We start from the raw sequence: 82,168 nt of genomic DNA on the forward strand, positions 1-82,168 counted from the left end.
CCAAGCGGCTCAAGGTGACCAATGTGGGAGGGGGCTTGCCCCCAATAGCGGTAGGACAGTCACAGCATCATTGACTGACTCACCTATATCGGGGGCAAGCCCCCTCCCACAGTTTTGATCCTCTTCAGGGTCTGAGATTAAGGGGCGGCTGGCTCGGGCTTCGTCACCAGGTCCGGTAACCCCGGCCCAAGCGGCTCAAGGTGATCAATGTGGGAGATTCTATGTTGCAGGACAACCCTGCAACGGCCGATTCGGTTGGTATTCGCTCTGGTTTTTCATCAGGGCGAACGCCACCCGTGCGAGTTTTCGGGCAAGGATTACCAGGGCCTGAGTCTTCTTGAATCCTCTGGCCAGGTACCCTTCATAAAATGGTTTCCAGGTCGCTGAACGACAGGCAGCCATGGCCGAGTTGTGGGCCAGACGCCGTATTTCCGGATCCCCTTTCTTGGTCAGACTGCGACTCCCCGTCTTTTTTCCCGAGTCATTGACCCTCAAGTCCATGCCCAAAAAAGCGATGAAGGCATTGCTATCCTTAAACTCGCCACGCAAAAAAGCCGTCGCAAATCCGGTTGCCGTCAGTACTCCGACGCCTTCAATAGCCTTGCAACGCTCAATATTTTCGGCGACTCCAGCCTCTTTGCTCAGGTCGCGCAGCTTTTTTTGAATGGCCAAATCCGAGTGCTTAAACGTCTCCATCAGACATTTCAGCTCCTCTTCCAGGCGCGGCTCATCGGCCCAGCTCTGAGCCAGACTGACGCGCGCCTTGATCAGTGCTGCCCGTCGATGAAGCAGACTTTGCAGGGCCTTGTAAGCCTTGGGTGGCGGGCTCCAAGCGCGTAACCCACCCTGTTCGTGCGCCAGATACCGAGCTAGAAGACGAGCATCGCACGGATCATTTTTAGCTCGTTGGCCGACACCGCGACGGTAATGACTCAAGCGATAACCGTCCACGACGTAGACCTGATGGCCCAACTCATGGGCCAACTCAACCGTGTCCAAGTGGTAAATATTGGTGGCCTCGACGGCAATGCCACTTTGGGCGGGCAGCGTCTTGAGCCAGCGTTTGAGTGCTGTTCGATTATTGGGGATGGCTTGTGTGGTTTGCAGATCGGCACGATAGACGAGCACCTCAGCCTTGGCCACATCAACACCCACGACCGTTTGCGAAGTAAGGATTGTCATGACGAATCCTCGGAGCTAGGGTTTAAGAGCTTGTTGGGGTCTACCGTTGCGCTGACTTGTCTCTATCGTCGGCCTTGCCGATGAATTCCTTATTGGCGCTTTTGGGTAGAAGGGGTGGGACGAAGTCTCCCACGGTCTGTACTGGTTAGAGTCAGAATCGGGCTTTTAGTCCCACCCACCCCTTCAAGTCTAAACATACAAGGGGGCTTGCCCCCGATAGCGGTAGGACAGTCACAGCATCATTGACTGACTCACCTATATCGGGGGCAAGCCCCCTCCCACAGTTTTGATCCTCTTCAGGGTCTGAGATTAAGGGGCGGCTGGCTCGGGCTTCGGCACCAGATCCGGTAGCGGCGGCGGCAAGGGCTGCCAGTTGGCGTCCGGTTGCTGCATCGGTGGCGGCAGCGCGGGCGTCGGGTCGCCTCCGGTGGGTTTGAGGATCATCTTTTCCGTGGTGTCGCGCAGGATCATGCCCTGCGTCGAACTGCGCGCTTCGGTGCCGCTGTGAAAGGTGCTGATCTGGGAAATCGGCAAGTCCAGGTTGCGTTCGATCCGGGGCGTCAGCAGCAGGATGATTTCGGTTTTCTGCTGGGTATTCACATTGGTGCCGAACAGTTTTTTGCCGATCCACGGGATTTTGCTCAACCAGGGCAGGCCAGAACCCTCGTCAACGTCGGCAGTGCGGATCAGGCCTGAAACCACCTGGGTCTCATTGTTGCGGGCGGTGAGCAGGGTCTTGGTGGCGCGCGAGCCCAGTTCAAAGGTGGCCGGTACGTTGTCCGAGCTGGGGATGCGCTTGGTGATATGGCTCATCTCCACGTTCAGTTCCAGGTTCACTTCATCGCTCAGGCTGATGATCGGCTTGACGGTGATCTGCAGCCCCACATCCTGGTAAGACACCGACGAGGTGGTGATCTGGTTGGCCGTGGTGGTGGTCACCACCGGGATTTTATCGCCGATGTTCACCTGCGCTTCTTCACGGTTACGCACGCGCACCCTGGGGTTGGCCAGGGTCACCGTATTGCCGCTGCGTTGCAGCATATTGATCCGCGCCTCGGTGCTGTTGGCATCCAGCAGAATATTGTCGCCGTTGATGCCGCGCAGGGCGCTGATCGGGATGCCCGCCAGCCCGGCCGGCACATTGCTCAGGTTGCCAACGGACACACCGATGCTGCCGGGGTACTGGATACCCAGGTTCAGTTCGTCGCTGAGGCTGACTTCCAGCACTTGGATATCGATGGTCACTTCCGACTGCGCGATATCGATGGCCTCCACCAGTTTTTCCACGGCACTCAGGGTGTCCAGGCCATCGCGCACCAGCACGGCGTTGAGGCGCTCGTCCACCAGCACTTCCTTGGGTTTGAGCACCTGCTTGATCTCAGCGGCCACGACCTTGGCATCGCCATGGCTGAGGTAGAAGGTGCGCACCGCCAGCTCGCGGTATTCACGTTCTTTGTCCGGGCGCTTTGGGTAAATCAGCACGGTGTTGTTGTTGAGGATCTTCTTGTCCAGGCCCTGGGTGGTTAGCAACAGGTTCAGCGCATCTTCGGCGGTGGTGCGGCTGGCGGTCATGCTGGCCGACGCGCTGGGGTTGACGTCTTTGTCGATGACGAAATTGACCCCCGATAACCGTGCGATGGTCTCGAAAATCGTGGTCAGGCTTTGGGAACTGAACTCCAGGCTCAAAGGCTTGCGCATGGCCTCGGAGAGGTCGGCGCTGAGGTGGTCGGCACTCACCAGCTCGCGGGTCAAGGCGTTGCGCAGGTCCAGGGCCTCTCGGTAGTTGGGCTTTTGCGCGATGATCTGGCGCACCAGGTTGAGCGCTTCCACCGGGTTGGAGCGTTTCATCTCATAGGCCCGCGCCAGTTGCGGGCGCAGTTGTTTCATCGCCTGGATGCTCTGGATTTGCTGGCGTGCGCCCAGGTTGCTGGGGTCGTACTTGAGGATGGTCTCCAGGGCGCGGATAGCGGCGGTGTCATCGCCACGCACCATGGCGGCGTTGGCTTCACGGCTGTACTGGGCCACCAGCAACTCCAGCTTGCTGAACTGCGCGGTGCGCAGCTGTATATCGTCGGGGTCTTCCTTGGCCTCGGCTTGCAGCACCTCGACCGAACGCACGATATCGCCCTGTTGGCGCAACTCATCGCTTTGCTTGATCGCCCGCTGGGTTTCACACGCACTCACTGCGCACAGCGCCAGGCCCAAGGGAATCCATCTAAGCCGCATGATCGTGCCCCTCCCGGGTCAGTGCTTGTCCAGGCGCAGGGTGCTGACATGCTTCAACGGCATGTAGGTCAGCACCACGGCGGTGTCAGTGAGTTTGTCCAAGCGGTAATGGGCGTCCAGCATCTTGCCGGGCACAATGCGCCCCGGCACCGAGCAGCGGTTGCATAAGGTGTATTGGGCGCCGTTGCCGCTGAGCACGACGATTTTCGCCTGGTTCTCGTAGCGCCATTGCGCGCTGACCTTGAAGGGCAGCGCTGGCGGCCTGCGCGGTGCGTTGTCCACCGGCGGGGGCGGCGGCGGTGGGGTCCAGGTCTGTATGGGAAACAGGTCGACGATCGTCTCCGCGGGTTCGGCGGTGGGTGTGGGCGCCGCCGGCTCGCTCGGCGCTGCCTTGGTGGTGACGGGGGCCGGTGCGCTGTCGAGGGGCTCGGGCTGGTCTTGCCAGAACAGCCAGCCGCAACCGATCAACGTCAGCACCAGCAGGATGCGCAGGTACAACGGAAGTTTCATTCCACCACCCCCAGCACTCTGATTTTGAGGTCGATGGTGAGCAGGCCGCTGGTGATTTCCTTGCGCTCCAGGGTGAGGTTTTCGATGCGTACCGCCGGCTCTTTGGCGATCTCGGTCAACGCCTCGCGCAGCAGGAAGTAAGGGCCGGAGAGGGGGATCTGCGCATCCAGGCGTTGCAGCCCGGTATCCCCCGGCGTGGAGTAGGCCAGGGTGGTTTGCTCAATAATGAAACCGCGTTGGCTCAGCAGGCCCAGCAGTTTTTCCAGGCGCGGGGCAAAGTCTTGTGCCGTGGGCAGGGCTTCCACTACTGCCGGTTCAGTCACTTGAACGTCTTGGGGCTGCTCGTCGATACCCGCTTGCAGCGCCTGGCGTCGCTGGCTGTCGGCGCTGCTGGCCGGTTGAATCAGCACGACTTCGATCAACAGCACCGCCGCCATCACGCCCACCGCCAACAGGCCCCAGAAGCCCAGGCGCTGGCGCCATTGCATCAGGTGCCAGCGCAGGCGCGGCAGGTGGCGAACGAGGGTGTCCATGGCCGGCTACCCTGCGCCAACGGTGAGTTTGACCTGCACCGGATGCTGCGGGTCGTTGTTCTTCAGTGCGCTTTGTTGCAGGTTCACTTGCACCCCAGGCTGGGCCTTGAGCCGGTCCACGAAGCGAAAGGCATCGCCCAGTTGTTTGACCTCCAGATCCAGGTGCAGCAATTGGGCCTGGGTGTTGACCTCTACGCGGGTCAGGGCGATCTCCTTGGACCAGGCCTGGGCCACGCCATCCATCAAGGCAAACGGTGTGACCTTTTGCTGGGCGAAGCTCGCCAGTTGTTGTCTTTGCTGGGGCGACAAGCGGATGGCCGCCTGAATCAACTGCTCCTGACGGCGGGTCAGTTGGATAAATTGCTGCTCCAGCACATCGGTCTGTTGCTGCTGATGCACCATGCGTTGCCAGTGATGCCAAGTGCTCACCAGTAACAGGCTCGTCATCAACCACAGCCCGGCCACCAGGGCGCGATGGGTGGGGGCAGGGCGCTGGAAATCGACACGCGGTGCACGGGGCGCGCGCAATTGCTGCCAGATACCGGCGAGCCTGGCTTTCATGATGGCGCCTCCTCCAGCCACGGGTGCACGGGCCCCAGACGATGCTCCGCCGGCGCGTTGCTGACCACGAGCGTGGCCGGGGCATGCCGCTCGACCAGCAGGTCGGCGGTAAACAAGTTGTCGCTCAAGGTGCTGCCGGGTTGGGTGGGGATCACGCATACCTGATCGATGATGCCCAAGTGTCGATACACGCAACTGAGGCTGCCGGCCTCGGGCACGGCCACCACGCAATCGTCAGGCAGGTGCCGCCAGTACTGTTGGGCGACCGCCGTCAGCAAGGGGGTGCAGGTCACCAGCGGCAAGCGGTTGAGCTTGAACAGTTCGCGCAGGTCCAGCAGTAACTCCCGTGGTGTGGCGACCGCCAGGCGCGGTTGACCGAACGGGCTATCGGCGACCTGTACTTGCCAGTGCTCGGCATCGATATTGGCTTGCCGGCTGAACATTGCCTCGGCCAAGCCTTGCCAGTCCTGGGGGCTGTACACCTCGGGTTGCCAGGGCAGCATCAGGTAATGCACATGGGGAAAACCCAGCAGCACCGTGGCCCGGTCGAGGAACTTCACGCGTCCGCGCGGCGCCTGCTCCAACAGTTCGGCGCAGGCGGCCAGCGGCGTACCCTGGCATTGCGCATGCCAGACAGGCGCACCACGCCAGCGCGCGCGTGCGGCCCATTCGGCTGCGTCGCGATGCAGCCACACCACATGCTCAATAAAGGGAAATGACACGGTGGATCTCCTTGAGCGTGGTGTCGCCCCGGGCGGCGTGGGCCAGGGCTATGTCGCGAATAAATACATGGCCGGCTTCCCGGGCCAGCTCCCGCAGAGTGGACGCTGAGCTGCGCACCAACAGTCCCTCCTTGATCGTGTCGTTCATGCTCAGAACCTCTGCCAGGGCCAGCCGGCCGCGATAGCCTGTGTGGCGGCAAGCCTCGCAGCCCTTGCCCACGCGGTAGCGGCCTTGCTTTAACTGGGCCTCGGGCAGTTGGGCGAGACGGGCAATGTCCGGGTCGGGTTCGGCCTCCACCGCGCAATCCGCGCAGATGCGCCGCACCAGGCGTTGGGCGACTACGCCGTTGAGGGCTTCGACGAAACTCGCCGGGTCCACATCCATATAAGTAAAACGCTCGAGCACGCTGAACGCGCTGTTGGCGTGTACCGACGACATCACCAGGTGCCCGGTCAGCGCTGCCTGCACGGCGATGCCCGCGGTTTCACCGTCGCGGATTTCGCCCACCAGGATCGTGTCCGGGTCGTGGCGCAGGATCGAGCGCAGGCCACGGGCAAAGGTCAGGCCCTTCTTGTCGTTGACCGGAATTTGCAGCACGCCGGGCAGTTCGTATTCCACCGGGTCCTCGATGGTGATGATTTTTTTCTCGCCGGTATTGGTCTCCGACAACGCGGCATACAGGGTCGTGGATTTGCCGCTGCCGGTGGGGCCGGTGACCAGCAGCATGCCGTAGGGCTCGCTGGCCAGGGCACGGATGCGGGCGATGGTGTCGGCGGCCAGGCCCAGGGCCTCCAGGCTCAGGGATTCGCCGCGCTGGGATTTGTCGAGGATGCGCAGCACCGCGTCTTCGCCGTGGATGCTGGGCATGATCGACACGCGAAAATCCACTTCGCGCCCCTGGATCTTCATCTTGAAACGCCCGTCCTGGGGCACGCGTCGCTCACCGATATCCAGCTCCGACAACACCTTGATCCGCGACAGCGCCTGCTCGGCCATGTCCATGCCGCTGGCCTGGCCCATCTGCTGCAACACGCCGTCGATGCGGTACTTGATCACCAGGCCGCCGGGAGTGGTTTCCACATGGATGTCACTGGCGCGGCTTTGTAGCGCATCGAACAGCATGGAATTGACCAGACGCACCACCGGATTGTCGTCGCGGGCGATGCTGCTCAAGGAGATTTCCTGGGCGGCCTGGCCGATTGGTGCGTCAGGGTCGTCTTCGCCGAAGGGTTGCATCACCCGCTGGCTGGCTTCGGCTTTGGTCAACTGGGCGTTGACCGCGCCGGGCAGGCTCATGGCCAGAGGCAGTTGGCGCAAGGTACTGGAAGACTGCAACCAGTGTCGGCTGGCCAGGGTAAAGGGGTCGCCCAGCACCAGGCAGGGTTGGCCCAGGTGATCCAGAGGCAGCACGTTATGCATCAGGGCCTGGGGCAGGGGCAACAGGTCGAAACGCCAGTCCCCGCTGAGCTGCTCAGGGCCGATGGCGAGCAGCCCCAACGGCTCGGCGACCGTGTGCAGTTGGTCTGGAGCGGTGTTGAGCAATTCGGTGAGGTAGGCCGCCAATGTGATGCCCCGTTGGCTCGCCAGCGCCTGCCACTTGTGCGTGTTGTCGCTCATTGCGTCACCCCTGGATGGAACCTGCCAGTTCAAAAATCGGCATGTACAACATGAAGACAATCAGGCCGATCAGCCCGCCCACCACCAGCATCAACAATGGCTCGAAGACCTTGCTGAACAGCTCGATGGCGCGCTCCAAGGCTTCATCGTGAAACTGCGCGATGCGCTCGCACATCGCTGCCAATTCGCCGCTTTGCTCGCCTACCCGCAACAGGCGTTCGGCGACGGCGGTGGTCAGTTGGTGGCGGGCCAGGGAGGTGGACAGTGGCTGACCGGCCTGGATATCGATCATGGCCTGGCGCAGCGCCGCTTGGCGTTCTACCGGCAGCAAGGCGCCGGAGAGCTCCACCGCCGTAACCACCGGCATCCCGCCCATCAGCAACATGCCCGCCGTGCGGTAGAAACGCGCCAGGATGAACAGCGTGCGCTGGGCGCCCAGGCTGGGAATCTTCCAGAACAGCTCGGCCACGCGACGCTTGAATCCGGCGCTACGAAACAGCAGCACCAGCGCACCCACCGCCAGCGCCAGGCCGATCAGCAACTCCATGCCGCGTGCGTCCACCAGCGCGCCCCACCACACCATGAAGCGCGCAGTGGCGGGTAAGTCGGCGACGGCGTCGAACACCGAGGCGAAACGCGGGATCACGAAGAACAGCAAAAACAACAGGATCAACGCACCCACGCTAAGCACTACCAAGGGGTACATCAGGGCACCGCTGACGCGTTTTTTCACGGTTTCCAAATGCGCTTCAAAGTGATGGTAGCGGCGCAGGGCCACGGCCAATTGGCCGCTGTGTTCGGAGGACGCCACGGTGGCGATCAGCAATGAAGGAAACGTCTGCGGCTTGAGCTGCATTGCCCTGGACAGCGAGTTGCCCTCATACATCGAGGCCAGTAGCTCGCTCATCACCTGCCGATTGATCCCCGGCGGTGCTTTGTCGCGCAGGGTTTCCACCGCTTCTACCAGCACCAGGCCGGCGTCCAGCAGCACCACCAATTCCTGGATGAACAAGCCGAGGGCGAACTTGGAGCGCCGGCTCGGCAATTTGAGTTGGCGACGGGCTTTGAGCGAGATGACCTGGGCGCCGTCGGCCTGCAATTGCTGGCGCGCCTGGGCCAGGTCAACGGCTTGCAGGTGCAGGGACTGCAAATGACCGTCGCGGATGATGCGGGCGTCTATTTCGATCATGGCGTTTGCCTCGCCAGTTGCCGGCGCTGTTGCAGCAACTCGTCGTAGTAACGCCACACTGCCAGTGCGTAACGCGTGCGGCGCGCCTCGCGGTCCGGCTTGGGCCCGGCGTTGTAAGCACCTACGGCCTGCCAGCCGTAGCCCTTTTCGCGAATAAAACCGGCCAGGATCCACGCGCCGACCATCACGCTGGTGCAAGGCTGGGTGATCAGGTGCTGTTCGGTGATGCCGAACCGCGCCAGTGCGGGTAAGTGGCGGCTGTTGATCTGCATCAGGCCGATGTCCTGGCTGCCGTCGGCATTGATATTGCGCGCACGTGGGTTGAGGCCGGACTCGACCCTGGCGATGGCGTACAGCAAGAGCGGATCAACGTGATAACGACTGGCCGCCAGTTGCCAGCAATTGGCCTGGGCGGTGCCCGAAAGGCACAGCAGCAGCAGAACAATCCGCAGCGCGCACATGGTCCGTTACAGCCCGTAGACAATGTCGGCGTAGGTGTTGATACCACCGGCCTTGCCGTCGCGGCCCAGGGAGATGATCTCGGCGTCGTTGGGCGGGGTGCCGGGGTTTTTGTAGAGATATGGGTTGCCCCAGGGGTCAGGCGGCAACGTCTTCAAGTAAGGCCCCTGCCAATTGCCCGCATTGGCGGGCCGCGTGGTCAGCGCATTCAGGCCGAGGGTTTCGTCGGGGTAGTTGCCGTTGTCCAGGCGGTACTGGTTCAACGCATCGGCGAGGGACTTCATCTGGCCTTGGGCGGTTTGTACCTTGGCCAGCTCCAGGCGATCGAACATCTTGGGTCCGACATAGCCGGCGAGCAGGGCGATGATCAGCAGGACGACCAGCAGTTCCAGCAGCGTAAAGGCGCGTTGGAAGGGGGTGATAAGTGTGCGTGTGCGCATGGCGATACTCGGCGGTTGTGATCAACTCTTCCGGCCCGCTGGGGAAGCGGGCACCGCCGGTAGGACTGCGTTATAACCAGTACTGCTTCCAATTGTAGCGTTGCGCGATATAAGGCGCCGTAAGGCGCCCTATAACGTTTGGCACTTGCTGTTATCAAGTCAGTGCATATGCCAGTGGCTTAAGGAACAACATCCCATGCGCGCTGCCAGAAAGTGGAACCGGGTTTGCCGGGTTCATTTTCATTCTGCCCGCACCATGCGCCTGCCGATCCCTGTTTGCACCGGTACTTCACTCCATAATTGGATACTTGTGAGCCGCTGTTGTAGCCGCCATTCGGTTTCCACTGAGGGTAATCCGTGTCTCCGCTTGCAGGTTCTACGGTAAAGGCGAGCTTCGCCTGATTGGTTTTACCGTTTTGCTGGTCCCGAACGTTCAATCGTGCTTCAAACGTGGTTACTTCTGTGACTTGGTAGGCCTTGCCGCTGATGGTCGCGCCATTCTGTGCGCCCGTCATTCCGGGGACGGCCCATTGATACAACAACGGGCCATTGCTCCCCGTTGACGTAGTGCCGCTGAATGTGAAGGTCTCGCCCGACTTCAATGCGGTGGGACCTGTGACCCGTGCTACGGGTGGCGCCGGATTAACAGGGCCCGGGCCTTCACCTGCAATGATCGACATCGCCTGGCTGTAACCTTGTTGAGTGGCATAAGTCGAGTTGCTTAAAGGGTTTTGCACGTTGTAAGTAACGATCGAGCCCTCTAGCTCGCCGATTTTGGCGATGGAGGGATTGACTTGGTCGGCTATTTCTTTGCCCCATTGAACAGACGGCAGATTTGCTGCGCTGATTTTATGAATGATATCGACCAGTTCTTTTTTTGCCCCATCGTTGCCAAAAATCCGATAGTGCACGGAGTCGCCAGGTTTGAGGGTGCTCATGTCGCCATTGATAAACGTGCCGATATTGTGAAATTTCTCAGGCACACCTCCACCTGTGAAGTTCACGTCCGAGCACGAAATGAAAAACTCTCCATTCGGGTCGTCCCGTACCCAGATGCCGACAATCAACCCATTGCCCGAAAGCCCATTCGGGATAGTTCTTACTATTTCGAAGTAGCCCGATGCACCGGGTAGTCTGGGTGGCGTTTGCCAGTTTGTTTTCGCAACGTTAAATATCTCTTCCTGGCCCAACTGCACCAGATCGCTCCACTTCAATTTGTCCGTGGCCGAATTGAAGCCTGGTTTGCTGGCAAATGCATAGAACTTGCTGGGTACGTGGGGGGCAGTGCCAATAAGTCGGAGGGTCAGCGGCTGTCCGGACGTCACGTCAGTCTTGGTCCAGTAGGGCGTTGGGTAATCCAGGCTGGCTTTTCTGGGGTCATTTGCAGCACAGATCTGCTCGTCTTTGATAATGGCTTTAATCTGATCCAGCGACGGATTATTAATCCCCGGGATGTGTGCAACCTCATGCCATTGTTGCGCGGCGAATGCTTTTTGGGCACGGGTATCAAATAGCTTGGCTGATTCTCGGCAACCTTTATCCACAATGGAGGACCCATCCTCTGATTGCCAGTAGCCTCCGGTAGCCTGGCAATTCACCGCACGTGATGCCGGGATATCCAGAGCACCATGTGCCCAACTCAAGGTCGGTACCAAACACAAAGCAGGCACTGTCCATTTGATAAAACTCTTCATGTACTTATTCATGCTCTAGTCCACCTTCAATCCAGATAAACAAGTTCCGAACTGCTGGAACGATCAGTGTGTTCATATCGTTGAAATCATTGAGTCGGCTGATCTCCCAGAGGAGTGACGCGGGTTGCAGGGTTACTCTGTACAGAGCCATACAGAAACACCCACCCTTGATAACTGCCTTGCCCTGTAAAACTTTGATTGATGACCGCAAAGTTGCCTTGCTTGAACGGCGTGCCCTTGGCCTGGCTGAACACGCCCATGATGGTGTCGCCCGGTCCTGGCACGACGCCCCACTCGGTGGTGCCGGTCAGCGGGTCGGTGTAGACCCGGCGCAGGTAGCGCTTGACGGTCGGTTGGCGCCGGTCCAGCACCAGGTCTTCGAGGGACTTGGGAAAGGCATTGCCGGCCTTGTAGTACAGGCCGATGGCCCGGCGGATTTCGTTGCCGCGCGCCAGCAGTTCCAGTTCGCGTTCGCGCTGCAACACGCTGGACCACAGCGTGCCCGTCTCCATCAGCATCACGGCCACGACGGCCACCGTCACCAGCATGCCCATGAACACCGAGCCGTGCTGGCGCTGCTTACCAGTCTGCATAGGCCGTCCCATCGTTAGCGGTGCCCGGTGCGCCGCTGCGTACGTCGCCCAGGCCTTGTTCGTCGGAGGGTTGCAGTTGCCAGGTGTCGCGCTTGCCGGTCAGCGGGTCCAGAGGGATTTCGCGCAGGTAGCGGCGGTCCACCAGGGCTTGCAAGGAGTCGGGGTTATCGCCGTGGTCTTCGCGGTATTGATCCAGCGCCTGGCGAATGGTGGAGAGGTTGTGGCGCAGCACCGTCTCTTGGGCCTTGGCGTGCTGGCGAAAATACTGGGGGGTGACCAGCGTCATAAGTGTGGCGATGATGGCCATCACCACCAGCAATTCGATCAGGGTAAAACCGCGCTCACCACTGGCTGTACAACGTTCCATTCAAACTCTCCCGAGTGCTGCGGGATGAAACGTCAAATACATCTTCTCCCTCTTGTGGGTTATCGGCGCTGCTCTTGTAACTGCGCAATTGCCAGGTTTTTTCTGCTGCCAGTTCGGGACATTCGCAGAGAGGATCGCGAGGAATGCGTCGCAGAAAATAGAGTTTTTGACCTTGCAAGTTGGTCTGGTCGGTGGCGCCATCGACCAATGTCTGCAAAGAGGGCGGGTAACCACTGTCAGTGACGCTCTTTTCGATGCGCCCGTCGTCGCTGGCTTCTTTGTATGAATCAATGGCGCGGCGTATCTCTCGCAACGAACGTTGCAAGTCGAGTTCTCGGTCGCGTTTGCCCATCAATGCCGTCAGCGGATAAGCCACTGTCGCCAGCGTGGCCAGTAAGGCCAGCGTCAGTAGTAATTCAATCAGCGTAAAACCTTTGGCGCAGTGATGGCTGGGTGTGCCCTGCCACATCACTGTTGTTCCTCCCGTTTATCCCGCCAAGGACTTCCGCGTTAACCCAGGCTTGTGAAATTAACTGCAAAGGTGAGTGTAGATGCTGAGTATTTTTTGTACAGACGAATACCGCCTAGCACGTTACCCACAATCGCTGTGCGTCTGGCTGTGGATAAGGTGTTCGTGGGTGCCTGTAGCTCAGGTAAATTAAGGGCTGCAGCCTGCTGTATGAAAAACAGCCAGGCTAAGCCTCGGTTTTTGAAGCGTTTTCCGTGTGGATAAGCGTGATGGGGTATGTGTACTTGCCCCCAAAGTCTGTTGGCGCTTCTGTGGATAAGATGTTCGCTATCGGCTACAGGCCTTAAAGATAAAGGCTTTGATCGAAATGATTAAAAAGTGATCAATTCCTTGGCTGAAGCGCTGGAGCAGTGCCAAAGCCTGGATTTATGCAGGGTTGCCGCGGTTTTCCACAGTGCTGTGCAAGTTGCCCCCAAACTCTGTTGGTGCTTCTGTGGATAAGGTGTTCGCGTAGTGCTGCAAGCCACGATTTTATTGGGTTGTAGCGAGTTGATCGAAAAATGATCAAATGCACGTCCCAACCCGTAACTTGAATAAGTCACGGATTTTCTTCACTTATTTTCGGGTAGTTGGCGCAGTTGCTCACAATTGCTGTGGGTGGCTTTGTGGATAAGTTGTTGGGCAAAGGCTGGAAGGCAGGCGGGTAGGGGGCTGGGAGGGAACTGATCAAATAGTAAGCAGTGCGAGGTTCGATTGTGGGAGGGGGCCAGGCCCCTTCCCACATTTCCAACGATCAGGAGCGTTTATTCGTGTGCCGCCACGCCTTTGAGGTAAGGCGCCGGTGCCGCGCCCAGGTTGCTCAGCATGCGCTCGCTGTACCAGTCCACGAAGTTCACCACGCCGAACTCATAAGTCTTGGAGTATGGGCCCGGTTGATAGGCCGTGGAGTTGATGCCGCGCTGGTTCTCTTCGGCCAGGCGACGGTCCTGGTCGTTGGTGGCGTCCCAGACCTGGCGCATGCGCTCCACGTCATAGTCCACGCCTTCGACCGCGTCCTTGTGTACCAGCCACTTGGTAGTGACCATGGTTTCCTGTGCGCTGATCGGCCACACCGTGAACACAATGATGTGGTCGCCCATGCAGTGGTTCCACGAGTGCGGCAGGTGCAAGATGCGCATCGATCCCAGGTCCGGGTTCTTGATGCGGCCCATCAGCTTGGCGCAACCCTGTTTGCCGTCGAGGGTCATCGACACGGTGCCCTTGAGCAGCGGCATTCGCACGATGCGGTTACGCAGGCCGAAGCTGGCGTGGGCGTACGGGATCTTCTCGGCGTCCCAGGCAGCGGCCGAGGCGGCGACGTGGTCCTTGAATGCCTGGTCGGCGCGTGGGTCGGTGACGTCGTCCCATTCCAGCAGGGTTTTGAGCAGCTCCGGGTGCGAACCGCCGCAGTGGTAGCACTCGCGGTTGTTCTCCAGCACCAGTTTCCAGTTGGCCTTTTCCATCAAGGTGGTTTGCACCGCCACCTTGGTGTTCTCCATGTCGTAGGGTTCCATGTAGTGGTTCAGGGTCGACAGGAAGTCATCGATGGCCGGCGGGTTTTCGGCCAGGCTGATGAAGATATAGCCGCCGGCGGTCTTCACGTTGACCGGCTTGAGGCCGTATTGCTTCATGTCGAAGTCGGCGCCCATCTCGGTGCCGGCGAACAGCAGGCGGCCGTCCAGTTCGTAGGTCCACTGGTGATAATGGCAGACCAGTTTGGCCACCTTGCCCTTGTCGCTGGTGCACAGGCGCGAGCCACGGTGACGGCACACGTTGTGGAACGCATGCACCACGCCCTCGGCGCCACGGATCACGATGATCGGGTTCTTGCCCACTTGTAGGGTCAGGTAGTTGCCCTTGGTCGGAATCTCGCAGGTCATGCCGGCGATCAACCACTCTTTCTGGAAGATCTCCTGCATGTCGATATCGAACAAACGCTCATCGCAGTAGAACGGCTGCGGCAGCGAAAAGGTGCGCTCGCGCTCTTGCAGCATTTGCGCGGTGGCCTTGCGTGCGGGTTCCAGCGGATCGCCCAAGCTTAAGGTTGCGGTGACGTCCATCGTGTAGGTCCTCATGGCCATTCTGTGTGGCCGGCGAATAGTGGCTGATCAGGTGTGCAGCAAGGCGTAAAGAAAGCGTCGTTGTTGGGAGCGAGTGTGGGGCTGCTGATGCGGCGAACCTTATCCATGAGCGACATGGCCCACTCTGATCCCGACGCGCAAGCCCCGTGGTATGGGGGCTGGTCGCGATAAGTATGTGAATGTCGCAGATAGGTAAGTGGGCGGTTCTCGCGTTACGCAGAATCGCCACCATAAGGCCGACCTCGGCGGTGGAGAACAACATGTCCAATAATTTCCTGAATCCGGTAACCACCCAGACCTGGGCCAATGGTCGACACATCGTCCGTTGCGTCAAAGTCATCCAGGAAACCTGGGATGTGCGCACCTTTTGCTTTATGGCCGACCAGCCGATCCTGTTCTTTTTCAAACCAGGGCAATTCGTGACTCTGGAGCTGGAAATCGACGGGCAGCCGATCATGCGCTCCTACACCATTTCCAGCTCGCCATCGGTGCCCTACAGCTTCTCGGTGACCATCAAGCGTGTGCCTGGCGGCAAGGTGTCCAACTGGCTGCACGACACTTTGCATGAAGGCCAGGAGCTGGCGGTGCACGGACCGGTGGGGCTGTTCAACGCCATCGACTTCCCCAGTCCGAAAGTGCTGTACCTCAGCGGCGGCGTGGGGATTACGCCAGTGATGTCGATGGCGCGCTGGTTCTACGACACCAATGCCAATGTCGACATGACCTTTGTTCACAGCGCCCGCTCGCCTAAAGACATCATCTACCACCGCGAGCTGGAGCACATGGCGTCGCGGATCGATAACTTCAGCCTGCACCTGATCTGCGAAAAGCACGGCCTGGGCGAACCATGGGCCGGTTACCGAGGTTACCTGAACCACAAGATGCTCGAACTGATGGTGCCCGACTTCCTGGAGCGCGAAGTGTTCTGCTGCGGCCCAACGCCCTACATGACCGCCGTGAAGCGCCTGCTGGAAGCCGCCGGTTTCGACATGACGCGCTACCACGAGGAATCCTTCGGCGCCACGCCACCCGAAGCCCGCGCCGATGCGGTGGAGCAAGCCGAACAAGCCGCCGACGCGCCGGAAGTCGACCTGGCGGACCTGCACCAGGTGGAGTTCATTACCTCGGGCAAGAGCATCCGCGTGGCGCCGGGCGAAACCGTACACGCCGCCGCCGCCAAGCTTGGCCTGATGATCCCCAAAGCCTGCGGCATGGGCATCTGCGGCACGTGCAAGGTGCTGAAGCTGGGTGGGGAAGTGGAGATGGAGCACAACGGTGGGATCACCGAGGATGATGAAGCCGAAGGCTACATCCTGTCGTGCTGCAGTGTGCCGAAGGGGGATGTACGGATTGAGTTCTGAAACACGGCGATAACCGCCAATGTTGGGTGAGTTTTGATTGGGTCACTAATAGCGCAGGGTGAACAAGAGGAACCCTGTGCTATTAGCGTTTTTATTACTTAAGGTTGATGAGGGTCTACCGTAAAAGACTTAATGAACTCGCCATTTGAATTAAACGTGTATTTCACATTTTTTGCGTGAGCAGTTCGGCCATCTATTTCAATGATATCGTTTTCCCTTACGGCCAGAATAAGTTTTTCTTTGGTTGTTTGGACTGAATACGGAATAGGAGCCGCTTTTTGAGTTGTCATGATTAAAACTCCTTCAATTAGTTTGAGTGGGTGTTTATTCGAGTGCGCGCACCGTGAGAATTAACAATTTTCGTGGAGTAGTAAACTGTGAATAGTGACAGCTTGTTTTTCGCTTTGGCTTTTGTTATGGCGGGCGGTGGGTTGGGATAACTGCTTGTCCCAATTACTATTTAACATTGCGGCAGTCATTTAATTGCAATTGCGGCAGAGTTTATATGTCGAGTTTTTATACCGTACGGCGATATCGAAAAGCCGGCGAGAAGGGAGGCATCTGCTAGCTCTGCGTCGCAGTACTGGGCTGCGACGCGAGTCTCAAGTGTTAACGATCACTGGGCATAGATATGCACCACGAAGTGCTGGCCTGACGCTGTCAATTCATAGACTTTGTCATAGATCCGCAACGTCCTCGACGGCTCGCGGATGGTGTCGCCGACTTGGGCGGTTTTTCTGAACTCGTCCCAGTCGATAACGGTGGTGGTGACAGTGCCGTCGCTTTTCAGGGTATTGCCGGTGCTTTGATATTCCATGAGTCAAACCTCTTCTGGATTTCCGTTTCCAGCCGATTGTTCGGCGGGTGGTAATACCCGCGAGGGCAGCCGCTGCAGCGGCGATTTCCTCGCGGGTTCCAAGAGGCTAGTCAATGAAAACTCGCTGTGTTGCTGTCGGAAATAACAAATAACAGTCTCGGCACAGCGCCACTATTCGCCCGTCTCAGGCGTTCATCACTTCGCGGATATCTGCGGCCAGTTCCCTTACGCGTTCTTCTTCGGTATCCCACGCGCACATGAAGCGCGCCCCACCTTTGCCGATGAAGGTGTAGAAGCGCCAGCCCTTGGCTGTCAACGCGGCGATGGCCGGTTCGGACAGTTGCAGGAACACGCCGTTGGCCTGCACCGGGAACATCAGCTCCACGCCGGGAATATCCGCCACCAGGCTGCTCAGCAACTGCGCGCAGTGGTTGGCGTGGCGGGCGTGCTTGAGCCAGGCGTCGTTTTCCAGCAGGCCCACCCAAGGCGCGGAGAGGAAGCGCATCTTCGAGGCCAGTTGGCCGGCCTGTTTGCAGCGATAGTCGAAGTCTTCGGCCAGCTTGTGGTTGAAGAACAGGATCGCCTCGCCCACGGCCATGCCGTTTTTGGTGCCGCCAAAGCACAGCACGTCCACCCCGGCTTTCCAGGTCAGGTCGGCCGGCGAGCAGCCAAGGAACGCACAGGCGTTGGAGAAGCGCGCGCCGTCCATGTGCAGGTTCAGGCCTAGCTCTTTGCAGGTGGCGCTGATGGCGCGGATTTCCTCGGGGGTGTACACGCTACCGACTTCGGTGGCTTGGGTCAGGGTAACTACGCGGGGTTTGGGGTAGTGGATGTCCTGGCGCTTGAGGGCGATCTCGCGGATCGACTCTGGGGTCAGTTTGCCGTTTTCGGTGCGGGCGATGAGCAGCTTGGAGCCGTTGGAGAAAAACTCCGGCGCGCCGCATTCGTCGGTTTCGACGTGGGCGGTTTCCGAGCAAATCACGCTATGGTAGCTCTGGCACAAAGACGACAGCGCCAGGGAGTTGGCCGCGGTGCCGTTGAAGGCGAAGAACACTTCGCAGTCGGTTTCGAACAGGTTGCGGAAACCGTCGGCGGCGCGGTGGGTCCATTCATCGTCGCCGTAGGCGCGCTGATGGCCGTGGTTGGCTTGTTCCATGGCGGCCCAGGCTTCCGGGCAGATGCCCGAATAGTTGTCACTGGCGAATTGTTGGCTCTTGTCGGTCATGGCCCGTTCCTGTGGTCGATATTGGTGCGCACTGTAACCAAGATTGTTGGGCGTGCGCACGCACTGTAAATGCAAAGTCACTGGGGAATTATGCACAGCGCTCACACCTTGCCTGTCGGACCCATCCGAGACGGCGCTCTGGACCTGCTCAAGTGGCTGGCGCTGTTCAGTATGGTGTTGGATCACCTGCGTTATGTCGGTTTGAGCCTGGACGGCCTGTACGTGCCGGGTCGGCTGGCGTTCCCGTGGTTTTGCCTGGCGATTGCGGCGAACCTGCACCGGGTTCGCAACGCCCCGGTAACCGGTCAATGGCGCTACCTGGGCTGGTTGCTGCTGTTCAGCGTGATCAGCGAAGTGCCGTATCGCTTGTTTATCGAGGATGCCGATACGTTGAACGTGTTGCCGACCCTCGCGCTGGGCCTGCTGGTTGCCCGAGGATGGCAGCAGAAGACGTTTATTGATCGAGGATTGGCGTTGATCGCGGTCACGATAGCGGCGGTATTTTCAGCGCACTTAATGTTCGGTTTGTTGGGTGTATTGCTGCCGCTGGCGATGTTGCTGGTATTTCGCCGGCCTTGGTATTTCAGTGTGTTGCCAGGGTTGGTCTGCGTGGCCGCCAATCAATGGCAGATCCTGCTCAATAGCGGCACGCCGGTGGCGCTGTTGGGGCTGGTCGCGTGCCTGATTGCGCCATGGGCGGGGTTGGTCTTATTGCGACATGCCCACAGCACCTCGCCGCCAGCAATGCGCCGCTGGGCCTACGCCCTGTATCCCACGCACTTCCTCCTGCTGCTACTCCTGCGCCACATCATTGCCTAACCCCTCTCACATTTATTTGGTGTTGATTCGGTAATGTCGTAAACGCACCTTTGCGTGGCGTGCGCAGGCATTTGACCTGTCTACGCCAGCCCTACCATCGCATCAAAGGGCCCTGCGAGGGCCTTAACAATACGAAAGGCTGGGAGAGACGCGATGTTCAGCAAACAAGACCAGATTCAGGGATATGACGACGCACTGCTGGCGGCGATGAATGCCGAGGAGCAGCGCCAGGAAGATCATATCGAGCTGATCGCGTCAGAGAACTACACCAGCAAGCGGGTGATGGAAGCCCAAGGCAGCGGCCTCACCAACAAATACGCCGAAGGCTACCCAGGCAAGCGCTACTACGGTGGCTGCGAGCATGTGGATAAAGTCGAGGCCCTGGCCATCGAGCGCGCCAAGCAACTGTTCGGCGCCGATTACGCCAACGTGCAGCCGCACTCCGGTTCGTCCGCCAACAGCGCGGTGTACCTGGCGCTGATCAATGCCGGCGACACCATCCTCGGCATGAGCCTGGCCCACGGCGGTCACCTGACCCACGGCGCCAAAGTGTCGTCCTCGGGCAAGCTGTACAACGCGGTGCAATACGGCATCAACACCGACACCGGCCTGATCGACTACGACGAAGTCGAGCGCCTGGCGGTGGAGCACAAGCCGAAGATGGTGGTGGCCGGTTTCTCCGCCTACTCCAAGACCCTGGATTTCCCCCGTTTCCGTCAGATCGCCGACAAGGTGGGCGCGCTGCTGTTCGTCGATATGGCCCACGTCGCCGGCCTGGTTGCCGCCGGTCTGTACCCGAACCCGCTGCCTCACGCCGATGTGGTCACCACCACTACCCACAAAACCCTGCGCGGTCCGCGTGGCGGCTTGATCCTGGCCAAGGCCAACGAAGAGATCGAGAAGAAGCTCAACGCCGCCGTGTTCCCTGGCGCCCAGGGCGGCCCGCTGATGCATGTGATCGCCGGCAAGGCGGTGTGCTTCAAGGAAGCGCTGGAACCGGGTTTCAAGGCTTACCAGCAGCAAGTGATCGACAACGCCCAGGCCATGGCCAGCGTGTTTATCAAACGCGGCTACGATGTAGTGTCCGGCGGCACCGATAACCACTTGTTCCTGGTCAGCCTGATCCGTCAGGGCCTGACCGGCAAAGAGGCGGATGCCGCCCTCGGTCGCGCCCATATCACGGTCAACAAGAACGCCGTGCCGAATGACCCGCAGTCGCCGTTCGTGACCTCGGGCCTGCGCATCGGCACCCCGGCGGTGACCACGCGTGGTTTCAAAGTGCCGCAGTGCATCGAGTTGGCCGGCTGGATCTGCGACATCCTCGACAACCTCGGCGACGCCGATGTCGAGGCCAACGTGGCCAAGCACGTGTCTGCCCTGTGCGCTGATTTCCCGGTTTATCGCTGAGCGCGGTATTGGAGTAATGACTATGCAACGCTACTCGGGCTTCGGCCTCTTCAAGCACTCACTCAGCCATCACGAAAACTGGCAGAAGATGTGGCGCACGCCGACCCCTAAAAAGGTGTACGACGTGGTCATCGTCGGCGGCGGCGGGCATGGTCTGGCGACCGCTTACTACCTGGCCAAGGAACACGGCATCACCAATGTGGCCGTGGTCGAGAAAGGCTGGCTGGGCGGCGGTAACACCGCGCGCAACACCACCATCGTGCGTTCCAACTACCTGTGGGACGAGTCGGCGCACCTGTACGAACATGCGATGAAACTGTGGGAAGGCCTGTCCCAGGACCTGAACTACAACGTGATGTTCTCCCAGCGTGGCGTCTATAACCTGTGCCACACCCTGCAGGACATCCGTGACTCAGAGCGCCGCGTCAGCGCCAACCGCCTCAATGGCGTGGATGGCGAACTGCTGAATGCCAAGCAAGTAGCCGACGAGATTCCGTACCTGGACTGCTCGAAAAACACCCGCTACCCGGTGCTCGGCGCCACCGTACAACGGCGTGGCGGCGTGGCCCGTCACGATGCCGTGGCCTGGGGCTTCGCCCGCGCCGCCGACGCCCTCGGTGTGGACTTGATCCAGCAAACCGAAGTGATCGGCTTCCGCAAGGAAAACGGCGTGTGCATCGGTGTGGAAACCAACAAGGGCTTTATCGGCGCCAAGCGCGTCGGTGTGGTCACTGCCGGTAACTCCGGTCACATGGCTTCGCTCGCCGGTTTCCGCCTGCCAATCGAATCCCACCCGCTGCAAGCGCTGGTGTCGGAGCCGATCAAGCCAATTATCGACAGCGTGATCATGTCCAACGCCGTACACGGTTACATCAGCCAGTCCGACAAGGGCGACTTGGTGATCGGTGCCGGTATCGACGGTTACAACGGCTACGGCCAGCGCGGTTCGTACCCAGTGATCGAGCACACCATCCAGGCCATCGTCGAGATGTTCCCAGTGCTGTCGCGCGTACGCATGAACCGCCAGTGGGGCGGCATCGTCGACACCACCCCGGATGCGTGCCCGATCATCTCCAAGACCCCGGTGCCAAACATGTTCTTCAACTGCGGTTGGGGCACCGGTGGCTTCAAGGCCACGCCGGGCTCAGGCAACGTGTTTGCCGCCAGCCTCGCCAAGGGTGAAATGCACCCATTGGCGGCACCTTTTTCCATCGACCGTTTCCACAACGGTGCGTTGATCGACGAACACGGCGCTGCCGCCGTCGCCCACTAACAGGAGAAATTCCCTATGTTGCATATCTTCTGTCCTCACTGTGGCGAACTGCGCTCCGAAGAGGAATTCCACGCGTCCGGCCAAGCGCACATCCCGCGCCCGCTGGACCCCAACGCCTGCACCGACGAGCAGTGGGGCGACTACATGTTCTTCCGCGACAACCCCCGTGGCCTGCATCACGAGTTGTGGATTCACGCCGCCGGGTGCCGCCAGTATTTCAACGCGACCCGCGACACCGTGACCTACGAAATTCTTGAAACCTACAAGATTGGCGAGAAGCCGCAATTCACCGCCAAGGCTTCTGGAGAGAAGGTATGAGCCAGATCAATCGCCTGTCCAACGGTGGCCGGATCGACCGTAACAAGGTCCTGACCTTCAGCTTCAACGGCCAGACCTACAAAGGCTTCGAAGGCGACACCCTGGCCGCCGCGTTGCTGGCCAACGGCGTCGATATCATTGGCCGCAGCTTCAAGTACTCGCGCCCTCGCGGCATCTTTGCCGCCGGTGCCGAAGAGCCGAACGCAGTGCTGCAGATCGGCGCGACCGAAGCCACCCAGGTTCCTAACGTACGCGCCACACAACAGGCGCTGTATCAAGGTTTGGTCGCCACCAGCACCAACGGCTGGCCGAGCGTCAACAACGACATGATGGGCATTCTCGGCAAGGTCGGCGGCAAGCTGATGCCGCCGGGTTTCTACTACAAAACCTTCATGTACCCGCAATCGTTCTGGATGACCTACGAGAAGTACATCCGCAAGGCCGCTGGCCTGGGCCGCTCGCCGACCGAGAACGATCCGGACACCTACGACAACTTCAACCGTCACTGTGACGTGCTGGTGGTGGGCGCAGGCCCTGCCGGGCTGGCGGCGGCACTGGCGGCTGCGCGCAGCGGCGCCCGGGTGATCCTCGCCGATGAGCAGGAAGAGTTCGGTGGTTCGTTGCTCGACTCCCGCGAAAGCCTGGACGGCAAGCCCGCCAGCGAGTGGGTCGCCAGTGTGATCGCCGAATTGAAAAGCCTGCCGGACGTGGTGCTGCTGCCCCGCGCCACCGTCAACGGCTACCACGACCATAACTTCCTGACCATTCACGAGCGCCTCACCGATCACCTCGGCGACCGTGCGCCGATCGGCGTGGTGCGCCAGCGCATTCACCGTGTGCGTGCCAAACGCGTGGTGTTGGCCACCGGCGCGTGCGAGCGTCCGCTGGTGTACGGCAACAACGACGTGCCGGGCAACATGCTGGCCGGTGCGGTCTCCACGTACGTGCGCCGTTACGGCGTGGCACCGGGTAAAAAATTGGTGCTGTCGACCAACAACGATCACGCCTACCGCGTGGCCTTGGACTGGTTCGACGCCGGCCTGGCCGTGGTAGCCGTCGCCGATGTGCGCCACAACCCACGCGGTGCACTGGTGGAAGAAGCCCGCGCCAAAGGTATCCGCATCCTCACCGGCAGCGCCGTGGTCGAAGCCCGTGGCACCAAGCGCGTGACCGCTGCGCGTGTCGCCGCGATTGACGTCAAGGCGCATAAAGTCACCAGCCCCGGCGAGTGGCTGGACTGCGACCTGGTGGCCAGCTCCGGCGGCTACAGCCCGGTGGTTCACCTGGCTTCGCACCTGGGCGGCAAGCCGATCTGGCGTGAAGACATTCTTGGTTTCGTCCCTGGCGAAGCGCCGCAGAAACGCGTGTGCGTCGGTGGTATCAACGGCGTCTACGGCCTCGGCGATTCCCTGGCCGATGGTTTCGAAGGGGGCGTGCGCGCCGCCAGCGAAGCCGGTTTCGCGCCGGTGGAAGGCACTCTGCCAAAGGCCCTGAGCCGTCTGGAAGAACCTACCCTGGCGATCTACCAGGTGCCGCACGACAAAGCGACCGCACGGGCGCCGAAGCAATTCGTCGACCTGCAGAACGACGTTACCGCTGCCGCCATCGAGCTGGCCACCCGCGAAGGCTTCGAGTCGGTCGAGCACGTCAAGCGCTACACCGCGCTGGGCTTCGGCACTGATCAGGGCAAGTTGGGCAACGTCAACGGCCTGGCTATCGCTGCGCGCTCGCTGAACGTGACCATCCCGCAGATGGGCACCACCATGTTCCGTCCCAACTACACGCCGGTCACCTTCGGCGCCGTAGCGGGCCGGCACTGTGGGCATATCTTCGAACCCGTGCGCTACACCGCGCTGCACGCGTGGCACGTCAAGAATGGCGCCGAGTTCGAAGACGTCGGCCAGTGGAAACGTCCTTGGTACTTCCCGCGCAACGGTGAAGACCTGCACGCCGCGGTGAAACGCGAATGCCTGGCCGTGCGCGACAGCGTTGGCCTGTTGGATGCGTCCACCCTCGGCAAGATCGACATCCAGGGCCCGGACGCCCGTGAGTTCCTCAACCGCATCTACACCAACGCCTGGACCAAGCTCGACGTGGGCAAGGCGCGCTACGGCCTGATGTGTAAGGAAGACGGCATGGTCTTCGACGACGGCGTGACCGCGTGCCTGGCCGACAACCACTTCCTGATGACCACCACCACCGGCGGCGCCGCCCGCGTGCTGCAGTGGCTGGAAATCTATCAGCAGACCGAATGGCCGGACCTCAAGGTGTACTTCACCTCGGTCACCGACCACTGGGCGACCATGACCCTGTCCGGCCCCAACAGCCGCAAGCTGCTGGCGGAAGTCACCGACATCGACCTGGACAAGGACGGCTTCCCGTTCATGACCTGGAAAGAAGGTTTGGTGGGCGGTGTGCCGGCGCGGGTGTTCCGCATTTCGTTTACCGGTGAGCTGTCGTACGAAGTCAACGTGCAGGCCGACTACGCCATGGGCGTGCTGGAACAGATCGTCGCCGCCGGCAAGAAGTACAACCTGACTCCGTACGGCACCGAAACCATGCACGTACTGCGGGCCGAGAAGGGCTTCATCATCGTCGGCCAGGACACCGACGGCTCGATGACCCCGGACGACCTCAACATGGGCTGGTGCGTTGGCCGTACCAAACCGTTCTCGTGGATCGGCTGGCGCGGCATGAACCGTGAAGACTGCGTGCGCGAAGAGCGCAAGCAACTGGTGGGCCTCAAGCCGATTGATCCTAAGGTGTGGCTGCCGGAGGGCGCGCAACTGGTGCTCGATCCGAAGCAGTCGATCCCGATGAAGATGGTTGGTCACGTCACCTCCAGCTACGCGCACAATTCCCTGGGCTATTCGTTTGCCATGGGCGTGGTGAAAGGCGGCTTGAAGCGCATCGGCGAACGGGTGTTCTCGCCCCAGGCCGATGGCAGCGTGATCGAGGCTGAGATTGTGTCTTCGGTGTTCTTCGACCCGAAAGGTGATCGCCAGAACATTTGATAGACCGAGGCGCCTGTATCGGGGGCAAGCCCCCTCCCACAGGGAAATGCTTTCCAAATGTGGGAGGGGGCTTGCCCCCGATAAGGCCAGAACAGTCACCCCAGAATTCAAACAGGTGCTTTATGACAGCAGCCAATGTGTACCAACAACGCCCCACTACCGGCGCCAAGGCCGAGTCGTCGCTGCACCATGCCGACCTCGCCAGCCTGGTCGGTAAGGGCCGCAAGAACGCCGGTGTGACCGTGCGCGAAAAGAAACTGCTCGGCCACCTGACCATTCGTGGCGATGGCCACGATGCCGCGTTCGCCGCCGGCGTGCACAAGGCCCTGGGCATCGAATTGCCCGGCGCCCTGCAAGTTATCGTCAAAGGCGAAACCAGCCTGCAATGGCTCGGCCCGGATGAGTGGCTGTTGGTGGTGCCGAGCGGTGAGGAATTCGCCGCAGAGCAGAACCTGCGTGCCGCGCTGGGCGACCTACATATTCAGGTGGTCAACGTCAGCGGCGGCCAGCAGATCCTCGAACTCAGCGGCCCGAACGTGCGCGATGTGCTGATGAAATCCACCAGCTACGACGTGCACCCCAATAATTTCCCAGTGGGCAAAGCGGTAGGCACGGTGTTCGCCAAGTCGCAACTGGTGATCCGCCATACCGCCGAAGACACCTGGGAGCTGGTGATCCGTCGCAGCTTCTCGGATTACTGGTGGTTGTGGTTGCAGGATGCCTCGGCGGAATTCGGCCTGAGTGTCCAAGCCTGAGGAATAACCCATGAGCCGCGCACCCGATACATGGATTTTGACCGCCGACTGCCCCAGCGTGCTCGGCACGGTGGACGCGGTCACCCGCTACCTGTTCGAGCAGGGCTGCTACGTCACCGAGCACCATTCGTTCGATGACCGCCTCTCGGGCCGGTTTTTCATTCGCGTGGAATTCCGCCAGCCCGACGGGTTCGACGAGCAAGCCTTTCGCGATGGGCTGGCTGCGCGGGGCGAAGCGTTTGGCATGATCTTCGAGCTGACGGCACCGAACTACCGGCCAAAGGTAGTGATCATGGTGTCCAAGGCCGATCACTGCCTGAATGATCTGCTGTACCGCCAGCGTATCGGCCAATTGTCGATGGACGTGGTGGCGGTGGTGTCAAACCACCCCGATCTCAAGCCATTGGCCGACTGGCATCAGATTCCCTACTACCATTTCCCCCTCGACCCCAACGACAAACCGTCCCAGGAGCGTCAGGTGTGGCAAGTGGTGGAAGACACCGGTGCCGAACTGGTGATTCTTGCGCGCTATATGCAAGTGCTGTCGCCGGAGCTGTGCCGCAAGCTCGATGGCAAGGCCATCAACATTCACCACTCGTTGCTGCCGGGGTTCAAGGGCGCCAAGCCGTATCACCAGGCGTACAACAAGGGCGTGAAACTGGTGGGCGCCACTGCGCATTACATCAACAACGACCTGGACGAAGGCCCGATCATCGCCCAGGGCGTGGAGGTGGTGGATCACAGCCACTATCCCGAGGATTTGATTGCCAAGGGCCGCGATATTGAAGGGCTGACACTGGCCCGGGCGGTTGGGTATCACATTGAGCGGCGGGTGTTCTTGAATGCCAATAGGACAGTGGTGCTATGACTGCCGCTATCGGGGGCAAGCCCCCTCCCACAGTTGAATGCGTACACAAATCAAAATGTGGGAGGGGGCTTGCCCCCGATGAGGCCCTGACAAACAACACAAGCAACAGCATCTGTACCCGAGCACTTAACGCGCTGCCCATTTGACGGCAACGCAGTTCCATAAAAACAACAGCGAGGTGAAAGCATGTCTGGTAATCGTGGTGTCGTGTATCTCGGCAACGGCAAGGTCGAAGTACAGAAAATCGACTATCCCAAAATGCAGGACCCCCGTGGCAGGAAGATCGAGCACGGCGTCATCCTGCGCGTGGTCTCCACCAATATCTGCGGCTCCGACCAACACATGGTGCGCGGCCGTACCACTGCCCAGACCGGCCTGGTGCTCGGTCACGAAATCACCGGTGAAGTGATCGAGAAGGGCAGCGACGTCGAAAACCTGAAAATCGGCGACTTGGTTTCCGTCCCCTTCAACGTGGCTTGCGGGCGCTGCCGTTCCTGCAAAGAGCAACACACCGGCGTGTGCCTGACCGTCAACCCGGCCCGTGCCGGTGGCGCCTATGGCTACGTCGACATGGGCGACTGGACTGGCGGCCAGGCCGAGTACGTGCTGGTGCCGTACGCCGACTTCAACCTGCTCAAACTGCCGGACCGCGACAAGGCCATGGAGAAAATCCGCGACCTGACCTGCCTCTCCGACATTCTGCCGACGGGCTACCACGGCGCGGTGACGGCGGGCGTTGGCCCAGGCAGCACCGTGTACATCGCTGGTGCCGGCCCGGTTGGCCTGGCCGCTGCTGCGTCGGCACGTCTGCTGGGTGCGGCGGTGGTGATCGTCGGTGACGTCAACTCCATCCGCCTGGCCCACGCCAAGGCCCAGGGTTTTGAAGTAGTGGACCTGTCCACCGATACGCCGCTGCACGAACAGATCGCCGCGTTGCTGGGCGAGCCGGAAGTGGACTGCGCGGTCGACTGCGTGGGCTTTGAAGCGCGCGGCCATGGCCACGATGGCGTCAAGGCAGAGGCTCCGGCCACCGTACTCAACTCGTTGATGGGCGTAGTGCGCGTAGCGGGCAAGATCGGTATCCCGGGCCTGTACGTCACCGAAGATCCGGGTGCCGTCGACGCCGCCGCGAAAATGGGCAGCCTGAGCATCCGTTTCGGCCTGGGTTGGGCCAAATCCCACAGCTTCCACACCGGCCAGACCCCGGTGATGAAGTACAACCGCCAGCTGATGCAGGCGATCATGTGGGACCGCATCAACATCGCCGAGATCGTCGGCGTGCAGGTGATCAGCCTGGACGACGCACCACGGGGCTACGGCGAGTTCGATGCGGGCGTGCCGAAGAAGTTTGTGATTGATCCGCACAAGTTGTTCAGCGCGGCGTAAAACCCAGGCACAGCAAGAGCCAAATGTGGGAGGGGGCTTGCCCCCGATGGTATTGATTCAGTCAGTAAACAGGTGACTGAATCGACGCCATCGGGGGCGAGCCCCCTCTCACATTGGCTTGTGGTATTGGGATATCAGCGGTTGGCCAGTGCGCCCTGATAGACAGTGGGCCCGGTCGGTTGTTTGCTCACCGAGCCGCCTTTGGTTTCCGAACTCACCATCAACTCCACCGGTTTGCTGATGGACGCTTGCTGGCGTGGGTTCAGGCCGATAATGCCTTTGCCGTCCTCCGGCAACAGGCCCAGGGAGATCGGCGTGCCGTCTTTGGGAATCGCCCACAGTTCCAGGCTCTTGTCCGGCTCTGCGGCGGCGGCGGCGATGGGTTGCACTTCCAGGTAGTCTTTGTGCGCCATGATTTGCGCGGCCGGCTGCTGGGTGGTGGTCACCAGGGTGGCAGCGGATTTGACGCTGTCCTGGGTGTAGATCGCGCCGCCGATACCGGCAACCACCACGACACAGGCACCGATGAACAGGCGAGGGCGGCTCCAGAATGGAGGCTTGTGCTCAATCACTTGGGGTTTGATCGCAGTCATAAGTCTCTTCCTGACAAATTTTGTAGTCAGTTCATGGACTCGCTTAGGCCGGATCGGTTCCTCCCTGGCTCGGAACAACCGACCGGTTACCCAGTCAAAAACCTGCTTTCGCCCCTACATCCTGAGGTTGTATCCATGAAGATTTCACGCGGTTTCGCCCTGTCCTGCCTGATGACGTTGGCCGCCGGGCCCGCACTGGCCGCAGGCTTCAGCCTGGGCGACGCGGCCAATGCCATTGCGGGTATGCAGGGTGGTAACAACAAAGCCGCTGCTGCCGCACCGTCGTCCCAGACGGCCGACCTGCTGAGCACCCTGACCTCGCAGTTGAACGTTACCCCGGAGCAAGCCATCGGCGGCACCGGCGCTATGCTCGGCCTGGCGCGCAATCAGTTGAGCGGCAAAGATTATTCGCAGTTGGGCCAGAGCGTGCCAGGGCTTGACCAGTTGTCGGGAAACAATGCCCTCGGCAGCCTTGGAGCCTTGAGCGGCATGCTCGGCCAGACCGGCGGCAGCAAGACCAGCGGCCTGGATGGCCTGCTCGGCAATGTAAAAAACACCAACGACCTCAACACCGCCTTCAGCGCCTTGGGCATGGACAGTAGCATGGTCGGCCAGTTTGCCCCGGTGATTCTGCAATTTCTGGGCAGCCAGGGCGCCAACAGTTCGGTGCTGGGCAAGCTGGCCTCGGCTTGGGGCACTGACAACTGAAAGGCTCTGATTTTATGTTGCCTTGCAACCCGTTCCCGTGTTGGGCGGCCTTTTGATCTATCGATAATTCGGCCGAGCTAGGAACTGGCGGCAAGGCTTTATCCACTTATCGATGCTGTCTGGTACGTTCGAATGTGGCGTATCAGGGTAGACGTCCAACCACTTCTGGAGACCGTTCGATGAGCGAGTTCAATGTACTGCAGAACATGTTTAATTCCTTTTCTACATACGGGTCGGCACAAGGTTGCGGCTGCGACAAGCCAGCCGAGGGCGATAGTTTCATGACGTTCGCTGACATGAAAAACAGCGGCCAAGCTGGGCAGGGCGGTGTTGGGGTTTCCGCCGGCGCGCAAGCTTCCGGGAGCGTTGGGAGCTTGGGTTTTAGCGCAGATAATGATGCGTCAATTTCGTTCTGACCGAGTGAGTCGGCCACGCGTCAGTTGTTGGTGCCGACAGGTCACTGGATAAGTTCGTCAATACGCGCATCCTTCTCGTTCCAGAGCTGGTTCACCCAGCTCTGGACGGTCTGGCGAAAGGCCGGATCGTTCTCGTAATCCCCCTGCCACAACGCCGGGTCCAGCTCGCGGGTCTGGATATCGATGATCACCTTCGGCACCGCGCCGCTGATCAAGTCCCAGAACCCCGGGATCTTCTGCGACGGGTACACCACGGTCACGTCGAGAATCGCATCCAGCTGTTCGCCCATTGCCGCCAGCACAAACGCCACACCGCCCGCCTTGGGCTTGAGCAGCCGCTTGAACGGTGAAGCCTGCTGCGCATGTTTGGCCTGGCTGAAGCGCGTGCCTTCCAGGTAATTGACCACTGTCACCGGCTGGCGCTTGAACAGCTCGCACGCCTGTTTGGTGATCTTCAAATCCTGGCCCGCCAATTCCGGGTGTTTGGCCAGGAAGGCTTTGGTGTAGCGCTTCATGAACGGGTAATCCAGCGCCCACCAGGCCAGGCCGAGGAAGGGCACCCAGATCAGCTCTTTTTTCAGGAAGAACTTGAAGAACGGCGTGCGCCGGTTGAGGGCCTGGATCAGCGCGGGAATATCCACCCACGATTGATGGTTGCTGATGACCAGGTACGACGTGTCACGGCGCAGCTCATCGCCGCCGCGGATATCCCACTGGGTCGGAATGCACAGGGCGAAGATCAGTTTGTCGATCTCGGCCCAGGTCTCGGCGATCCACATTACCGCCCAGGACATGTAGTCCCGAGAGCGGCCAGGCGCCACCAGCTTGAGCAGGGCGAACACCATCAGCGGTCCGATCAGGACCAGCGTATTGAGTAACAGCAGCAATGTAACCAAACAGCCGGTGAGCAGGCGGCGCATAAGCAACTCTTGGAATTGTGTGGGCGGGCCATGATAAGCAGCTTGAGTCTAGAGGCCAAATCACAAAACGCCGGGTGATCTAACTAAGTAGCGCTTATGCGGTCTAGAATCCGCCTACTTCTTTTCCGAGGAATCACTTCGTGAAACTGCTCCTTGCCTCCCTCGCCCTGGCTGCCCTGCCGGTCATGGCCGCCGAACCGACCCTCTACGGTCGCTACGAATACATCCAGTTGCCGGAGATCGGCGAAACCTTCAAGGCCAAGATGGACACCGGCGCGCTGACTGCCTCGCTGTCGGCCCGCGACATCGAAACCTTCACCCGCGATGGTGATGACTGGGTTCGTTTCCGCCTGGGCGGCAAGGACGCATCCGATAAGGTCTTCGAACACAAAGTCTCGCGCATCAGCAAGATCAAGAGCCGCGCCGACGAAGACGACGAAAAAGATGAAGCCAGCGTGGCCAAGCGCCCAGTGATCGATCTGGAAATGTGCCTGGGCAACGTCAAGCGCACCGTCGAGGTCAACCTCACCGACCGCAGCAGCTTCAACTACCCGTTGCTGATCGGTGCCAAGGCCCTGCGTGAATTCGGCGCTGCGGTGAACCCGGCCCGTCGGTACACTGCCGACAAACCGGACTGCTGACGGACTGCCATGCCCCACATCCTGATTGTCGAAGACGAAGCGGCGATTGCCGACACGCTGATATTCGCCCTGCAAGGCGAGGGCTTCGGCACCACCTGGCTGAGCCTGGGCCAGGCGGCGCTGGAGCATCAGCGCAAGACCCCGGCCGACCTGATCATCCTCGACATCGGCCTGCCGGACATCAGTGGTTTTGAAACCTGCAAGCAATTGCGCCGCTTCAGCGAAGTGCCGGTGATGTTCCTCAGTGCCCGCGACGGTGAGATCGATCGGGTCGTGGGGCTGGAGATCGGCGCCGACGATTACGTGGTCAAGCCGTTCAGCCCAAGGGAAGTGGCGGCGCGGGTCAAGGCGATCCTCAAGCGCGTCGGCCCTGGTGTGGCGCCGGCGCTGTTTCAGGTGGATCTGGAGCGCATGCAGATCGCCTATCGCGGCCAGCCCTTGAGCCTGACGCGCCATGAGTTTCGTCTGCTGCAGAGCCTGTTGGAACAACCGGAGCGGGTGTTCAGCCGCGAACAGTTGCTCGACGCCGTGGGCGTGCCTGCCGATGCCGGCTACGAGCGCAATATCGACAGCCATATCAAAAGCCTGCGCAGCAAATTGCGCGGCATTGCCGCCCAAGCCGAACCGATCCAGACCCACCGCGGCCTCGGCTACAGCTACAGCCCGAGCCACAGCTGATGCGCCTGGGGCTGCGGATGTTCCTGGTGTACGCGCTGTTTATCGGCCTGACCGGCTATTTCGTGCTCAGCACCGTGATGAAGGAAATCCGCCCCGGCGTGCGCCAGTCCACCGAAGAAACCCTGGTGGACACCGCCAACCTGCTGGCCGAGATCCTGCGCGATGACGTCAAAAACGGCACCCTCGGCCAGAGCCACTGGCCCGCGCTGCTCAAGGCTTACGGCAATCGTCAGCCTGGCGCGACCATCTGGGGGCTACCGAAAAACCAGGTCAACCATCGAATTTACGTCACCGACGCCAACGGCACCGTGTTGCTCGACTCCAGCGGCGTGGCGGTGGGCCAGGACTATTCGAAGTGGAACGACGTTTACCTGACCCTGCGCGGCGAATACGGCGCGCGTTCCACCCGCAGTAACCCGCAGGACGCCACCTCGTCGGTGATGCACGTGGGCGCGCCGATCCGCGATAACGGCCAGATCATCGGCGTGGTCACCGTGGCCAAGCCCAACAGCTCGTTGCAGCCCTATGTCGACCGTACCGAGCGGCGCCTGCTTTGGTACGGCGCCGGGCTGGTCATCCTCGGGTTGCTGCTCGGCGCGCTGTTGTCGTGGTGGGTGAGCGCCGCCCTGCGCCGTCTGACCGCCTATGCCGAAGCCGTCAGCGAGGGCCGCCGCGCCGAGCTGCCGCACTACCGGGGCGGCGAACTCAAGCAACTCTCCACTGCTGTGGAGCACATGCGCACACAGCTGGAAGGCAAAGCCTACGTCGAACACTACGTACACACCCTGGCCCACGAACTGAAAAGCCCGCTGGCGGCCATTCGCGGCGCTGCGGAGCTGTTGCAGGGCGACATGACTCGCGAACAACAGCAGCGTTTTGTCGGCAATATCGACAGCGAAAGCGCACGCTTGCAGCAGTTGATCGAACGCCTGTTGAATCTGGCACAGGTCGAACAACGCCAGGGCCTGGAAGAGCAGGTGAGCATCCCGCTGGCGGCCCTGGTGAGCGATGTGCTCAATGCCCAGTGTGCGCGCATCGAAGGCGCTGGGTTACACGTCGAGCAAGGGATTGCGGCGGATGTGAACGTGTTTGGCGAGCCGTTCCTGTTGCGTCAGGCGCTGGGCAACTTGCTGGATAACGCGTTGGATTTCACCCCGCCGGGTGGCACGTTGCGCTTCAGTGCGAGCCGCCAGCACAACGATGTGCAGGTGAGCCTGTTCAACCAGGCCGCGCCGATTCCCGACTATGCCTTGCCGCGTTTGAGTGAGCGGTTCTATTCACTGCCGCGTCCGGCCAGTGGGCGCAAGAGCACGGGCCTGGGTTTGAACTTCGTTGAAGAAGTGATGAAGCTGCACGGCGGTGCGTTGCAGATCGGCAATGTGCCGGGTGGAGTGCAGGTGGTGCTGCATCTCCACACAGTCTCCACAGTACCCACATAAAACCCCCACGCGCGCGGCGCACGCTCTGCCCATCAAAACAGGGAGAGCCCCATGAACCGCAGCCTGCTTTTCAAACTTGGCGCCATTGCGCTACTGATCCTGCTGTTACTGATTCCGTTGTTGATGATCAACGGCATCATCAGTGACCGCCAGCAACTGCGCGACGGTGTCGTGATGGACATCGCCCGCAGTTCCAGCTTCGCCCAGCGCCTGACCGGCCCGGTAATGGTGGTGCCGTATCGCAAGACCGTGCGTGAATGGAAACTCAACGAAAAGCTCAACAAGCGCTACGAGGAAACCCGTGAAGAACGCGGGCGCCTGTATTTCCTGCCGGACCGTTTTGAACTCGACGGCCAGGTGCAGACCGAACTGCGCGCACGGGGGATTTACCAGGCACGGCTGTTCCATGCCGATAGCCGCATCAGTGGGCGCTTCGAGCTGCCCGCGCAGTTGGGCATCAACGAAAATTTCGCGGACTACCGCTTCGAACCGGCGTTTCTGGCGGTGGGCATCAGCGATATCCGTGGCATCGAAAACGCCCTGAAGCTGGAGCTGGGCAGCCAACGCCTGGAGTTCTCGCCAGGCAGCCAAGTGGATTGGCTCGGGGAGGGCGTCCATGTCACGCTGCCGGAGCAGGACAGTAAAAAACCGGCGGTGGTGGACTTCGCCTTCGACCTGCGCCTGCAAGGCACCGAACAACTGCAAGTGGTGCCGGTGGGCAAGACCAGTCAGGTATCGCTGGCGTCCAATTGGCCGCACCCCAGCTTTATCGGCAACTTCCTGCCGGCCCAGCGTGACATCACCGACAAAGGCTTCACCGCCAATTGGCAGACCTCATTCTTCTCCACCAACCTCGAACAGGCCCTGCAAACCTGCCTGGACCGCGAAGGCTGTGACGACTTCAACAACCGCAGCTTCGGTGTGAACTTCATCGACCCGGTGGACCAGTACCTCAAGAGCGATCGCGCGATCAAATACGCGCTGCTGTTTATCGCCCTGACCTTTGCCGGTTTCTTTCTGTTCGAAGTGCTCAAGAGCCTGGCGGTGCACCCGATTCAATACGCTCTGGTGGGCGTGGCGCTGGCGTTCTTTTATCTGCTGTTGTTGTCGCTGTCCGAGCACCTGGGGTTTGCCCTGGCGTATCTGATCTCGGCGAGTGCGTGCGTGGTGTTGATCGGTTTCTACGTGTGCCATGTGCTGCGCAGCATTGCCCACGGCCTGGGGTTCTCAGCGGGGCTGGCGGCGTTGTATGGCTTGTTGTACGGGTTGTTGAGTGCGGAGGATTACGCGCTGCTGATGGGTTCGCTGCTGTTGTTCGGCCTGCTGGGCACGGTGATGGTGCTCACGCGCAAATTGGACTGGTACGGGGTGGGCAAGCGCAAGGCGAGCGAGCCGCTGCAGTTTGATCTGGAGGCGGTGCAATGATCGGCTTGCGCGAGGATCGACAAGTAGGCGCGCAGTTAGCCACAAGGATCGCCACATTCCTTGCTGTCACCACTGCCCACTGTGGCAGTGGGCTTGCTCGCGATAGCGGTGGTTCAGAAACCGATGTGCTGAATGACATACCGCGATCGCGGGCAAGCCCGCTCCCACATTGGGTCGGTGTGCAGGTCAGGCCGGTGGCTGGGTCTGCTGCATCGAAGGCCGCTGGCTGACGTCGGCGTACCAGGCGGCAAGCTGTGGGTTGTCCACGCGCCATTGCATATCCGGATGGCGAAAATCCAGATAACCCAGGGCACAGGCCACGCTGATCGCGGCAACGTCAAAGTGGCTGGCCAGTTCGGCGATGGCATTCTGTTCCAGCTCGGCGAGGGTGCGGCGGATTTTGTTGCGCTGCTCGTCGAGCCACTGATCCCAGTGCTTCTCCACCGGGCGCAGGGCGGTTTCGTAGCGCACCAGCACGGCGGCATCCATAATGCCGTCGGCCATCGAGGCCAATGTGAGGCGGCGCCAGCGTGCCGAGCCGTCGCGAGGGATCAGCGGGTTGCCGACGTGCTGGTGGTCGAAGTAATCGAGGATCACCCGGCTGTCGTGCAGCACCGAGCCGTCAGCCAGACGCAATGCCGGGATCTTGCCCACGGGGTTGCCGTCGACCAACTGCGCATCGGGGTTGACCGGGGTCGGCATGCAGGCGTGCAGGGCCACGCGGTCCTGCTGGCCGGTTTCGAGCAGCAGCACGCGGACTTTGCGCACGAACGGCGATGCAGGGTTGTGGAACAAGGTCATGTTGGGCGTGGACATGGGCATTCCTCTGGATTGACTGTGGCTAGCCTAGAGGGTCGTGCGGTGGCTGGCGAGGGGCAGGTTGAGGGCTCATCGGGGGCAAGCCCCATTTTTGATTTGTGAACACATTCAAAGTGTGGGAGGGGGCTTGCCCCCGATGAGGCCCTCAGCCACGCCCCTTGAACAACCCCCAACTACCAATGGCCGCTGGTATACCCAACCCCACCCAACTCAACGCATCCCACCCGCCATCCCCCAGTAACGCCGCAAACAGCCCGGCGGCGCTGAGCAGACCGATTCCCAACGGAATGCCGAACACCTTCCAGAAACTCGACTGGCGCGGCCTCATGCCTTGCCCGTCCTGCGTTTGGCGATCCACAGGTAAATTCCGCTGATCAGCACGATGATGGTCAGCCCATCCAGCAGCGCCCACAGGATCTTCATCGGCATGCCGCCATAGTCGCCAAAGTGCAGCGGCTGGGACATGCCCATGGCGTCCATGTACCACGGCCGTTCGGCAATCGCCGTGACTTGCAGGGTGCTGGCGTCGATCAGCACCGGGGTGAGCAGGTGCGAAGTCAGGTGCGTGCTGCCCTTCATAAACACCGCATAGTGGTGCTCGCTGGAGAACCGCGTGCCGGGGAAGGCGATAAAGTCCGGCTGCATACCGGGTGCGGCGCGTGCGGCGATGCTCAGCAACTCGCTGGCTGGGGCGCGTGAGGTCAGCGGCGGCGCATCCTTGTACGGTTCGATCAGGGCCGTAAGGCTGTCCTGGCGCCAGGCGGCGATGAGCAGGTCGGCGCAGGCGCTGATCACGCCGGTCACGCCCACCACCAGGGCCCAGGTCAGCGTAACCACACCGATCAGGTTGTGCAGGTCGAGCCAGCGCAGGCGGGTAGTTTTGTCCCGGCGCACGCTGGCGAATTTCAGACGACGCATGAACGGCAGGTACAGCACCGTGCCGGAAATGATCGCCAACACAAACAGCACACCCATAAACGCCAGCAGCAGCTTGCCCGGCAGACCGGCGAACATATCCACATGCAGGCGCAGCAAAAACAAGGTGAAACCGCCATTGGCCGAGGGCATCTCCAGCGCGTCGCCGCTGCGCGCATCGAGCATGAAGGTGTGGGACGCGTTCGGCTCCGTGCCGGCGGTGGCGGCCATGATCGCGATCACACCGTTCGGGTCGTCTTCATCCCAAGCCAGGTATTGCAGGGCCTCTCCGGGGCGATGGGCCAGGGCCTTGTTCACCAGTTGTTCCAGGTTCAATCGCGGCGTATCGGCCGGCATCTGCTGGAGCTGAGGTTCGTTGCCCAGCAGATGGTCGATCTCGTGGTGAAACACCAGCGGCAGGCCGGTGAGGGCGAGCAGCAGCAGGAACACCGTGCAGATCAGGCTGGTCCAGGTGTGGACGAAGGACCAGTGGCGGATGGTTGTGCTCTTCATGTTTCAGCCTGCAGCCTCTGCGCCGATCACCATTGGTACGTGGCGCTGGCGACGACGCTGCGCTGGTCGCCGAAGTAGCAGTAGTTGCCATCGCAGGTGGACAGGTAGTCCTTGTTGAACAGGTTGGTGGCGTTCACCTTCAGCGACGCGCCTTTGAGGCTGTTGTCCAGGCGACCGAGGTCGTAATGCACCGCGCCATCGAACACGGTGTAGGCGTTGGCCTTACCCAGCCAGGTATTGGCCTGGTCGCCGTAGGTGTTGCCGGTGTAACGCGCGCCAAAGCCGATGCCGAAGCCATCGAGCACGCCGGTGTGCCAGGTGTAGTCGGTCCACAGCGACGCTTGCTGGTTGGGCATCAGTTGCAGGCGGTTGCCTTTGTATTGGCCTTTTTGCACCTCGGATTTGGCCAGGGTGTAGGCGGCGATCACCTTGAGGTTATCGGTCACGTCAGACACCGCTTCCAATTCCAGGCCCTTGACCTTCACTTCGCCGGTCTGGTCGGTGACGGAAACGCCGCCGGCCTGGAAGCTGGTCACCAGCACGTTCTTTTGGGTCAGGTCATAGACCGCCGCGCTCAGCAGGGTGTTGGAGCCGGGCGGCTGGTATTTGACCCCCAGTTCCCATTGCTTGCCTTCGGTGGGTTTGTACGACTTCACAGGATCGACGCTGGCGTTGCTCGCCGGCTGGAACGACTCGGCGTAGGACAAGTACGGCACGAAACCGGAGTCGAACACGTAGCTCAAGGCCGCGTTGCCGCTGAAGTTCTTGCTGCGGTCAGTGTTGGTCGCGTCGTTCTTGTTGAAGTAGGTGGTGCCCTGGTGCACCCAGTCTTCACGGCCGCCCAAGGTCAGGCGCCAGTTGTCCAACGCCATCTGGTCCTGGACGTATAGCCCGGTTTGCACGGTTTTCTGGTTGTAGTCATAGAACGCTGTGGAGCGCGCAGGACGGACGGTCGAGCCCCCGTAGCTCGGGTTGAAAATATTGGTGCCCGAGGCCAGACCGAAGATCGACAGATAGGACGTGTCGGTACGCTGATGATCCAGGCCCAGCAGCAGGGTGTGGGTGATGTCCCCCGTGGCAAAGTCGGCCTGGAAGTTGTTGTCCACGGCGAACTGGCCGATGTTCTCGTCCACATTGGTGGTGGACCGGCTGATATTGCCCGCCGCGTCGGCCGGCGAGAAGGCGTAGGAGCCTACGGTCAGTTGCTGGAACGACAGCTCAGACTTGGTGTAACGCAGGTTCTGCTTGAATTGCCAGGTATCGTTGAGGCGATGCTCGAAGGCATAGCCCAGCGCGTAGTAGGTACGGTCGTAGAACTCATAGTCCGGATCGCCGAGGTTCTTGTGGTGGGACACCTCCCCCAGCGGCGATTTGATCTTGGTGCCCTGGATCGGCAGGAACTGGCTGGTGGTGCCGGTATCGTCGCGAGTGAACTGCGATAGCAAGGTCAGCCGGGTGTCGGGGTCGATGTTCCAGGTCAGGCTGGGGGCGATGTTGTAGCGCTTGTTGTCGATGTGATCGACCTGGGTGCCGGAGTCGCGAACCACGCCGCTCAGGCCATAGAGAAACTGGCCGTCGTCGTCGATCTTGCCGGTGCTGGCGAAGTTGATCTGGCGGTGATTGTCGCTGCCGTACTGCACTTGCACCGCGTGGCTGGCCTGCTCGCTGGGACGGCTGCTGACCATGTCCAGCAGGCCACCCGGTGGAGTCTGGCCATACACCGACGAGGCCGGTCCGCGCAGCAGGGCCAGGCGATCGAGGTTCCAGGTCTCGGCTTTCGGGTTGGCATACACGCCACGCGGCAACGGCAGGCCGTCAAGAAATTGCGTCGGCTCAAAGCCGCGTACGCGCATCCAGTCGTAGCGCGTGTCGCTGCCGTAGCTGGCGGACACGATGCCGGGCATGTATTTCACCGCGTCGTCGAGGGTATGAACGCTGCGATCCTGCATCTGCTGGCGGGTGGCGACGGAGATCGAGCGCGGCGCTTCCACCAGGGCGGTGTCGGTCTTGGTGCCGGCGGCGGTGCGTGTCGCCAGGTAGCCTTGGGCCGGGCCCCATGCGCTTTCATAACTGCCTTGCCCGGTGATGTTGGTTTCCGGCAACGCCACTACGCCGTCCGGAATCGCCACCAAGGTGAAGGTTCCGGCGCTGCTCTGTTCCAGCTGCAACCCCGTGCCGCGCAGTGCCTGGCGCAGCGCGCTCTGGGCATCGAACTGGCCGTTTACAGGAGCGGAGGTTTTACCGGCGGCCAGGGCCGGATCGAGGGTCAGCGCCAGGCCGGCCTGGCTGGCGATCTGGTTGAGCGTGCTGGCCAGAGGCGCCGCCGGCAAGTTGTAGGCACGCACGCTGGAGGCCTGTTCGGCCGCCAATAGCTGAGGCGTGATCAGCGGTGTGCTGAGGGCAATGGCCACGGCCAACAGACTGGGGCGCAGCAGGGTGTCTAGCGTGCGGGACATAGGGCGGCTCCTGAATGGAAGTAATTCGCAATTGCCTATGTGCCGAGCGAGATTCGAAAAGTGATAGGGCGGGATGAAAATATTTTTTGCCGGGGATTTTTCGGTGTGTTTGCAGGCCTATCGGGGGCAAGCCCCCTCCCACAGTTGATCGGGTTTTGTTCAGGTCAATGTGGGAGGGGCTTGCCCCCAATAGCCTCAACCCAGGCCTTGCTGATGCCTAACGCTTGGCACCCACCGTCACCCACCACGGCGTGTGCTGCGTGATCTGCACCGGCAACGTCGGCAGCAGCGCATTGAGCGCCAGCGTGGTGTCGTGCAGCGGGAAACTGCCGGTGATGCGCAAGTCGGCCACGTTTTTATCCACGCCTAGATAGCCAGGGCGGTAGCGACTCAATTCCTCGACCACGTCGCCCAGGCGCGCGTTGTCCACCACCAGCATGCCACGCGTCCAGGCATCCGTGGCGGGGGTGACGGCCAGGGACGGGCCGAGGCCGTCGCTGCGCATCAGCACTTGCTGGCCTGCTTTGAACACCTGTTCCTGCGGCAGCGCCTCCGGCTGCGCCGCAACGGCGGACTGCAGCACGCTCAGGCGCGTGGCGTCGTCTTCGCGCTTGACGATAAACCGCGTACCCAGCGCCCGCAGGCGGCCGTCGCGGGTCTGCACGTAGAACGGGCGCGCGTCGTTATGGCCGGTTTCGACGAGGATTTCACCGTCCTGCAACACGATCAGCCGGCGCTTTTCATCGAAGCGCACGTCGATGGCGCTGTGGGTGTTGAGGTTGATCTGGGTACCGTCCGCCAGTTTCAGCGTGCGCTGCTCGCCGGTGGCGGTGCGTTGGTCGGCCAGCCAATAGTGGATCGGCACATAGCGTTCGCCTGCAAATAACCCCAGGCCGCAGATAAGCGCAATGCTCGCCAGGCCGCTGCCGAGCTTGCGTACCCGTTGACGGATGGCCTGACGGGACTGCAACAACGCGGCGCGCGCCGGGCCCGAGGCGATGCTGAAACGTTGGTCGAGCATGCCCAACTGGCGCCAGGCGCGGGCGTGTTCCTCATCGCTGGCCAGCCATTTGCTGAACTCTTCACGCTCGACCGCACTGCCGTCGCCCGAATCCAGGGACAACTGCCAGGCAATCGCCGCATCCAGCACGCGGGCCGAGACCGGTTTGGCGCCGACTGTACTCATGTCGGCTCGCCATACAGTGCGATATAGCACTGGCGAATGCCCTGGGCCAGGTACTGGCGCACGCGGGGCACCGATACGCCGAGGCGTTGGGCGATCTGCGCGTGGCCCAGGCCGTCGAGACGACTGTAGAGAAACGCCGCGCGGGCCTTGCTCGACAACGTGCCGAGCAATCGGTCGATGGCTTTGAGGTCTTCGAGGATCAGTTGCTGGGCTTCGGGGGAGGGGTGTTCGCTTTCCGGGATCAGCATCAATTCGGCCAGGTAAGCCTGCTCCAATGCCGCGCGCCGGAAATAGTCGAACAACAGGCCCTTGGCGATGGCCACCAGAAATGCCCTTGGCTCGCGCGGTTCCGGCAACGTGTCGCGCCCCAACAGACGCATGAACGTGTCCTGGCTCAGGTCTTCGGCCCGGCTCGGGCACGCCACGTTGCGCCGCAGCCAGGCCAGCAGCCAGCCGCGATGGTCGCGATACAACGCACCAACCCGCTCACTGTGTGGGTTCTGGACCGACGACAAGGCATCACCGAATAAACAAGAGGTTTAAACTAACGAGAATTATTCGCGATTGTGTCAGAGGCGTGGAATAGGCGCAATTGGCGTCTGTCGGGGAGATGAGATTAAAACGATGGCGCCTGTTGCCGGCGTTTCCATTGGCTCAACCGCGTGTGCAGCGCGAGCGGTGTATCGATTGACTGCTGGCGCGCGCGGCTGAACAAAATCAGCATCAGCTCCGCCGTGGCCAAGGCGTCGGCGCTGGCGTGATGGCGTTCGCCGACTTCCAGGTGGAAGTGTTTGACCCAATCGTCCAGCCCTGCCTCACGGATTGGCGCCTCGGGGCACAGCAGGGGGGCGATGTCGGCCACATCCAGAAACGGGTGGGTCAGGCGATAACCCAGGCTGTCCTTGAGTGCGCGGCTCAGCATGTGTTGATCGAACGGCGCGTGGAACGCGAGCAGTGGGCTGTCGCCGACGTACTCCATAAAGTCCAACAAGGCTTCCACCGGATCGCTGCCGGCGGCAATGGCGCTGGGCCCCAGGCCGTGGATCAGCACACTGGGGCTGAGTTTGGTTTCGGGGCGTTGCAGGGTGCGCTCGAACAACTGGGAGAAGTCCACCGCGCCATCCTCGATCACTACCGCGCCGATGGACAGCACCTGGTCGCGGTTGAGGTTCAGGCCGCTGGTTTCCAGGTCCACCACCACCCAGCGTTGGCTGCGCAAGGCGCCTTCACTCAGCGTCGCAGGCTTGGGCAGTTGCGCCAAGCGCCGTTGTTGGATTGCATCGAGCTGGGGTTTGGCGGCGCGCAGCCAGGCGAACAGGCTCACAGTTGATACCGCAGGGTCAGGCTGCTTTGCAGGCGTTGGGCCTGGCGCAGGGATTCGCGCAGGATGCGCCGGTCCAAGTGGTTGAGGCTGTCGGGATCGACGCGGTTGGAATACGGCTGGTTTTCGCGACTTTGCAGTTGGTGCTGCTGCATGCGGGTCTGCTGGATAAAGTGATAGGCCTCCTCATACGCCGCGCCGTCCAGTGGTTCGATGACTTCCTTGACCACCAGTTGGCGCAGGCGCTCCAGGGTGTTGTTAGCGTGAATGCCGTTGGCCAGGGCCAGCAGGCGCGCGCCGTCGACGAAAGGCGTGAGGCCCTGCACCTTGAGATCAAGGGTGGCTTTTTCGCCACCTTTGCGGGTCAGCACAAAGTCACGGAAACGCCCAACCGGGGGGCGCTGGCGCAGCGCATTCTCGGCCAGCATGCGTTGGAACAGACGGTTATCCGCGACCTGATCGAGAATGCCTTGGCGCAATACCTCGCAGCCTTGCTCGTCGCCCCACACCACGCGCAAGTCAAAATAAATACTCGAACCCAACAGGTTCTCCGGCGTCGCCTCGCGGATGAACGCCGCAAAACGCCGCGCCCATTCGGCTCGCGACAGGCACAGCTCCGGGTTGCCGGCCATGATATTGCCTTTGCACAGGCTGAAACCGCACAGCGCCAGGCTCTGGTTGATGTGTTGGGCCAGGGGCAATAGACGGCCACGGATCGCGGCGGCCTCGGAGGCGTCCTTGGCCTCGAACAGAATACCGTTGTCCTGATCGGTGTACAGCGTCTGCTCGCGACGGCCTTCGCTGCCGAAGCACAGCCAACTGAAAGGCACGCCAGGGTCACCTTTTTCGGCGAGGCTCAGCTCGATCACCCGGCACACAGTGTGATCGTTGAGCAGGGTGATGATGTGGGTGATCTGGGTGGACGACGCGCCGTGGGCCAGCATGCGCTCGACCAACTGGCCGATCTCGCCGCGAATCGCCACCAGGTTGTCGATGCGCGGGGCGTTGCGAATGGTACGGGCCAGGTGCACCAGGTCCACCCGTTGCAGGGAAAACAGATCGCGCTCGGACACCACGCCGCACAGGCGCTGGTCCTTGACCAGGCACACATGGGCGATATGCCGCTCGGTCATGGCGATGGCGGCGTCGAAGGCGCTGTGGTCCGGCGTCAAAAAGAACGGTGCCTGGGTCATGTGCGCGTCGATGGCCTGGCTGAAATCGCTGACACCGCCGGCCACCACATGGCGTAAGTCGCGCAGGGTAAAAATCCCCAGAGGCGCCTTGTTGTCGTCGACGATGACAATGCTGCCCACTTGCTGCTCGTGCATCAGCGTGACTGCTTCGCGCAAGGGCGTATGCGGGTTGCAGGTGACCGGGTGGCGCATGGCCAATTCACCCAGGCGCGTGTTGAGGGAGTATTGGGTGCCGAGGGTTTCCACGGCCTTTTGCTGCACCTGCTGGTTGACCTGATCCAGCAGGCTGCTGACGCCGCGCAGGGCGAAGTCGCGGAACGGGCTGGAAAGGGCGAACAACTTGATAAAGGCCGGTTTGTTCAGTTGCAGGCAGAACGTGTCTTCGGCGGCCTTGTGCTCGGTGCGCGTGGCGCGTTCGCCCAGCAGCGCGGCCAGGGGGAAGCATTCGCCGGTGGTGATTTCGAAGGTGGTCTCGGTGGTGTCCGGTCGTTCGCCGATCACGCGGCCTTGTTTGACGATGTAGAAATGCTCGACCGGCCCGCCCGACGGTTTGAGGATGCTGTCACCGGGGGCATAAAAACGTAATTGGCATTGTTCCACCAGAAACGCCAGGTGCGCGTTTTCCATCTGGTTGAAGGGCGGGAAGCGTTGTAGAAACTGCAGCGTGCCTTGGATATTTTGCAGCACGGCAGTTTTCCCCGCCTGGGCGAAGGCATCAGCTTTACTCATAACAGTGACCGCAGTTTTTTTGTCGTTATCGAGCTGCATGGTCGACTCCTGCGCGGCGGGTGCCCATTGGACGTAAGTCTAGGTCGGTGTAAAAGACGCTGAGCTAGGGAAAAACCCTACATGTTTATCGTCCGAACCCCGTAGAACGCCCACTAGGCAAACTTTCCGACGAAGTGCACATTGTTCGCCCTTCCGCAGATGTCTGACGAGTGCTGGGAGATTGATTAGAACCGCTGAGAACCGTATGTCCGACCACGATATTTTGAGTGATGCCGAGCGCGAGGCGCTCAGCGCCGTGATGCTGGAGCCCGATCTGCCGCCACAACGCGTGTTGATTGTCGACGACGACAAGGACGCGCGCGAGTTGCTGGCGGAAATCCTGGGCCTGGACGGTATTCGCTGCATGACCGCCGACAGTGGCGAGCGCGCGTGGGACTTGTTGAAATCCAGCAGCTCCATCGGCTTGTTGATTACCGACCTGCGCATGCAACCCAGCAACGGGCTGGAACTGATCAAGCAAGTGCGCGAATCCACCCGCGCGGCGCTGCCGATCATCATCATGTCCGGGGACGCCGAAGCGCCGGATGTCATTGATGCCATGCATTTGAGCGTGGTGGATTTTTTGCTCAAGCCGATTGATAGCGTGAAACTGGCGAGGTTGGTGAAGCGGGAGTTGGGGATGGCGTCCTGATTTCTCCTTACATCCGCCCACGCTGGGAGGGCGCTTGCTTGCGATGGCGCCATTGCGGTCAGCCCAAGCTTCAAAGAAAAAGCCCTGATCTCACGATCAGGGCTTTTCTTTTTACAGGCCGTTCTTAGCCTTGAATTCCCGACGCCGACGATGCAACACCGGCTCGGTGTACCCGTTAGGCTGTTTGGTCCCTTCAATCACCAGTTCCACCGCCGCCTGGAAGGCGATGTTGCTGTCGAAATCCGGTGCCAAAGGGCGATACAGCGCGTCACCGGCGTTCTGGCGGTCCACCACCGGCGCCATGCGCTTGAGGCTTTCCATCACTTGCGCTTGATTGACGATGCCATGGCGCAGCCAGTTGGCGATGTGCTGGCTGGAAATACGCAGGGTGGCACGGTCTTCCATCAGGCCGATGTCGTTGATGTCCGGCACTTTCGAGCAGCCGACGCCCTGGTCGATCCAGCGCACCACATAGCCGAGGATGCCCTGGGCGTTGTTGTCCAGCTCGTTGCGGATTTCTTCCTCGGTCCAAGCGGTGTTCTGCGCCAGCGGGATAGTCAGGATATCGTCCACCGAGGCGCGTTCGCGCTTGGCCAGTTCGGCCTGACGCGCGAACACGTCGACCTTGTGGTAGTGCAGTGCGTGCAACGCGGCGGCCGTTGGCGAAGGTACCCACGCGGTGTTGGCGCCGGCCAGCGGGTGAGCGATTTTCTGTTCCAACATCGCCGCCATCAGGTCGGGCATCGCCCACATGCCTTTACCGATCTGCGCACGACCTTGCAGGCCGGTGCTCAAGCCGATATCGACGTTCCAGTTTTCATACGCTGCGATCCACTTTTCCGACTTCATCGCCGCCTTGCGCACCATCGCGCCGGCTTCCATGGAGGTGTGGATTTCGTCGCCGGTGCGGTCGAGGAAACCGGTGTTGATAAACACCACGCGCTCACTGGCGGCCTTGATGCAGGCTTTGAGGTTGACCGTGGTGCGGCGCTCCTCGTCCATGATCCCGACTTTGAGGGTATTGCGCGGCAGGTTCAGCACGTCTTCGACGCGGCCGAACAGCTCATTGGTAAATGCCGCTTCTTCCGGGCCGTGCATCTTCGGTTTGACGATGTACACCGAACCGGTGCGGCTGTTCTTGCGGCTGGTATTGCCGTTGAGGCTGTGGATCGCCGCCAGGCTGGTGATCAGGCCGTCGAGAATGCCTTCCGGTACTTCGTTGCCGTCTTTATCCAGGATCGCGTCGATGGTCATCAAGTGGCCAACGTTACGCACGAACAGCAGCGAACGACCGTGCAGGGTCACGTCCTGGCCATTCACGCCGGTGTAAACGCGATCGGGGTTCATGGTGCGGGTGAAGGTCTTGCCGCCCTTGGCCACTTCTTCGGCCAGGTCGCCCTTCATAAGACCGAGCCAGTTGCGGTAGATCACCACTTTGTCGTCGGCATCCACGGCGGCGACGGAGTCTTCGCAGTCCATGATGGTGGTCAGCGCGGCTTCCATCAGCACGTCTTTGACACCGGCGGCATCGGTCTGGCCGACCGGGGTGCTGGCGTCGATCTGGATTTCGAAGTGCAGGCCGTTGTGCTTGAGCAGGATCGCAATCGGTTGGGCGCTGTCGCCCTGGAAGCCGATCAATTGACTGTCGTCGCGCAGGCCGCTGTTGCTGCCACCTTTAAGGCTGACGATCAGCTTGCCGTCGACAATCTTGTAGCCGGTGGAGTCGACATGGCTGCCGGCGCTGAGCGGCGCGGCTTCGTCGAGGAAGGCGCGGGCGAAGGCGATGACCTTGTCGCCGCGCACCTTGTTGTAGCCTTTGCCCTTCTCGGCGCCGTCGGCTTCGCTGATGGCGTCGGTGCCGTACAGCGCGTCGTACAGCGAACCCCAACGGGCGTTGGATGCGTTGAGGGCGAAGCGGGCATTCATTACCGGCACCACCAACTGTGGGCCGGCCATGCGCGCGATTTCGTCATCGACGTTTTGGGTCGAGGCTTGGAAGTCTGCGGCTTCTGGCAGCAGGTATCCGATGTCTTGCAGGAAGGCTTTGTAGGCCACCGGGTCGTGGGCCTGGCCGGCATGGGTCTGGTGCCAGGTATCGATCCGTGCTTGGAAATCATCGCGTTTGGCGAGTAGGGCTTTGTTCTTCGGCGCCAGGTCGTGGATGACCTTATCGGCACCGGCCCAGAACTGATCGGCAGTGATGCCGGTGCCGGGAATGGCTTCGTTGTTCACGAAGTCGAACAGGACTTTGGCGACCTGCAGGCCACCGACTTGAACGTGTTCAGTCATTGCTTGCCTCACTCTGCGGAGCTTATGCGCTGTTTCGGATTTTCATTATGTAGTGCTCGGATGGGCATACTACATGATGACTTGCGGTTGTGAAAATTAGACTAAATACGTCGTTTAGCGACCCACTTTGGTCGTACGGTCACAGCGGAGAACGGTATGTTCTCAAAAAGTTACAGGATTGTTCCAGATAAATATAAAAATGGTACACGATTTGTTTTCGCGGCACCCTGGGTCCACCTTGTAGGCTGACTTCCAAAGGGCTTCGCCATGGACCATCTTGTACTCACAATTATCGCCGCCGACAAACCCGGCCTGGTTGAACGTATCGCGCAGACCATCGCCGCCCAGGGCGGCAACTGGCTGGACAGCCGCATGGCCCATATGGCCGGAGAGTTCGCCGGGATCCTGCGGGTAAGTGTGCCGGCAGACAATCGTCAGGCGTTGGTGGGGGCGTTGGAGGACTTATCCACACACGGCATTCGCGTGCTGGTGGGCGAGGGCAGCACCGCGCAGGCGCCGGCGTCCAAACCCATCGTGATGACGTTGGTGGGCAATGATCGCGCAGGGATCGTGCGTGAGATCACGGCGTTGTTGAGCCGCCAGGGGGTCAACCTGGAAAGCCTGAGTACCGGCGTAACTCCAGCACCGATGAGCGGGGACCTGTTGTTCAACGCCGAAGCGTTGTTGCAGGTGCCTTCGAGCTTGCCCCTTGAGACGTTGCAAGCCTCCCTGGAAACCTTGGCCGATGACCTGATGGTCGAGCTGCATCACGAGGAGTAATCGCCACAGGGTTATCCATGGAAATCTTGCATGGGCCTGTGGATAACCTGTAGAGACCCCTCGCCAGGCCACGCCCGCCGTGGCTCTTGCTCAGCTGAGCAAAAAACGAGCAGTTTCAATGGCTTGTGCACAAATGGCGGGGACCAGGTTGTGGATAACCTTGGGGTGAATGGCTGCAAGCCACACAGGCTGTGGCTTGCAGAGGTTTGTACGTTATTTGATCAGCGTTTGCGCACGCTCAGCCAGGCATCCACGCTGTACACAACCAGGCCGGCCCAGATAAAAGCGAACGCCAGCAGCGTGCTCGGCGCCAAGTGTTCGCCGAACAGCAGCACCGCTTCCAGCAACACCAATGTGGGCGCGACGTACTGCAAAAAGCCCAATGCGGTGTAAGGCAAATGCCGCGCGGCGGCGTTGAAACACACCAGCGGGATCAGCGTCACCGGGCCTGCGGCCACCAGCCACCAGGCTTCGGAGGTGCTCCAGAATGCCAGTTGCGCGCTATGTGCGCTGGGGTTGAACAGCAGCCACGCCACCGCGATCGGCACCAGCATCCAGGTTTCCACCACCAGCCCCGGCAATGCTTTGACCGGTGCCTGCTTGCGGATCAGCCCGTAGAAACCGAAGGTCAACGCCAGCGCCAACGAGACCCACGGCAAGCTGCCCACTTGCCACACCTGTTGCGCCACACCCACGGCGGCCAATATCACGGCGACCCACTGTAAGCGGCGCAGACGTTCGCCCAGCAACAGCATGCCCAGCAGCACGTTCACCAGCGGGTTGATGTAGTAACCCAAGCTCGCTTCGAGCATGCGCCCGCTGTTGACCGACCACACATAGGTCAGCCAATTGGCCGCAATCAGCGAACCGCTCAGTGCCAGAATCGCCAGGCGCTTGGGGTTGTCGCGCAGCTCGCAGAACCAGCCGGGGTGCTTCCACACCATCAGCAGCAAGCCCCCGAACAGCGCCGACCACAGCACCCGGTGCACGATGATCTCGGCGGCGGGCACGCTGGCGATGGCTTTGAAGTAGAGCGGGAACAGGCCCCAGATGACATAGGCGCTCAGGCCCAGAATGTACCCTTTGCGGGGGTTGGCGGCGTGCATGCGGAATCCTTGCTTAGGCAGCTAACAAAGCGCGATTGTAAGGATATTTGTCAACCAATGGGACTGGCTTGGTCATGAGGTTTGCTTTGTGTGGGAGAGGGCAGGCCCTCTCCCACATTAAAAGCACTCAGAAGAGTTTCAGCGGCTCTTCGTTGAGGGCCGAGAGTTGCTCACGCAGGGCCAGGACCTGATCGCCCCAATACCGCTCGGTGCCGAACCACGGAAAACTGTGGGGGAATGCCGGGTCGTCCCAGCGCCGTGCCAGCCAGGCGCTGTAGTGCATCAGGCGCAAGGCACGCAGGGGTTCGATCAGGGCCAGTTCACGCGGGTCGAAGTCGTGGAATTCCTGATAGCCGTCCATCAATTCCGACAGTTGCCCCAGGCATTCCTGACGATCGCCAGCGAGCATCATCCACAGGTCCTGCACCGCTGGGCCCATGCGGCAGTCGTCCAGGTCGACGATGTGGAACATCTCGTCGCGGCACATCATGTTGCCGGGGTGGCAATCGCCGTGCATGCGGATGTTCTTGTGCGGGGTGGCCTTGTATACCTCCTCCACCCGTTTGAGCAGGTCGCGCGCTACCGACTCGTAGGCCGGCAACAGGCTCTTGGGAATGAAGTTGCCCTCAAGCAGCGTAGTCAGCGAATCGTGCCCGAAGTTCTTCACTCCCAGCGCTTCGCGGTGTTCGAACGGTCGCGTGGAGCCCACGGCATGCAAACGCCCCAGCAACTGCCCCAGCCGATAGAGTTGATCCAGATTGCCCGGCTCCGGCGCACGGCCGCCACGACGGGGGAACAAGGTAAAGCGGAACCCTGCGTGTTCGAACAGGCTGTCGCCGTTATGGATCAGCGGCGCCACCACCGGCACGTCGCACTCGGCCAATTCAAAGGTGAAACGGTGTTCTTCCAGAATCGCTTCGTTGGTCCAGCGCTGGGGCCGGTAGAACTTGGCGATCAGTGGCTCGGAGTCTTCGATGCCCACTTGATAGACGCGGTTTTCGTAGCTGTTGAGCGCCAGCACGCGGGCGTCGCTGAGGAAACCGATGCTTTCGACGGCGTCGAGCACCAGATCGGGGGTGAGTGTTTCAAACGGGTGGGCCATGCGAACTCCTGCGCGCAGCAGGGCGCCGCGTCCGGCCGGGTATGGTAACGCACGCGGCTGGAGATAGGGGGCGACTGTGCCATTGTCATCGGGGGCAAGCTCCCCCCACCTTTGAAGGTAATCACCGGTCAAAATGTGGGAGGGGGCTTGCCCCCGATAAGGCCGTGTCAGGCGCCGACGATCCCGCCGTCATCGCGCCGAATGGCCAGCACCGACGAACGCGGCTTACCGTTGGGCAAGTGCTCCGGCCAGGTCGAGCCACCGGTTTCGCCCGGATGCTGAATGCCCACGAACAGGGTTTTCTGGTCCGGCGCGAAGCTGATGCCGGTCACTTCACACGCCACCGGCCCCACCATGAAACGACGGATTTCCCCAGTGTTTGGATCGGCACAGAGCATCTGGTTGTTGCCCATGCCGGCGAAGTCGCCGCTGTTGCTGTAGTCGCCGTCGGTGAGAATCCACAGACGCCCAGCTTTATCGAAGCCCAGGCCGTCGGGGCTGTTGAACATGTTCTGCGGGTTGATATTCGACGAGCCGCCCTTGGGTGCGCCAGCGTGTACCGCTGGGTTACCGGCCACCACGAACAGGTCCCAACTGAAGTCGTCGGCGCCGTGGTCGTCGGCATTGGCCTTCCAGCGCAGGATCTGGCCGTAGACGTTTTTCTCGCGCGGGTTAGGCCCGCCCACCGGCTGGCCGTCCTCACCGCGTTTGGCGTTGTTGGTCAGGGTGCAATAGACCTGGCCGTCGGTGGGGCTGACCACGATCCATTCCGGACGGTCCATACGCGTAGCCTTGACCACGCTGGCGGCCAGGCGCGCGTGGATCAGCACTTCAGCCTGGCTGGCAAAACCGCTGCTGGCGTCGATACCGTTTTTGCCGTGGGTCAACTCGACCCACTGGCCCTTGCCGCGAGGATGATCGGCGTTGCCGTCGCCCGCGTCGAAGGTCGCCACGTACAGCGTGCCGTGGTCGAGCAAGTCCTTGTTGGCCTTGGGGTTCTTGTGATTGATCTTGTCGCGGCTGATGAACTTGTAGATGAATTCACCGCGCTCGTCGTCGCCCATGTACACCACAGCACGACCGTCGCGGGTTTGCGCCAGCGCCGCGTTCTCGTGCTTGAAACGGCCGAGGGCGGTGCGTTTGGCCGGGGTGGATTGCGGGTCGAACGGGTCGATCTCCACCACCCACCCATGGCGATTGAGTTCGTTGGGGTTCTTGGCCATGTCGAAGCGCGGGTCGTGCAGGTGCCAGTTGATGTCCTTGCTGGCCGCCACCACGCCGTAGCGCTTCTGCCCGGCGTCGAAGGCTTGCTGCGGGTTGCTGCTGCCGAAGCAATCGGTGAAGTTTTCTTCACAGGTCAGGTAGGTGCCCCAGGGGGTCATGCCGTTGGCGCAGTTCTGGAAGGTGCCGAGGGCTTTCTTGCCCGACTTGTCGGCGCTGGTCTTCAACCAGTCATGGCCGGCGGCGGGGCCGCTCAGGCGAATCGGCGTGTTGCCGTGGATGCGGCGGTTGTAGCGTGAGTCCTGAACGAACTGCCAAGTGTCGCCCTTGCGCCGAATTTCGATCACCGACACGCCTTCGCTGGCCTGGGCCTTGCGCACCTCTTCGGCCGATTGCGGCGCGCCGCCGTGGGCGTAGAGATAGCGATAGTTGGTGTATTCGTTATTGATCGCCATCAGCGCGCGGTTGTTGTCGCCGGGGAACGGGAACAGGCTCATGCCGTCGTTGTGGTCGCCGAACTGCTGCTCCTGCGCCACCGCTGTGCCGTTGCCGGACGGGTCGAAGGCCGGCGCATTCTTGTGCAGCGGCTGGCCCCAACTGATCAGCACCGAGGCGCTGTAGCCTGGCGGTAGGCTGATGGTGTCGCTGGTGGCGGCGGCGATGCTGTCGAACCCCAGCAGTGGGCTGGCGTTGGCGGCATTGACCGCCAGGGCGCTGCGGCTGAGCAGGTTGCCGCCCAGGAACATCGCGGCGCCGCACAGGGCGCCGGCCCCGATAAAGCGGCGGCGGGTCAAGCCGACCATCTGTTCGAGGTCGGTGGCTTGGTTCTCTTCTAACAGGCTCATCTCGGGCTCCTTGAGTGCTTTTTGCCAACACCTTAAGCAGCCGCCGTGACGAAATTGTTGCAGTTTGAAGAAAGCTGCCGCTTACACCGGCGTCCCCAGCAACACCTGGCTCGGCGCGAATTGCACCTGGATCGGTTGGCCGACCGTGGCGCCCAATGCGGCAAGTGCGTTGGTCTGCGCTAAAGCGCAGAGCACCAGGCCATTGGGCAGGCTGATGCGCACTTCGCTGGGGCCGTCGTCGGCGTCGAGAACATTGTCGATCAAGCCGCTCAGGCAATTGTTTCCAGGTGTTGCGGGTTGATCGGCCGCAAGCAGTTCCAGCCAGCCGGCCTTGATCAAGGCAACGGTTTCCACGCCCGGTTCCAGTTCCAGCCGTTGCGTGCTGTCATGGGTGATCTGCGCTTTGAGTGTCATGCCACCGGCCAGACGCAGATGGATCAGGTCATTGCGGCCCTTGGCCTCAATGGCGTCCACCCGGCCATGCAACTGGTTGCGCGCGCTGGTGCGCAGCATCAGGCGGCCGAGCAGGTTGAAGTCACTGGCGGCTTCGTCCGAGGCCAGCACTTGGGCCTGTAGCGCTTGCAGGCGCTGATATAGGCGCAACACCCTTTCGCCCTCCACGGTCAGCTTGGCGCCGCCACCGCCTTTGCCGCCGACATTGCGTTCAACCAAGGGCTTTTGCGCGAGGTTGTTCAGTTCATCGATGGCGTCCCACGCGGCCTTGTAGCTCAGACCGGCGCTTTTGGCGGCGCGGGTGATCGAGCCTTGTTCGGCAATATGGGCCAGCAACGCGATGCGTTGGGGGCGGCGGATGATGTGCTGGCTGAGGGGCGTCGGCAAAGGCATGGCAATACGCTTGAGTGGGATCGACCGAACGTTGCGGGCAAGACCGAGCGCCGTCAAGTCAGCCGCCGGGCTTGGGCGTGCGGGCCAGGCAATACACATCGACCTGGCGGGCGCCGGCACTGATCAACAGGCGGCTCAGGCTATGGGCCGTCGCGCCGGTGGTGAGCACGTCGTCCACCAGGGCAAAATGGCGGCCCTGCACCTGGGCATCGGCGCAAAGGGCAAATGCGCCGCGCAGATTGCGCTGGCGGGTTTTGGCGTCGAGGGCCTGTTGCGCAAGGGTTTCATGGGGGCGTAGCAACAGCTGTTCATCGTGGGCGATGCCCAGGTCTTGGCTGAGCCAGCGCGCAAGCATCAATGCCTGGTTGTAGCCCCGTTCGCGCAAGCGCTTGCGGGCCAGGGGCACTGGCAATAGGCAGTCGGGGCGCGTCAGGTCAGTGTTGTCGAAGCGGTGCTGCACATGCTGCGCGAGCAGTCGTGCGAGCATGTGCCCCAACGGCCAGCGTGCCTGGTGCTTGAAGCGGCTGATCAGGCTGTCGACCGGAAAGCTGTAGGACCAGGGCGCGATCACCTGTTTAAACGCAGGCGGCTTTTTCTGGCATTGACCGCAGGTCAGCCCTTCCATCGGCAAGGGCAGGGCGCAGACATCGCACTGGTCCAGCAGCCAAGGCAATTCGGTTTCGCAGACGTTGCACACACAAAGCGCTGATTCGGTGGTTTCATCGCAGATTAAACAGGTGTGTTCGTTTTTTAACCAGTTGTAAACCTGGTGTTTGTATCCAAGTTGACAGTGCATGAATCTTCCTTAAATATGCCGAGCATCCGTGTCGTGCCTGTGGGTATTGCCTGCCCGCAGCGTTTGCCAAAGCATAATCAAGGAACCGCCCATGAGCGCCAGCACCACCGCCCACTTGCGTCACGACTGGTCGTTAGCCGAAGTCAAAGCGCTGTTCGTGCAGCCCTTCAATGACCTGTTGTTCCAGGCGCAGACCGTGCACCGCGCGCATTTCGACGCCAACCGCGTGCAAGTGTCGACCCTGCTGTCGATCAAAACCGGCGCCTGCCCGGAAGATTGCAAATATTGTCCGCAGTCGGGCCACTACAACACCGGCCTGGAAAAAGAAAAGCTGATGGAAGTGCAGAAGGTCCTCGAAGAGGCCGCGCGCGCCAAGGCCATCGGCTCGACCCGGTTCTGCATGGGCGCCGCGTGGAAGCACCCGTCGGCCAAAGACATGCCCTACGTGCTGCAGATGGTCAAAGGCGTCAAGGCCATGGGCCTGGAGACCTGCATGACCCTCGGTCGGCTCGATCAGGACCAGACCGCCGCGTTGGCCGAGGCGGGCCTCGACTATTACAACCACAACCTCGACACCTCGCCGGAGTTCTACGGCTCGATCATCACCACCCGCACCTACAGCGAGCGTCTGCAGACCCTGGCCTACGTGCGCGAGTCGGGGATGAAGATCTGTTCCGGCGGCATTCTCGGCATGGGCGAGTCCCTCGACGACCGCGCCAACCTGTTGATCCAACTGGCCAACCTGCCGGAGCATCCCGAGTCGGTGCCGATCAACATGCTGGTGAAGGTGGCCGGTACGCCGCTGGAAAACGCCGATGACATCGACCCGTTCGACTTTATTCGCATGCTGGCGGTGGCGCGCATCCTGATGCCTACATCCCATGTGCGCTTGTCGGCCGGCCGCGAAGCCATGAACGAGCAGATGCAGGCCCTGGCGTTTTTCGCCGGCGCCAACTCGATCTTCTACGGCGACAAACTGCTGACCACCGCCAACCCGCAGGCGGACAAGGACATGCAACTGTTCGCGCGCCTGGGCATCCAGCCGGAAGCCCGCGAAGAGCATGCCGATGAGGTGCATCAGGCGGCGATCGAACAGGCATTGGTGGAGCAGAAGAGCAGCGAGCAGTTCTACAACGCCGTCGTTTAATTGAAGTGCGATCCAAATGTGGAAGGGGGCTTGCCCCCGATAGCGGTGGGTCAGTCATTACATGCACTGGCTGGCACACCCTAATCGGGAGCAAGCGCCTCCCACATTTTGACCGAGTTAAACCTGCCAAACCGAGGCCAGCATGTCTTTCGATCTCGCCGCGCGCCTCGCTGCCCGCCGTGCCCAACACCTTTATCGCCAACGGCCGTTGCTTGCCAGCCCTCAAGGCCCGCAGGTGGTGGTCGACGGCCAACCCTTGCTTGCGTTCTGTAACAACGATTACCTGGGCCTGGCTAATCACCCGCAGGTGATCGAAGCCTGGCGCGCTGGTGCAGCACGCTGGGGCGTAGGCGGTGGCGCTTCGCACTTGGTGGTCGGCCATGCCACGCCGCACCATGAACTGGAAGAGGCCCTGGCCGACCTGACCGGTCGCCCACGGGCGCTGCTGTTTACCACCGGCTACATGGCCAACCTCGGCGCGGTTACGGCGCTGGTGGGGCAGGGCGATACCGTGCTTGAAGACCGCCTCAACCATGCGTCTTTGCTGGATGCGGGGCTGTTGTCCGGGGCGCGGTTCAATCGTTACCTGCATAACGACGCCTCCAGCCTGGCCACGCGCCTGGAAAAAGCCACCGGCAACACCCTGGTGGTGACCGACGGCGTGTTCAGCATGGACGGCGATCTCGCGGACCTGCCCGCACTGGCCCGCGCCGCCAAAGCCAAAGGCGCCTGGCTGATGGTGGATGACGCCCACGGCTTCGGCCCACTGGGCGCCAACGGCGGCGGGATTGTCGAGCATTTTGGCCTGAGCCAGGACGATGTGCCGGTACTGGTTGGCACCCTGGGCAAAGCGTTCGGCACCGCCGGTGCGTTTGTGGCGGGCAGTGATGACCTGATCGAGAGCCTGATCCAGTTCGCCCGGCCGTACATCTACACCACCAGCCAGCCGCCCGCGCTGGCCTGCGCCACGTTGAAAAGCCTTGAGCTGCTGCGTACCGAACACTGGCGCCGCGAGCACCTTGACGCGCTGATCCGTCAATTCCGTGCGGGGGCCGAGCAGCTAGGTTTGGACTTGATGCCCAGCTTTACGCCGATCCAGCCGATCCTGATCGGCGACAGCGCCAGGGCGATGCGCTTGTCCTGGATGCTGCGCGAGCGCGGCCTGATGGTCACCGCGATCCGCCCGCCCACCGTGCCCGCCGGCAGCGCGCGTTTGCGTGTGACCCTGACCGCCGCCCACACTGCGGCGCAGGTGCAGCGATTGTTAGAGGCGTTGGAAGCCTGTTTGCGCGAGCCCGAGCATGCGTGATCGATTGATCTTGCTGCCGGGCTGGGGCCTCGGCGTTTCACCGCTGGAGCCATTGGCCGCTGCCTTGCGTGGCTTGGATGAGCACTTGCAGGTGCATATCGAACCGCTGCCTGCGCTGGACTCCAGCGACCTGAATGAGTGGCTCGACGAACTCGACGCCACGCTGCCGGACAACGCCTGGCTGGGCGGTTGGTCCCTCGGTGGAATGCTCGCCGCTGAGCTGGCCGCGCGGCGCGGCATGCGTTGCTGCGGGCTCCTGACGCTGGCGAGCAACCCTTGTTTTGTCGCCCATGACCACTGGCCCAGCGCGATGCCCGCCGAAACGTTCGATGCCTTCCTCGCCGGTTGCCACGCCGACTCCCAGGTCACCCTCAAACGCTTCGGCTTGTTGTGTGCCAAGGGCGCCGACGACCCGCGCGGTCTGGCGCGCTTGTTGGTCAGTGGTGCGCCGATTACGCCTTCCACCGTATTGATGACCGGCCTTGAACTGCTCGCGCAATTGGACACCCGCGATGCGTTGCTGGCTTATCGCGGGCCGCAATTGCACCTGTTTGGCGGCCTGGACGAGTTGGTGCCCGCCGAAGCCGCCAGCGAACTGCTGGCCCTGCTGCCCGATGTTGAAATCGGCCTGATTGAACAGGCCGGCCACGCTTTTCTTCTGGAAGACCCCCACGGTGTTGCGGCGGCCATCCAGGCTTTTTTGCATGAGTGCGTAGATGACTGATTTATCCCTTCCCCCGCTGCCCGGCGCTTTACCGGACAAACGCCAGGTGGCGGCGTCTTTCTCGCGCGCGGCGGCCAGCTACGACAGCGTTGCCGAGTTGCAACGGGCGGTGGGCGGCGAATTACTGGCGCGTTTGCCGGCCGGTATCGCACCAGCGCGCTGGCTGGATATGGGCTGCGGCACCGGTTATTTCAGTCGAGCGTTGGGTGAGCGGTTGCCCGACAGCCACGGCGTGGCGTTGGATATCGCAGAAGGTATGCTCAATCACGCGCGGCCATTGGGCGGCGCGGCGCACTTCATCGCCGGAGATGCCGAACGGCTGCCGCTGAAGAATGAAAGCTGCGACCTGATCTTCTCCAGCCTGGCGGTGCAATGGTGTGCCCATTTCGATGCGGTGCTCAGTGAGGCCCACCGCGTGTTGCAGCCGGGCGGGGTGCTGGCGTTCGCCAGTCTGTGCGTGGGGACCTTGGAGGAACTGCGCGAAAGCTGGCGCGCCGCCGATGGTCTGGTGCACGTCAATCGATTCCGTACCTTCGACACGTATCGGCAACTGTGCGACGCCAGCGGTTTGCGTGTGCGGTGTCTGGAACGCCAGCCCCACGTGCTGCACTACCCGGACGTGCGCAGCCTGACCCACGAACTCAAGGCGCTCGGTGCGCACAATCTGAACCCCGGTCGGCCAGGCGGCTTGACGGGCCGCGCGCGCGTTGCTGCACTGATCCAGGCGTATGAGCAGTTCCGTCAGGCCCAGGGCCTGCCGGCGACTTACCAAGTGGTGTATGCCGTACTGGAGAAACCTCTATGAGCGCCGCTTATTTCATTACCGGCACCGATACCGATGTCGGCAAGACCACCATCGCCGCCGGCCTGCTACACGCGGCCCGGCAGGCCGGCAAGAGCACGGCGGCGGGCAAGCCGGTGGCGTCCGGGTGTAGCGTGACCAGCAAGGGCTTGCGCAATGCCGATGCGTTGGCGCTATTGGCCGAGTGCTCGGTGCCGCTGAGTTACGCCGAGGTCAACCCACTGGCGTTCGAACCGGCCATCGCTCCGCATTTGGCCGCGCGGGAGGCGGGCGTTGCGCTGACGGTGCAATCGCTGCTCAAACCCATGCAACAGGTTTTGGCGCGGCAGGCCGATTTCACCTTGATCGAAGGGGCAGGCGGCTGGCGCGTGCCATTGACCGACCAGGCCAACCTGTCGGATCTGGCCATTGCGCTCAAGCTGCCGGTGATCCTGGTGGTCGGCGTGCGCCTGGGCTGTATCAGCCATGCCTTGCTGACCGCCGAAGCCATTGCGCGGGACGGTTTGCCGCTGGCGGGATGGGTGGCCAATATCATCGACCCCAAGACCTCCCGTCTGGAAGAAAACCTTGCCACCCTCGCCGAACGCTTGCCCGCGCCATGCCTGGGGCGCGTGCCCAAGCTCAAGCAGCCCACGGCTGAGGCAGTAGCCGACTACCTGCAATTGGACCTGCTTGACTGATTTTGGCTATCAGCAAGGCATTGTGCCATTAGTGTTATTGACGGGTGTTTTGCCACGATCTCTGGTTCAATCGGGGCTCACGATTCTCTAAAGGCAGGTTAACGCCATGGAAATCTCAGGAAGCAGTGCGTTTTATTCGGGCCTGAGCACCATTCAGACGGGGCAGAACCGCGTCGACCAGGCCGCCGGTAAAATCGCCAGCGCCGCCACGACCCAGCCCTCGGATGCACAGGTCGACCGGCTGCGCGCCAACGACCGTGCCCAGCCGTCCAACTCGGCGAGCAATATGGTCGAAATGGCCGAGGGTAAGTTTCAGGTGGAGCTGGGTGTCAAAGTCGCCAAGGCTTCGGATGAAATGCTCGGTACGTTGATCGACACCTACGCTTAGCCCGCACTTTTGCTGTTGAGCGGGCCTGCGTAGCAGCCCGACATCTGAATACCTAATCTCTCCCGATCTAGTGAGGCGGTCACAATCGTGGCTGCCCTCAGTCCGACGCGCACGAGTTCGCTCACCGCGCGTCTTGCTTAATGATTTCCTACACTCACTCCCTGTGGCGTCGCGCCGCAAGCATTGCCGTGCGTGGCATTGATGCCCGTCATGACAAACGGCATCCGAGCGGTGCTTGACATCCCCAGGTCGTAAACGTATGTTTCAAACACCTGTTTGACCGCCACAGTTCATCCACGCGGTTGTTCATTCCAGATACATCAGCAGAGGTTTATCGCTATGCCTGACTACAAGGCCCCCTTGCGTGATATTCGCTTCGTTCGTGACGAACTGCTTGGCTATGAAGCGCACTATCAGAGCCTGCCGGCTTGCCAGGACGCTACCCCGGACATGGTCGACGCCATCCTTGAAGAAGGCGCCAAGTTTTGTGAGCAAGTGCTGGCACCGCTGAACCGCGTGGGCGACCTGGAAGGGTGCACCTGGAGTGAGTCGGGCGTTAAAACCCCAACCGGTTTCAAAGAAGCCTACAAACAGTTCGTCGAAGGCGGCTGGCCAAGCCTGGCCCACGACGTAGAGCACGGCGGCCAAGGCCTGCCGGAATCCCTGGGCCTGGCAGTCAGCGAGATGGTCGGCGAAGCCAACTGGTCGTGGGGCATGTACCCAGGCCTGTCGCATGGAGCCATGAACACCATTTCCGAGCACGGCACGCCCGAGCAACAAGAGGCGTACCTGACCAAGCTGGTGTCGGGCGAATGGACCGGCACCATGTGCCTGACCGAGCCGCACTGCGGCACCGACCTGGGCATGCTGCGCACCAAGGCCGAGCCACAGGCCGACGGCTCCTACAAAGTCTCCGGCACCAAGATCTTCATCTCGGCCGGTGAGCACGACATGGCCGATAACATCGTGCACATCGTGCTGGCCCGCCTGCCGGACGCGCCGGCCGGCACCAAAGGCATCTCGCTGTTTATCGTGCCCAAGTTCCTGCCGAATGCCGATGGCACCATCGGCCAGCGCAACGCGGTGAGCTGTGGTTCCCTGGAACACAAGATGGGCATCCACGGTAACGCCACTTGCGTGATGAACTTCGACGCGGCCACCGGTTTCCTGATCGGCCCGGCGAACAAAGGCCTGAACTGCATGTTCACCTTTATGAACACCGCTCGCCTGGGCACCGCGCTGCAAGGCCTGGCCCACGCCGAGATCGGCTTCCAGGGCGGCCTGAAATACGCTCGCGATCGCCTGCAAATGCGTTCCCTGACGGGCCCGAAAGCGCCGGACAAGGCCGCCGACCCGATCATCGTGCACCCTGACGTACGTCGCATGCTGCTGACCATGAAAGCCTTCGCCGAAGGCAACCGTGCGATGGTGTACTTCACCGCCAAGCAAGTGGACATCGTCAAGTACGGCACCGACGACGAAGCCAAGAAACAGGCCGATGGCCTGCTGGCCTTTATGACCCCGATCGCCAAGGCGTTCATGACCGAAGTCGGTTTTGAATCCGCCAACCACGGTGTGCAGATCTACGGCGGCCACGGCTTCATCGCCGAGTGGGGCATGGAGCAGAACGTTCGCGACAGCCGCATTTCGATGCTGTACGAAGGCACCACCGGCATCCAGGCCCTGGACCTGCTGGGTCGTAAAGTGCTGATGACTCAAGGCGAAGCGCTCAAGGGCTTTACCAAGATCGTGCACAAGTTCTGCCAGGCCAACGAAGGCAACGAAGCGGTCAGCGAGTTTGTCGCACCGCTGGCGGCTTTGAACAAAGAGTGGGGCGAACTGACCATGAAGGTCGGCATGGCGGCGATGAAAGACCGTGAAGAAGTCGGGGCCGCGTCGGTGGACTACCTGATGTACTCCGGCTACGCCTGCCTGGCTTACTTCTGGGCCGATATGGCACGGGTTGCCGCTGAAAAGCTGGCCGCCGGGACTACCGACGAGGCGTTCTACACCGCCAAGTTGCAGACCGCGCGCTTCTACTTCCAGCGCATCCTGCCGCGTACTCGTACTCATGTGGCTACCATGCTGTCGGGCGCCAGCAACCTGATGGATATGAAAGAAGAAAACTTCGGCCTGGCTTACTAAGCCTTACCGGGTTTCTTGGAAACCGCCGCAGCCCAAAGGCTGCGGCGGTTTTTTTTCGACGGTTAAAAAACGCAGCTCAGCGCTCAGGGATTGCGCCTGGCTGCCGTTACAGTGATGGCAATGTGACGCATCCCGCGCAAGGTGTGCTTAACTGTTTGCGCTACGGCAAAGTGCCATTACTTTTTGCGGGTCGGAGCTTTACCCTTGTCACGCGTGTCCGCTGTACGTTTCAGCCATTTCCTTCCTTCGTTGCTGCTTTTGCTGGCCGGGCTCTCGGCTGCGTACGTCAAGGACCTCAACGTGTTCTTCACGTCGTTGTTCAACGTGTTGCCGACCCTGGTGCTGTTGCTCGGCGGCTCGTATTGCGCGGTGTACCGCCGTCAGCGCGAACTGTTTCTGATGATCACGGTGTACGTCGCTTACTTCCTGCTCGATACCCAGACCGATTACTACCGCGATAACGGTCGCGTTCGTGAAGACGCGGCGGTGGTGTTTCATCTGTGCTGCCTGTTGTTGCCGTTGCTGTTCAGCATTTATGCGCTGTGGCAGGAAAAAACCCATCTGTTCCGCGACTTTGTCGCACGCTGCGCCGTGCTGCTGGCCGTCGGCAGTGTCGCGCTGGCCTTGGAGCAAAGTTATCCCCAGGCGCTGCTGAACTGGCTGGCGGAAATTCGCTGGCCGGCGCTGCATGGCAGCTGGATGAGCTTGATTCAGCTTTCATACCCGATGTTTCTGATTGGTTTCGTTACCCTTGCCGCGCAGTACTGGTACCAGCCGCGTCCGCTGCATGCGGCGCAATTGGTGGGTGTGATGGGGTTGTTCTGGATGCTGCCGCAAACGTTCATCCTGCCGTTCACCCTGAACATCATGTGCAGCCAGGTCATGTTGATGATCGCCGCCGGCGTGGCCCATGAGGCGTATCAAATGGCGTTCCGTGACGAGTTGACCGGCCTACCCGGGCGGCGGGCCCTCAACGAGCGCATGCAGCGCCTAGGGCGCAACTATGTGCTGGCGATGACCGACGTCGATCACTTCAAGCGCTTCAACGACACCCACGGCCATGATGTGGGCGATCAGGTGTTGCGCCTGGTGGCGAGCAAGCTGTCCAAGGTCAACGGCGGCGGGCGCGCGTACCGTTACGGCGGGGAAGAGTTTGCCGTGGTATTCGCCGGCAAGACCCTGGATGAGTGCATGCCGCACCTGGAGGAAATCCGCGAGATCGTCGCCAACTACGATATCAAGCTGCGCAACTCGGACCGCCCGCAGGATGACCAACAGGGCCGTCAACGTCGGGCGGGTAGCGGGGCGTCGAGTGTCTCGGTGACGGTCAGCATCGGTGTGGCCGAGCGTCAGATGGAGCAGCGCACGCCGGAAGAAGTGCTCAAATCCGCCGACCAGGCGCTGTACGCGGCCAAGGGCGCGGGACGTAACTGTGTGATCGCGGCCGGCCAGAACCGCCGTGGCGCGGTACGCACCCAGAGCGCTGCCGGTTGAGTGATGGCGGTGTATTCAGCGGCCCTACAGTGATTGAACGGCGTGCCGGCCGGCGGTAGGTTGGAGCGATCTGCCGCCGGAGACATCGCCATGCCTGAGTACAAAGCTCCCCTGCGCGACATGCGCTTTCTGATCGACAACGTGTTTGATTTCCACGGTCACTACGCGGCATTGGGCGCGACGGACGCCAGTCCGGACATGGTCAGTGCAATCCTCGAAGAAGGTGCGAAATTCTGCGAGAACGTGCTCTCGCCGCTCAACCGTAGCGGTGATGAAGAGGGCTGCCATTTCGACAATGGCGTTGTGACCACACCCAAGGGCTTCAAAGAAGCGTTCGCCCAGTATGTGGAAGGTGGCTGGCACGGTGTCGCGGCCGACCCGGCCTACGGCGGTCAAGGCTTGCCGCAATCACTGGGCCTGGTGCTCAGCGAGATGATCGGCTCCAGCAATACGTCGTGGGGCATGTACCCCGGCCTGACCCATGGCGCCATGTCGGCGATCCAAGCCCATGGCACCGCCGAACAGAAAGACACCTACCTGAGCAAACTCACCGCCGGCGAATGGACCGGCACCATGTGCCTGACCGAAGCCCACTGCGGCACCGACCTGGGCCTGATCAAGACCCGCGCCGTGCCCCAGGCGGACGGCAGCTACGCCGTCACCGGCAGCAAGATTTTCATCTCAGCCGGCGAGCACGATCTGAGCGCCAATATCATCCACCTGGTGCTGGCCAAACTGCCGGACGCACCGGCAGGTACCAAAGGTATTTCGTTGTTTATCGTGCCCAAGTTCCACGCCGATTCCGGCGAGCGCAATGCGGTGCACTGCGGCTCCATCGAACACAAAATGGGCATCAAGGCCTCGGCTACGTGCGTGCTGAACTTCGACGGCGCCAAAGGCTTCCTGATCGGCGAGGCCAACAAAGGCCTCAACTGCATGTTCACCATGATGAACCACGCGCGCCTGGGCACCGGCATGCAGGGGCTGTGCAATGGCGAGGCGAGTTTCCAGGGCGCGATCAAGTACGCCAATGACCGCCTGCAAATGCGTTCTCTGACCGGCCCCAAGGCCCCGGACAAGGCTGCCGACCCGATCATCGTGCACGCCGACGTGCGGCGCATGCTGTTGACCATGAAGGCCTTCAACGAAGGCAATCGGGCGCTGACCTATTTCACCGCGCAACTGCTGGACACCGCCCACCTGGGCGACGACGCCGCCCAGCGCCAGGAGGCCGAAGACCTGTTGGCCTTCCTCACGCCGATCTGCAAAGCCTTCATGACCGATACCGGGCTGGAGGTGACCAACCTCGGCATGCAGATCTTCGGCGGTCACGGCTATATCCGCGAATGGGGCATGGAGCAATTGGCGCGGGATGCGCGGATCGCACCGATCTACGAAGGCACCAACGGCATCCAGGCCCTCGACCTGCTGGGCCGTAAGGTGCTGGGCAGCCAAGGTAAGTTGTTGCGTGGGTTTACCAAGATCGTGCATAAGTTCTGCGCTGCGAATGCCGAACACCCGCAGCTCAAGGGGTATGTGGCGCAGCTTAATCAGTTGAACCAGGAATGGGGCGAGTTAACCACCAAGGTGGGCATGGCCGCGATGAAGAACCCGGACGAAGTGGGCGCGGCGGCTGTGGATTACTTGATGTACAGCGGGTACATCATCCTCGCCTACTTGTGGCTACGCATGGCCATTGCCGCGCAGTCCCACAGCGACGGCGAGTTCGCCAAGGCCAAGTTGGCCACCTGCGAGTTCTACTTCAAACGCCTGTTGCCGCGCACCATCACCCATCGTGCGGCGGTGGAGGCGGGGAGTGACTGCCTGATGAGTCTGCCCGCGGAAGCTTTTTCGCTTGGATGACTTAAAAATACCTGTCAGTCACAAGTAGACCCTATGTGTCTCAAAAGTTGTTCGGTTACACTCGGGGCCTGTAAAACCGATCCTACCGAATCACTTTTTAAGTTCTAACGAGGTTTGCCATGGCTGATTACAAAGCGCCGCTGCGGGATATGCGCTTCGTCCTCAACGAAGTGTTCGACGTCGCCAACACCTGGGCTCAGTTGCCGGCGTTGGCAGACAGCGTAGATACCGAAACCGTTGAGGCGATCCTCGAAGAAGCCGGCAAAGTTACCGCCAAATCCATTGCCCCGCTTAGCCGCGGCGGTGATGAGCAAGGTTGCCGCTGGGCGGACACGGTGGTATCGACGCCGGATGGTTTCCCACAGGCCTATAAAACCTACGCCGAAGGCGGTTGGGTGGGCGTGGGTGGCGACCCCGCGTTTGGCGGCATGGGCATGCCCAAGGCGGTGTCGGCCCAGGTTGAAGAGATGATCAACTCGTCGAGCCTGGCGTTCGGTCTGTACCCGATGCTGACCTCCGGCGCCTGCGTGTCGATCGCAACCCACGCCAACGAAGACTTGAAAGCCACCTACCTGCCGAAGATGTATTCCGGCGAGTGGGCCGGTTCCATGTGCCTCACCGAAGCCCATGCCGGTACCGACCTGGGGATTATCCGCACCAAGGCCGAGCCGCAGGCGGACGGTTCCTACAAGGTCAGCGGGACCAAAATCTTTATCACCGGCGGTGAACACGACCTGACCGAAAACATCATCCACCTGGTGTTGGCCAAGTTGCCCGATGCGCCGGCCGGTCCCAAGGGCATCTCGCTGTTCCTGGTGCCTAAGTTCATGGTCAATGCCGATGGCAGCCTGGGCGCGCGTAACCCAGTGAGCTGCGGCTCCATCGAACACAAGATGGGCATCCAGGCGTCCGCTACCTGCGTGATGAACTTCGACGAAGCCGTGGGTTATTTGGTGGGCGAGCCTAACCGTGGTCTGGCGGCGATGTTCACCATGATGAACTACGAGCGTCTGGGCGTAGGCATTCAGGGTCTGGCGTCCGGTGAGCGTTCCTACCAGAACGCTATCGAGTACGCGCGTGACCGCTTGCAAAGCCGTGCGCCGACCGGCGCCCAGGCCAAAGACAAAGTGGCCGACCCGATCATCGTGCATCCCGACGTGCGCCGCATGCTACTGACCATGAAAGCGTCGAACGAAGGTGGCCGTGCGTTCTCCACCTACGTAGCCACCCAATTGGATATCGCCAAGTTCAGCGACGATGCCGCCGCCCGCGAGCGCGCCGACAACCTGGTGGCCTTGCTCACGCCGGTGGCCAAGGCGTTCCTCAGCGACTTGGGCCTGGAAACCACCGTGCTGGGTCAGCAAGTGTTTGGCGGCCACGGCTACATTCGCGAATGGGGCCAGGAACAATTGGTGCGCGATGTGCGCATCACCCAAATCTACGAAGGCACCAATGGCATCCAGGCCCTGGACTTGATGGGGCGCAAGATCGTTGGCAGCGGCGGCGCGTTCTATCGTTTGTTCGCCGACGAGGTTCGCCAGTTCACCGCGACCGCCGGGGCTGAGCTGGGCGAGTTCATCCGTCCGTTGAATACGGCGGTGGATAACCTGGATGAGCTGACGGCCTGGGTGCTCGATCGCGCCAAAACCAACCCGAACGAAATCGGCGCGGCGTCGGTGGAGTATTTGCATGCGTTTGGTTACATGGCCTATGCCTATATGTGGGCACGCATGGCCAAGGCCGCATGGGGCAAGGAAACCGAGGACGACTTCTACGCCAGCAAACTGGGCACCGCACGCTTCTACTTTGCGCGCCTGCTGCCGCGTATCCACTCGTTGTGTGCGTCGGTAAAAGCCGGTAGCGAATCGTTGTTTTTGCTGGATGAAGCCCAGTTCTAAAGGCTTGGAGGGCGTGTAAGCAATCTCTTACATGACGTGCTGCTAATCGTCCTCTATCGCCACATTGGATCCATCGATAATCTACTTCACATGGACGTCGCGCAGGAAGCGCAAAGCAACAACACGGACACGTAGGATTCTGCCAGGACGGCGGAGTGAAATGGATGTCAGGGAAACAGTCTGCAAAACCCCGCTTCGGCGGGGTTTTCTTTTGCCCGCGAAAAAGTCACGCGGGCGTCTGCGGGGCATTCATTACGTCTTCAAGCAAGGTGCGCAGCAAGGCCATCGTTGCCTGTTGGCGTTGCACATCGCGACACACCAGCCCGACTTTCAAGGGCACCCTTGGTTCGCTCAAGGGTTTCCACAGCAGTGACTGACTGTTGTGTTCGTCCTGGGAGCGTCCCGGCAGCACAGTGGCCAACCGGGTGTGCGGCAGGCTGTCGAGAATCCCCACCATGGTATTGAGTTCGGCCTGTACCTGCGGGCGCCGCCCGAGGTTGGCAAGTTGGCCTTGCCAGATTTGTCGGACCTGAAACTCTTCCCCCAGCAGCAACATCGGCAACTCAGCCGCCTGTTTCAGCGACACTTTCTTGAATTCCCGCAAAGGATGATCCTCAGGGATCACCACCTTCAGCTCATCTTCGTACAGCAACACGCCTTGCAACCCCGGCTGACGCGGCGGCAGGTAGCTGATGCCGATGTCCAGCGAGCCGTTGAGCAGTCGCCGTTCAATCTCCAGCCCGGTCAATTCGTAGATTTGTACCACCAGATGCGGTTGGGCCTTGCGCACCCGTTCGAGCATCTGTGGCACCAGGCTGGTATGCACGGTTTGCAGCACGCCGATGGCCAACGTGCGCAATGCCTGGCCTTTGAAGTTGCGCAACGCTTCGACGGCGTGTTGCATGCCATCGATCAGCGGCAGTGCATGGTTATACAGCGTGTGCGCCGCCAGCGTCGGCAGTAGGCGTTTGCTGCTGCGTTCGAACAGGCTGACGTCCAAGTGTTGTTCCAGGTGGCGGATCTGCTGCGACAGCGCCGGCTGGGAGATCGATAGACGTTCTGCGGCCCGCCCCACATGGCCTTCTTCATACACCGCGACGAAATAACGCAGTTGCTTAAAATCCATAAGGTTTGCTTATCGAAAAAGCTGGAAAAACGAAATGGCCGAAGGCCGCCGAGGCGCCTAGTCTAGCGCCTATTCGCAGGGCTTACAGGGCCGGATCGTGCAATGAGCAGCGTTCTTTTTAATAGCGTTTACATAGGCAACTCAAAAAACATCCAAGTCGTGAGTGGGCAATATCCGCTTGCTGTCGGGGGTGAAGTGTGAATCTGTTTACCTTGCGCCGGCCCGCGCCAAGCCTGGATGACTTGGTACTGGATTCGACGCCCGATGAACCGTCCAGTGATGTGCTGATGCCCACCGTCGCCAAGCCTGCGCAAGTGTTCGTGCGCGGCCAGGGCTCTTGGTTGTGGGACAGCGACGACTGCGCCTATTTGGATTTCAGTCAGGGCAATGCCGCCAACAGCCTCGGCCACAGCCCACAGGTGTTGATCAACGCCCTGGCCGACCAGACCCAAGCATTGATCAACCCCGGCATGGCCCTGCACAACCGTGCGCAACTCAATCTGGTCGAACGCTTGTGCCATCGCACTGGCAGCGACCAGGCGTACCTGCTTAACAGCGGCGCGGAGGCGTGTGAAGCCGCCGTCAAGCTGGCGCGTAAGTGGGGCCAACTGCACCGCGGCGGGGCCTATCGCATTATCAGTGCGAGCAACGCTCGACATGGCCGCAGCTTTGCGGCACTCGCCGCTTCGGCTGGTGCCCAGCAAAACCGCTTTGAGCCGCAATTGCCAGGCTTCAGTCATGTGCCATTTAACGACCTGCCGGCATTGCACGCGGCCGTGGACGCTCAGACGGTGGCGATCATGCTTGAGCCGATCCAGGGCGCCGGCGTGGTGCCCGCCAGCGAGCACTACCTCAAGGGCGTCGAACGGCTGTGCCGGGAGTTGGGGATTTTGCTGATCCTCGACGAAGTGCAAACCGGCATCGGCCGTTGCGGAACATTACTGGCCGAGCAGCATTATGGCGTGCGCGCCGACATCATCACCCTGGGCAAGGGCCTAGGCGGCGGCGTGCCATTGGCGGCGCTGCTGGCGCGTGGCAACGCGTGCTGCTTCGACGTCGGCGAGCTGGAAGGCACCCATCATGGCAATGCGCTGATGGCGGCGGCCGGTGTCGCCGTCCTCAACAGTGTGCTGGAGCACGGTTTTCTTGAACATGTGCGTGAGACCGGCCTCTATCTGAGCGAAGGCCTGGCTCGCCTGGCTTACCGCTATAACCATGGCGCCCTGCGCGGACACGGCCTGCTATGGGGGCTGACGTTGTCGGAAGACTCCGCGGATGCAGTGGTCAACGCGGCATTACATGAAGGACTGATCCTCACCGCGCCACAGCCCGACTGCCTGCGCTTCACCCCCGCGCTGACCGTGAGCAAAAGCAACATCGACGAAATGCTCCTGCGCCTGGCCCGCGCCTTCTCCCGGGTGCGCACCGCGCAATTGCAGTGCCGCAAAGGCATTGCCGTTTAACCCCAATTCCTGAACCGTCTCGCGGTATCCGCAACGCCCCCAGCCTGATTCTTTTGGCTGGGGGTGTTTTTTTGCCTGATCGTTAACGCATGGCTTCGTGCCAGATCCACTGAACCCTCACGAACACCCAAGGTCGATTAGCTACACGGCTCGCACGAGCCGATTGATTGGAGCTGACCCATGGATTTCATTCGTATCATCATCGCCATTCTGTTGCCGCCATTGGGTGTGTTCCTGCAGGTAGGTTTCGGCGGCGCGTTCTGGCTGAATATTCTGCTGACCCTGTGCGGTTACATCCCAGGCATCGTCCATGCGGTGTATATCATCGCCAAGCGTTGAGGTTTCAGCCTTTCGCGATGAGCCGTGAGTTGCGCTCGTTGCGAAAGGCCAGTTGCTCGATGGTCTGGGTGGCGTGTTCGGCTTCTTCCCGTGCATTGAGGATGATGCCGTGATGCTCGGACTTGCTGCACACCGGGTCAGCATTGCTGGCATCGCCCGTGAGCATGAACGCCTGGCAGCGGCAGCCACCGAAGTCTTTTTCCTTCTCATCGCATGAACGACACGGCTCGGGCATCCAGTCGTAGCCGCGAAAGCGATTGAAACCGAAAGAGTCGTACCAGATGTGCTGCATGCTGTGGTCGCGCACATTGGGAAATTGCACCGGCATTTGTCGGGCGCCGTGACAAGGCAGCGCAGTGCCGTCCGGCGTCACCGTCAGAAAGATACTGCCCCAGCCGTTCATGCAGGCTTTCGGGCGCTCCTCATAGTAGTCCGGCGTTACGAAGATCAATTTGCACGGATGGCCTTCGGCTTCGAGCTTGGCCCGGTATTCATTGGTAATGCGTTCGGCGCGTACCAGTTGCTCCCGAGTCGGCAACAGACCCACACGATTGAGCTGCGCCCAGCCGTAGAACTGGCAGGTGGCGAGTTCGACGAAATCCGCTTCCAAGGCGATGCACAGCTCGATAATGCGGTCGATCTTGTCGATATTGTGCCGATGGGTGACGAAGTTCAGCACCATCGGATAGCCATGCGCTTTTACCGCGCGGGCCATTTCGAGCTTTTGCGCAAAGGCTTTTTTCGAGCCGGCCAGCAGGTTGTTCACCTGTTCGTCGCTGGCCTGGAAGCTGATCTGGATATGATCCAGGCCGGCTTTCTTGAAGTCGCTGATCTTCTGCTCGGTCAGGCCGATGCCGGAGGTGATCAGGTTGGTATAGAACCCCAGCCTGCGCGCTTCGCCGATCAGCTCCGCAAGGTCTTGGCGCACCAGCGGTTCGCCCCCGGAAAAACCCAGTTGCGCGGCGCCCATCTCGCGGGCTTCGCGAAACACCTTGAACCATTGCTCAGTGCTCAGCTCCTTGCCCTGCTCGGCGAAGTCCAGCGGGTTGGAGCAGTACGGACATTGCAGCGGGCAACGATAGGTCAGCTCAGCCAACAGCCAAAGCGGCAGACCAATCGGCGGTTTCTCAGGCAAGGGTAATCCAGTGCTCTGCACGGGCGACCTCCATGAATTGCTCGATGTCGTCACCCAGCTCTGGCACGCCGGGGAACTGTTTATCCAGCTCGGCGATGATCGCCGCGACGTCGCGCTCACCGTCGATCAACCCCCCGATCAACGCCGCGCTGTCGTTGAGCTTGATCATGCCCTCGGGATAGAGCAGCACATGGCCCTTTTGCGCCGGCTCGTATTGGAATCGATAACCCGGACGCCAGGTGGGTGTCTTGCTGCGATCAAAGCTCATAGGGTGATCCCTTTATGCCACACCCGCTGGTCGGTCACGCTGTGATACGGCGGGCGGTTCAGTTCATAGGCCATGCTCATGGCGTCCAGCATGCTCCACAGAATGTCCAGTTTGAACTGGAGAATTTCCAGCATGCGCTCCTGGCCTTCACGGGTGGTGTAGTGCTGCAGGGTAATCGCCAGACCGTGTTCCACATCGCGGCGAGCCTGGCCCAGACGGGTCCGGAAGTACTCGTAGCCGGCCGGGTCGATCCACGGGTAATGCTGCGGCCAGCTGTCGAGGCGCGACTGGTGGATCTGCGGTGCGAACAGTTCGGTCAGCGAGCTGCTGGCCGCTTCCTGCCAGCTGGCGCGGCGGGCGAAGTTGACGTAAGCGTCCACCGCAAAGCGCACGCCGGGCAGTACCAGTTCCTGGGAACGCAGTTGGTCGGGGTCCAGACCCACCGCCTGGCCCAGGCGCAGCCAGGCTTCGATGCCGCCGTCTTCACCGGGCGCGCCATCGTGGTCGAGCAGGCGCTGGATCCACTCGCGACGGATTTCACGGTCCGGGCAGTTGGCCAGGATCGCGGCGTCCTTCAGCGGAATGTTCACCTGGTAGTAGAAGCGGTTGGCAACCCAGCCCTGGATCTGCTCGCGGGTGGCGCGGCCTTCGTACATCGCCACATGGTAGGGGTGATGAATATGATAGAAGGCGCCCTTGGCCCGCAGGGCCTGTTCGAATGCTTCGCGCGTCAGCGGTGTATCAGTCATTTCGCTTGCTCCTACAATTCAATGCTCATGCCGTCGTAAGCCACTTCCACATTGCGCCGCACCAGCTCAGCCCGCTCGGGGGAATCTTCGTCGAGGATTGGGTTGGTGTTGTTGATGTGGATAAGCACCTTGCGCTGCTGTGGCAACTGCTCAAGCACTTCCAGCATGCCGCCGGGGCCGTTCTGTGCCAGGTGGCCCATCTCGCGGCCGGTACGGGTGCCGACGCCACGGCGCTGCATTTCATCGTCGTCCCACATCGTGCCGTCCACCAGCAGGCAATCGCTGCTGGCCATGATGTCCAGCAATGGCGCATCGACTTTGCCCAGGCCCGGGGCATAGAAGAGTTTGCCGCCGGTGCGCAGGTCTTCGACGATCAGACCGATATTGTCGCCCGGGTGTGGGTCGAAGCGGTGCGGCGAGTAGGGCGGCGCCGCGCTGCGCAAGGGCAGCGGAGTGAAACGCAGGTTGGGGCAAGCAGGGATGGTGAAGCTTGCATCCAGCTCGATACGGTTCCAGGCCAGGCCGCCGTTCCAATGGGTCAGCATGGTGAACAACGGGAAGCCGCTGCTCAGGTCCTCGTGGACCATGTCGGTGCACCACACTTGGTGCGGGCAGCCCTCGCGCAGGCTCAGCAGGCCGGTGGTGTGGTCGATCTGGCTGTCCATCAGGATGATCGCGCTGATGCCGGTGTCACGCAGGGCGCGGCCCGGTTGCATGGGCGCGAAGCCTTGCAGTTGCGCACGAATATCCGGCGAGGCATTGCACAGCACCCAATTGACGCCGTCATCGGAAATCGCGATGGACGACTGGGTGCGCGCGTGGGCCCTCAGGCTTCCGTCACGAAAGCCTGCGCAGTTCACGCAATTGCAGTTCCACTGCGGGAAACCGCCGCCGGCGGCGGAACCTAGGATCTGGACAAACATGGTCGCTCCATCAAACAAAGCTCAAAACAAAAACGCCCCGGGCGAACCGAGGCGTTGTAATACCCAGCGGATTAACGGCTGGCGAAGTACATGGTGACTTCGAAACCGATGCGCAGATCAGTGTAAGCAGGTTTGGACCAGGTCATATTCTTACTCCTACGAAGTGATGGGACGTTTACTACCAAGTAATACATATAGTCCACCTCCTGTCGGAGATGTTCAGATGCGTGCGTGGGAATGTTACTTAATTCTTTTCAAGTTAGCGCTGTCTTGATGGAAAAAGGCTGTTGCAGGGTTGGCAATGATCAATTTTTGAGCGGCCAGGCGTTCGTCGTGTGTGGGCCGTTGGCTACGCAGTGCCAGCCACCGACGGCGTGGTTCAACTGCTGGGCGGCGTGCTGCAGGTCTGGGGGCGTACAGTCGCGGATGTGTTGTTGAAGCAGCGCCAGGTAATCCGACGGATGGCCCGCCAGGTGCGCGTGCCAAATCAGTTGCGCCGCCTGTGCAGTGGGGAGGGTATCGACAGCGAACTGCTGCGCCAGGGCCGCGTTGCCCAAGTCGGTGTCGCCTTCGATCAGCCCAGGCAGCTGCGCCAGGAAACTGTGCAGGTGCTGCACAATTTCATCCAGCGACAGATGGGGCGATTGCACGCCAAACAACAGGCCGGTCTGCCCGCTGATCTGTCGTATACCGCTGAACACGGCATAGCCGATCTGCTGTTCCACCCGCAGGCGTTGGTAAAACGGCCCCTGGACCCGATGAGCGAGCAGGCGCCACGCGGCTTCATCCGCCAGGGAAGGGCTGGGTGTCGGACAGAACAGCAGCAGGGCCGCTTCACTGGCATCAGTGTTGACCTCATGCCATACGCGTTGGCCTTTGAGGTCACGGGTATGGCGTTCAATGCTCGTCGGTTGCCCCGGCAGTCGCGCGGCCGCTGTCTTTATCAGCGCCTCGCACGCCGGCGGCAAACCTACTCCCAGCCCATGCCAACGCGCGGTGTTCCAGGACAGGGTGTTATTTGCATCTGCGGCCGTGGTCTCTGCGCAGCAGGTGGGCAGCGCTTTAAGCAGCGTACGAATGGCGAGCAGCGGCGGCGTGGTGTCGGGTGTTTCCTGTGCTTGCGTCAGATTTTGCGCTAACGCTTCAAGTACCGTCGGCATGAGCGCGTGAAGCCCGACCAGACTGACCCGCCAATCATGACCGATCGTTTCAACGGTCAACTCAAGCCCCGCTTGGCGAGCGTTTTCGCTCAACTCATGCAGCGCACCTTCCAGCCCGGACGGCGCGCGAGAGTCAAATCGCCAGTTCAAATACAGCGCACCTTCCTGGCTGTCTATGGGTAGGGCCTGGCTGAAGGTCAGCGCGGCTGCATCCCTACGGCCCCGCGAGCGGTCCTGGGCAAAGGTGCGCAAGCCGCGATGGGCGCTGGTCTGGCCACGAATCAAGCCGGCGCGTTGGTCTTTGACCGGCGGGCGCAGGAAGGGGTTGTGGGGGGGCAGTTGCCATAAGTGCCGAGCGCATGGCAGGTGCAGTGAATCCAGCAGCGTGTGCAGCGCGGTGATGTCCTGATCCGACAGGGCTTCGCGGTCGTTGCGGGCCAGGGCCAATGCGCCCTGGACCTGCCGCTGGCGCGCGGTCAATCGGGTGAACTCTTCGCGCAGTGACGTCCAATCACTGTGTGCGAAAAAGCCCAGCCAGTCGTGCAGCAACGCTTCAACCTGAGCCGCCGGCTCGCCTGGCTGGCTGAGCGTAACGTCGATGTCCAACAGCGCCTGCCCGGCGAAGTGGTAGAGCACGCTGGCGTGCAACGCGGTGCCCAGGCCTTGGGCTTGCAGTTCGGCCAATAGTCCGCCGGGCGCTGGGTTGTTGAGCCAGGTGCACAGGAACTCCAGGGCTTCGCGTGGTGCGTTGCAGGCGATGACGTGGTGCAGATGCTGCCCGGCGACATGGCGATAAGCCTGGGGCTGGCTTTGCATCAGGGCTGGTGGTGCCACCTGTGGGTGTCCGGAACCGGGAATGATGATTTCGCCGAAACGGTGCGCCAGGGCTTGGAGTTGATCCAGCGGTTGGGGCCCGGCCAGGCTCAGTGTCATCTGCCCGCTCTGATAGAACTGCGCGTGAAATGTTCTCAAGCCTTGCTGAAAGGCCTCGGTTTCCACCGGCAGGCTATCCCGGTTGCCGGCATGGAAGTCGCGCAGCGGATGGCCGTTCGCCACACCTTCGAGCAAGGCCACTTGCTGCTGGGCCTTGGCGTCTTGGGACCAGGCGACGAACTCCGCTTGCAGCACTTCGCGCTCCCGTAACTGATCGTCCAGTGCCAGGCGTGGGCGCGCCAGCATATCCGCCAACCGCTCCAGCCCTTGTGCAACGTTCGACACCGGCAGTTCGAAGAAAAATTCGGTGGTGCGTTCACGGGTGCTGGCGTTTACCTGTCCGCCATGCTGCTGCACGTAGGTCATCAGCCCTTCGCCTGTCGGAAAGCGCTCGGTCCCCAGGAACAACAGGTGTTCCAGAAAGTGCGCCAACCCCGGCCACGCCAAGGGCGCATCATGGCTACCGGCGGCCACCCGCACCACAGCGGCGCAGCGCTTTAAATGGGGCGCAGCGTGCAGGGTGACACGCAGGCCGTTGGCCAGAGTCAGGGTGGCAGGGTGAGGGTAGGCCGGGGCGGGCATGGGCACTTCCAAAGCGTGGGAAGCGCTCATGCTAGCAAACCTGCGGGATCAGGGCTTGTGCAGCGTGCCGTACAGCTCGGGGCGACGGTCCTGCAAATAGTCATTGGCCATGCGCGCGTTGAGGATTGCCTGGTGATCAACGGTGCCGACAATCAAGGCCTCATCCAGACCTGCGAGGGCGATGCGCTCGCCATTCGGTGCTGCCAGGCTGCTCTGCCCGCAATAGTGAATGTCCTCTTCGTTCCCGCAATAGTTGGCGTAAGCCACGTAGCACTGGTTCTCGAAAGCCCGCGCCCGCACGGTTACGTCGGCGACGAAATCGAACGGCACCATATTCGCGGTGGGCACCAGAATCAGTTCGGCGCCGGCCAGGGCCAGGCGCCGGGTGTTTTCCGGGAACTCCAAGTCGTAACAGATCAGTATCCCGAGCCTCCAGCCGTTGAGTTCCACCACCGGGAAATCATCGTTCCCGGCACTGAACATCGAGTGGTCCAGATCGCCGAACAAATGAGTCTTGCGGTAATTGCACAGGCGCTGACCGTTGGCGTCGATCAGTTGCGCGGCGTTGTAGATCTGCCCGTCATTGGCCCGTTCCGGGTAGCCATACAGGATGGCCAGGCCGGCGTTTTTCGCCAGCTTGGCAATCGCTTGCGCCGAGTCCCCGTCCGGCGCTTCGGCCAGCGCCCCGGCGGCTTTGGCCCCGATGTTATAGCCGGTCAGGAACATCTCCGGCAGCACCAGCACATCGGCGCTGCCGGATGCCTCGTGCGCCACGGTGTGCAAGCGTTTAAGGTTCGCGGCCACATCCAGCGGCAGCGGTGGGCATTGGTAGATCGCAACACGCATGGCCTGGCTCCTTAATCGGCGAGGGCGATTGGTCCGATCTCGTCGAACACATCACCTGGCCCCGGGTTTTCGGGGTGAGTGCGACCGCCAAAGTGATTCATGATGCCCCATACGGCATTCAGTGAGGTTTGTACCGCGCCTTCCACCCACGCGGGTGTCCAAGACACGTCGTCCCCGGCGATGAAGATCCCGCGTTGTTCGGCAGGCATGTCCTTTTGCATAAAGTGCGCATACATGCGCTGGTTATAACGATAGTGCCCAGGCAGCGCACCTTTGAAAGCACCGAGGAAATGCGGGTCGGCCTCCCAGGACACGGTGATCGGGTCGCCGATGATGCGCGCCTTGATGTCGACTTTCGGGTAGATCTTGCTCAACGCGTCCAGAGCCAGTTTCACCCGTTTATCGATGGGCTGCGGCAGCATCTTCAGCGCATCGCTCATCCACGAGTAGGACAGGCAGATCACCCCAGGCTTGTCGTCGCCATTGTCGAACAGGTAAGTACCACGGGTCAGGCGGTCGGTGAGGGTCATGCTCATCAGGTCGCGGCCGGTTTCCGGATCTTTGTCCTTCCAGAACGGGCGGTCGACCATCACGAAGGTTTTCGAGGACTGCATGTAGCGAGTGCGGTCCAGGGCCATCCACATCTTTTGCGAGAACAGGGTTTCATCGCACTCGATCTGGGTAGTCAGCAGCCAGCTCTGGCAGGTGGTCAGCACGGCAGCGTATTCGCGGGTGTCGCCGTAGGTGTCGGTGACGGCAAAGCGGCCATTGGCGGCGTGGGCGATACGCTTAACCCCAGCCCGTGGCGCGCCACGGTGCAGTGTGCTGAGGCTGGTGCCCGCCGGCCAGTGGGCGCAACGTTCCGGCACATGGCGCCAGATGCCCATGGGCACTTGGGCCACGCCGCCGACCACCAGGTGCTGGTGGTCGTCGCAGTTGGTCATCACCACGCGGAAGATCTCCAACATCGAGTTGGGGAAGTCCGAGTCCCAGCCGCCGGTGCCGAAACCGACCTGGCCGAACACTTCGCGGTGGTGAAACGACAGTTTGGCGAAGGCTTTGGAAGTGGCGACAAAATCATAAAACGTGCGGTCGTCCCACAACGGCACCAGCTTGTTCCACAGGGCCTTGAGGCGCGGTACGTCGCGGTCGCGGATGGCCTGCTGGATATCGCCGAACTGCGAACCGGCCTCCAGCGCATCGGCCCAGGCGTCAGCCACTTCCTGGAACAGGGCCGGCAGATCCGACAATTTTTGTGCGTAGTGGGTCTGACCTTCGAGGTCGATCACGGTACTGCCGGAGGCAGGCGTCAGTGGGTTGGGGAACGGTTTGGTGTCCAGCCCCAGTTTGTCTACATAGTGGTAGAAAGCGGTGGACGACACCGGGAAGCGCATGCCGCCGAGTTCGGCAATGATGCCTTCGGCCCCTTCAAACGCCTGGGAACGCAAGCGGCCGCCCATTTTCGAGGCTTCATACACCACCGGTTTGAGGCCCAGCTTCATCAGCTCGTAAGCCGCAACCAGCCCGGCGATGCCGGCGCCGACGATCGCCACTTCGGCGCCATGGTGTTCGGCGGGAATGCTGCCCAGGCCGGCTGGATGTTCGATCCAGTCATCGAACGCAAACGGAAAGTCCGGGCCAAAGATGGTGATGGGTTTTTTGCCGTCTGCGGGGTGGCGATTGGTCTTGCTGATGGTGCTGGACGGAATGCTCATGGCTGACCTTACTGACGGCTTGGCGGGACGCGACCCGCTGAGTATAGGAAAAGATGGCAGCCAGTTTAGGGAGGGTTGTGATCGTTAATAAGACGCAATGTGTCGTCGGATTGGATTGATTTTAGTCAATATGACGAGATGATTAGTCAAATTGGCTGGCCGCGATCCAATTTGTTACTGAGGATGATCGACGTGGTGGTTTTCTCCACACCGTCGACGCTGCCGATCTGGTCCAGCAGTTGGTCCAACTGTTCCGGCGAATCGGTGCGCAACCAGGCCACATAATCGAACTCGCCGCTCACCGCGCACAGCTGTTGCACCTGAGCCATGGCGCTGAGCCTGCGCAGTACTTCTTTACCGGAGCGCGGCTGTACGGTGATGCCAACATAGGCCTGCAGGCCGCCATCCACCACGCGCTGGCCCAGGCGCACGCCATAACCGGTGATCACTTGGGTTTTCTCCAGGCGCGCCAGGCGCGAGGTGACCGTGGTGCGCGCGATGCCCAGTTGGCGGGCCAGCATGGCCACGCTTTCGCGGGCGTTGATCTGCAGCGCGGCGATCAGTTGGCGATCGATTTCATCCAGGACAGACAAGGGCAGAACTCCAGTGAAGGCGGCGATAGGCGGGCATGTTACAGGCTTGCGCCAGCCAGCAAGTAGCCTGGTGGCCGCAAAGATGCCATGGCGAGAGACCGAGACGAGGGCTGCGACTCGCGCAGCTTCGGCCCCTTAAATCATCGAAATTATTTGAGCTCGGCGCGAAAACTATCGTCTTTGCATCGGCGGGAGCAAGGCTAAACTCCCAGGCATTCAAAAATCCAAAAGAGGGTTGACCTGATGGCACTCGCTCCTTTTCACCTGGCAATTCCTGTATTCGATCTGGCGGCCGCGCGGTACTTCTACCGTGAGGTCTTCGGCCTGGAGGAAGGGCGTTCCAGCGAACACTGGGTCGACTTCAACTTCTTCGGCCATCAACTGGTGATCCACGAACACCCGCAGACCGCGTCCCAGCAAGCGGCGCACACTAACGCAGTCGACGGCCACGATGTGCCCGTGCCGCATTTTGGTGTGGTGTTGGGGTGGGAAGACTGGCATGCCCTGGCCGAGCGCCTGCGAGCCAGGCAGACGAAGTTCGTGCTGGAACCGCATATTCGCTTCAGGGGGCAGGTAGGGGAGCAGGCGACGTTGTTCCTGTTTGATCCGTGCGGGAATGCACTGGAATTCAAGGCGTTCAAAGATATTGGGCAGTTGTTTGCCAAGTGAGCTATGGACGTTTTGTGGGCGGAATCAGGCTTTTTGAGATTATTGGCTGCTATTTATCAAACGCCAGAAACGCGAAAGCCGCGCAATGCGCGGCTTTGGAGTTGGTGGGCCCACACGGACTTGAACCGTTATGTGGTGCGTGAATTGTTCGTCCGGATACTGTCCGTCCGGTCTTGATCTTGTCAATCGTCAGTAGACACTGGGGAATGCTGGCGTTCATTTATTGTCGTGTCATATTTCTATAAATACAACCCGAGTGTTGTATTTATACGACTTCCTATCATTCCATCCTTCAGAGATGGGCTGAGCGGACTTAGGGAGAGATTGAGCCTGTGCGGTTGGCTACCCCTGCAGCGTACTGAGCCGATCCTAGCCCCTGTTGGGATGGTTGTTTTGACTACGCCCACCAGGCTTCATGCGGAGCGCTTTTGGATCAGATTCAGCAGCAATTGGCCATCGGGCATGGGAGACATCGTGCGCAAGAAGACGACATTTTTCTGTACCGCTTTCTTGATCTCCGCAGCCGAAATCGGCTTATCCAAGATGGTGAAATCCATCAGTCGCTGAAAATGGCACTCTTCGAGATAGCCGTGATGCTCACGTTTTTCAGTTTCGCCAGTACCTTGGCCGAAGGCGACGATCCCCTTGCCATTTTCGTACAAGAAGACCACGTCACCTTTCTTTATACGGTCAATGTTGTACTTCCAAGGGGCATAAAAAGCTGCTGCGCTACCCTCGCTCAGCATACGGTCATGGTCTTCCAATGAGTGACGCTTGTTCGTATTCAGAAGGTGGAAGCTCGACGGTTCGAGTAACTCGATGTCTACTGCCGCCTGCTCTTTGTCATCAAGCTTCAGAGCCGCCTTGGCAGCTTCAACCCCCTTCTCTAGCAGTTTCAGCATTGTCTCCTGGCGACTCAGATCGAGCTGATCAGCCAGACCTTCGATAAATGAGTAGAGCTCCTTGGGCATGCGGATAGATGCGGACGCCAGGTCATTCTTCGTCTTTGCTGCGTTTTCGATGAGCGAAATAATGTCGTTCATGGGATGGATCTCCTGTCAGATGCTAAGAAGCATCCCATAGCAATAAAATAAAAGCAATTATTGCTTTTCTATAAAAGCATAAAAAGATTCTCGAAAAATGTAACCCAGTGCTCAGCGTTCATGCACGCTTAAACACGCTTACCAGTGAGCCTTCCATCGGACAAGTGATCCTGGGTGGGGCCAAACGGCAGCCAGCCGCTTTCTGTAGGTGTATATTCATACAGTGATTCGTATGCTATGCCCTGCGGGGGACGCTAGGCATAACGCTGAAAAGGTGCTTACATCAATGCTTAATGTCATGTCGCCACCAGCAAGGATGAGGATTTAACTTGGCCACTCTTACGGATAAAGAAATCGAAGCCCTGAAAATCGAGAATTTCATTTTTCACGTGGTGCATCATCGAGCCGATGATCCGATCCTTTTTGACGACACCCCCTTAAGCACCTTCGAGCCGTTCTTCATTGACCGCATCAAAGAAACCCTCAAGGGCAATAAATTCTCTTTCGCTGAAATATCTCAAGTAAAGGCCAAATTGAATAGTTGGGAAAAGGGCGAGTCGAATTTTGTCGATATCTCCAAGAGCTTGGCGCGGCAATTTCATCGCCTTGGTGATAAACGGATGAAGTCAGGCGTGTTGATTGTAATTGGTTTAATTACAGGGGCTAAAAAGTTTTATTCCTTAATCAAGTACGACTCTGAAAAAGTCGTGACATTTGAAACTAAGGGCGCCCAGGCAATACTTCAGGCAGTTACTAACAACTTTACTGAATCACCAAAAGCGTTGCAGAAATCAGCTCTTATTGATTTGGATTCCAAAGACTCAGAAGTAGTGATCATTGATAAAATGAGCCGCTCAGGAATCAGTGATTTCTTCAAAGAATTCCTGGGAGTAGAGCGCCTCCGGAACTCAAAGGAAATGACGGTAGATTTGGTTAAGGCAATCAAAAAAACTGTAAGGACACATCTGGGTGATCTGCCGCCTGCTATCACATCGAAGGTCGCTGAGAAAGTCGTTGAGATTGCGAAAAAGCGTAAAGACTTTGAAGTCGACGAATTCTTCACAGATTTTTTGGCATCAATGGCCAAGATGAAATCCGAGCGACCTTTGACAAAGAATTGGAAAGCCTAAATTTGACTGGTGAGGTGTTCTCCTATGATGAGGAAGAGCTACCTACCAATGAGGCAAAGAAATACGTAACAAGTGAAGGCATAACCATCAATATGCCTGCGCGGGCAAAGGGAAGCTTAACTATAGAAAATGGAAAGGATGAAACTGTTATTACTATTCGTACAAGTCGCTTGCGTGAATCATGAAACAGCTAGCGCTGGAACTTCGCAGCTTCTTTGAGCGACTTACGGCGTCAGGTGGTTCTGCGCAGGTTGAAACTACGCATATTTTTCGAATTGATGAAGTAAGCGTTACATCTTCCGGGTTTGTTCGAGAATTGAAAGATCTTGCCCAGCGTGTTTGTTCTGTGGGCATCGGAAAGATGGAGCTTTTTGGAGAAGTTTCCGACAGCATCGAGATCAAAGATTTCGATTTGGAGGATGTGGAAAATGACAGACTGACAGTCATCTTGGAGAAGCCAACGGATGATGACTGGTGTTATTTCCTAACTTTAAAAGGTTTCGAAAACTGGTTGAGGACAAACCAATTTTCAGCACAGAACTCACAGAAAAAAATGTGCGTGTGGGTTGCAGGTGAAACCTTTGAATTTTCCACTCATCAGTTCCTAGTGAAAGAAATGGGTGGAGATAGAAATTTACCGACCGCCACTCTACATCCTGAAAAACCTTGGAAAATGGTACGGGATCTTACCCACTCCCTTACCCCCCCGTCGCTTGAGCCATGGCTGCTGACTGCTGAGCCAATTGCTGAAAGCGAACCTTTTACAGCCTGGAAACGCGTGGCGGTGGAAAAGCTTTCCTTTTGCTTGCCAGCCGAGATTCGCAAGGAAGATGATGAGGCTCATGTAATATTTCGAGGCGGGCGCTCACTCCCCATAGCTATAGACCAGCCTATTAACTGGGCTGATATCAATTTTGAGATGCTTCACGACACCTGCCAGTGGATCTACTCCACCCCTAGGGAGTGTGAAACGAAATTCCAACTTTTCAACAACCACATTGCTATCAACTGGAACAGTGGGACGACGTGGCCCTCTGGCTCAACGCCACTCTTAAAAAATAGCCTCTCGGGGGCCAAGGAAGCGTTCGCCTTTCATCTCCAGGATCAAAGCAAGGAGGCTGTCAAAAGCTTAGGGGATCTGCGCAAGGGTTTGCAGGACGAGGTTAATAAGACACAAACTGCGACAAGGGATTTAATATCAGCTCTTTGGCGTGATTTCGCGGTTGCGGGTGTTGTTTTAGCTCTCAAGATGTTGGCGCTGATGGAAAATTGACCCACCCTGCCGATTGAAATTTGACCCAGGGCGGATTGCTGATTTTGTTACCAGCAACTGTGGATAAGTCTACCAGCGCAGCTGCTGTTGCCCCCACTCCTTCGCTAGCCCAGTTCAGTTGTTTAAGACCTGCCACACGCAGCCATGTAGCAGGCCGTCGTCGCCATGAAATCAGAACGGCTCATCGTCCTCCGGTTCTTGGCCGCCCTTACGCTTT

78 protein-coding genes are annotated in these 82,168 nt (G+C 60.6%); 33 read left to right on the forward strand and 45 right to left on the reverse strand.

Annotated elements, in window-relative coordinates:
- Positions 1-219: 219 nt before the first annotated feature.
- The 15 genes from FIV35_RS23255 to gbcA form a co-directional block, all read right to left on the reverse strand.
- Positions 220-1,182 (reverse strand): IS110 family transposase, encoded by a 963-nt coding sequence (locus tag FIV35_RS23255; protein ID WP_034139612.1) that lies wholly within the window; start codon positions 1,180-1,182, stop codon positions 220-222.
- 309 nt (positions 1,183-1,491) lie between these two features.
- Positions 1,492-3,408, reverse strand: a complete 1,917-nt coding sequence (locus FIV35_RS23265; protein WP_034139611.1) for a secretin N-terminal domain-containing protein — start codon at positions 3,406-3,408, stop codon at positions 1,492-1,494.
- An 18-nt stretch (positions 3,409-3,426) separates the two neighbouring features.
- Entirely contained in the window at positions 3,427-3,918 is a 492-nt protein-coding gene (locus FIV35_RS23270) for a hypothetical protein (protein ID WP_034139610.1), read from the reverse strand.
- Positions 3,915-4,451: a hypothetical protein gene (locus FIV35_RS23275; protein WP_034139609.1), complete on the reverse strand. Its 537-nt coding sequence runs from the start codon at positions 4,449-4,451 to the stop codon at positions 3,915-3,917. Before FIV35_RS23275 ends, FIV35_RS23270 begins: the two co-directional genes overlap by 4 nt.
- Before the next feature lie 6 nt (positions 4,452-4,457).
- Entirely contained in the window at positions 4,458-5,012 is a 555-nt protein-coding gene (locus tag FIV35_RS23280) for a hypothetical protein (RefSeq protein WP_034139608.1), read from the reverse strand.
- On the reverse strand, positions 5,009-5,734 hold the full coding sequence (locus FIV35_RS23285) for a hypothetical protein (protein ID WP_231980887.1): 726 nt from the start codon (positions 5,732-5,734) through the stop codon (positions 5,009-5,011). Before FIV35_RS23285 ends, FIV35_RS23280 begins: the two co-directional genes overlap by 4 nt.
- The gene (locus FIV35_RS23290; RefSeq protein WP_034139606.1) at positions 5,715-7,352 is read right to left on the reverse strand and encodes a GspE/PulE family protein; all 1,638 of its coding nucleotides are present in this window, start codon (positions 7,350-7,352) and stop codon (positions 5,715-5,717) included. The genes FIV35_RS23285 and FIV35_RS23290 overlap by 20 nt, the downstream gene beginning before the upstream one ends.
- A gap of 4 nt (positions 7,353-7,356) precedes the next feature.
- Positions 7,357-8,541, reverse strand: coding sequence for a type II secretion system F family protein (locus FIV35_RS23295; RefSeq protein ID WP_034139605.1), 1,185 nt, complete (start codon positions 8,539-8,541; stop codon positions 7,357-7,359).
- Complete coding sequence (locus FIV35_RS23300; protein WP_034139604.1) at positions 8,538-9,002, reverse strand: transglycosylase SLT domain-containing protein; 465 nt, start codon at positions 9,000-9,002, stop codon at positions 8,538-8,540. The genes FIV35_RS23295 and FIV35_RS23300 overlap by 4 nt, the downstream gene beginning before the upstream one ends.
- A 6-nt stretch (positions 9,003-9,008) precedes the next feature.
- Positions 9,009-9,440, reverse strand: coding sequence for a type II secretion system major pseudopilin GspG (gspG, locus tag FIV35_RS23305; RefSeq protein WP_034139603.1), 432 nt, complete (start codon positions 9,438-9,440; stop codon positions 9,009-9,011).
- Between the two features lie 179 nt (positions 9,441-9,619).
- A complete protein-coding gene (locus FIV35_RS23310) occupies positions 9,620-11,146 on the reverse strand; it encodes a lytic polysaccharide monooxygenase (RefSeq protein WP_052199018.1) in 1,527 nt (508 codons plus the stop codon).
- A 74-nt stretch (positions 11,147-11,220) separates the two neighbouring features.
- Positions 11,221-11,727 (reverse strand): type II secretion system protein, encoded by a 507-nt coding sequence (locus tag FIV35_RS23315; protein ID WP_173668945.1) that lies wholly within the window; start codon positions 11,725-11,727, stop codon positions 11,221-11,223.
- Positions 11,714-12,094: a type II secretion system protein gene (locus FIV35_RS23320; RefSeq protein WP_034139601.1), complete on the reverse strand. Its 381-nt coding sequence runs from the start codon at positions 12,092-12,094 to the stop codon at positions 11,714-11,716. The genes FIV35_RS23315 and FIV35_RS23320 overlap by 14 nt, the downstream gene beginning before the upstream one ends.
- Positions 12,069-12,563, reverse strand: a complete 495-nt coding sequence (locus FIV35_RS23325; protein ID WP_034139600.1) for a prepilin-type N-terminal cleavage/methylation domain-containing protein — start codon at positions 12,561-12,563, stop codon at positions 12,069-12,071. The genes FIV35_RS23320 and FIV35_RS23325 overlap by 26 nt, the downstream gene beginning before the upstream one ends.
- 803 nt (positions 12,564-13,366) lie before the next feature.
- Positions 13,367-14,662 (reverse strand): glycine-betaine demethylase subunit GbcA, encoded by a 1,296-nt coding sequence (gene gbcA, locus FIV35_RS23330; RefSeq protein ID WP_034139599.1) that lies wholly within the window; start codon positions 14,660-14,662, stop codon positions 13,367-13,369.
- A gap of 281 nt (positions 14,663-14,943) precedes the next feature.
- Between gbcA and gbcB the strand changes: the two genes are divergently transcribed.
- Positions 14,944-16,044 (forward strand): glycine-betaine demethylase subunit GbcB, encoded by a 1,101-nt coding sequence (gbcB, locus tag FIV35_RS23340; RefSeq protein ID WP_034139598.1) that lies wholly within the window; start codon positions 14,944-14,946, stop codon positions 16,042-16,044.
- A 98-nt stretch (positions 16,045-16,142) separates the two neighbouring features.
- Here gbcB and FIV35_RS23345 read toward each other — a convergent pair whose 3' ends face one another.
- The 3 genes from FIV35_RS23345 to FIV35_RS23355 form a co-directional block, all read right to left on the reverse strand.
- Positions 16,143-16,334, reverse strand: a complete 192-nt coding sequence (locus FIV35_RS23345) for a hypothetical protein (RefSeq protein ID WP_146375074.1) — start codon at positions 16,332-16,334, stop codon at positions 16,143-16,145.
- A gap of 326 nt (positions 16,335-16,660) precedes the next feature.
- Positions 16,661-16,861 (reverse strand): hypothetical protein, encoded by a 201-nt coding sequence (locus FIV35_RS23350; RefSeq protein WP_034139597.1) that lies wholly within the window; start codon positions 16,859-16,861, stop codon positions 16,661-16,663.
- A 184-nt stretch (positions 16,862-17,045) separates the two neighbouring features.
- Positions 17,046-18,086, reverse strand: coding sequence for a threonine aldolase family protein (locus tag FIV35_RS23355; RefSeq protein ID WP_034101152.1), 1,041 nt, complete (start codon positions 18,084-18,086; stop codon positions 17,046-17,048).
- A gap of 90 nt (positions 18,087-18,176) precedes the next feature.
- Between FIV35_RS23355 and FIV35_RS23360 the strand changes: the two genes are divergently transcribed.
- The 8 genes from FIV35_RS23360 (at position 18,177) to fdhA (ending at position 27,926) form a co-directional block, all read left to right on the forward strand.
- On the forward strand, positions 18,177-18,905 hold the full coding sequence (locus FIV35_RS23360; protein WP_034139596.1) for a TraX family protein: 729 nt from the start codon (positions 18,177-18,179) through the stop codon (positions 18,903-18,905).
- Between the two features lie 153 nt (positions 18,906-19,058).
- Positions 19,059-20,312 (forward strand): serine hydroxymethyltransferase, encoded by a 1,254-nt coding sequence (gene glyA / locus FIV35_RS23365; RefSeq protein ID WP_034139595.1) that lies wholly within the window; start codon positions 19,059-19,061, stop codon positions 20,310-20,312.
- Between the two features lie 22 nt (positions 20,313-20,334).
- Entirely contained in the window at positions 20,335-21,585 is a 1,251-nt protein-coding gene (locus tag FIV35_RS23370) for a sarcosine oxidase subunit beta (RefSeq protein WP_010207084.1), read from the forward strand.
- Positions 21,586-21,600: 15 nt separating this feature from the next.
- Positions 21,601-21,903 (forward strand): sarcosine oxidase subunit delta, encoded by a 303-nt coding sequence (locus FIV35_RS23375; RefSeq protein WP_003194855.1) that lies wholly within the window; start codon positions 21,601-21,603, stop codon positions 21,901-21,903.
- Positions 21,900-24,917, forward strand: a complete 3,018-nt coding sequence (locus tag FIV35_RS23380; protein WP_034139594.1) for a sarcosine oxidase subunit alpha — start codon at positions 21,900-21,902, stop codon at positions 24,915-24,917. Before FIV35_RS23375 ends, FIV35_RS23380 begins: the two co-directional genes overlap by 4 nt.
- A 122-nt stretch (positions 24,918-25,039) precedes the next feature.
- Positions 25,040-25,672: a sarcosine oxidase subunit gamma gene (locus FIV35_RS23385; RefSeq protein ID WP_024077781.1), complete on the forward strand. Its 633-nt coding sequence runs from the start codon at positions 25,040-25,042 to the stop codon at positions 25,670-25,672.
- 10 nt (positions 25,673-25,682) lie between these two features.
- Positions 25,683-26,540: a formyltetrahydrofolate deformylase gene (gene purU, locus FIV35_RS23390; RefSeq protein WP_034101145.1), complete on the forward strand. Its 858-nt coding sequence runs from the start codon at positions 25,683-25,685 to the stop codon at positions 26,538-26,540.
- Between the two features lie 186 nt (positions 26,541-26,726).
- Positions 26,727-27,926: a formaldehyde dehydrogenase, glutathione-independent gene (gene fdhA / locus FIV35_RS23395; RefSeq protein ID WP_017530750.1), complete on the forward strand. Its 1,200-nt coding sequence runs from the start codon at positions 26,727-26,729 to the stop codon at positions 27,924-27,926.
- Between the two features lie 134 nt (positions 27,927-28,060).
- On the opposite strand, the gene FIV35_RS23400 is transcribed toward fdhA, so the two are convergent.
- Entirely contained in the window at positions 28,061-28,519 is a 459-nt protein-coding gene (locus tag FIV35_RS23400) for an anti-sigma factor (RefSeq protein WP_034139593.1), read from the reverse strand.
- A gap of 135 nt (positions 28,520-28,654) precedes the next feature.
- Here FIV35_RS23400 and FIV35_RS23405 point away from each other — a divergent pair, with 135 nt between their 5' ends.
- Complete coding sequence (locus tag FIV35_RS23405; RefSeq protein ID WP_034139592.1) at positions 28,655-29,227, forward strand: DUF2780 domain-containing protein; 573 nt, start codon at positions 28,655-28,657, stop codon at positions 29,225-29,227.
- Positions 29,228-29,406: 179 nt separating this feature from the next.
- Positions 29,407-29,643, forward strand: coding sequence for a hypothetical protein (locus tag FIV35_RS23410; RefSeq protein ID WP_034139591.1), 237 nt, complete (start codon positions 29,407-29,409; stop codon positions 29,641-29,643).
- A gap of 41 nt (positions 29,644-29,684) precedes the next feature.
- Here the strand turns inward: FIV35_RS23410 and FIV35_RS23415 are convergent, their stop codons facing one another.
- Positions 29,685-30,563: a 1-acylglycerol-3-phosphate O-acyltransferase, YihG family gene (locus FIV35_RS23415; RefSeq protein ID WP_034139590.1), complete on the reverse strand. Its 879-nt coding sequence runs from the start codon at positions 30,561-30,563 to the stop codon at positions 29,685-29,687.
- Positions 30,564-30,703: 140 nt separating this feature from the next.
- Here FIV35_RS23415 and rloA2 point away from each other — a divergent pair, with 140 nt between their 5' ends.
- Genes rloA2 through creD form a run of 4 tightly spaced genes read left to right on the forward strand, consistent with a single transcriptional unit; the run spans position 30,704 to position 34,746 of the window.
- Positions 30,704-31,204 carry a retropepsin-like aspartic peptidase RloA2 gene (gene rloA2, locus FIV35_RS23420; protein WP_034139589.1) on the forward strand — a complete coding sequence of 167 codons (501 nt, stop codon included), beginning with the start codon at positions 30,704-30,706 and terminating at the stop codon, positions 31,202-31,204.
- A gap of 9 nt (positions 31,205-31,213) precedes the next feature.
- Positions 31,214-31,882 (forward strand): two-component system response regulator CreB, encoded by a 669-nt coding sequence (gene creB / locus FIV35_RS23425; protein ID WP_034101136.1) that lies wholly within the window; start codon positions 31,214-31,216, stop codon positions 31,880-31,882.
- Positions 31,882-33,321 carry a two-component system sensor histidine kinase CreC gene (gene creC, locus FIV35_RS23430; protein WP_034139588.1) on the forward strand — a complete coding sequence of 480 codons (1,440 nt, stop codon included), beginning with the start codon at positions 31,882-31,884 and terminating at the stop codon, positions 33,319-33,321. The genes creB and creC overlap by 1 nt, the downstream gene beginning before the upstream one ends.
- A gap of 51 nt (positions 33,322-33,372) precedes the next feature.
- Complete coding sequence (gene creD, locus FIV35_RS23435) at positions 33,373-34,746, forward strand: cell envelope integrity protein CreD (protein WP_083377935.1); 1,374 nt, start codon at positions 33,373-33,375, stop codon at positions 34,744-34,746.
- 186 nt (positions 34,747-34,932) lie between these two features.
- Here the strand turns inward: creD and FIV35_RS23440 are convergent, their stop codons facing one another.
- The 8 genes from FIV35_RS23440 to FIV35_RS23475 form a co-directional block, all read right to left on the reverse strand.
- Positions 34,933-35,562, reverse strand: a complete 630-nt coding sequence (locus FIV35_RS23440) for a glutathione S-transferase N-terminal domain-containing protein (protein WP_034139586.1) — start codon at positions 35,560-35,562, stop codon at positions 34,933-34,935.
- A gap of 148 nt (positions 35,563-35,710) precedes the next feature.
- On the reverse strand, positions 35,711-35,893 hold the full coding sequence (locus tag FIV35_RS23445) for a hypothetical protein (RefSeq protein WP_034101129.1): 183 nt from the start codon (positions 35,891-35,893) through the stop codon (positions 35,711-35,713).
- On the reverse strand, positions 35,890-36,993 hold the full coding sequence (locus FIV35_RS23450) for a PepSY-associated TM helix domain-containing protein (protein ID WP_034139585.1): 1,104 nt from the start codon (positions 36,991-36,993) through the stop codon (positions 35,890-35,892). The genes FIV35_RS23445 and FIV35_RS23450 overlap by 4 nt, the downstream gene beginning before the upstream one ends.
- 26 nt (positions 36,994-37,019) lie before the next feature.
- Positions 37,020-39,449, reverse strand: a complete 2,430-nt coding sequence (locus FIV35_RS23455) for a TonB-dependent siderophore receptor (protein ID WP_034139584.1) — start codon at positions 39,447-39,449, stop codon at positions 37,020-37,022.
- 217 nt (positions 39,450-39,666) lie between these two features.
- A complete protein-coding gene (locus FIV35_RS23460; protein WP_034139583.1) occupies positions 39,667-40,635 on the reverse strand; it encodes a FecR domain-containing protein in 969 nt (322 codons plus the stop codon).
- Positions 40,632-41,150, reverse strand: coding sequence for an RNA polymerase sigma factor (locus FIV35_RS23465; protein ID WP_034101123.1), 519 nt, complete (start codon positions 41,148-41,150; stop codon positions 40,632-40,634). Before FIV35_RS23465 ends, FIV35_RS23460 begins: the two co-directional genes overlap by 4 nt.
- Before the next feature lie 101 nt (positions 41,151-41,251).
- On the reverse strand, positions 41,252-41,959 hold the full coding sequence (locus FIV35_RS23470) for a 3'-5' exonuclease (RefSeq protein WP_034139582.1): 708 nt from the start codon (positions 41,957-41,959) through the stop codon (positions 41,252-41,254).
- Positions 41,956-43,878: a putative nucleotidyltransferase substrate binding domain-containing protein gene (locus FIV35_RS23475; protein WP_034139904.1), complete on the reverse strand. Its 1,923-nt coding sequence runs from the start codon at positions 43,876-43,878 to the stop codon at positions 41,956-41,958. Before FIV35_RS23475 ends, FIV35_RS23470 begins: the two co-directional genes overlap by 4 nt.
- A gap of 244 nt (positions 43,879-44,122) precedes the next feature.
- Between FIV35_RS23475 and FIV35_RS23480 the strand changes: the two genes are divergently transcribed.
- Positions 44,123-44,569 carry a response regulator gene (locus tag FIV35_RS23480; protein ID WP_034115298.1) on the forward strand — a complete coding sequence of 149 codons (447 nt, stop codon included), beginning with the start codon at positions 44,123-44,125 and terminating at the stop codon, positions 44,567-44,569.
- A 111-nt stretch (positions 44,570-44,680) separates the two neighbouring features.
- Here FIV35_RS23480 and FIV35_RS23485 read toward each other — a convergent pair whose 3' ends face one another.
- Entirely contained in the window at positions 44,681-46,858 is a 2,178-nt protein-coding gene (locus FIV35_RS23485; protein WP_034139581.1) for a malate synthase G, read from the reverse strand.
- Between the two features lie 267 nt (positions 46,859-47,125).
- On the opposite strand from FIV35_RS23485, the gene FIV35_RS23490 reads away from it, so the two are divergent.
- Positions 47,126-47,638: a glycine cleavage system transcriptional repressor gene (locus FIV35_RS23490; protein WP_034139580.1), complete on the forward strand. Its 513-nt coding sequence runs from the start codon at positions 47,126-47,128 to the stop codon at positions 47,636-47,638.
- A gap of 221 nt (positions 47,639-47,859) precedes the next feature.
- Here the strand turns inward: FIV35_RS23490 and rarD are convergent, their stop codons facing one another.
- The 5 genes from rarD to FIV35_RS23515 form a co-directional block, all read right to left on the reverse strand.
- Positions 47,860-48,744, reverse strand: a complete 885-nt coding sequence (gene rarD, locus FIV35_RS23495; protein ID WP_034139579.1) for an EamA family transporter RarD — start codon at positions 48,742-48,744, stop codon at positions 47,860-47,862.
- A gap of 127 nt (positions 48,745-48,871) precedes the next feature.
- The gene (locus tag FIV35_RS23500; protein ID WP_034139578.1) at positions 48,872-49,846 is read right to left on the reverse strand and encodes a serine/threonine protein kinase; all 975 of its coding nucleotides are present in this window, start codon (positions 49,844-49,846) and stop codon (positions 48,872-48,874) included.
- 167 nt (positions 49,847-50,013) lie between these two features.
- Positions 50,014-51,912 (reverse strand): PhoX family protein, encoded by a 1,899-nt coding sequence (locus FIV35_RS23505; RefSeq protein ID WP_034139577.1) that lies wholly within the window; start codon positions 51,910-51,912, stop codon positions 50,014-50,016.
- A gap of 81 nt (positions 51,913-51,993) precedes the next feature.
- Complete coding sequence (locus tag FIV35_RS23510; RefSeq protein WP_034139576.1) at positions 51,994-52,758, reverse strand: TOBE domain-containing protein; 765 nt, start codon at positions 52,756-52,758, stop codon at positions 51,994-51,996.
- Positions 52,759-52,816: 58 nt separating this feature from the next.
- Positions 52,817-53,554, reverse strand: coding sequence for a ComFC family protein (locus FIV35_RS23515; protein WP_034139575.1), 738 nt, complete (start codon positions 53,552-53,554; stop codon positions 52,817-52,819).
- Between the two features lie 91 nt (positions 53,555-53,645).
- On the opposite strand from FIV35_RS23515, the gene bioB reads away from it, so the two are divergent.
- The 10 genes from bioB (at position 53,646) to FIV35_RS23565 (ending at position 66,004) form a co-directional block, all read left to right on the forward strand.
- Positions 53,646-54,701: a biotin synthase BioB gene (bioB, locus tag FIV35_RS23520; protein WP_034101112.1), complete on the forward strand. Its 1,056-nt coding sequence runs from the start codon at positions 53,646-53,648 to the stop codon at positions 54,699-54,701.
- A gap of 142 nt (positions 54,702-54,843) precedes the next feature.
- Positions 54,844-56,010 (forward strand): 8-amino-7-oxononanoate synthase, encoded by a 1,167-nt coding sequence (bioF, locus tag FIV35_RS23525; protein WP_034139574.1) that lies wholly within the window; start codon positions 54,844-54,846, stop codon positions 56,008-56,010.
- Positions 56,003-56,734, forward strand: coding sequence for an alpha/beta fold hydrolase (locus tag FIV35_RS23530; RefSeq protein WP_034139573.1), 732 nt, complete (start codon positions 56,003-56,005; stop codon positions 56,732-56,734). Before bioF ends, FIV35_RS23530 begins: the two co-directional genes overlap by 8 nt.
- On the forward strand, positions 56,727-57,539 hold the full coding sequence (gene bioC / locus FIV35_RS23535; RefSeq protein ID WP_034139572.1) for a malonyl-ACP O-methyltransferase BioC: 813 nt from the start codon (positions 56,727-56,729) through the stop codon (positions 57,537-57,539). The genes FIV35_RS23530 and bioC overlap by 8 nt, the downstream gene beginning before the upstream one ends.
- Positions 57,536-58,216 (forward strand): dethiobiotin synthase, encoded by a 681-nt coding sequence (bioD, locus tag FIV35_RS23540; RefSeq protein WP_034139571.1) that lies wholly within the window; start codon positions 57,536-57,538, stop codon positions 58,214-58,216. The genes bioC and bioD overlap by 4 nt, the downstream gene beginning before the upstream one ends.
- A gap of 106 nt (positions 58,217-58,322) precedes the next feature.
- Positions 58,323-58,604 carry a hypothetical protein gene (locus FIV35_RS23545; RefSeq protein ID WP_034101107.1) on the forward strand — a complete coding sequence of 94 codons (282 nt, stop codon included), beginning with the start codon at positions 58,323-58,325 and terminating at the stop codon, positions 58,602-58,604.
- 339 nt (positions 58,605-58,943) lie between these two features.
- Positions 58,944-60,749 (forward strand): phenylacyl-CoA dehydrogenase, encoded by a 1,806-nt coding sequence (locus tag FIV35_RS23550; protein WP_034101105.1) that lies wholly within the window; start codon positions 58,944-58,946, stop codon positions 60,747-60,749.
- Between the two features lie 204 nt (positions 60,750-60,953).
- A complete protein-coding gene (locus FIV35_RS23555; protein WP_034139570.1) occupies positions 60,954-62,243 on the forward strand; it encodes a GGDEF domain-containing protein in 1,290 nt (429 codons plus the stop codon).
- Between the two features lie 90 nt (positions 62,244-62,333).
- The gene (locus tag FIV35_RS23560) at positions 62,334-64,106 is read left to right on the forward strand and encodes an acyl-CoA dehydrogenase C-terminal domain-containing protein (RefSeq protein ID WP_034139569.1); all 1,773 of its coding nucleotides are present in this window, start codon (positions 62,334-62,336) and stop codon (positions 64,104-64,106) included.
- Between the two features lie 119 nt (positions 64,107-64,225).
- Positions 64,226-66,004 carry an acyl-CoA dehydrogenase C-terminal domain-containing protein gene (locus tag FIV35_RS23565; RefSeq protein WP_034139568.1) on the forward strand — a complete coding sequence of 593 codons (1,779 nt, stop codon included), beginning with the start codon at positions 64,226-64,228 and terminating at the stop codon, positions 66,002-66,004.
- Positions 66,005-66,230: 226 nt separating this feature from the next.
- Here the strand turns inward: FIV35_RS23565 and FIV35_RS23570 are convergent, their stop codons facing one another.
- Positions 66,231-67,130, reverse strand: coding sequence for a LysR family transcriptional regulator (locus tag FIV35_RS23570; protein ID WP_034139567.1), 900 nt, complete (start codon positions 67,128-67,130; stop codon positions 66,231-66,233).
- A 197-nt stretch (positions 67,131-67,327) separates the two neighbouring features.
- On the opposite strand from FIV35_RS23570, the gene FIV35_RS23575 reads away from it, so the two are divergent.
- The gene (locus FIV35_RS23575; protein ID WP_034139566.1) at positions 67,328-68,593 is read left to right on the forward strand and encodes an aspartate aminotransferase family protein; all 1,266 of its coding nucleotides are present in this window, start codon (positions 67,328-67,330) and stop codon (positions 68,591-68,593) included.
- A gap of 180 nt (positions 68,594-68,773) precedes the next feature.
- Positions 68,774-68,932: a YqaE/Pmp3 family membrane protein gene (locus FIV35_RS23580; RefSeq protein ID WP_003228885.1), complete on the forward strand. Its 159-nt coding sequence runs from the start codon at positions 68,774-68,776 to the stop codon at positions 68,930-68,932.
- Between the two features lie 4 nt (positions 68,933-68,936).
- Here FIV35_RS23580 and pqqE read toward each other — a convergent pair whose 3' ends face one another.
- The 9 genes from pqqE to FIV35_RS23625 all read right to left on the reverse strand — a co-directional run bounded on the left by pqqE (position 68,937) and on the right by FIV35_RS23625 (position 77,836).
- Positions 68,937-70,067, reverse strand: a complete 1,131-nt coding sequence (gene pqqE, locus FIV35_RS23585; protein WP_034115288.1) for a pyrroloquinoline quinone biosynthesis protein PqqE — start codon at positions 70,065-70,067, stop codon at positions 68,937-68,939.
- Complete coding sequence (pqqD, locus tag FIV35_RS23590) at positions 70,060-70,335, reverse strand: pyrroloquinoline quinone biosynthesis peptide chaperone PqqD (RefSeq protein ID WP_034101097.1); 276 nt, start codon at positions 70,333-70,335, stop codon at positions 70,060-70,062. The genes pqqE and pqqD overlap by 8 nt, the downstream gene beginning before the upstream one ends.
- Positions 70,332-71,084, reverse strand: a complete 753-nt coding sequence (gene pqqC, locus FIV35_RS23595) for a pyrroloquinoline-quinone synthase PqqC (RefSeq protein ID WP_034139565.1) — start codon at positions 71,082-71,084, stop codon at positions 70,332-70,334. The genes pqqD and pqqC overlap by 4 nt, the downstream gene beginning before the upstream one ends.
- 11 nt (positions 71,085-71,095) lie before the next feature.
- Positions 71,096-72,007, reverse strand: a complete 912-nt coding sequence (gene pqqB / locus FIV35_RS23600; RefSeq protein ID WP_034139564.1) for a pyrroloquinoline quinone biosynthesis protein PqqB — start codon at positions 72,005-72,007, stop codon at positions 71,096-71,098.
- Positions 72,008-72,078: 71 nt separating this feature from the next.
- Positions 72,079-72,153, reverse strand: coding sequence for a pyrroloquinoline quinone precursor peptide PqqA (gene pqqA, locus FIV35_RS23605; RefSeq protein WP_003194766.1), 75 nt, complete (start codon positions 72,151-72,153; stop codon positions 72,079-72,081).
- Positions 72,154-72,312: 159 nt separating this feature from the next.
- Positions 72,313-74,682 (reverse strand): pyrroloquinoline quinone biosynthesis protein PqqF, encoded by a 2,370-nt coding sequence (pqqF, locus tag FIV35_RS23610; RefSeq protein WP_034139563.1) that lies wholly within the window; start codon positions 74,680-74,682, stop codon positions 72,313-72,315.
- A 48-nt stretch (positions 74,683-74,730) separates the two neighbouring features.
- A complete protein-coding gene (locus FIV35_RS23615; protein WP_034139562.1) occupies positions 74,731-75,528 on the reverse strand; it encodes a carbon-nitrogen hydrolase family protein in 798 nt (265 codons plus the stop codon).
- A gap of 11 nt (positions 75,529-75,539) precedes the next feature.
- Entirely contained in the window at positions 75,540-77,222 is a 1,683-nt protein-coding gene (locus FIV35_RS23620) for a flavin monoamine oxidase family protein (RefSeq protein ID WP_034101758.1), read from the reverse strand.
- 167 nt (positions 77,223-77,389) lie between these two features.
- On the reverse strand, positions 77,390-77,836 hold the full coding sequence (locus tag FIV35_RS23625; protein WP_034115283.1) for an Lrp/AsnC family transcriptional regulator: 447 nt from the start codon (positions 77,834-77,836) through the stop codon (positions 77,390-77,392).
- 243 nt (positions 77,837-78,079) lie between these two features.
- On the opposite strand from FIV35_RS23625, the gene FIV35_RS23630 reads away from it, so the two are divergent.
- On the forward strand, positions 78,080-78,505 hold the full coding sequence (locus FIV35_RS23630; protein ID WP_034139561.1) for a VOC family protein: 426 nt from the start codon (positions 78,080-78,082) through the stop codon (positions 78,503-78,505).
- A gap of 413 nt (positions 78,506-78,918) precedes the next feature.
- On the opposite strand, the gene FIV35_RS23635 is transcribed toward FIV35_RS23630, so the two are convergent.
- Positions 78,919-79,548 carry a hypothetical protein gene (locus FIV35_RS23635; protein ID WP_034139560.1) on the reverse strand — a complete coding sequence of 210 codons (630 nt, stop codon included), beginning with the start codon at positions 79,546-79,548 and terminating at the stop codon, positions 78,919-78,921.
- 329 nt (positions 79,549-79,877) lie between these two features.
- Here FIV35_RS23635 and FIV35_RS23640 point away from each other — a divergent pair, with 329 nt between their 5' ends.
- Genes FIV35_RS23640 through FIV35_RS23650 form a run of 3 tightly spaced genes read left to right on the forward strand, consistent with a single transcriptional unit; the run spans position 79,878 to position 81,951 of the window.
- Entirely contained in the window at positions 79,878-80,678 is an 801-nt protein-coding gene (locus FIV35_RS23640; protein WP_052199016.1) for a nucleoid-associated protein, read from the forward strand.
- Between the two features lie 2 nt (positions 80,679-80,680).
- Complete coding sequence (locus tag FIV35_RS23645; protein ID WP_146375076.1) at positions 80,681-80,863, forward strand: hypothetical protein; 183 nt, start codon at positions 80,681-80,683, stop codon at positions 80,861-80,863.
- On the forward strand, positions 80,860-81,951 hold the full coding sequence (locus tag FIV35_RS23650; RefSeq protein ID WP_052199015.1) for a hypothetical protein: 1,092 nt from the start codon (positions 80,860-80,862) through the stop codon (positions 81,949-81,951). Before FIV35_RS23645 ends, FIV35_RS23650 begins: the two co-directional genes overlap by 4 nt.
- Positions 81,952-82,168: the final 217 nt, after the last annotated feature.

It is taken from the genome of Pseudomonas rhodesiae, assembly GCF_007858255.1.
GTDB lineage: Bacteria > Pseudomonadota > Gammaproteobacteria > Pseudomonadales > Pseudomonadaceae > Aquipseudomonas > Aquipseudomonas rhodesiae.

Excerpts from the sequence above, each read along its gene's own strand:
- FIV35_RS23255 (WP_034139612.1), bottom strand. The coding sequence starts at position 1,182 with ATGACAATCCTTACTTCGCAAACGGTCGTGGGTGTTGATGTGGCCAAG.
- FIV35_RS23265 (WP_034139611.1), bottom strand. The coding sequence starts at position 3,408 with ATGCGGCTTAGATGGATTCCCTTGGGCCTGGCGCTGTGCGCAGTGAGT.
- FIV35_RS23270 (WP_034139610.1), bottom strand. The coding sequence starts at position 3,918 with ATGAAACTTCCGTTGTACCTGCGCATCCTGCTGGTGCTGACGTTGATC.
- FIV35_RS23275 (WP_034139609.1), bottom strand. The coding sequence starts at position 4,451 with ATGGACACCCTCGTTCGCCACCTGCCGCGCCTGCGCTGGCACCTGATG.
- FIV35_RS23280 (WP_034139608.1), bottom strand. The coding sequence starts at position 5,012 with ATGAAAGCCAGGCTCGCCGGTATCTGGCAGCAATTGCGCGCGCCCCGT.
- FIV35_RS23290 (WP_034139606.1), bottom strand. The coding sequence starts at position 7,352 with ATGAGCGACAACACGCACAAGTGGCAGGCGCTGGCGAGCCAACGGGGC.
- FIV35_RS23295 (WP_034139605.1), bottom strand. The coding sequence starts at position 8,541 with ATGATCGAAATAGACGCCCGCATCATCCGCGACGGTCATTTGCAGTCC.
- FIV35_RS23300 (WP_034139604.1), bottom strand. The coding sequence starts at position 9,002 with ATGTGCGCGCTGCGGATTGTTCTGCTGCTGCTGTGCCTTTCGGGCACC.
- gspG (WP_034139603.1), bottom strand. The coding sequence starts at position 9,440 with ATGCGCACACGCACACTTATCACCCCCTTCCAACGCGCCTTTACGCTG.
- FIV35_RS23310 (WP_052199018.1), bottom strand. The coding sequence starts at position 11,146 with ATGAATAAGTACATGAAGAGTTTTATCAAATGGACAGTGCCTGCTTTG.
- FIV35_RS23315 (WP_173668945.1), bottom strand. The coding sequence starts at position 11,727 with ATGCAGACTGGTAAGCAGCGCCAGCACGGCTCGGTGTTCATGGGCATG.
- FIV35_RS23320 (WP_034139601.1), bottom strand. The coding sequence starts at position 12,094 with ATGGAACGTTGTACAGCCAGTGGTGAGCGCGGTTTTACCCTGATCGAA.
- FIV35_RS23325 (WP_034139600.1), bottom strand. The coding sequence starts at position 12,563 with ATGTGGCAGGGCACACCCAGCCATCACTGCGCCAAAGGTTTTACGCTG.
- gbcA (WP_034139599.1), bottom strand. The coding sequence starts at position 14,662 with ATGGACGTCACCGCAACCTTAAGCTTGGGCGATCCGCTGGAACCCGCA.
- gbcB (WP_034139598.1), top strand. The coding sequence starts at position 14,944 with ATGTCCAATAATTTCCTGAATCCGGTAACCACCCAGACCTGGGCCAAT.
- FIV35_RS23345 (WP_146375074.1), bottom strand. The coding sequence starts at position 16,334 with ATGACAACTCAAAAAGCGGCTCCTATTCCGTATTCAGTCCAAACAACC.
- FIV35_RS23350 (WP_034139597.1), bottom strand. The coding sequence starts at position 16,861 with ATGGAATATCAAAGCACCGGCAATACCCTGAAAAGCGACGGCACTGTC.
- FIV35_RS23355 (WP_034101152.1), bottom strand. The coding sequence starts at position 18,086 with ATGACCGACAAGAGCCAACAATTCGCCAGTGACAACTATTCGGGCATC.
- FIV35_RS23360 (WP_034139596.1), top strand. The coding sequence starts at position 18,177 with ATGCACAGCGCTCACACCTTGCCTGTCGGACCCATCCGAGACGGCGCT.
- glyA (WP_034139595.1), top strand. The coding sequence starts at position 19,059 with ATGTTCAGCAAACAAGACCAGATTCAGGGATATGACGACGCACTGCTG.
- FIV35_RS23370 (WP_010207084.1), top strand. The coding sequence starts at position 20,335 with ATGCAACGCTACTCGGGCTTCGGCCTCTTCAAGCACTCACTCAGCCAT.
- FIV35_RS23375 (WP_003194855.1), top strand. The coding sequence starts at position 21,601 with ATGTTGCATATCTTCTGTCCTCACTGTGGCGAACTGCGCTCCGAAGAG.
- FIV35_RS23380 (WP_034139594.1), top strand. The coding sequence starts at position 21,900 with ATGAGCCAGATCAATCGCCTGTCCAACGGTGGCCGGATCGACCGTAAC.
- FIV35_RS23385 (WP_024077781.1), top strand. The coding sequence starts at position 25,040 with ATGACAGCAGCCAATGTGTACCAACAACGCCCCACTACCGGCGCCAAG.
- purU (WP_034101145.1), top strand. The coding sequence starts at position 25,683 with ATGAGCCGCGCACCCGATACATGGATTTTGACCGCCGACTGCCCCAGC.
- fdhA (WP_017530750.1), top strand. The coding sequence starts at position 26,727 with ATGTCTGGTAATCGTGGTGTCGTGTATCTCGGCAACGGCAAGGTCGAA.
- FIV35_RS23400 (WP_034139593.1), bottom strand. The coding sequence starts at position 28,519 with ATGACTGCGATCAAACCCCAAGTGATTGAGCACAAGCCTCCATTCTGG.
- FIV35_RS23405 (WP_034139592.1), top strand. The coding sequence starts at position 28,655 with ATGAAGATTTCACGCGGTTTCGCCCTGTCCTGCCTGATGACGTTGGCC.
- FIV35_RS23410 (WP_034139591.1), top strand. The coding sequence starts at position 29,407 with ATGAGCGAGTTCAATGTACTGCAGAACATGTTTAATTCCTTTTCTACA.
- FIV35_RS23415 (WP_034139590.1), bottom strand. The coding sequence starts at position 30,563 with ATGCGCCGCCTGCTCACCGGCTGTTTGGTTACATTGCTGCTGTTACTC.
- creB (WP_034101136.1), top strand. The coding sequence starts at position 31,214 with ATGCCCCACATCCTGATTGTCGAAGACGAAGCGGCGATTGCCGACACG.
- creC (WP_034139588.1), top strand. The coding sequence starts at position 31,882 with ATGCGCCTGGGGCTGCGGATGTTCCTGGTGTACGCGCTGTTTATCGGC.
- creD (WP_083377935.1), top strand. The coding sequence starts at position 33,373 with ATGAACCGCAGCCTGCTTTTCAAACTTGGCGCCATTGCGCTACTGATC.
- FIV35_RS23440 (WP_034139586.1), bottom strand. The coding sequence starts at position 35,562 with ATGTCCACGCCCAACATGACCTTGTTCCACAACCCTGCATCGCCGTTC.
- FIV35_RS23445 (WP_034101129.1), bottom strand. The coding sequence starts at position 35,893 with ATGAGGCCGCGCCAGTCGAGTTTCTGGAAGGTGTTCGGCATTCCGTTG.
- FIV35_RS23450 (WP_034139585.1), bottom strand. The coding sequence starts at position 36,993 with ATGAAGAGCACAACCATCCGCCACTGGTCCTTCGTCCACACCTGGACC.
- FIV35_RS23455 (WP_034139584.1), bottom strand. The coding sequence starts at position 39,449 with ATGTCCCGCACGCTAGACACCCTGCTGCGCCCCAGTCTGTTGGCCGTG.
- FIV35_RS23460 (WP_034139583.1), bottom strand. The coding sequence starts at position 40,635 with ATGAGTACAGTCGGCGCCAAACCGGTCTCGGCCCGCGTGCTGGATGCG.
- FIV35_RS23475 (WP_034139904.1), bottom strand. The coding sequence starts at position 43,878 with ATGAGTAAAGCTGATGCCTTCGCCCAGGCGGGGAAAACTGCCGTGCTG.
- FIV35_RS23480 (WP_034115298.1), top strand. The coding sequence starts at position 44,123 with ATGTCCGACCACGATATTTTGAGTGATGCCGAGCGCGAGGCGCTCAGC.
- FIV35_RS23485 (WP_034139581.1), bottom strand. The coding sequence starts at position 46,858 with ATGACTGAACACGTTCAAGTCGGTGGCCTGCAGGTCGCCAAAGTCCTG.
- FIV35_RS23490 (WP_034139580.1), top strand. The coding sequence starts at position 47,126 with ATGGACCATCTTGTACTCACAATTATCGCCGCCGACAAACCCGGCCTG.
- rarD (WP_034139579.1), bottom strand. The coding sequence starts at position 48,744 with ATGCACGCCGCCAACCCCCGCAAAGGGTACATTCTGGGCCTGAGCGCC.
- FIV35_RS23500 (WP_034139578.1), bottom strand. The coding sequence starts at position 49,846 with ATGGCCCACCCGTTTGAAACACTCACCCCCGATCTGGTGCTCGACGCC.
- FIV35_RS23505 (WP_034139577.1), bottom strand. The coding sequence starts at position 51,912 with ATGAGCCTGTTAGAAGAGAACCAAGCCACCGACCTCGAACAGATGGTC.
- FIV35_RS23510 (WP_034139576.1), bottom strand. The coding sequence starts at position 52,758 with ATGCCTTTGCCGACGCCCCTCAGCCAGCACATCATCCGCCGCCCCCAA.
- FIV35_RS23515 (WP_034139575.1), bottom strand. The coding sequence starts at position 53,554 with ATGCACTGTCAACTTGGATACAAACACCAGGTTTACAACTGGTTAAAA.
- bioB (WP_034101112.1), top strand. The coding sequence starts at position 53,646 with ATGAGCGCCAGCACCACCGCCCACTTGCGTCACGACTGGTCGTTAGCC.
- bioF (WP_034139574.1), top strand. The coding sequence starts at position 54,844 with ATGTCTTTCGATCTCGCCGCGCGCCTCGCTGCCCGCCGTGCCCAACAC.
- FIV35_RS23530 (WP_034139573.1), top strand. The coding sequence starts at position 56,003 with ATGCGTGATCGATTGATCTTGCTGCCGGGCTGGGGCCTCGGCGTTTCA.
- bioC (WP_034139572.1), top strand. The coding sequence starts at position 56,727 with ATGACTGATTTATCCCTTCCCCCGCTGCCCGGCGCTTTACCGGACAAA.
- bioD (WP_034139571.1), top strand. The coding sequence starts at position 57,536 with ATGAGCGCCGCTTATTTCATTACCGGCACCGATACCGATGTCGGCAAG.
- FIV35_RS23545 (WP_034101107.1), top strand. The coding sequence starts at position 58,323 with ATGGAAATCTCAGGAAGCAGTGCGTTTTATTCGGGCCTGAGCACCATT.
- FIV35_RS23550 (WP_034101105.1), top strand. The coding sequence starts at position 58,944 with ATGCCTGACTACAAGGCCCCCTTGCGTGATATTCGCTTCGTTCGTGAC.
- FIV35_RS23560 (WP_034139569.1), top strand. The coding sequence starts at position 62,334 with ATGCCTGAGTACAAAGCTCCCCTGCGCGACATGCGCTTTCTGATCGAC.
- FIV35_RS23565 (WP_034139568.1), top strand. The coding sequence starts at position 64,226 with ATGGCTGATTACAAAGCGCCGCTGCGGGATATGCGCTTCGTCCTCAAC.
- FIV35_RS23570 (WP_034139567.1), bottom strand. The coding sequence starts at position 67,130 with ATGGATTTTAAGCAACTGCGTTATTTCGTCGCGGTGTATGAAGAAGGC.
- FIV35_RS23580 (WP_003228885.1), top strand. The coding sequence starts at position 68,774 with ATGGATTTCATTCGTATCATCATCGCCATTCTGTTGCCGCCATTGGGT.
- pqqD (WP_034101097.1), bottom strand. The coding sequence starts at position 70,335 with ATGAGCTTTGATCGCAGCAAGACACCCACCTGGCGTCCGGGTTATCGA.
- pqqC (WP_034139565.1), bottom strand. The coding sequence starts at position 71,084 with ATGACTGATACACCGCTGACGCGCGAAGCATTCGAACAGGCCCTGCGG.
- pqqB (WP_034139564.1), bottom strand. The coding sequence starts at position 72,007 with ATGTTTGTCCAGATCCTAGGTTCCGCCGCCGGCGGCGGTTTCCCGCAG.
- pqqF (WP_034139563.1), bottom strand. The coding sequence starts at position 74,682 with ATGCCCGCCCCGGCCTACCCTCACCCTGCCACCCTGACTCTGGCCAAC.
- FIV35_RS23615 (WP_034139562.1), bottom strand. The coding sequence starts at position 75,528 with ATGCGTGTTGCGATCTACCAATGCCCACCGCTGCCGCTGGATGTGGCC.
- FIV35_RS23630 (WP_034139561.1), top strand. The coding sequence starts at position 78,080 with ATGGCACTCGCTCCTTTTCACCTGGCAATTCCTGTATTCGATCTGGCG.
- FIV35_RS23635 (WP_034139560.1), bottom strand. The coding sequence starts at position 79,548 with ATGAACGACATTATTTCGCTCATCGAAAACGCAGCAAAGACGAAGAAT.
- FIV35_RS23650 (WP_052199015.1), top strand. The coding sequence starts at position 80,860 with ATGAAACAGCTAGCGCTGGAACTTCGCAGCTTCTTTGAGCGACTTACG.